Source organism: Sediminibacterium goheungense (assembly GCF_004361915.1).
In the GTDB taxonomy this organism is placed as follows: Bacteria; Bacteroidota; Bacteroidia; order Chitinophagales; family Chitinophagaceae; genus Sediminibacterium; species Sediminibacterium goheungense.
Genome location: NZ_SNWP01000010.1, coordinates 750,172 through 865,514 on the forward strand (window position 1 = coordinate 750,172; position 115,343 = coordinate 865,514).

The window sequence follows — 115,343 nt, forward strand, 5'->3', positions numbered from 1 at the left end:
GGTGGTGGTGCCTGCGGGCGAAGCTTATCAGCTTCTTTAAAGAAGGCACTAAAAGCATCATTTACCACAGCTTGCTGCTTCGCAGACAACTGTAGTGCTGTCTTCAGCTTTTCATTCACCCGCTTCAATCTTTCTTCTGCTGAAGGAGGTTTGGGTGGACCACCTGCCGGTTGTGCATGCAGCATAGAGCAGATGGCTATCAGTGTGAAGGCCAACAAAATTATTTTTTTCATACTTACATTTTTTATTGTGTTACGGTACCAGGTGTTCCATAAAAACCATTTCCATTAATGTATGGTGCATCAGCTGTAATATGATAATGATAAATACCATTGGGATAATCAGCTGTTACTGCAAAATGACCATGATAGGTATCGAGCTGGCTGCTGGTTAATACCAAACCATTTTCCATCGGACCATATACAGGAAATCCATCCAGTAAAAACCCAATCAGCGCGTTACGTCCCTTTTGTGCTGTGATATAAAGTGGTTCTACATGATAATGGTATTGCCCGGTTTGTTGCGGGTGACCATTATACTGATCAAAACTATTGATCTCATTGGTGAGTGGTGCATTACCTGCTGCATACTGATTAAACAGGGGTACCCCATTAATAGAAATGCCCATCGGCCCCAGTGAGGTAGCTACTGAAGAAGTGGCTTTTGCAGGATTGATCGGAATCTTAAATACATAACTCTGCGACTGTATACTGTTCGGATTTTTTGCGTAGTTGGGATTGGTGCCATTGTACGCTTCATATTGTGCATGGGTTGTTGCAAAATATGGACTCTTATGATCGGGTATACCTGTACTTTTTAATACGATATAATTTCCTTCCACCGATATCGTTACAGATGTATTGAACTTTTTAAATACATCGGGAACAGTAGCAGTGGTTCCTGTTCCGCTACCTGCTGTATCTTTTTTACAGGCCAGTATCAGCGAAGCTCCTGCAATAATGAGGCAGGTTGTTTTGAGCATAATATATTTCATAACAGCTTTTTCTTATTAGATGTAAAAGAGAGAACAAACCTTCGCTGCATCTCGATTATTTTTCAGGCGCGGGTCTTTCATGTGGTGGCGGACCATCCGGGTGCGGCCCTGGCGGTCTTCCATCACGCGGAGGTGGGGGGCCTTGCGGACCGGACAACATACGTAACACTTCATGTATGATTTCATCAAACTTTTTCTGCTGCACAGGCGTACATATGGATCTGATTTTTTTGAAATGATCGAACGTGATTTTTGAAAGTTCAGCATCGTACCTGGCTGAAACGGTTGCTGCCTGATCAATTTCAGTTGCAGTGATCCCTTCTTTTTCTAAAAGACTGAAAAAAGTTTCTTTGGCCTCTCTGTTCTTTTTTCTGATTTCCCGTGTCGCAGAGCGGTGCTCATCTCTAAACACAATGAGTTGCTGCTGCTGCGCACTATCCAGTTGTAATTCTTTTATCAAAAAAGTCATAGCGCCACCCTGTGGGGGAACAGCTTCTTCAAGGGGTACTTTTTTTGACCACCAGAAAACAGCTAGGGTTGTAACATTGAGTAATATCAATATTACAAATGCAACTGTGAGCCATTTATTTTTAGCAATAAAATTCATCGCAGGTTGATTTAATTATTGATGTCGACCGAATTATTCAGGCTATATTCATACATAAAACCTGACATACTTGCTTCCTGTTGCTTCAGGGACATTTTCTTTGCGAAAAAAATATCGCCTAGTGTAAAAAGATTCAATATTACAAGGCAGCCAACCAAGGCTAACACAGGAACAGGTTTCAGGATTAATTGCCAGCCGGTATTTTTTTGAGGCAATAATTCTTTTTCCATTCTGGCAGCCAGTCTGGTTTGAAAATAAACGGGCGCTTCTGCTCTCTTGATATGATCGAAGCAGTCTAAAAAATCGTTGTTATGTGAATGTTCTTTGTTCATATAATGGTAGATGAATGGGAGAATTAGTGTCTGATTTTTGCTAGTTTTCTTCGCAGGTTTTCCCTGGCCCTATGCATCAATGATTCTACGGCTTTAATACTCACCTGCAATATCTCTGCTACCTCTTCATAACTAAGCCCTTCGGTTTTCAATAAGAGGAAGCAAATACGCTGGTTTTCCGGTAATGACTGAATGGCTTTAAAAACAGCGGCTGCTTTTTCCTTATGTTCCAGTTGTATACCCGGGTGATGAAAATGTACAGGTTCATTAGATGAGTCGCCCAGACCAACCCAGGCTGCAAGTGTATGAATGCCCCTGCGCAATTTTTTTTTCCTTTGCCAATCAAGTGCCTTGGTTATGGCAATCCGGTATAACCAGGTGCTTAGTTTTGCCTCACCCCGGAAATCACGGATGGACCTGTATACCTGAATAAATACCTCCTGCGATACATCTTCGGCTTCCTGTTCGTCCTGAATAATGCCCAGTACGGTATTATATACCATATCCTGACTACTTTCCACCAAATGGCGAAAGGCCAGCTCATTTCCGGCTTTCAGTTGCAGAATCAGGTTTTCTTGGTTCAAACAGGGCTTAATTATATAATTAGACGTCTCAACCTACAAAATCCTTCGCCTATCGAATAATTTTTTTGATTCCCATCCTGTCTGACTAAATTGCCATAGAAACCCTTTTATCAACTGTTTAACAGCTTGGCAGCTTATAAAAAGCAACAGGCCGGGCAGTTACAGTATCTGAAGAAATATGATGAAAACCCTGATCACCTGCCTATGTTTCCTCATTTGCCTCACAAAAATCGGAGCGCAAAGCTACCAGTCTACCTATGGCTCTGCTTTTGCAGGTAGTACTTCTATTAAAAACAACCCTGCTTCCTCTGTTAATTCGGCGTACAAGTGGGACCTTACTTTGTTTACCGCTCAGGCCCGTATCAGCACCAATTCTCTTTTCATGCGTAAGGACTCCGCTTTTTTAAACGGAGGGTCACTGGCGCGTTTTCTCCATAATAACGTTGATATCAGTCTGCTCAATTTTTTATACAAACCCAATAACAAACATGCATTTGCATTCAACCTGAGGGTTCGAAGTTATAACCATGCACGTACTGCACCCATATTTGCCAGTGATTCCATCTATAGTATCCATGATTTTATTGTTCAAAACAGAACCACTCCTTACCTGGAAGGTTTTGTTACGCATAGTGGCTGGCTGCAAGGCGATTTCAATTATTCACGCATATTAAGCGAAACACATAACAGCAGGCTTACCGGCGGTGTAACACTTCAGGTAATGAAAAATATATCTGCTGCTTATGGACGTGTGAGTAAAATGAGTTACCTCGAGTCAAAAACGTCTACCGATACACTCTACACTTTTGTAACCGGAGGCGGTGCTTTTGGCTATTCATCAAACTATGATGAAACTTCTTCGGGCACTTCATCAACCGGTAAAGATTTTTTAAAAAATACCATCACTAATTTCGGACTCAGTCTGGGTGTTGAATATTTATTGTATGCAGAAGCTCCTACTGCCTACCAGCAGAATAATGCCATCAACTATCAGTGGAAAATCGGTGCTGCTTTAATGGATCTGGGTGCCAGCCGTTATAAATCAAGTGCATTCAGTTCACAATTCAGAAATGTTGATCCAGGCATTACAGATATGACCATGGATCAGAAATTTACCAATATTCAGAACGGACAGGATTTACGGGATTCATTGGCTACTGTTTTCAATAATGCAGACAGTGTTGGTGGTAAATTTAAAATCGGAAGCCCTACACGTCTGGTTATAAATGTTGATCGTTCATTTGGCAATAACCTCTATGTTAATGCTGATCTCAGTATTAACCTGCATGGCACTTCCGGTTATAAAAGATTGCTCACAAGAGAAATTAACCTGCTCACGATAACACCCAGATGGGAAACCATTAACTGGGGCTTTTATTTACCTATCCAATACAATAGCCAGGGGCAGTTTCATATAGGCGCCGCATTCAAAGCCGGACCACTTGTATTGGGTATCCACAATATTCAATGGGCCAAACAAATCAAAAACCTCAGTGGTGGCGGTTACCTGATGTTAAGTATTCATCCTTTTAATAAAAAGAAAGTGGTGAGCAAACTGGATTGTCCGGAATGAATTTAGTGAGCAGTGAGTAGTCAGTAGTGAGTAAAAGAAAAACACTCACTACTGACTACTCACTACTCACTCTTCTACGCGATCATCTGCCCTTGCCTTCCTGACAACTGACCTATTGGGGGGAAACGAAAATCTATTTTGGAGAATTTTTCTTTCAGCTTATTAAGTACTTCAAAACTCAGTGGATTCTGAATCAGCTCAATCACTGCTGAAAAACGTTTTAGCTTAAACATATCATCCGGGTCGATCGATGATGTAAGTATTACAAAGCGAACAGAAGGGAAGATATAAGCATATTTTTCAGCGAATAGCTCCATAAATTCCCAGCCATCCATTACCGGCATATGCAAATCGAGAAATACCAATTCCGGCACATCATTGGGACCTTTACTGTTGAGTAAAAAATGATCAAAAATCTGTAAGGCTTTTACGCCATTGACTGCAGTAATGACTTCTCCCGCGAATCCTGTTTTGCCAATCATTTTACTTGATACAAACAGAGATATTTCGTCATCGTTCACAACCATTACTTTCCTGAACATATACTTTTTTTTGGTTACCAATTACCTTTCATGCTTATATACTATGAAAATAGCTGGTGGATGCTGGACTTTCAGACCCGAAATCAGTCATCTGGATAATCATTGATTTCTATACCAAAGTTCGTTCGAGGAAAACCATCGTGCAATAAAGGTTATCGTTAAAAACACGTAGAAGAAAGAGCAGAAAAAGTAGTACAATCACTACATACACTACAAAAGATAAAAAAAACTGGTTCCGGAGTATTCCGGAACCAGTCATATACAAGGATATGATTCCTTTATTTAATTCAGTCCACCCTTACGTGTGGCTTTTGTGGGGCTGGGCCACTCACCTGGTTTACCTGTTCTTGGATTGATAGGCAATACACTCTTTTCGCGTGATGATTTAGCACTGTCTTCACTGGCCATATAGGCAAGTATGGCTGTTAAGATGGCATTATTACGTACATCATCAAATACGATCTTATCATACGTATCACGGTTGGTATGCCATGTATAGTTACCATATGACCATCCCAAAGAACTCAATGAAAATGCAGGTGCGCCGGCTGCAAGGAAAGATGCAAAATCAGATCCGCCACCTCCGGGAGAACCGGGGAAACTGGTCGTAATATGTTGGCGGATATCACCTGGCACTCTTGATAACCAACGGTTGATATACTCATAAGAATGCAGAAAACCCTGACCTGAAATATTGCTTACACGGCCTGTACCATTGTCCTGATTAAACAATGCCTGCAGGTTGTTTACAATTTCAGGATGATCTTCCACAAATGCTCGGGATCCGTTCAAGCCCTGTTCTTCACTTCCCCAATGACCCACTAAAATGGTTCTTTTGGGGTTAGGGAGGATTTTTTTCAGGATACGCATCGCTTCCATCATAGTCAGGGTACCGGTACCATTATCCGTTGCGCCTGTACCGCCATCCCATGAATCGAAATGAGCTGAGAGAATTACATATTCGTCTGGCTTTTCTGATCCTTTGATTTCTGCAATAGTGTTAAATGTTGGCTGTACACCTGTTTCTTTCGAATCGGCACGAACACTGATTTGTGGCTTGCTACCTGATTCTGTTAAACGATATAATAAACCATAATCTTCCAATGCCAGATCAACTGTGGGCGTTTTTTTGGTATTGGCACTGAAAATTTTATTCACGCCGAAACCATTCGACCAATTACACTGCACTACGCCCAAAGCACCTGCATTTTCGAGTGCTGCTGCGAGTGTACGGGCATTGTACCCGGTTTTCGATATTCTTCTGGCCCATGCCTGTGTTTGTTCTGTACGCTGTTTCTTCATTTTTTCAATCGACTCCTTGGTACCGAATTCATCCCAATTATAATCCGGACGACCTGTGGGTTGTGCCATGGATACCAGCACAAATTTTCCTTTTACAGAAGGTAGCCATTGTTGAAAAGCAATTGAATCTGCCAGATCAGGAATGATGACTGTTTCTCCGGTTACCGTTTTTCCGCCGGTACTCGGGCTCCATGCCAACTGTGTACCTTCCAGCGATTTCGTCCAGGGTGCTACCATATCAATATGGGTAATACCCCGATCCCATCCACGCCATTCGCCCCATTTTTCATTACGGGCAGTGATACCCCAGCCTGTATATTTCGCTACTGCCCAATCATTGGCCTGCTTCATTTTAGGACTTCCTACCAAACGGGGGCCGATGCCATCCATTAACTCATGGGCCAGTTTCTCCAGCTGAGAGTTTTCAGTACCTTCTTTTACTATCGCATCAACAGTAGCATCTTTAATGGATGGAGGAGCTCCTCCACCTGGTCTTTGAGCCATCGTTATGCTGCCGGTAAATAGTGCCGCAGTAACAAAAAGCGATGCCATATACCTGATACGGCCTTGTCGCAAAAAGTTGGTTTTGGTTTTCATGCACGTAAGATAACCAAACAGGCTGTAAAGCAAAAGCAGAATTATGGTTTAGGGATGAGCGGATGAATATGCAAGCAAAAGTCAAAAGTAAAAATTCAAAAAACACCCTCTCTTTTTGAATTTTTACTTTTGACTTTTGATATTTGATTTTAATTCCCCCCCGATACCCCTAATATAAGGAAGATTGAAAAAGTAGTTCTGCTCCCGCATATTTTGCAGAAATGCAGTCAGGGCCTTTTCTATGACCGATATATCTTTTGGACGGGCTCTACGGATATCTTCATGGGATGCCCGAAGGGATTTTGTATATGCTACCAGACTATCCCATCCGGCAGGTTTGGGAAAACTTACCAGACAACTGGTACTTTCCATTTTTTTATAGGGCCAGAAATGCCATCCGATTTTATTTTTTTCCAGCAGTTTTCTGAACGCAAGTATCCACCGGTCATCATTTTCTCCGGTCTCACCTACATATACAGGCACATTGTACCTGTTGCTGAAATCAACATACTCCTGTATCACTTCCTGTGTGGTATCGGTCCAATATTTATGAAAACTATAAACCAGCTTCTTGTCAAAAGGCTGGGAAAACATGGTAAACTTTGAAGCCCATTGTGCGCCTTCCAGAAAAATGAGGTGGTTTTTATCAACCTGCCTTATTGATGCTACTATTCGTCGATACAAAGGTTCCAAGAGTGGATTTAGTGAAGCCTGATCAAAAAAATGGGCAATAGGTTCGTTGAGTAAATCATAGCCAAGGATGATACTCTCATTACGATACCGGTTTGCAATTCTTTTCCAGATATCGATCGTTTTTTGCTGGCAGCCACTATCCGTATAAAGGAATGGATACCCATAGCTATTGTCGATATTATCACCCGTTTGTCCACCCGGCGCTGCATGCATATCGAGCAACAAATACAACTGGTATTTTTTACACCATTTTACAACCCTGTCTATATAATGAAAACCACGGGTACTATCGTTGGCTCCCAGATAAGACTCAAGTGTAAACAACCGATAGTCGAAAGGCAGGCGCACCGAATTAAAATTCATTTCTTTTAATAAACGGATATCAGCTTCGGTAATATAGGTATCAAGATATTGTTTCCAGAAAAAACTATTGGCCGAAGGACCTATGAGTTCCAACAAAGCCTGTTCTATCATCCATGGTGCATTTACTTTCTCAAATTTGAACATATAACCTTCCGGTAGTAGCCAGTTACCCAGGTTGGTACCCTTTATCAGCATCGGTTTGCCATCAGGAAAAAAAATTTGTTTGCCCCTGGCAGTAACGAAGCCATTTTGTGACTGTGCAGAAACCAAGAAGCAAACAAGCGTTAGTATGATAAAAAATCGCATAGTAAAAGTTTATGCATAACAATTTACTATATAAATAATGATTGAGGAACTGTCGCTTTCTTTTTCAAAGAAGAACGGCAGTCTCTTATGATTTTCCGGATAAAATGTAAAAAACAAACTGCCATTTGTCATTAAAAAGATAAGCTTTATCATATTTTCTCAACTTTCTGAATTATTAATTGTAATATTGACACTTTATATCGTGCATCTGAACTTGAGGCAAAACGCTGGTACCGGCAGAGCGGTACAACATTCATCAGGAGACCCATATATGGCAGTATATTGGTTCTATTAAGCACCACAAAGCCCCTTTCCAGGGGCTTTTTTTTACCATAGTAATTCTCTTATATCAATCAACTTTCTGTTTTGCGGTACCGTCTTTTGTATTCCGGCATAGTTAGCGGGAAGTATCGAACACCGGTGAAATGTGCCGAGATATTCAAAAATAAATTGTTCCTCGATATAATAACGTTGGTGCCGACCGTCTGATTTTCCGTTAATTTTTATTTCGACTGGCTGGCCTTCTTTCAAAACAGAAAGTTTATACGATGCAGGTCGCTTCGGATACCAGGGATAGTCTGGCCCATTGAAAAACAATTCAATTTCGTCATGACTTTTGATCTGCAGAAAAGTGATTCCCAATGATGTGACTGCTTGGGTATACAGATTTAACGAATCTTTCCAGTCAAATAACAGATCTCGTTCATTAACAGTACAATCGTCCAGTAGAAACACTATTGAATACCGGTTGATGGTTTCAAATGCAGGCTGGTTATCCGGGAGATAAAGTTCTCCTTTTGCTACATAACCACTTTTTGAATGTTTTTCCGGCCACCGCAACCAGTCGCGCCCATTTTCGGAAGCCATCTGTCCTTTTTCAAAAAGACCCGCATTTCTAAATACCTGAATAATTTTCAGACCCTTGGGCAGATGTATTTCAGTTTGCTTTTTCATACTTCAATAAAACTAGCCTAATAGAAAATAGTATCAGTAATAAAACTGATCCGCCTAGTATTATTATACTGGTTTACGATTGCAAAATAACGGGAAGTAATGCCTCGTCAATAGGTTTACTGAACATATCTGCTATATGAGGATGTGCTGCGGCTCTGTTTTTATCATTATGGTCAATACTGGAGCTGAGTAAGTAAATTTTTAATCGCTTTAATAGCAGAGGATGATCTGTTTGCAATAATTCAATAAACTGCCATCCGGTCATCAATGGCATATTGATATCTACAAATAATATCGTTTGATCTGGATCATCAACTGTGTTTTCCAGAATAAGATATTCCAATGCCGCGAGCGGGTTTTCGAAAACACTTACTGATAACCCATGATTATACAAGGCAATGATTTCCCGGTTAAGGAAATTGGCAACATAATCATCATCAATTAATATGATTTTAGGGTTATTCATTTAATTGCTGTAAATGTAATAACAATGCACTTCATTTTGCAATCAGATAAAATACTTACATCAAAAGAAAGTAGCATTTCGAATGCATATTTTTCATTAATCCTAATTTATTAAAAAGCTATTTTAAAACTAAAAGCAGGTGTACAACAAACGTAGTTATTAAAATATTGATGGTGACTCGTTTTATAAACCAAGCGATTTATGATTGTAGTCGTTCATTAAAAATAACTTCAAATAAATACCAATAAAAATCTGGAATCGAATCTGAGACCTCGAAGTATTATAAAAAAAGAGTCTTCTTGTGAAGACTCTTAATATTGTAGCGGGATCGGGAGTTGAACCCGAGACCTTTGGGTTATGAATCCAACGCTCTAACCACCTGAGCTACCCCGCCATCTGTAAATTTGCATTTACGGGGTGCAAATATAGGGGTTCGGGCTTAGTATGCCAACAATTTCGCAATCCTGTTTCCTACGGTTGTGGCATTGGGTAGCATGGCCGCTTCGAGCGCCAGATTGATGGGTACCGCCGGCAGGTTCAGCGAGCCCAGCACTTCTACCCTGGCATCCAGAAAATGATAGCATTGATTGCTGATACGGAGAGCCAGCGCCTCTGCAAAAGAGTTATTCTGCTGCTCTTCGCTCAATACCAGTACTTTCCCATGCTTTTTAACCAGCTGAAAAATCTGCTCTTCGTCTAAAGGATGTAAAGTACGCAGATCCAATACTTCCACCTGACCCGGGAAATTGGCCGCAGCCGCTTTGGCCCAGTAAACACCCATTCCATAGGTAATTACACAAACCGATTCACCTTTTTTCACTTTCCCGGCCTCAGCCTGCAAAACAATATTAGCCTTCCCCAGGGGTAAAATATAATCTTTGGCGGGTTCAATGGTTTTGGCATCTTCTGTTCCGGGCACCTTACTCCAATATAAGCCTTTATGTTCCAGCATTACCACCGGATTGGGGTCATGATAGGCCGCCTTCATCAAACCCTTCATATCTGCCGCATTTGAAGGATACACTACCTTAATACCTTTGATGGTTAATAAAGTACTTTCTACACTTCCGCTATGATATGGGCCACCTCCACCATAAGCCCCGATCGGCACACGCAATACCATACCCACCGGAAACTTCCCGTTAGACAAATAGCAGGATTTAGATAATTCTGTTACCAGCTGATTAAACCCAGGATATATATAATCCGCAAACTGTACTTCTACCATCGGTTTTAACCCAAGTGCAGAGAGGCCGGCTGTTGAGCCTACAATATAGGCTTCCTGAATAGCCGTATTGAATACCCGGTGATCTCCAAATTTATCGGCAAGTGTGGCTGCTTCGCGGAATACACCACCCAAACGGGCACCTACATCCTGACCATATAAAAGCGCTTCCGGAAATTCTTCCATGATTTCTTCAATAGCATGCAGGGCCGCATCTACCATTAATACTTTCTCTGCGTTTCTGGGGGTACGTTGCCCCTTTTCTTCTTTAACAGGTGTAGGTGCAAATACATGCTCTTCCACCGTTGCAGGATCAGGTTCCGGTGATGCCTGCGCCCGATGAAAATCGGCCAATACTTTTTCGGTGGCTTCTTTCTCCACTGCACTTATCGTATGTTCAGCAATGCCTACATCTATCAGCAATAAACGCAACTTTGGCAGCGGATCGTAAGAACCATGTTTTAACAGGTCTTCCCTGCTGCGGTAAAATTCTCTTCTTACCCCACTGGTATGATGCCCCAGCAACGGCACTTTGGCATGTACAAGCGCAGGTTTTCTTTCTGTTCGGGTATATTCAATGGCTTCTGCCATGGTTTCATAGCTTCTGATAAAATCACTGCCATCGCATTGCCATCTTTTCAACCCTTTAAATCCTGCCGCAAAATCATAGGCATTCATGGCACGTACTTCTTCTGCCGATGCGCTGATGCTCCATTGATTATCCTGTACGAGGTAAATAATGGGCAGCTGCTTCAGTACTGCAAACTGCATGGCTTCACTCACTTCACCTTCAGTTACACTACCATCACCTAACGAACAAACCACAATGGGTAACTGCCCGTTTACAGAAGGCAGTTTTTCACTTTGTATTTTTTCAAGATACTGTAAACCCTGCGCCAGTCCGGTGGTAGGTATGGTTTGCATACCGGTAGCGCTGCTCTGGTGTATAATAAAGGGACGGTTCACATCTCTGCTGCTAGGATGGCAATAATAGGATCTGCCTCCCGAGAAGGGGTCTTCTTTTTTTGCCAGCAACTGCAACATTAGTTCATAGGGCTGGAAACCGACCGACAGCATGATGCTGTCATCACGGTAATAAGGGCTTACCCAGTCGCAGGGTAATAATTGCATACCTGCAGCCAGTTGAATGGCTTCGTGGCCTCGTGAGGTAGAATGCACGTATTTACAAACCTGTTTGTTGGCATCATAGGTATCACACATGGCTTTGGCAGTAACCATGTATTTATAGGCCTGTAATAATATTTCCGGGGTAAGCATCAACCGTATTAACGAGTCCTGGCTCTTTTTATTTGATCTCCAATTCAAACATTTTATCTTCTTTGAGATAACCTTCCAGTATATCTCCCACGACGCATTCTCCCACACCTGCTGGCGTTCCTGTAAAAATCAGGTCTCCGATATTGAGTGAAAAGTATTGTGAAATATGCGCAACGATATAGTCACAGGAAAAAATCATATGTTGAGTATTGCCATCCTGTACCAGTTCTTTGTTTTTACGCATGGAAAAAAGTATAGGCGAACGCATGGTATCAGATTGCAAGGGCACCCATTTTCCAATAACCGCCGACTGATCCCAGGCTTTTGCTTTTTCCCAGGGAAGTCCTTTTTTCTTGAGTTCGGCCTGTATATCTCTGGCCGTAAAATCAATTCCCACGGTTATGGCATCATAATAACGGTTTGCCTGGTGCTCCTGAACATATTTTCCGTTTTTGGATATACGTAATACCAACTCTGCCTCATAATGCAGCTCATTGGTAAATTCCGGATAATAAAAAGGTGTATTGGGTTGAAGCAGTGCAGACTTTGGCTTCATAAAAATAACCGGCTCCTCTGGCACTGTATTTCCTAACTCTTTTGCATGGTCTACATAGTTCCTGCCTACACAAAAAATTTTCATACACGTTGATTTAATATTAACCAGACATCATTTCGATCACCCGGCCAGCATGGGTTGATGGTTAATCAATGGGTTGAATTGGATAATATTGAACCTTACAAACGTTGAAATACAGCTTTCTATTATAAAAAATTCATATTATTTGCCGTATTCATTGTCTTTTCAAGTCCAATGGTAGCAAAAGATTCTATGATTTCTACCGATTTATCAATCTTCTGTTGCACAATCGCTTGCTCTTCGGGTAACCATCTGCCCAGTACAAAGTCTACCTGTCGGCCTTTGGGATATTGATTTCCAATACCGAAACGAAGTTTAGGGTATTGATCTGTGCCCAATGTAAGCTGAATATCTTTCAATCCATTATGGCCCGCATCTGAACCCGATCCCCTAAGCCTGATTTTGTTCAGGGGCAAAGCTAAATCATCTACAATCGTCAACGTGTTCGCCAACTCGATTTTTTCTTTATCCATCCAATATTTAAAAGCTTTGCCACTCAGGTTCATATAAGTAGTCGGCTTTATACATATAAAAGTTCTGCCCTTCCATTTCACTTCTGCTACTTCTGCCAACCTGTCGAGTTTAAAAAAAGCATTGTGCCTTAGTACAAAAGCCGTTACCACATCAAAACCAATATTATGACGGGTATGCCTGTATTCTTCTCCTATATTACCTAACCCGATTATCAGGAACTTGTTCATAGCACAACAAAAATAATCAAGAGTTGTATGTGAAGGGGAAATAAAAATGTAGGTTTCTGTGAATATCGTTTTATTTTCGGCTACCATTACCTGCGTACCCAATGAAGACACCCCTCTTATTTCAAAAAGCTATTAATATTGGGATAAGACCTGAACTGGATTTAATTGAACAAAAGAAAACCCGCTTACTCAACTTCATGGTGATACTTGGGCAACTTCACAGCCTGGCCTTCATCATTGTCAATATCATGGAAGGTCATTATTGGAACGTAGGACTACTCTCACTAAATGTTACCGGCGGATTATTGTTTCTTTTTATTAATTCTTATCACTTCATACAGACAGCTCGTATTATTCTCACTATTCTATCTACAGCCAGTTTATGCCTCAGTTCGATTATGTTTCAAAATGGAAATGAATACTATTTCATTACCAATCTGGTAGTAATCAGTTTAATATTTAAAAGAACAAGCGCTATCATCTGGCTCTCCGTACTCACTATTACCTGTTTTGTTTTTATAAGATTCACCGATACCACTCCGTGGATGCTGGAACCACTACCCCATTCAAGGGTATTTATCAATATGACGAGTGCGCTGATATTGGCATTTCTGGGTTTAATTTATTATCGTTTTGAGCAGCGTTTTTATGAACAGCAGTTACAACAAAGTCAGGTAATACTTGAGAAAAAAAACAGCGAGTTGGAAGAATCGAATACCACAAAAGAAAAATTATTTTCCATTATTGCCCATGATCTGCGTTCTCCTATTGCACAACTTAGAAATATACTCGACATGCTCAATAAGCAATTATTGAGTCAGGAGGACTTTTATAAACTTTCCGAACATATTTCTCTAAATGTAAAACAACTACAGGGTGGACTTGATAATCTTCTACAGTGGAGCAACAGTCAGTTACAGGGGATTGAGGCACATCCACAAAAAGTAGATTTCAAATCTACACTTGCACAGGTAATCTCACTTATGCAGGCTGAGATTGAGAATAAATCCTTAGGTATCCATATAGAATCTGAAGGAGGTCCTATCTGGGCCGACCCCAATCATTTACAACTGGTACTGAGAAACCTGCTTTCAAATGCGGTAAAGTACAGTTATAAAAGCGGCGTTATTCATATTCATCACTATACACTCAATCATGAAGTTATTATTTCTATTGCTGATGAAGGTGATGGTATGGATACAGAGATGCAGAAACAACTTTTCTCTGCGGCTAATATCATTTCAAAAAGAGGTACGCTGAATGAAAAGGGAACGGGATTAGGCTTAAAACTGTGCAAGGAATTCGTTGACAAAAACAACGGAAAAATATGGGTAGAAGCAAGAGAACCCAAGGGTAGTATTTTCTTTGTTTCTTTTCCGGCTACGATCTGAAAGGTGGATTGTTAAGAGAAAGCTGTTAGCCACTAGCTATTAGCTTTTTCAGTTAAAGTGAAAATTTGATGGTGGAAGCAAATGGGCTAAAAGCTAGCTAATGGCTAAAAGCTAAAGAAGGCTGCCCTTTCGGACAGCCTTCTTGAAACATATGTATAAGAAATTATTTCTTCTTCTCTTCTTTTGCAGCAGTAGCTTCTTCCTGCTTCAACTGACGCGTCATTACTACCGATGCGATAGGAATACGTGGAGAGTTCAGAATTTCCATGTTATCTGCTTTCACATCTTCTACACGGATATTTCCATTCAGTTCGAGATTGGTAATATCTACAGCAATGTTTTCCTTCAGATCCTTAGGGAAAGTTTTTACTTTCAATGCCTTCATCTTGGTTACCAGTTTACCACCTTCCTTCACACCAACAGATGTTCCGGTAAATTTCAATGGTAAGGTAGCCACTACTTTTTTGTTGTCTACCAGTTCCAGCAAGTCAACGTGAATGAGAGAATCATCTACTTTGTCGAACTGAAGATCTTTCAGGATGCATCTGTAAGTTTTGCCATCCACTTTAACTTCTGCCAGTTGGAATTCACTTGTGTAAACCAAAGGTTTGAAAGCCTTTGCAGGAGCAAAGAAATTGATCTCCTGTGCACCCCCGTAAATTACACCTGGCACGTTTTCCTGAGAGCGAATCTGGCGGGCGGCTTTTTTGCCATTTTCGGTCCTCAGTTGTCCTTCGATTGTAATTGTTTTCATGTTTAAAATTTTGGACGGCAAAAGTAAGGGAAAATCTTTGATTTTTAGCTATGAGCTGCCAGCTGCGGGCTATGAGCTGTACAATAAAAGTAAGACATTGTATATGTTATTGAAAATCAACAATATATACAATGTCTTACTTAATGCAGGTACTAAAAAGCTCGCAGCTCATAGCCCATTGCTCACGGCTTCCCTACCCTCTTCCTTTCAATTGAGAATGAATAAAGAGGCTGGTTATGCTTTTATTCTCGTAGGCGTTGCGGATGGCGATGGCAAACAGGTCGGCTACAGAAATCACTTTTATCTTGGTAGAGACATGGTCTTCTTTCAATGGTATGGTATCGCAAACCACCAGTTCTTCCAGCACACTGTTTTCAATGTTTTCGTAGGCTTTACCGCTTAATACCGGGTGGGTAATCAATGCGCGTACACTTCTGGCTCCTTTTTCCTTCAGCAGGCCTGCTGCTTTTGCCAGGGTACCACCGGTATCACAGATATCATCAACCAGTACGATATCTCTGTCTGTAACATCTCCGATTACCACCATGCTGGCGATTTCATTGGCTCTTTTGCGGTGTTTGTCGCAAATAACCATTTCTGCATTGAAATAACTGGCGATTTCGCGTACACGGTTGGTACTTCCCACATCCGGAGCTGCAAATGTGAGATGCTGCAGTTTCAATTGCTCAATATACGGTATGAAGATGGCTGAGCTATCGAGGTGATCAACCGGTACATCAAAAAACGCCTGAATTTGAGCGGCGTGGAGATCCATTGTTATCACCCTATCCGCTCCGGCTGCTTCCAACAGAGTTGCTATAAGTTTGGAGCCGATTGCTACCCTTGGTTTATCCTTACGGTCCTGACGGGCAAACCCATAATAAGGTATTACTGCAATGATTTTATAGGCGCTGGCACGTTTGGCTGCGTCGATCATCAACAGTAATTCCATCAGGTTATCGGTAGGTGCATAAGTGCTTTGAACCAGGAAAACATAATCGCCGCGGATACTTTCCAGGAAGATAGGCTGGAACTCTCCGTCACTGAATTTCTGGATATTGATTTTACCAATGGGGGCACCAAAACGTTGTGCGATTTTTTCTGCCAGCTTTTGTGAACCTGTGCCGGAGAAAATCTTGACAGATGGATTCATAATAGAGGGAATATGCGGCGAAGATAGAGATTAGGTTAAGAAATTATGATTTGAAAATTTCAATTTTTTTACCATGGAAAAAAATACCATCAAAGAATGGGCATCAGATGATCAGCCCCGCCAAAAATTACTTACCAAAGGGGTTGAAACCCTGAGTGACTCCGAGCTGTTAGCGATTCTCATTAACCATGGGATTCCGGGTAAATCTGCCCTTTCACTGGCCAAGGAACTACTATCTTATTGCAAAAACGACCTGAATATCATGGGTACTTTGTCGGTAAAGTCGATCTGTAAATTAGGCATTAAAGGGCTGGGCGAAGCAAAAGCCGTAACCATAACGGCAGCACTGGAGATTGGTTTACGCAGGCACCAACTCATTGTGAAAAAAGAGATCATTAAAAGCAGTGAGGATATTGCTGAATTTTTGCGGGCCAAAATGGCTCACAAGCCACAGGAAATATTTGCTGTCTTATTTCTAAACCGGGGCAACAGGATCATTACCCTGGAAACCGTTAGCGAAGGTGGTATTACGGGTACAGTAGTAGACATCCGTATTATTCTCAAAAAAGCCGTTTTACATGATGCGGTATCCCTTGTTTTATGCCATAATCACCCCAGCGGCAACCTGCAACCCAGCAGGGCCGATGAATTGATTACACAAAAAATTAAGGAGGCAGCAGCATTATTCGATATCCGCTTACTGGACCATATTATTGTAAGTACTGACGGGCATTATAGTTTTGCAGATGAAGGCAAACTCTGATAAGCAGGATGGGTAGATGTACAGGATGAATTGGATGATTAGAATGCAAGCTGCAGAAAACTTTCTCGGCAACCATCTACATTTCGGATCTGTATATCCTGTGCATCCACATCATCATGCCTTATCCCAGTTATGCCTGTGCAGTAGGGCCGCCGAAATTCATCGGTATTTCGATATGTTCCAGATCCTGTATGGTTCCATTGGCAGCTTCGAAGCGTGCAATATTTTCTTCCAGTGCTTTCATAAACCGCTTGGCATGCATAGGTGTGAAAATAATTCTTGACTTAACCCTGCTTTTTGGCGTACCGGGCATCACATTTACAAAATCGATCACAAATTCTGCATTGCTATGTGTAATGATGGCGAGGTTGGCATATTCGCCTTCTGCCATTTCTTCGCTGATTTCAATATTCAACTGGTTATTGGGTTGCTGTTCCATATGATGATTTAAGGATGACAAAATTAGGCGAAAATAAATGGTATCTGTATATGGGTATAAAAAAGAGAAGGCCGGTAAGAATACCGGCCGTTCTCATGTGCATGATAAACTATAAAAACTGAAAACGAGTGACTATTTATTCAATTGGAATTTACAACATTTTCCAATATCACTGCACTATTTATCCCACCAAACTTTTGCATTCATGGAATTAGAATTGTAAGACGCCGCAGCGCTTGCATAGTTGGTTGGGTTATACAGTGGTTCATTTGAACCGTATGGAATTCTTCTGGGAACAGCATTGGCTGAACCAGGAACAGCGGCCATGGTTGGGAAACCGGTTCTACGGTATTCAGCCCAACCCTGGTTACCATCAGGATAATAAGATAACCATCTCTGCTCTCCAATTTTCTGTGCATCAGAAGCCAGGCCGGTTAAAGCCACATCTGTCTGAGCCAGGTAGGTAGCAATGGCACCAGCATTGGTAATGCCCCAACGGTTCATTTCAGCTGTAATACCATTGGCATACATGGTTGCTACTACTTCAGTAGTCCAGCCAAGACGTGCAGCTTCAGCACGGGCCAGGAAAACCTGTCCGGCAGTCATCAGGTACATAGGCATGGTTTGGGCAGTAGTCGTAAAACCATAGAGAAAGCCAAAACTAGGATTCGCAGTTTGCCATGCAAGTGCATCCGCACGTGTTAATCCATAAGGAAAACCTTTAGAATTATTGGTGAACACATTGATACGAGGATCGCTTTTAGCTGTTAGCTGATCTGTTACCGTTTTACTTACTGCGTAGTCAAAACGCTGCGTAACCACATAGTAGTTATAGATCGGGTTACGATAGTTACCACCTGGGTATACAATCGCTGCATTATCTGCATTATTATCGATTACACCTGCAGCAATGGCGGCTGCGAACTCAGCCTTACCCAGTGTAGCATTTGCCTTAGACATACGCAGCGCTATGGTAGCGATGAGTGAGTTGGCAAATTTTTTCCACTTGGTTGTGTTACCACTGTACATGATGTCGCCCTGAACAGTTAAGCCACCATCAAATTGGGCAACTGATTCTTTCAGTTCTTTAATAAGGTCAGGATAAATCAACTCCTGCTTATCGTAGGCGATGGTTCCTTTACCTTTTAAAGCTTCGAAATAAGGGATATCACCATAAGCATCTGTAAGCATCCAGAAGTTATAGGCTTTCAGGATACGTGCAATAGCAATCTGGTTATTGTTAGAACCAAACTGGGCTGCTGCTGTCTTGGTAGCAGGATCTGTATTTACATTGATGATATTCTGTAAATCATACAAATCACCAGAATAGGTACCATCCCAGTTAATAACAGGGCTTGCATACCTTGAGATATCTGTATACTGGGTTTCAGACATGTACTGACAGTAAAGTCCGGCAGTGGTATTAATGGTACCACCCCATACATTTCCACCCGCACCAGCAAGAACGTTGGTTAACAGTGCTGATGTAATGGGAACAGTTGTTGCGTTAGGGTTATTATTGATGGTACCGAAATCATCAATACCCTTACTACAACCTGTAAGCAAGGTTGCAAAAACCCCTAATGCCATTGCGGCTCTTTTAAAATTCACTTGTGTCATATAAATGATATTTAAGGGTTTTAGAAATTAAGTTTTAAGTTAAATCCGATTGAACGTGAACCTGGCAGGTTACCATCTTCACCTTGTACACCACTGATCTCAGAGGGGTCGAAGTTTTTGGTATCGCGATAGATAAAGAACAGGTTACGTGCAATTACTGAAACTGATGCTCCCTGGAATACTTTTCCTATTTTACCCATTTTCTGGGTTGGAATAGCATAACCGAGGCTTAACTCACGCAGTTTTACAAAAGATAAGCTGTGAACGAATGGTTCAGCGATCTGCTGATAGTAGAACTGATGGAAATAGTCATATGCATCAACATAAACATCCACCGGCGTTTTTCCATCCGCAGCATCCACACCTCTTACACGAACACCACCGCCTGAAGCAACCGGGTCACGAACAGGGTTACCTTTATCGTTTTTACCTGCAGTTGTATTCAACAGACCAGAGAAGGTACCCCACTGCTCAGACAGAGAGAAGAATTTACCACCTACCTGATAATCAAATGTCATACCGAGGTTCCAGTTTTTGTAAGTAATAAAGTTCTGTAAACCACCTGTAAGTTTTGGTACAACAGAACCCCACTCTTTATTGGCATCAGCCTGATACCAGCCTAAACCACCGCTGAAACCATTGGTAGTAATGAGAGGCTGACCATCAGCATTACGCTTGATACCGCCACCCATCAGCATACCCCACTGCTTGTCTACAAAGTGGAAAGCACGTGCAAAACGGGTACCGAATGAACCACCAGCCAATGTATAGCTTGTTAAACCAGGAGCCAGTGCCCTTACTTTATTATCTAAGATATAAGCAACGGTTTTATTAAGTTCCCAGCTGAAGTTTCTTTTCTTCATTACACTAACACCGAGTTCCATTTCCAAACCGGAACGTGTTACGCGTGCAGCGTTGATGGTCTGAGAAGTAAATCCACTCACGCCACTTACTGTTACACCCAAAGGCTCATCTCTGTTGTCTTCATTATAGTAAACTAAATTCAGACGAACTTTATTTTTAAAGAAACGTAAGTCAACACCCGCTTCCCATGTAGTGGTTAATGCACCACGCAGGTTTGGATCAGGTGTACCGTTTGGTGTCGTCATCAGGAAGTTAGATCCCCATAACAGTGCGTTTACTGAGTAGTTCAGGTTAAGCGCGTATGGTCCGAGGGTCTTTGGTTTTTTACCCCATGAACCGAATACTTTACCAAAGCTCAACCATGAAATTTTCTTGGTGAACTCGCTGAATACAAATGAAGCACCTACAGATGGAGATAACAATGAGTTATTTCCTTTAGGCAGCGTAGAGAACCAGTCGTTACGGAATGCCCATGTTAAGCTGAGGTATTTTTTATATTCCACATCACCAAATGCAAACAATGAATTTGCCTGCTGATCAGACCTTGTATTGGTAATAGTAGGTGTTGTTTTTGAATTGCTGATAGCATACAGATCAGGTACGTTTAAACCTGTGTTAGTGTTAGCAGCAACAGCTCTGTTACGGATATTCAAACGGTTGGCACCTACGTTGGCAGTAACATCAAGATCTCCGAATTTCTGTGTGTAAGTAGCCACACCTTCAAAGTTCCATTCGTTGTTAACTGTATTGCTGGTACCATAGCTGGCCAGTAAACCTGTTTGTCCACCAGAGTTTTCCAGTACACTTGGTACAATGTTCTCCACATTACCACCAAACTGATCTTTACGGATCGCTCCTTTGAATTTGAAGTTTTTAGAGAATTTAACGGTTACATTCAGGTCACCGTATAATCTGTCTCTTCTTTGTGTAAGATTAATATTCTGGAAATAAGTGAAAGGATTGTACCAGTAGTTGGCAGCATACACACTGTTTTTAGGTGCAGCAGCACTCCATGAACCCGGGTTACGACGGAAATTCCATGAAGCAAAAGTTCCTACCGGTGTTTTCAATCCTGCGAGTTCACGCATGATATCAATATCCAGATCGCGGTGGAACCACTGGCTGAAGTTACCCGCTGAGTTATTGGAGTAACCATCATTAAAATCACCGCTGATGAGCTGGTTGGTATAGTTAATATTGGCTCCAACAGTAATGTACTGACCCATATCCATGCTGAATGAAGTATTCAGTGAGTGTCTGAGTGATTTACTGTTTTCCAGCATACCCTTGATGCTCTGGTTGGTATAAGAAACACGGAGATTGGTTCCTGCACCATTGCTATGTGAGAAACTCACATTGGTATTAGAAGTTACACCTGTGTTCCAGAAATCTTTAGCATTATTGGGTTGAGCGGTAAAGCTGGCTGTTTTGCCGGAACGTGCATGTCCCGGAATAAAAGCATACCAGGGAATATATTCTGATCCGTCAATTTTCGGACCCCATGAAGCATCATCGGTAAAATCACGGTAACGCTTACCATTTAATGCCTGCCATTCTGTTGGCATTCCGGCAACATAGTTAAAAGTTAACCATGGACCATCACCACCACCATATTCATTCTGGTACTGAGGTAAAAAAATCGCTCTGTCGAATGTAACAGACTGGTTTACTTCTACGCCCACACCTTTAGGCTTGCTGCCTTTTTTTGTGCTGATAACAATCGCACCGTTACCGGCACGGCTACCAAATAATGCTGTTGCGTTGGCACCCTTTAATACGGTGATATCAGCAACATCATCGGGATTAATATCAAATGAGTTGGTAATGGTACCATCTACTACATAGATAGCCGCAGCATCGCCCAGTGAACCACCACCACGAATACGCAGGAAACCCTGATCATTCAGTTTGGCAGAAGACTGGCCCCTGAACTGCACACCCGCCACTTTACCGGCCATTGCATTGTTCAGGTTTGGCTGACGGATAACATTCAGTTTTTCATCGCTGATTACCTGCGAACTGAATGGGGTAGTACGCTGTGATTTTTTTACACCGAAGGCACTGGTTACAAATACTTCTTCCAGTTCGCCCGCCAGTGTTTTAACAGTAATGTTCTGGTAAGCAGAAGAAGCCGTAAACTCGTAGGTTTCGTGCCCGACAGCTGAAACTGTCACTTTTGAACCCTGCTTAACCCTTAAGCTGAATTTGCCGGCATCATCGGCTTTAACGGCATTGTTGGTGCCTTTTTCCTGGATAGTGGCATTCGGTAAGGGACCCCGGTCATCAGATACCTGACCCTGTACCACCACTGTTTGCGCAAAGCTGGATAGCGTCCACAGCAATGCAGCAGCTAACAGTGTTAGACTTTTTCTCATGTGCATTATTTTAGAATGAAGAATAATTGTTAAAATGATTTAACAATTTCTGAGCGTTAAATTAGGGATGTTTTGTTAAAACGTTAAAAAAAATTTTATTTTCTTTAACATTTATGAAAATATTGCTGATTATGAGCTACTTGTGTTAAAAAAATAGAAATATGTAAAAAACAGAAATGTATTCACCCTTTATTTTCTCCTGAAAAAACCGGTAAAACGGATACATAAATCTGTTTTCAACTACAATTGTACTTCTTGAAATCTACGATTCGTTTGTTCTAACCGGTTATTTTACGAGAATTATTATAATATTCTAAATATGTAACTATGCCTTCTCAACTTGTTTCATAAAGTCAACCCGTATTTAAATACTTTTGCGCCATGTTAGTATTAGACGGAAAAATTGCAGCTGCAGCAGTAAAAGATGCATTAAAAACAAAAACAGCCGCATTGGCAGCAGAAGGTAGGAGAAAACCACACCTGGCCGCTATTCTTGTTGGCAACAACGGGGCCAGTGAAACTTATATAGCCAGTAAGGTAAAAAACTGTGAAGAAACCGGTTTTGCATCAACGTTACTCAGACTGGATGAGAACTGTACAGAAGCCGATTTATTGAAAATCATTACGAACCTGAACCAGGATCCTTCCATTGATGGTATACTGGTCCAACTTCCACTACCAAAACAAATTGCCGAACAGAAAGTAATTGAAGCCATCGATCCTTCAAAAGATGTTGACGGTTTTCATCCTGTTAATGTGGGAAAACTGGTACAGGGACTTTCTACTTTTATTCCTGCAACGCCTTATGGAATCATGCTCATGCTGGAACATTTTAATATTGAAACAAAAGGCAAGCATGCAGTGGTAATCGGAAGAAGCAATATTGTGGGAAGACCCATGAGTATATTACTCAGCAGTAACCTTAAACACGGTAATTGCACCGTTACTGTCTGTCATTCTCATACACCCGATCTCAAATCATTCTGTTTACAGGCAGACATTATTGTAGCGGCTTTAGGCAGACCCGGCTTTGTTACGGCTGACATGGTAAAAGATGGCGCAGTTATTATTGATGTAGGTATTACACGTGTGGAAGACAGCACTGCAAAAAAAGGTTTCCGGATCAAAGGCGATGTTGCCTACGATGAAGTTGCGGCCAGAGCTTCTGCTATTACGCCGGTTCCGGGTGGTGTTGGACTGATGACCATTGCAGGCTTGCTGAAAAATACCATGCAGGCATATGAGCAGAGAGCGAATAGCATATAGGTGATAGCTTATGGCTAATAGCCATAACAAATACTATTTGCCATAACCTATAGGCTATAAGCTATTCCTAACAATACATAAAATAACGACCATCAACCATAACAAAATACATACCACCACATTACCCGTAATGGAAGCTTTTTATACCCTTCAGGGCGAGGGCTTTCATCAGGGGCGTGCTGCATATTTTATCCGCCTGGGTGGATGTGATGTGGGTTGTGTTTGGTGTGATGTGAAAGAAAGTTGGGATGCGTCGAAACATCCACTGGTGAGCATTGAGGATATTGTGAAACAGGCCGCCTCATTTCCGGGCAGATTAGCCGTTATTACCGGGGGCGAACCGCTGATGCATCAACTGGATGAACTTACAGGTGCTTTGCACCAGCAAGGTTTTGAAACCAATATTGAAACCTCAGGTTCTTCTCCTCTTAGTGGAGATTGGGACTGGATCTGCCTTTCTCCTAAAAAATTTAAAGCACCCCTTCCTGAAATTGTGCCATTAGCCAATGAACTGAAAGTGGTGATCTTTAATAAACATGATTTTGTATGGGCCGAAACCTATGCTGCCCATGTAAATCCACAGTGTAAACTTTATTTACAACCGGAATGGGACAAAGCCTCTCTGGTAACACCCTTGATCGTAGACTATATAAAGGACCATCCACAATGGGAGCTGAGTCTTCAGGTACATAAATACATCAACGTTCCGTAATTCCAGAATTTTAACAAGCTCCTGTGCTGTTTTTTCCGAACTTTCGAATGTGAAAAACACGCATCGTATTACGGGTCTGCTGACCCTTCTATTTTCTCTGCAGCTTTCCGCTCAAACATATGAACCGGATAAAGTAAAAACGAAAGCACTGGCCCGCTATGAAGAAGCCATTATCTTCCTGAAAGATGGCGCCATAAAAGAGGCGGTTCCTGTATTACTCGATTGCATTATTATTGATTCCAATTTTGTAGATGCTTATTTATCACTTGCCGGTGCGTTGGGAGAATTGAAACAGTACCAGCGTTCTGTAACCCTATATGAAAAAGCAAAGGCTAAAGACCCTGCTTATTTCAACGTTTACCATCTCCCCTATTCTATTAATCTTGCCGGACTGGGAAAATTTGAAGAAGCGCTGGCTGCTGTAAATAATTTTTTAGCCATCCCCAACCTGAGTGAACGTGGTAGAAAGAGTGCGCAATACAGAAAAGGCACTTACCAGTTTGCCATTCAATATGCATTGCAGCATCCGGTAACAGATTATCAATTTGCACCGGTAAATCTGGGCGACAGTGTAAACGGACCCCGATCAGAATACTATCCTTCTGTAACGGTAACAGACAGTCTCCTCGTGTATACAAGACGAACCGGCGACCAGCGTGAAGATTTTATGCAAAGCAGCATCAGGGATAAAAAATTCGGAAAAGCAGTACTGATAAACGGAGACATAAATATTGAACCACTCAAAGGAGCCATCACAGTTTCACAGGATGGAGAATGGTTATTGTTTGCCGGAAATTTATCCGGACAGGGATTAGGCGATTACGATATTTATCTTTCACAATATACCCCACAGGGCTGGAGCGAACCTGAAAACCTGGGTCCTACTATTAATACTGAATTCTGGGAAAGTTCACCAGCCTTAAGTCCGGATAAAAGAGTACTCTATTTCAGCAGTAACCGACCCGGTGGCTATGGAGGAAGAGATCTATACATGTCTGTGCGTCAACCAAACGGTCGCTGGGGCAAAGCCATAAATATGGGCCCCGCTGTAAATTCTGCCGGTGATGAACTCGCACCTTTTATTCATGCAGATAACCAGACACTTTTTTATACTTCCGATGGTTTACCAGGTTATGGAAACTCTGACCTGTTTGTCATACGCAAAAATGATAAAGGAGAATGGGGTGCTCCGGAGAATTTAGGCTATCCGATTAATACTATTGAAAACGAGGGAAGCCTGGCCGTTTCTGCTGACGGTTTAACAGCTTATTATGCAAGCGACAGGAGTGACAGCCGTGGTAATCTTGATCTCTATAGTTTTCAACTGAGACCTAATATCAGACCTAACCGAACGCTCTATGTAAAAGGAAAAGTAACCGATGCGAAAACCAATCAGGGTATTCCATCTACTATTGAGTTAACAGATAATAACAGCAACCTCGTACTTATGAAAGTACAGACCGATGAACTCGGAGATTACCTTGTAACATTACCTGTAGGCAAGGATTATACATTTACCGTAAATAGAAAAGGCTATTTATTTTACAGTGAAGTGTATGCCTTAAGCAGAAAAGATGCAGACAGTACTTACCAGAAAAATATTCAGCTCAATCCTGTTCAGTTGAATGCCAGTTTTGTTTTCAATAATATTTTATTTGCCACCAACAGTTATACATTACCTGCCAACGGACTGGCAGAGTTGCAACAATTAATACAGGTATTACAGGACAACCCCACATTAAAAGTTGAAATCAGCGGGCATACAGATAATACCGGCAACCCGAAAGAGAATCTCAATCTTTCCACCAATCGTGCCAAAGCGATTGTTGATTATCTGACAGAAAAAGGTATTGAAAGCAGTCGTTTATCCTATAAAGGCTATGGCGATACACAACCGATTGCCGATAACAGTACAGAAAGTGGAAGGGCCAAAAACAGAAGAACGAGCTTTACGGTGACTGGTTTATAAAAGTACTCCTGCGTAAAAATCTATGTATAAATACCTGATTTTCGAATCAGCATTTGTATGACATTGTCGGGATGTATACACAGGAACAGATTTATCAGTTATCGCTAACCAGGATACCGGATCTCGGTAGTATTCTCACCCGCTACCTTATTGACCATTTTGGCTCCGCCACTGCTGTTTTCAGTGCGCGGCTGAAAGAACTGTCAGCTGTAGAAGGTATCGGTACCTACCGGGCCAGTCAGATAAAAAAATTCAAAGATCATTCGCTCGCAGAAGAAGAATTATCAGCCATATCCGCAAAAAATATTGAGCTACTGTTTATTACTGATGAAAAATATCCATGGAGGCTCAGGAATTGTCCCGATGCTCCATTGGTTTTATTTTACAAAGGAACTGCCAATCTTAACCATAACAGAACAGTAAGTATAATCGGGAGCCGTCATCATACCGAATATGGACGCTGGGCCACAGAACAACTGGTGCAGGCATTGCAACCCTATCAGGTAAGCATTATCAGTGGACTTGCCTATGGTATTGATGCGATTGCGCATAAGGCAGCATTACAGCAAAAGATGGATACGATTGGCGTATTGGCACATGGTTTTAAAACCATTTATCCCGGACTTCACAGATCATTGGCTTTTGAAATGATTGAACGAGGTGGTTTGCTTACAGAATTTTTATACAATGAATTACCCGACCGGCATCATTTTCCAAAAAGAAACAGAATTGTAGCCGGCATGTCAGATGCAACGGTGATCATAGAAACGGCCGTAAAGGGTGGCAGTATGATCACCGCTGATCTGGCTTTTCAGTACAACCGCGATGTATTTGCATTACCGGGCCGCATCAATGATGCCAAAAGCAGTGGTTGTTTACAGCTGATCGCAGAAAATAAAGCCACAGCATTTATCAGTCATACCCATTTTCTGGAAACATTGGGATGGATGGAAATAAAAAAGAAAAAAAAGGCAGAAAAGCCATTATTCTACGACCTCAGTCCACAGGAACAAATCATTTATAACTTATTACAGGAAAAACAACCACTGCATATTGATGAAATATACCTGCTGGGCAAACTCAGCAGTTCCGAAATGGCAGCTGCCATACTGAACCTCGAATTACAGAACATTATCATCCCACTACCAGGAAAGAACTACAAGTTGAGCTGATGGCGGATGGGTAATAGCTTATAGCGTATGGCTAATAGGATATAGCATATGGTTAATAGCTTATGGCTTATCGTTTGAAGTAATATTATGATCTACCATACACCATCCACTATACGCTATTCGCTATAAGCTATTACCCATACGCTACAAGCCATAAGCCATGATCCACCCCAAAATCATTTTTTGGAGTCAATATACCTGCTGTACTATCTTTGCACATGGCAACAAGAAAATCTTCTCCCCGTAACACCGCTGCCGCTTCCAGACTATTTGGCGAAGGGCTCACCTTCGATGATGTACTGCTGATGCCGGCTTACAGCGAAATTCTTCCCCGCGAAGTAGATATCCGATCTCAGTTAACCAAAGCCATCACTTTGAATGTACCCATTCTGTCTGCGGCTATGGATACCGTTACAGAAGCCGGTCTGGCCATTGCATTGGCCCGTGAAGGGGGGCTGGGTATCCTGCATAAAAACATGAGTATTGAAAAACAGGCAGAGCAGGTTCGTAAGGTAAAACGGAGTGAAAGTGGTATGATCATCGACCCGGTAACCTTACTGGTAGATGCTACCATTGGAGATGCTTTACAATTGATGAGAGAAAATAAAATCGGTGGTATTCCCATTGTGGATGCCGGACAAAAACTGGTAGGTATTCTCACGAATCGTGACCTGCGTTTCGAAACCGATAAGAAGAAAAAGGTAAAGGAAGTGATGACCAAAGAAAACCTCATCATTGCTCCGGAAGGAACCGACCTGAGAAAAGCCGAAAAAATATTACGTTCCTATAAAATAGAAAAATTACCGGTAGTCAATAAACAGGGTAAGTTGATTGGCTTGATTACCTATCGAGATATCATGCAACTCAGCAATTTCCCCAATGCCGTGAAAGATAACCTGGGTCGTTTATTGGTAGGTGCTGCACTCGGCATTACCCGCGATCTGATGGATCGCGCTGCAGCTTTACAACATGTGGGTGTTGATGTGGTAACACTCGATAGCGCACACGGACACAGCAAAGGTGTAATGGAAGCACTGAAAGCACTGAGAAAGAATTTTAAAAACTTACAGATCATTGCCGGTAATGTAGGCACTGCAGAAGGCGCCAAAGCGTTGGCCGACGCAGGTGCCGATTGTGTGAAAGTGGGTATTGGTCCGGGTTCTATTTGTACTACACGTATCGTAGCAGGTGCAGGTGTTCCACAATTAACCGCGATCATGGAAGCCAGCCAGGCATTAAAAACCAAGGGTATTCCAGTCATTGCCGATGGTGGTATCCGTTATACTGGTGATATGGTGAAGGCCCTCGCCGCCGGTGCCAATATGGTAATGATGGGTAGCGTATTTGCAGGCGTTCAGGAAAGTCCGGGTGATACCATCATCTATGAAGGAAGAAAATTCAAAGAATACCGTGGCATGGGTAGTCTGGGTGCTATGAGTCAGGGAAGTGGCGACCGCTATTTTCAGGATGTAGAAGACGATATCAAAAAATTTGTACCGGAAGGTATTGAGGGCCGCGTTGCCTATAAAGGTAGCCTGAGTGAAATTGTATATCAATATGTAGGTGGTCTGAGAGCTGGAATGGGTTATTGTGGTGCCAAAAACATAAAGGCTTTACAGCAGGCTACTTTTGTAAAGATTACCAATGCAGGCATGAAAGAAAGCCATGCACACGATATTGATATTACCAAAGAGGCTCCCAATTACAGCCGTAAATAAAAATATAATCATCCGTTTTGGAAAGAGCGCTTTATAAGAGGCGCTCTTTTCTTTTTTATTCCGAACTTAGATTTCAAAATATAGTGATTTGAAAAAATCTTTGTTTTTCTTAAGCACGCTGAGTGGTTTATTACTTTTTGCGGCCTGGCCCACATCGCCGCTTATGCCCTTTATTTTTATTGCATGGCTCCCTCTTTTAATAGTTGCCGATCAGGTAAAAACGGCTCCCCGTTTTTTTGGTCTTGCTTTCTGGGCCTTACTCATCTGGAACAGTGGTACCACCTGGTGGATGTGGAACTCTACAGATATAGGCACCATTGCTGCCATTATGTTTAACAGCATGCTGATGACTTTCCCATGGTGGGGCTATTTTCATTTGAAAAAGAAAGGAAAAAAAATCGGTTATACCTCTCTCATTGCTTTCTGGATGTGTTTTGAGTACATACACCACAACTGGCAATTAAGCTGGCCATGGCTCACATTGGGTAATGTATTTGCTTCTTATCCCGATACCATACAATGGTATGAATATACCGGCGTTCAGGGTGGAACTTTATGGGTGTTACTGGTAAATATTCTTTTGTATGAATGCTGGCTTTCATATCAACAAAAATCGTTCAGCAAAAAAAAGGGGATTGCAGTCATCCTGCTTTTGTTGCTACCCGTATCAGTTTCTTATCTTATAAAACCATCTCTGACAAAAGAAGCTGTTCAGGATAATATCGTCATCGTGCAACCAAATATTGATCCTTACGGAAAATTCAATGCAGGATCCGGTGCAGAGCAGATACAGCTACTCCTCAATTTATCAAAACAGGCCATTGACAGTCATACCAAAATGATCATCTGGCCCGAAACAGCGATGAGTATTGCAGATTGGCAAAACAATATCAGTAACAACCTCTATTACCAACCCGTATTTGCGTTCAGTCGTGAGCATCCTGCTATCCATATAGTTTCAGGAATTGAAACTTTTAAAAATTATGGAAGAGAGAAAGCAACCGCTACTGCAAGAGAAGCGGGTGATGGCAGTTACTATGATGCCTTCAATGCAGCGGTGCATATCCGTAACGGAGAGGCATTGGGGTTTTATAACAAAAGCAAACTGGTACCCGGTGTAGAATCCTTACCCACTTTTCTGAATTTTATGGCACCGGTTTTTGAGCAGTTTGGTGGTACTACGGGTGGCTATGGCAGATCGGAATCTGCCGAAGTCTTCAGCACCGGCGCCAACAGCTATGTTGCAGCACCGATTATTTGTTATGAAAGTGTATATGGCGAGTACGTAGGTGAATATGTAAAAAAAGGTGCGAATATCTTAACCATCATGACCAATGATGGCTGGTGGGGCAACACGCCTGGTCATAAACAACATTTGGCATATGCTGGACTGCGCGCTATTGAAACAAGAAAATGGGTAGCCAGAAGCGCCAATACAGGTATATCTGCAGTAATTGATCCTACCGGTGCTGTGCGCAGCAGCGAGCCCTGGAACAAAATGAGTACTATTAAATATGCGATACCGGTAATAAACGGAACATCTTTCTATGTTAGCATGGGTGATTACTTGTATAAGCTTGCGTCGCTGCTGAGTATGTTGCTGATACTGCTGAAAATCAAAGATCGTTTTATAAAAAGTAAAGCATGATGCAAAAAAACTGTACCTGGTCTGGCGGCACCATTGCGTATACAATATACGGAGAAGGTATTCCCGTAGTACTATTACATGGTTTTGGAGAAGACAGTAGTATCTGGAACAGACAGGTTGGTTTTCTGCAACAGCATTGTAAACTGATTGTACCGGATTTACCCGGAACAGGAAACTCGCAGTGGGGAATCGTGAATGGTGAATGGTCAATAGTGAATAGAGCTGAAGATTCATTGACCATTGACCATTCACCATTCACGACTCCTTCCATCGATCATCTTGCCTATGCTATTTACGAGCTTTTGTTACAGGAAAACATTCTTTCCTGCTATCTTTTTGGGCATAGTATGGGAGGGTATATTACTCTGGCATTGGCTGAAAAATATCCTTCGTTACTAAAGGGTTTCGGGCTCATCCATTCCACAGCTTTTGCCGATAGTGAGGAAAAGAAAAAAAACAGAGTAAGGGGTATCGAACTGATGGAACAATACGGAGGCTATTCATTTTTAAAAACTACCATCCCGAATCTGTTCGGTCAAAAATTCAAGGAAACCGATAGCCCGTCCATTAACCAACTCATGGAACAATCAAAAGCTTTCTCAACCCTTTCCTTACAGGCTTACTACTATGCCATGATGAAGCGCCCCGACCGAACTCATATATTAAAAGGCAACCCCTTACCCGTTTTGTTCGTAATGGGCACTGAAGATGTAGCGGCACCCTTAAACGATGTTTTACAGCAATCGCATCTTCCTTTAATATCGTATATTCATATACTGGACGGTATTGGTCATATGGGCATGTGGGAATCAACAGACAGGATGAATCAGTTGCTTTTATCATTTATTCAACAATAGTATACCCCTTTTATGAAGAAATATTTCTTCATAATCATCCTTCTGCTGAGCACAGTAACCACCTTTGCACGACATGTGGCGGGAGGTGAATTGTATTATGAGTACCTGGGATCGGGTACATCACCAAATACCAGCAGTTACCGAATTACACTTCGTTTGTTTCGTGAATGTTCATCACCAGGTCCATTTTTAGAAAATGAAAGGGTTTCTGTTGGCATCTATGATAACAGTACGCTTGTTAGTGAATTATCATTGCCCATCCAGGGAAGTGTAAATAAGTTACGTTTAAAAACTGAATTGTTTCAGTGTCTGGTAGGTAACCCTGAAGTTTGTTATGAGGTAGCTATTTACTCCAATGTTATCAGTTTACCGAATAACCAGAATGGTTATGTATTATCCAGGCTTGGTTGTTGCAGGATTGACCGTATTTCCAACCTCGCTACACCGTTAAGTGTAGGGAGTAATTATATTACCAGAATCCCCGGCACTGCCATACTTCCTGAAGAACACAATAGTAGTCCGCAATTTCGTGTACGTGATACCGCATTGGTATGTACCAACAAAAAATTCATCCTCGATTTTGGTGCCACAGATGCTGACAAAGATGAACTTACTTATTCTTTCTGTGAAGGTTTTACGGCAGCCAGTGGTAGTAATAATACAGCAGTACCCAGAACACTGTCACTCGAGCCACTGTCCTATGCCGCACCTTTCAACGGGAATCAGCCATTAGGTGATAAGGTAAGTATTGACCCTGTAACAGGTATTATTTCCGGAACAGCGCCTGCGGGTGGCCAGTACGTGGTAAGTGTATGTATTACAGAATGGCGCAATGGCAGGGCCATTGCAGAGCACCGCAAAGATTTTATCCTGAAAGTAGATGATTGTGATTTAATAGAAGCCGATCTTCCCGATAAAATTATCAAGTGCGATAATAATACGGTATTGTTTCAGAATGGCTCTACTTCATCGGCCATTACTTCTTATGCATGGGAGTTTGGTGTACCTTCTTCTCCCAATAATTTCTCTACACAAGCCACTCCAACATTTGTGTATCAGGATACGGGAAGATATATGGTACGTTTAACGGTAACTGGACCTGAAGGATGTATTGGCAACGACAGTACTGAGGTACTGGTATATCCGGGTTTTAAAACAGATTTCAATAGCACGGGCAATTGCTTTCAGAATCCTTATTTATTTTTTGATGCCACTACTGCTGTGTACGGAGTCGTTAATAAATGGAAATGGAACTTTGGGGTAGATACCACACTGGCTGATACTGCCATACTAAAAAACCCTTCCTACAAATATGTAAAGGGCATGAGCGTTTTTGTTACGCTGGTTTCAGAAAGCAGCAAAGGCTGTATTGATAGTGCAAGAAAAGCCATTACCATCAGAGATAAGCCCTTGATCAATTTACCTTTCAGAGATACTGTAATCTGCAGCGTAGATAGTTTGTTGATTCCTGTTACGGGCAGCGGTACATTTAACTGGTTACCCAATAAAAACATACTGGCTGCAAACACCAACCGACCGGTTGTGTTTCCGAAAGACACCACGAAATATATTGTTACCATGCAGGAAAATGGTTGTACCAATTCGGATACCGTTACGGTGAATGTGGTAAATTTTATTTCCGTTACACTAGGTGCAGATACTACTATCTGTCAGACTGATACATTTATTTTACGACCGAATACCATTGCCAGTTCTTTTGTATGGACGCCAGCCACTTCTTTGAATAATCCGGGCATTAAAAATCCGGTCGCAAAGCCACTCAGCAATACTACTTATACGGTTACAGGTAATCTGGGTAGATGCCAGGCTACAGATCAGATCAATGTACATGTAGCACCCTACCCCAGGGTAAATATCCTTACACAGGATACAGTTATCTGTTATGGCAGCCGTGTACAGCTAAACGGAACTTTTACGGGTACCCAGTATCGCTGGACACCCACAAATTCTTTGTTCAATGCTGCTACATTAAATCCACTGGCGGGCCCTTCTCAATCCACTGTATATACTTTATCCGTAAGAGATACCCTTTCAGGCTGTCCTAAAACAGTCACAGATTCCATCCGTATCCATGTCATTCCTTTTATACAGGTAAATGCCGGAAGGGATACCACTATTGTTCCTGACCAGCCCTTACAATTACAGGCTTTTACATCATCAGGCACTCAATATACATGGACGCCCTCATTGGGTATGAATAATACTACGATACTCAATCCGGTTATTGTATTGGGTGATGACATAGATTCTGTTGTTTACCGGCTCCGTGTAAGTGACCTGGGGGGCTGTTATGGTGAAGATGATATAAAAGTGAGGGTATTCAAGGGGAAACCTGATATTCTGGTACCCAGTGCTTTCACACCCAATGGCGATGGAAACAATGATCTCTTTAAACCCAATCCTGTGGGTATTTCCCAATTACAGTATTTCAATATTTACAATCGCGCCGGGCAACTCATCTACAGTACCCATGAACAGGGCAAGGGATGGGATGGTTCCTATAATGGACTGAAACAACCTTCCGGTACCTATGTATATATGGTACAGGGGGCGGATTTTACAGGGAAGACCGTTTTCCGTAAGGGTACGGTGGTATTAATCCGTTAGACTTTCTAATCAAGGCAACGATTCAGGCAGATGGTATGTCAAAACCATGTATCTGTCGATTATTTGACAGGCAAAGCAGCAAAATACATCCTATCCCTATCTTTAAAGGGTGTTGTAAACCCGTTAAAAACAGTGATGATTGATTTCACATGTGAGATGGGTTGTATTTTCACGGTTTAATTGAGAAATCCCTAATTGATATTGTCCGGATCAGTTCATGAAGAAATTAGCTATTTTATTATTCATTTTTTTTATTGCGGGTGCTGCAGAAGCTGCTCACCTGAAAGGTGGCTGGATTCAGTATGAGTATCTTGGTCCTGGTGCTAGTGCCAATTCTTCCAGATATAAAATAACTGTTCGTCAATACCTGGACTTTAATTCTTCAGCCGGGCAAGTAGATGCATTTGTGGCCATTGGAATTTTTAATGGTTTAACCAATGCAACTGTACAAACAGTGAATGTAAATCTAACCAGTACAGAAATGCCTGAAAAAACTGATTATGATTTATGTCTGAATCCAAGACCTCCCAACCCTCCGGTAAGATTCAGAATTGATAAATATGAAACGACTGTTGAGCTCCCCAATATTAATGGCGGATACACACTCGCCATTCAAAGATGCTGCCGCATCAACGGCATTGTAAATGTTAGTAACTCAGCTTCAGTTGGTGTTACTTATACAACTAAAATTTCCGGAATTATTAATGGCATTGATTATTCTGCAAATAGTAATCCGGTTTTCGTTCAAAGAGATACAGCACTTATTTGTTTTAATGCTCCTTTTACTTTTGATTTTGCTGCTTCAGATGCAGATGGAGATAGTCTTGCCTATAGCTTTTGTGACGGAGTAAATACCCCAACAACCGAAGCTAAGCCTTTGAGTCCAAGCAATCCACCTTATCCGAATGTACCTTATTCTCAAAATTATTCTGGGAATAGCCCCATGGGGCCTACTGTAAACATTAACAGAAGAACCGGTTTGATATCTGGTATTGCACCATCTACCATTGGTGATTATGTAGTTGCTGTTTGTGTTGAAGAATATAGAAACGGCGAATTGATTGGTACAACAAGAAAAGAGATACATATTACAGTTGGTAACTGTACGTTGGCAGGTGCCAGTCTGAAACCCAGTTATATTACCTGTGATGGTTTTACCATGAGTTTTCAAAACGAATCTACCAGTTCTAATATTACAGGTTATTTATGGGACTTCGGGGAAAGCAATGCTCCCGTTTCAACCAATCCAACACCAACACATACTTATAAAGACACAGGCACCTATACACTAAAACTAAAAGTTACCAGTTCAGGCGGATGCCAGGATTCAACAACGGCGCAGGTTCGTGTGTATCCTGGCTTTATACCTGATTTTACGGTTCAGGGTACCTGTTACCTCAACACCTATAATTTTAAAGATGCCACCACCACTGCATATGGCGTGGTAAACAGCTGGCGCTGGGATCTCGGCGACCCAACTACCATCGCCGATACCTCTACCAGAAAAGATACTGCCTGGAAATATAACACCCCACAATCGGTACAGGTAAGGCTTATTGCCAGCAATAGCAAGGGTTGTGTAGACACAGTTGTAAAGACCATCAATATTCTGGATAAACCCATCGTAAACCTTGCTTTCAGAGATACGCTGATCTGTAGTATTGATACCCTGCGACTCAATGCAACCGTTGGAAACGGTTCTGTAGCCTGGGTACCAGACAGGGCAGCGAGTATCGCCAGGATGTCGGGGAACAATACGCCCAATCCATTGGTATACCCCGTTGATACAACCCGGTATATAGTAACGGTAAATGATAATGGTTGTATCAACACAGATACAGTTACCGTCAACGTACTCGACTTTATTGATGTTGAACTTGGCCCGGATACATCTATCTGCAGAACCGACCGGTTTACGCTAAGTCCGGTAAGTGATGCGTTGAGTTATCAGTGGACTACCTCAACAGGTATTCCGATAACGGCGAATACAAAATACCCAACCGTACAACCACTGGTAAACACTACCTATTATGTTACGGCCAACTTAGGTTATTGTCAGGACAGGGATTCTGTTTTCGTATTGGTGGCACCTTACCCACAGGCCGTGGTGAGAAGTGATACTGCCATTTGTTTTGGCGACCGTGTGCAACTCGAAGGAAGTATTGTGGGGGCAGGTTTTATATGGTCGCCTTCCAACTCCATCATTAATGCCAATACATTGTTTCCGGTTGCGGGCCCTTCCAAAACTACGCAGTATGTATTAACGGCCATAGACACCATTGGCTGCGACAAGCCTGTTTCTGATACTGTTACCATCACGGTGATTCCACCGATTAAAGCCTATGCAGGCAGAGATACGTTCACGGTTGCTGGCAGACCCTTACAATTATCGGCATCTGGTGGCAACAATTATCTCTGGCGACCCACCACCGGTCTTGATAATCCAAGCACCGATGCCCCTATTGCTACTTTACCGGCCACCATCGACTCTATCCGATACATTGCAAGAGTAAGTAGTGGCAACTGTTTTGCAGAAGATGATGTACTGGTGCGGGTGTTTAAAAACGGTCCAGACTTATATGTACCTTCTGCCTTTACACCCAATGGCGATGGATTGAACGATATTGTTCGTCCGGTAGGTGTTGGCATCGCACAGTTACAGCATTTCAGAATTTATAATCGCTGGGGGCAACTACTCTATACAACTTCTCAATTCGGACAAGGCTGGGATGGCAGCTATAATGGCGTAAAACAACCCGCAGGTACCTATGTGTACGAAGCCATAGGAAACGACCAGTCTGGCAACCGTGTTTACAGGAAAGGAACTTTGGTGTTGATCAGATAGCATTTGGCCTATGGCTGATGGCGTATAGCTGATAGCAACTAATTACAGGTATTTGTTGAACAAAAGTAACAACCCTGCTATTTGCCATGATCCATAAGCTATTTACGATATGCTTACCTTTGCATCATGAATAAAACTATCCTCATTACCGGTGCAACTTCTGGTTTCGGAAAAGCCATTACCTATAAATTTGCCGCTGCAGGATGGAACTGCATCATCACAGGCAGAAGAGCTGATCGCTTACATGAAATTACTGCTGAACTTGAAAAAAATTATTCGGTTAAAGTATTACCACTTGTTTTTGATGTGCGGGATCGTAAAGCCGTAACAGATACACTTACTGCTCTTCCACAGGAATGGAAAGCCATTGATGTACTGGTAAACAATGCCGGACTTGCCTTAGGCAGAGACAGTTTTGAAAATGCAAATCTGGATGACTGGGATACCATGATTGACACGAATGTAAAAGGCTTGATGTATGTAACCAAAGCTGTTTTACCTTTTATGACCGATCGTAAAACTGGACATATCATCAATATCGGATCAACAGCCGGAAAGGAAGTGTATAAAGATGGTAATGCCTACTGCGCCAGCAAACATGCAGTAGATGCTATTAGTAAAGCCATGCGTATCGACTTGCTGCCATACGGCATAAAAGTAACTGCCATTCATCCCGGTGCAGCAGAAACAGAATTCTCTATTGTGAGGTTCAAAGGCGATGATACAAAAGCGAATGCCGTATACGATGGCTATAAAGCATTACAGGCAGAAGATATTGCAGAGATCACTTATTACACGGCAACCCTACCCACACATGTTTGTATCAATGATCTGGTAGTAACCTGTGTATCGCAGGCGAATTCTTTTTATCTACACAGATAATTTGAAAATTAGGGAATTTGAAAATTTGAAAATGCAAGAAATCTTTTATGCTTGGCGACCTCATTATTTCACGCCGTGTATTCGTTAATAATAAGATCATACCTTCTTATTTTCAAATTTTCAAATTTTCAAATTGATAAATTATTTCTTCTACAATTTCCGCAGCCGGCTTGATATTATGGATCAGCGCACTCACCTGTCCTATTTCCAGTTCGCCTTCCTGCATATCACCTTCAAACATTCCTTTTTTGGCGCGGGCACGACCTAATATATTTTTTAATTCTTCTTCTGATGCACCACGCAATTCAGCTTCTCTGATTTCTTCCGCAAATTTGTTTTTTAATAAACGCACCGGTACCACTTTTTTCATGGCTAATTGCGTATCACCTTCCTGCGCTTTTACAATGGCTTCTTTAAATGCCAGGTGAGAAGAGGCTTCCGGCGTGCATACAAAACGGCTACCGATTTGTACACCCTCTGCTCCCAGTACCATCGCTGCTTTCATTTGCCTGCCTGTAGCAATACCACCGGCTGCGATTACAGGAATTTTCACCACTTCGCAAACAGCAGGTATTAATACCATGGTAGTGGTTTCTTCTCTACCGTTATGTCCGCCTGCTTCAAAACCTTCTGCCACCACAGCATCACAGCCTGCTTCTTCTGCTTTTTTAGCAAACTTGCTACTACTGACCACATGCACCACTTTAATTCCATTCTCTTTTAAAAAGCCTGTCCATGTTTTTGGATTTCCGGCACTGGTAAAAACAATGGGCACTTTTTCTTCCACAATAATCTGCATGAGTTGCTCAATATCCGGATAAAGTAAAGGGACATTTACACCAAAGGGTTTATCAGTAGCTGCCTTACATTTTTGTATATGTTCACGTAAGACTTCCGGATACATACTTCCTGCGCCCAATAAACCCAAACCACCCGCATTACTCACGGCACTGGCAAGCCGCCAGCCACTGGCCCAGATCATGCCGGCTTGAATTAGAGGGTAGCGGATGGAGAATAAGTCTACAATTCTGTTAGCAGATAGCTTATGGTTCATGGCTTATGGTTATTGAAGTGCTTTTTGAAAACTTGTAATCATCTTACAAAGTTGTTCATATTTATCATAAAAATGACGAAATACTTCTGTAGAAAGGTAACCTTTCTCTTTAGCAATAAAAAAACAAGACACCACTTCAATACCAGAACGGAGTGCATACCTGAGAAAACGTCGAAACTCATTTGTACTCTGTCCTGTGGACCCTTCTGCAATGTTCAATACAACTGAATCAGACGCACGTCTGATTTGACTTGATAAACTATACAGTTCAAAAGAAGGAAAGGTTTTCACCAAATCATTTACCTCCACAGATAACTGTAAGGCCTGATGCAAGATTTGTAGTCCTTCGAATCGAAATGCCATTGAATAAAGTTAGCTTCCAATACGATGCATAAAACAGGTATTTCTACTGAGTATTTATACTTGCTTTTGCCATAAGCTATTAACTATAGGACTATATGCTATCCAAAATCAATCTCTGTATTATCACCAATATTCAGGCTTCTGCTGAGACCTTTTACGGAGGCGTCGCTGCCAATGAGGGAATTATCTAAAACCACTTCATAAAGATGGGTATAGGAACCAATGATACTGTCGCGAACAATAGAATGTTTAATAGTAGTATTGGCACCTATGGCTACGTGTGGACCAATAATAGAATTAGATATATCACAACCGGGGGCAATGCTAACCGGCGGAATAATGATGGTATCTTTAAATGCATGACCATCGGTAATATTCCCGCCAAATTTTTTCAGGAGGGTAGCATTGCTTTCGAGTAAAGATTCTTTCTTTCCGCAGTCAAACCAGTTTTTAACCTTGAAGGCCTGAAATTTGGCGCCACGTTTAATCATGCAATCCAATGCATCGGTAAGGTTATATTCACCATATGTCTTGATGTCTTGCATGAAAATATGATGCAGACATTCAAACAGGAAATGGGTTTCTTTGATTTTATACAAACCCACAAGTGCCATATTACTTTTCGGAATCGAAGGCTTTTCTACTACCTGCTCTATAAAACCATCATCGCCGATAGAAGCCACCCCGAAATTCCGCGGATCATCTACTTTTTTTATACCCAGCATGCTATAAGGACTGTTCACAACTTCCTTCACATCATATTCACAGATGGTATCGCCCAATGCAACAAATACTTCATCGTTCCCAACAATATTTCGTGTTAACTCAATAGCATGACCGGTACCCTGACGCTCATTCTGGTATACGAAATGAGAAATCATATCAGGATAAGTCTGCTTAACATAATCCTGTATTTTCTCACCCAGGTATCCAACAATAAAAATAAATTCATTGATACCGGCTTCTCTTAACTGATCAACGATATAACTGAGAATGGTTTTTCCGGCAATGGGTATCAGGGCCTTGGGTTGTGTATAGGTATGGGGCCTGAGTTTGGTTCCGGCACCCGCAACTGGTATGATTGCTTTCATGGGAGGTGTTTTTTGATGAATCAGGACACACAGCGCTTTATTTAATCATGTAAATCTGACACTTCATCAAGAGGTCGAAAATAGGAAAATCTGTTCATTGTGCAAGGATTGTGGAAATTTAAGGGGGTAAGCTGCAAGCCGTAAGCCACAAGCTACAAGCAGATGGTGAATTATAAGAACGTTTGTAATAAAAAATGCTTGTAGCTTGCAGCTTGTAGCTTATAGCCTGCGGCTTCTTATATTTGCAGTAAATTCCCAAAAATGCAAAGAGATACCCTCGTATTTGATTTAATTAAACAGGAACTGGAACGTCAACGCCGTGGCATTGAATTGATTGCATCTGAAAATTTTACCAGTCTGCAGGTAATGCAGGCCATGGGTAATGTAATGACAAATAAATATGCAGAAGGGTATCCGGGTCGTCGTTATTATGGCGGATGTGAAATTGTGGACCAGACCGAACAATTAGCGATTGATCGTCTCAAAGAAATTTTCAATATTGAATATGCCAATGTACAACCACATAGTGGTGCACAGGCCAATGCGGCTTTAATGCTTGCGATACTCCAACCAGGCGATGCTATATTGGGTCTCGACCTGAGTATGGGCGGTCACCTTACCCATGGTTCTGCTGTAAACTTCAGCGGTAAATTATACCAGCCACATTTTTATGGTGTAAAAAGAGAAGACGGATTGGTTGATTATGAAATGTTGGAAGAAAAAGCCAGGACCGTAAAACCCAAACTCATCATCTGCGGCGCCAGTGCCTATAGCCGTGATTGGGATTATGCACGCATTCGCAAGGTAGCAGATGAAGTGGGCGCTTTTGTAATGGCAGATATTGCACATCCTGCCGGCTTAATTGCCAAAGGTCTCTTATCAAGTCCGTTTGAACATTGTCATTTTGTTACCTCAACTACCCATAAAACATTACGTGGTCCGAGAGGTGGTGTCATCATGATGAAAAAAGACTGGGAGAATCCATTTGGACTGAAAGATGTAAAAGGAAATCTCCGTTTAATGAGTAACCTGATTGATATGGCGGTGTTCCCAGGTACACAGGGTGGACCACTGGAACATGTGATTGCAGCAAAAGCCATAGCTTTTGGTGAAATATTAACCGATGAATTCCTTACCTATCAGCAACAGGTGCAGAAAAATGCACAGGCGATGGCTCAGGCATTTACCAACAGGGGCTATCAAATCATTAGTGGTGGAACAGACAATCACCTGATGCTGATTGACCTGAGAAATAAAAATATCAGTGGTAAAAAAGCAGAACAGGTTTTGGGTCATGCTGATATTACTGCCAATAAAAATATGGTACCTTACGATGATAAAAGTGCATTTGTAACCTCAGGTATCCGCTTTGGTGTGGCTGCCATTACTACCAGGGGCATGATGGAAGATCATATGGAATTTGTAGTGAATGCCATCGATACCACACTTATGAGTGCTGACGATGAAAACAAACTGAAAGAAATTAAAAAGCAGGTGAATGAGTTTATGAGTCAGTTTGTTTTATATCCTGAGATGGGGTAGAGAACAGAGGAACAGAGGAATATGGCCTGCCCTGAGCTTAGGCGAATGGGAATAAGAAATGAGGAAGTAATTGTTAAATTTTAGAAAGTATGATACAGCGTGTACAAACATTGTGGTTACTGGCTGCCAGTATTTGTGGTTTTGCCAGTTTGAAAATGCCATTTTATATAGGTAGTGTGGGTGCTACTGCTGCTGAAGAATTTACCGCTACCACCAACCTGCTTTTGATGATTTTAACCGTGGCCGGAGCTATTGTGGCATTGGTAGACATCTTTCTTTACAATAACAGACCCTTACAATTCAGAATCGGATTATCGGGTCTGGCCATTAGTATATTGAATATTATACTCTATTTCATCTACACAAAGAAATACGATACAGGCGCCATTACACTTACAGCTGTTTTCACCTTCGCCATACCTGCTTTTTTTCTGATGGCTGTTATAGGCATCAGAAAAGATGAAAAACTGGTGAAGAGTGTAGATAGATTAAGGTAATATATTCGAAAAATAAGCCACAGTTTCACAGATTAATCTATCATAACCTGTGAAACTGTGGCTTATGGTTTTATAAAAATTTAGCGGTATGGCTTTCTTTTGATTTTTTTATCCCAGACGGCACACCTGCATATACCAGCTGTCCACCAGCATCTCCAGCCTCCGGCCCCATATCAATTAACCAGTCTGCTGATTTGATGACATCGGTATTGTGTTCAATCACAATCAGTGAATGGCCCTGTTCGATCAACGCCTGAAAGGATGCCAGTAATTTTTTGATATCATGAAAATGTAGACCCGTTGTAGGTTCATCAAAGATAAAAAGCATATGCCCTGCCCCTTTTCCCTTACCCAAAAAACTGGCGAGCTTTACACGTTGTGCCTCACCGCCACTCAGCGTATCACTGCTTTGACCGAGTTTGATATAGCCAAGTCCTACATCATGTAGTGGTTGAATAGCCTGCCGTATATTTTTTTCGTCGCCGAAAAATTCAATCGCTTCATCCACGCTCATATCCAATACATCAAAAATACTCTTGCCTTTGTATTGTACTTCCAGCACTTCCTCCTTAAATCTTTTTCCACCGCACACATCACAGGTAAGGTGTACATCGGCCAGAAATTGCATTTCTACAACCTGTTCACCTTCACCCTTACAACCATCACAACGACCACCATCTACATTGAAAGAAAAATGTTTTGCCTGAAACCCGCGCATTTTTGCCAATGGCTGTTTGGCATACAGGTCGCGGATGGTATCATAGGCTTTAATATAAGTGATAGGATTACTTCTGGATGATTTACCAATAGGGTTCTGGTCTACCAGTTCAATCTGTGAAATATAATCCGTATCACCGCTGATTTTATTATGTAACCCTACCTTCTCAGCAGGTTCACCCTTCATCTTTTTTAATGCGGGATACAATACCTGTTTTACCAATGTTGTTTTTCCGCTTCCGCTTACACCACTCACCACACAAAGCGTATTCAGCGGGAACTGAACCGTTATATTTTTCAGGTTATTATGCGCTGCTCCTTCTACCGTAATAAAACGGTTCCATTTTCGTGTAACAGAAGGTACTTCAATTTTCAGTTCACCTGTAAGGTATTTTCCGGTCAGACTTTTCGGGTTATGGATGATTTCATCATAGTTACCCGCTACTATCACTTCCCCACCTAAATGTGATGCCAGTGGCCCCATATCGATAATATGATCTGCTTCACGCATCATCATTTCATCGTGTTCAACCACTACCACTGTATTACCCAGATCACGAAGCGATTTTAAAACGCTGATCAATCGCTCTGTATCTCTGGAATGAAGACCAATAGATGGCTCATCCAATATGTACAAAGAATTGGTAAGGTTACTACCCAGGCTGCGGGTTAATTGTATACGCTGGCTTTCTCCACCACTCAGTGAATTGGCCAGGCGATTGAGGGTAAGGTAGCCTAAACCCACATCCAACAAGGTTTGTAAACGCTGGTGTATCTCCAGTAAAATTCTTTTGGCTATCTGTTTATCATGTTCTGATAATTGTAATGCATCAAACCATTTTTTCAAGTCACGCACCTGCCATTCACAGAGTTCGCCAATATGTTTTCCGCCGACTTTTACATACAGGGCTTCCTTGCGAAGACGATAACCTTCACAACTGGTACAGGTAGTACGGCCTCTATAACGACTCAGTAAAACCCTGTACTGAACTTTGTAGAGATTCTGTTCCACTTCTTTAAAAAAGTCATCAATACCATATGCCCCGCCCATACCTTTCCATAACTGCTGGTATTGTTCCTTTGTTAATTCAGCCACAGGTTTATGAATCGGGAATCCTGCTTTTCCGGCACTCTTTACAAACTGATCTTTCCACCAACCTAATTTTTCTCCTTTCCATGGAGCCACAGCACCTTCATACACGCTTAGTCTGCGGTCAGGAATCACCAGATCATTATCGATACCTAATACCTGACTAAACCCTTCACATACCGGACAAGCACCATATGGGTTATTAAACGAAAAAAGATTGGGTACCGGTTCTTCGAATACGATGCCATCCAGTTCAAAACGATTACTGAAATGATGGAGGTCTTTGCCATTCACTTCCAGGTACATTTCACCCTCGCCTTCATAAAAAGCCGTATTTACTGAATCTGATAAACGATGTAAATCTTCTTCTTCAAAATCTTTTGTTACCAGACGGTCTACCAATATATAAACAGGGTTCACTAAGCTACCCTTGCCTTTTTTGGTTGGTGCAATTGTTTGCTGCAGCTCTTTGTCGTTCAATTCGAGGAGCGACTCAATACGTAATATTTCACCTTCCCCATTCACTTTACTCCAGATCCGGGAAAAACCTTTCTGCATCAGAATATTCAATTCTTCTCTGGTATCTCTGTTGGCATGTTGTTTAAATGGAACGAGTATCAATACCCTGGCTCCGGTGGGCATTGTTTTTACCATAGCAACCACATCGGTTACATCATCCTTTTTTACTTCTTTGCCGCTAACCGGTGAAATGGTTTTACCTGCTCTCGCAAACAACAAGCGCAGGTAGTCATAAATCTCGGTCATACTACCCACCGTACTTCTGGGGGTTCTTGTAATTACTTTTTGCTCGATAGCAATGGCCGGACAAAGTCCTTTAATATAATCCACATCGGGTTTTACCATGCGGGCCATGAATTGTCTGGCATAAGCACTCAGGCTTTCCGCATAACGACGTTGCCCTTCTGCAAATAGTGTATCGATGGTAAGCGATGATTTACCACTCCCTGAAACGCCGGTAACAACTATGAATTTATTTCTTGGAAAAGCAACCGTAACATTCTTCAGGTTGTGCATCCGGGCACCCTTTACCAGGATATCATCCAATCCTTCCTGATCACTGATCTTCAATGCTGCTGCTTTCGTCTTTGTTGCCATAAGTGTAGCAATTTAAACACAATAATTAAGGGTTGGTTTGAAAATTTGAAAATTTGAAAATGTGCTAATTTGAAAATGAGGGATATATGAAGGAGCATGGATAGTCTCAGTTAGATCAAAGTTGCCGCTGTACATGGACCAACTAACCGGTAGCTAATATTTAATTGTCAAATTAGCACATTCTCAAAGCACCATAGGAGATCAAATTCAATCTCCCCCGGCTATAAAAACAGATGTAAAAAATGTGAATAACCATTTGCCTGAAAAACAATGTATCCACAAAAGAAAACCGGGTTTGAAAGATGTATAATTTAACATAATTGTTCTATCATCCGGATAGTTATATCCGGGTGAAGGAATATATTTTAATATCCAATATCCTGTTTTAGTCGTACAAAAGCCTTAACCATGAAAACATTGGACCACGCGTCTGATATTGATTTGATTCGTTCCTTCCAGGATGGAAATACTGATTCCTTTGAGGTACTCGTTAACCGTTATAAGGATAAGATATTTTCGTCTATTCTTTTCTTTGTTAAGGACAGCTACCTGGCCGAAGATCTTTTTCAGGATGTATTCATCAAAATCATTGATACCCTGAAGAATAAGCGCTATACAGAAGAAGGCAAATTTCTCCCTTGGGCACTGCGTATTGCCCATAATCTTTGTGTTGATTATTTCCGTAAGGTAAAAAGGGCCCCCGCCATTAAAACCAGCGACAATCAGGATATTTTCGAAGTGATTCAGATCGCAGATGAAGGACCAGAAGCCAAACTAATGCGTGCCCAAAGCCATGAACGCGTAAGGAGAATGCTGGATCTGCTCCCTGACGAGCAAAGGGAGATCATTGTACTCAGACATTACGCCAACCTCAGTTTTAAAGAAATAGCCCAGATTACCAATTGCAGTATCAATACAGCGCTGGGAAGAATGCGCTATGGTCTCATTAATCTCAGGAAAATGATGACTGAAAAGCAAATAGTTCTGTGAGTCTGGTCTTACTTACGAAAAGTTTCTTTACCACATTTCAGCCATGCAAGGTATTTACCGGCATCTGGTGTATAACCCACGGGATGGTTTAGTAAACGCTCAGCCGTATCCATAATCACGTATAATGGTTGTGTTACCTGGTTAAAATTTTCTGACTGAAAAGTGGCCCATTTATCGCCTACGGTGATCAGTTGCTTTTGTTTACCATCTGCAGATGTATAGGTGAATCTCTGATCTAGGGGCAGTTTTTCACGATCATCTACATATAATGATACGAGGATAAAATTGTCTTTGATATAATTATAGACTTCCGGCTGTGTCCATACATTTTCTTCCATCTTTCTGCAATTCACACAGGCCCATCCGGTAAAATCAATCAGCAGCGGTTTGTTCTGTTCTTTGGCCATTTGCAGTGCTTTCTCGTAATCGTTGATCACATTGGGTTCCAATCCCTTACCATGCACATTTGTTTTTCCATAAATGCTGTAGCTGAGTGGTGGCGGAAAACCACTTAATAATTTCAGGTTGGCATATTTAGAAGTGGTTACACCCGGAACTAAATACAAAGTGAACAATAAAGCAACCACACCGGCTATCTTTCTTCCCGTGCCGATTTTCATCCCTTTGTAATCATGTGGCAAGCGAAGTATACCAAACAGGTAGAGCGTTAAACCTAGGCCAGTGAGTATCCAGATACCAATAAACACCTCTCTTTTCAGGATACCCCAGTGCATGACCAGATCGGCATTTGATAAAAATTTAAAGGCCAGTGCCACTTCTGCAAATGCCAATACTTTTTTTACAGTGTCGAGCCAGCCCCCTGATTTTGGTAAGGATGCCAGCCAGTTCGGAAACATGGCAAATAAAGCAAAAGGCAATGCCAATGCCAGACCGAAACCTGCCAAACCGGAAGTAAGCTGCCATGCACCGCCACTCAGCGAGCCTACCAATAAAGAGCCGAGAATGGGTCCTGTACAGGAGAAAGAAACTATGGCCAGTGTAACTGCCATAAAAAAGATACCACCTAAACTGCCAAGCCCACTTTTAGCATCTGCTTTACTTGCAATATTGGAAGGCAGTGTGAGTTCGAAAAATCCAAAAAATGAAATGGCAAATACAATAAAAATGAGAAAGAAAATAATATTCAGCCATGAATTGGTAGAAATACTATTGAAAATTTCCGGCTGCACATTTCCCAGTAAATGGAAAGGTACACTTGCCAGCACATAAATCAGGAAAATAAAAAAACCATATAACAATCCATTTTTGATGGCCTGTTGCTTATTGGAAGCTTTTTTGGTAAAGAATGAAACAGTTACCGGTATCATCGGAAACACACAGGGTGTAAGTAATGCAATCAAGCCACCTAAAAAACCCAGTAAAAAAACCGTCCATACACCACTATCTGCAATAGCCTCACCGGTAGTACCACAATCATTTACCGGCTTTGCGAGGTCAATCGTTGGAATTTTAATCCTGGCTGCTGCAGACGTAATGGCTTTGCCTCCTTCCAGTATCACTTCAAAGCTGGCTTCTTCGGTTTTAAACTCATCTGCTTTCCGTAAACTAGACCCAATAAGAATTGGCAGCTTTTCCGGAACAAAACCTTCAATCGAAATTCTTTGCTGCACCACTACCTCTCCAGAAAAAACCAACAGTGATTTTCCTTCAAAAATCGGATCCGCAACGGCCTGAGGTTTCGGTTCGGTAACCGGCTCGCCGTTCAGCCTGATATTCTCATTGCTGGAACTGAATTTGAGCGATTCCAGTCCTTCCACTGAAGGGTTTAATCCATACAGCAGCCAGCCGGAGGGCAATTTTGTTTTTGCAATGATATCATAAACACCTTCACTTATTTTTTTGGATGAAACCTGCCATTGTAATGTGTTTGTTTCCTGCGAAAAAACCGTATGCGCGCTAACAAACAACAGTAATAAAACGAGTGCAATTTTTTTCATCCGTAAAAAAGTGATTATAAGAGTTTAATATCAAATGTTTTTTTAGATGGTGGCAGACATTGTGAGTCATCACATACCATGTAATCAATCGTGCCTGTGATATTTGTTTTAGCCTTACCCTTTAGTTTTACAGTTTGTACGTATTGTACTTTATTGGAGAGATACAATACATCTGTCTGAAATATTTCATCATATACTTTCTCAATCTTACCGATCTCTTTAACTTCTCCGCTCATACTTAATAGAGGATTGGCTTTGAAACTCACTTTGGTAGGTATGGGACCACCTTTTCCTGTTTTTTGTGAATAGATATGCCACTTACCTTGAATAGTGGCCGAAAGCACCACTTCATAAGTATCAGCAGATTTTTTCTTTGCCTCAAAAGTCCAGCTAACAGGATCTTTGATTTGTGCTGTTGCTATACCTGCTATGATGGTAAACAGCAGTGTGTAAATGATTTTTTTCATACTTGAATAGATAAAGACGGTTATTGCTGAAAAGCCTTACAATTAATTAAGGCCTAATATTTCAAATACTTTTTTGCCATCCATATTCATCAGGGATGGTGTTGTAGCTCTTTCCGGGTGCGGCATCATGCCAAATACATTATTACCGGCATTACGGATACCTGCAATATTTCTGATAGCTCCATTGGGATTATAAGCTGCATCAATCTTTCCGTTTTCATCACAGTAGCGGAAAATTACCTGACCATTGGCCTCCAGTGCATCCAAAGTTGCTTCATCAGCATGAAACCTTCCTTCGCCATGTGCAATCGGTATTTTCAATGCCGATCCGTCTCCATTCTTTATAAAAACGTTCTTACAGATGAATTGTTGATTGGCGTTTTGCAGCAATACGCCCGGTAAAAGTCCGCTTTCACATAAAATCTGAAATCCGTTACAAACACCCAGTACTTTACCTCCTTTATTTGCAAACTCAATTACACTTTGCATCATTGGGCTGAAGCGGGCTATTGCACCACAACGGAGATAATCGCCATAGGAGAAACCTCCGGGGAGAATAATACAATCCTCAGTAGTAAACATGCTCAGGTCCTTATCCTTGTGCCAAAGCATAATAACTTCTTTACCCAGGTCATTTTGCAATGAATCCTGCATATCCCTATCGCAATTAGATCCCGGGAAAACAACAACGCCGAATTTCATGGAGTTTGATTTATGATTATTGACAATTCACTTAGTAATGACTAAGCAAATAAACAGTATTTTTTTTAAATTCCTGCCAGAACTTCAAAGGTAAGCCCGTGTGCGTTAATGCCGGCCTAATTTTTCAACAGTTGCCAGTTATTGATGGCAATTACTGCAATGGCGAGAATGAATAATAAATTGGGTAGTCCCAGGTTTCTGGGATTGGCAAAAGCATTGGCAGCAAAGGCGCTCACAGGGATTAATGCGAGTAAACCAGACTCCAGACCTCCCAATTGAAAAATAAAGGGTACTGGCAGCAGTGTTAATAACAACACCATCATTACCCCCCAGTTTTTCCTGATCTGGATCACCATCCGGCTGATACTCACCTGCCAGAAGAAAAGTCCAAACAACAAAACAATGGCCAGATAACCTAAACCCCATAACAGGTTTTTATCGGTTGATCCGGCTGGTAACCCAAGGTAAAAATCGGGCAACATAGATCCGATCGCAGGTAAGCGGTCGGTAAGGTATAAGACAGATAAAACAAAATAATAGGGCAACACAATACCAATTAATAGTACCAGCCATTCAGCCAGCCGGAAAGGTCGAACCACTGCCAATGCAAATAATACCACCCCGATTAATATGGCCATTGGGTGATAACAGATAACAGATAATCCTGCAATCAATCCGGTATTAAACAATAAGGTTTTGGGACTGGGGTGGTTATACAAACGGCTCAGCTTGATAAATATCCAGATGACCAGGGAATTGGTAACCAATGCCGGCGAAATCGCACACCACTGTGGTACCATAGCTGTAAGCAATACATAAGTCATGGCCGGAACAAAACTATTCGATGTGTACATTCTTAACTCATTCATCGCCATATTGAGCCTGATGGCCTGAACCAGGATCAATGCATGGTATAATAAAAATCGCAGACTGCCGGGCAGTGAAAGGATATACCTGTCCAAAATCAATGATAGCAAACCATCATTACTACCGCTATTGGTATCAATAAGTGGAGCTTCCATCAGAAAATGGAAATGCACAGCGATACTTAGTACCGTTAAAAAGAAAATATTGATAAAAGATTTATCTCGGAATAAAAAAACCACGTTCAGGGGTAAATGAGGTTAATAATCAATTTTTGCAAAGCAGGTATATCCACGATATTGGCAGGGAATAATCAGTTGCCTAGCCCCAACCTGTTTAGCATGACGGGGCATAAAACTATATCCTCTGTCCAGATTTTTAAAAGTAGGGTTCCTGTTAATTTGTCCATTAGGCGCAATACTCTGGTCCGATAAAATATTGTCCCTTTTCTCCTGTACATTAAAAAGGAAATGTAACCGGTCACCGGCATTAAGCATACCAAATCCAATAAAATTATCTGTATTATCATCGTATTGCGATTTTCTGATCACATTGCTCCATTCCATTTTTCCCTGAGGGTCAAAAGAGATGACTGTTACATTATCGGCATAATAGCGTGTAAGATTGGTGTTAAAAGTCGAGGAGCGCCACCAGGGGTAATAACCCAAAGGACTATTCCATGAATAATAATCAAGTTGCGACCAGTAAGGAGAACCATATAAATAATCCCACCTGCTCAGGGTATTTCCGCGGGTACTGCTGTAGGCAGATTCTGATATTACAATAAAACCGCCATCTTTACGCAGGATGATATTTTTCAGAAAGAAATCATTGAAGGCAGTTTTAGGATTGCCATCACCTTTTGCATCGGCCCTGAATTCATCATTAAAAGCAGTAGTAGTATTGAGCATTTCTTTTTGCAGATCCTTATCCCACAAATAATAATACAATCCATCTATATTACCTCTCCGCAGTTTACTGAAATAAGAAGTTACAATATAATGTCGGTTAAGGTTATCTGCTTTAATACGAATATCATCCAGATAAATTCCTTTGATAGAAAGATCTGATAAACGCACATAGTCTTCGTTCGCTTTTTTGGTAACCAGGGTTACCTTATTGATATTATCATTCTGCGAAGTACCCGAGGCACGTATACAGGCCATATCTCCATCATTGTCTATAATAAACTCAGAAAGAAAATCGTTTCGCTGTGGCATATCAATACCCACACGACTCCTTTTCAGAAGATTAAGCTCTTTATCGAATAATTGGGTAGTGAGGATATGCATCCGCTCATTGCGGCTGCTGATTTTGAATAACATGATCTTCTGCTTATCATCACTAAATAAAACAGAATATACCTTGTTGGATGAAGAACTGATATTATTGGTGGTATCCAGTTGAATCGGATCACCGATTTTATTACCATCGGCATCCAGTTTTACCGCCATGGCATATAAAACATTTCTACGCTGGTATTGGTAGAACAGGTAGGCAAAATCCGGGTAAAGCTGGAAATCAGTGCTCAACATTCTTTCGGGTAGGTAATTCAGCTTTTGTTTCTGTACCATCTTCATGTTGTTGTCGAAAACACATATGAAATTCAGGTCCCGGTAATTTTTGTAAACGAGCACTTTACCACTGATTTTACCAATTACTTCGAAACCCATCGAACGGGCATCTTCCCTGTCGGGTTCTGAATAGGTAATTTGCTGGCCAATGCCATGTATGGAGGCACTTGTCAATATCCAGATCAGTAGTAAGCTTATCTTTTTCATCCCAACCGTATTAATTATATCAAAAATAAGGCTAAACCTTAAGAAAAGGCCCATAAAGCCGGGCCTTGTGTAAGCGGTACCATAGTATCCCAGTTAAAAACCGGGAACAGCCACCCACTGTTGCCCTCAGCTACGTGAAATAAATCTTAATTTCTATATCCATTTAGTATTTATACTTCCTTGTTTTTTCCTATACATTTGTTAAAGATTACGGCACAAAGGCCGGGTCTGTCTGGCGTGAGCAAGAATTTAAACAAGGTAACTTCTGCAGGACTCATCATTGCATTAGGTATTATTTACGGAGATATCGGTACTTCCCCTCTCTATGTACTCAATGAAATTATTCATGGTAAAGTTATCAGCGAGCAACTGATACTGGGTTCTTTGTCCTGCGTTATATGGACATTAACCCTTCAAACCACCTTTAAATACGTGATCCTCACCCTGAAGGCAGATAATAAGGGGGAAGGTGGTATTTTCAGTTTGTATGCGCTCGTACGCAGGCGAAAAAAATGGCTGGTGATTCCTGCCATGATTGGTGGTGCTGCACTGCTGGCTGATGGTATTATTACACCGCCGATTTCCATTACTTCAGCTATCGAAGGATTACGTCAGTTGCCTTCATTGAGTCATATTACTACCAGCACCATTGTAGGGATCGTGATTGCCATTATTTCGCTGATATTTTTTATGCAGCAATTTGGTACTGCTTCGATTGGAAAACTTTTCGGACCCATTATGTTGGTATGGTTTACCATGCTGGCTGTTTTAGGTTCTATTCATTTACTCGACGATATTGCTATTTTCAAAGCATTCAATCCCTACTATGCGGTTGATTTGCTCACGCATTATCCGAAAGGTTTCTGGTTATTGGGTGCCGTATTTTTATGTACCACAGGGGCCGAGGCACTGTACAGCGATCTTGGACATTGCGGCAAAGGCAATATCCGCATCTCCTGGATTTTTGTAAAAGTTTGTCTGATACTGAACTATCTGGGTCAGGGCGCCTGGTTATTGGCCAATTACAGGGGTGGTGCCATTCCCGAAAGTATCATTGCAGGTGGTTTTAATCCATTTATTGGTATCATGCCCGACTGGTTCAGACTGGCTGGTATTATCATTGCTACGACTGCTGCTATTATTGCCAGCCAGGCTTTGATTTCAGGATCATTTACACTGATCAGTGAAGCCATGCGCCTTAACCTCTGGCCAAAAATGAAAATACATTACCCCACTGAAGAAAAAGGGCAGTTATATATTCCGGGCATCAGTCTCTTATTGTTTGTGGGTTGTGTTGCGATTGTATTATACTTCCAGAAATCTGCCAATATGGGTGCGGCTTATGGACTTGCCATTACAATGTGCATGATCAGCACTTCCATTCTGTTTGCCAACTTCCTTGTGAGCCGAAGAATTTTACCTGCATGGATCTATCTATACCTACTTGTTTACCTGGCTATTGAGGTTTCGTTTCTCGTTGCAAACCTTGAGAAATTTATGCATGGTGGTTATGTAACCCTGATTGTAGGTGGCGGCCTGTTTGCCGTTATGTATGTATGGTTCAGGAGCCGCAAAATTAAAAACAGGTATGTTGAATTTGTAAGGATGGAACATTATATTCCCATGATTCAGGAATTGAGTAATGACAGAACCATTCCCAAATATGCAACCCATCTGGTGTATATGACGAGTGCCAATAACCCGAAAGAGATTGAGCATAAAATCATTTACTCTATCCTCAATAAAAAACCCAAACGTGCCGATATCTACTGGTTTGTACATGTTGACGTATTGGACGATCCCTATACCTGTGAGTTTTCGGTAGAGCATATTATTCCAAACGATATTATCCGTGTAGAATTCAGGTTGGGTTTCAGGGTAGAACAACGTATTAACCTCATGTTCAGAAAAGTAGTGGAAGAACTGGTAAACAACAAAGAAGTAAATATTACCAGCAGGTATGAGAGTCTGGAAAAAAATAATGTTGTAGGCGATTTTCAGTTCATTGTACTGGAGAAATACCTAAGTCAGGATAATGAACTGCCTTTCCTGGAAAGAATTATCATGAAGCTTTATTTCTGGCTGAAAGAAATCAGCCTGGGTGAAGAAAGAGGTTTTGGACTTGACCCCAGTAATGTAACCATTGAGAAATTCCCATTGATTGTTGCACCTGTTTCCAAACTAAACCTGAAGAGGGTTTATTATGAAGGAAGTGAACTGGAATAAAGCAGAAAATTGACTTTTATGCTCCCCTAAGCTGGTTATATTGCATCTGCTAACCCACGCAAGTGAGCATTTACACAACCCGGTTTTTTGCAGGAAGAAGGGAAGAAAGGGAGGTACCAGTATTATTGTATATCAGGGTCACTCATTTTATGACGCATATATTACCCCAGGAATTAAAATCTTTATTAGAAAAAGAAGAAGTCTGCCTACTGGATGTAAGGGAGCCGGATGAACATGAGGCATACAATATCGGTGGTATGCTTATTCCATTGAGTGATATAATACTTTCCCATCAAAAGATCCCTTTTAATAAACCGGTTGTTGTGTATTGCAGGAAAGGTATCCGTAGTCAGATTGCCATTCAAAAACTGGAAGAAAAATTCGGATTTACCAACCTGATAAACCTTAGTGGTGGTATGGAAGCCTGGAAAAAACATCTTTGATTTTTTGATTTCTTGATTTTCTGATTTACGTAAATCAAGAAATCCCCCTTTGTGTTGTTTTTTTTCGGAACTTACAGCAAACCACCCTGATTGATTATTGCTTATACAATCGGAGCCATTCTGCTGTTATCTGTACTTGCCTACCTGGTACAGGAAAAGCTGATATTCAAGCCGGAAAAGCTCAGGCATGATTTTCGGTTTGAATATGATATCCCCTTTGAAGAATTATTTTTTGAACCGGCAGCAGGTGTTCGAATTAATGGCCTTCATTTTTACCGCGAGCAGCCGAAAGGACTCATTCTCTATCTGCATGGTAATACCCGGAGTATCAAGGGATGGGCCAAATACGCAAAAGATTTTTACCGGTATGATTATGATGTGGTACTTGTTGACTACAGAGGATTTGGTAAGAGTACCGGAAAACGAACTGAAAAAGACATGTTGAATGATATGCAGCATGTGTATGAAAATCTTTGTGAAAAATATCAGCAGCATCATATCCTTGTATATGGCAGAAGTATGGGCAGTGGCTTTGCCGCCAAGCTGGCTGCCGACAACCAACCCCGTTACCTGATTCTGGATGCACCTTACTATAGTTTTAAAAAAGTAGTGGAAAGATTTCTACCGATACTACCTGTTAAATATGTACTCAGGTTTCACCTCAGAACCGACAAATGGATACAAAAAGTAAATTGCCACACCTATATTATTCATGGAACAAAAGACAGGCTGATACCTATTCAACACAGCGAAAAACTACAAAAATTCAATCCTCATAAAATCACCCTGATCCGGATCCACGGCGGTGGTCATAATAACCTACCCTCCTTTCCGGAATACCATAATTTTGTGAGAGATATTTTAAAATACTGAGGAAATGTCTGACGTCTGATGGCGGATCTCTGATATGAATATGAGGAATTTCGTAGCTTGCCAATCCAAAAAATGTCAGACATCAGACATCAGACATCAGACATCAGACATCAGACATCAGACATCATGAAAATCCCCCGCTGGTTAAAAATTATTGTTCTTATTTACGCACTGGTTGGTATTCTGTTTTATTCTTTTCAACAGAAAATATTATTCCAGCCGGTGGTGGTAGCGGCAGACAGCAGCTATCAGTTCGATCAGCCTTATGAAGATATCTGGATACCTGTAGATCAATCTGCCAAAACACATATCGTTCATTTTACAGTACCCGACAGTTTACGTAAGGGACTTGTATTGTACTTTCATGGTAACAGAGGCAATGTGAGACGTTATAGACGTTTTGTTTCGAAGTTTACACAGCATGGTTATGCAGTTTGGATGCCCGACTATCCAGGCTTTGGTAAATCTACCGGCGAACTTACGGAAGCTGCCTTGTATGAGCAGGCTCTGCAGGTATATAAAAGAGCCAGACAATTTTATGCCCCCCAGGATATTATCATTTATGGGAAATCGATGGGAACAGGTGTAGCTGTTCAGCTTGCGTCGGTAAGGGACTGCAAAAAGCTGATACTGGAAACACCCTATAACAGCATGCGCTCATTGGTAGGTATTTATTTGTGGATGTATCCGCTGAAATCAATTTTACAATTCCAGTTCCCTTCTGACGAATACATGAAAAAAGTAACGGCACCGGTTTCCATTTTTCATGGAACAGATGATGGTGTAATTCCTTACAGCAACGCGGTTAAACTGAGAAAACTACTGAAACCCGGCGATGAATTTATTACCATCGAAAACGGCACACACAGGAACCTTAACACTTTCCCACTGATGCAACAGAAGCTGGATAGTTTATTAAAGTAGCTAATAGCGTATGGCTGATAGCATATGGCTCATGGCATATAGTTTATAGCCATATGCCATTGACCACATGCTATACGCTATTTATAATTCAGTAAAACGAACAGTCTTTGCACTAACTATCAATTCATGCTGCACTCCAACTTTTAAAGGATAGTTTTCCCGTTCATGACTTACCGGAAAGTCGAAGCAAACAGGAAATCTATATTTCGATACATGCTGGCGAATCAATTCAGTAATATTCGTGCCAAATGGAATAACAGTATCCTTCATATCTGTAAATCCCCCAATGATAAGTCCGGCCAGTTGAGAGAACATGCCACTTCTTTCCAGTTGGATCAGCATTCTATCGATATTGTAGATGTATTCCCCGACGTCTTCAAGGAATAAAATTTTATTTTTTGTATTGAATGCAGAAGGGGTCCCTACCATGTGCGCAATAAGAGAAAGATTACCGCCTACGAGTTCGCCAGTGGCTGTTCCCAACTGATTGAAGGAGTGTGGTGCACACTTGTAGGAAAGTTTATTTCCTTTCAGTGCCTTCCTAAGTGTCTGAATATATTCATTAGCAAATGCACCATCGTTAAAAGCGGCTGCCATGGGCGAATGCAAGGATGCTATCTTGTATTTTGTATGAAGATGGGCCTGTAATAGTGTAATATCACTAAAGCCGATGATCCATTTAGGTGATTTTTTAAAGCGTGTAAAATCCAGCTCGTCAATGATCCTGCTCATACCATAACCGCCCCGGCCACAAAGAATCGCTTTGATATCTGTGTCATCGAGCATCTGCTGTAAATCAGCTTTTCTTTCTTTATCCGTTCCTGAAAAATAATGAAACTGGTTACCGAGGGTTTTGCCTATACGTACTTTATAACCCCATTCGCTTAATACCCTGATACAGGTTGCTGCTTTATCGGCGGGCATGAAACCCGATGGGCAAACAATTCCGATGGTATCTCCTTTTCTGAGACTGGGTGGTATTTTGGTCATATATTTTAACGATCGGTTATTTCTTTGGTTTTTGTTTGTTCACCTGCGTACCCAGTTCTCTTTTTCTGCCAGCCTCTTTAAGGGCCTTATCAATCAGCATTTCAATTTGTCCGTTCACACTTCTGAACTCATCGGCAGCCCATTTTTCCAATGCGGCGTAAGACTGCTCGTCGATACGTAATACAAATGATTTTTTATTGGCCATAATTGAATCAGACGGTAAAGATACTTATTGGTATAGTGTACCTGTATTTAATACGGGAGACGCTGCTTTATCGCCACATAATACAACCATCAGATTACTCACCATGGCTGCCTTCTTCTCATCATCCAACTGTACAATTTCTTTTTCAGAAAGCATCGCCAGTGCCATTTCAACCATACCTACCGCACCTTCTACTATTTTGCTCCTTGCAGCAACAATGGCAGTTGCCTGCTGTCTTTGTAACATAGCACCCGCTATTTCCGGTGCATAGGCCAAGTGGCTGATCCTTGCTTCCGTAATCACGATACCTGCTTTTGCCAGTCGCTCATTGAGTTCAGTTTCCAATAATTCAAATACTTTTTCACCACCATCTCTCAATGTAATATTGGCAAATTCATCTTCAATACTATCATATGGATAGCTGGAAGCCAGGTGCCGTATGGCTGCTTCACTCTGGTTGGTCATGTATTCGTTGAAGTTGACTACTTCAAACACAGCTTTATAGGTATCCTGCACCTGCCATAAAATAACAGCAGCTATTTCTATGGGATTACCCATTTTATCGTTCACCTTCAATTTTGCACTTTCCAGACTTTTTGAACGAAGCGACACTTTCATTTTAGCAAAAAGTGGATTTACAAATGAAAGACCATTTTCTTTCAAAGTACCAACATATTTACCAAAAAAGGTAAGGGTGAGGGCATAATTAGGCTGTACTATTACCAGTCCTTTCAGGATAATAGCCGTACTCAGGAAGCAGATAATCATGGCTGCCACCAGGCCACCTCCCGGATCGGTACTGTTCGATACATGCGCTATCAGTATATATAATCCGGCCGCCAATAATAGGATGGCCAACAGGAGGGCGGTAAATCCTGAAACGGCTTTGTATACTTTTTCCATAAAATCCATTTTGATATTAAAATGATATCAAAAATATATCTTTCTTCCGGATTCGCAAATATTTCCGGAAATATTCCGCGCCATTGCTTTAGCGCTCATTTTGTATTTTTGCAACCCGGCAGCACTTTAGAAGCCGGATTTAGGAGATCAGAGCATGAACCAACCGAAAAGATACCTGATTACAGCGGCCCTTCCTTATGCAAACGGCCAAAAACATATTGGCCATCTGGCAGGCGCTTATTTACCCGCTGATATTTATGCACGTTATTTAAAATCGCAGAAAAGAGATGTTGTTTTTGTGTGTGGCAGTGACGAACATGGCACCGCTATTCCTATTCAGGCAACCAAAGAAGGCACTACCGCAAGGGCTATTATTGATAAGTACCATCCGCTGATGGAGCAAAATTTCAAGGACCTGGGTATTGCTTTTGATATTTATCACCGCACCAGCGATCCCCTGCATCATGAAACTGCCCAGGAATTCTTTACAAAGCTCAATAATAATGGTGATTTAGAAATCAAAGAATCTGAGCAGTATTATGATGAAGAAGCGAAATCATTTTTAGCCGACCGCTATATCAAAGGCACCTGCCCAAATTGCAGTTTCGACAGTGCTTATGGCGACCAGTGCGAACGCTGCGGTAAAAGTTTAAGTCCCGACGAACTTATTAATCCGGTTAGTACGCTCAGTGGTAAAGCTCCGGTTAAAAAACCTACAAAGCATTGGTACCTGCCGCTCGACAGACATGAAGCTTTTTTAAGAGAGTGGATACTGAATGAACATGCGAATGATTGGCGTGCCAATGTATTAGGTCAGTGTAAAAGCTGGATCGACGGCGGCTTACAACCCCGTGCAGTAACACGTGATCTGGACTGGGGCGTGAAAGTACCTTTGGCAGATGCGGAAGGAAAAGTATTGTATGTATGGTTTGATGCTCCGATAGGCTATATCAGTGCCACCAAACAATGGGCCATTAATACCGGTAATGACTGGAAACCCTATTGGGAAGATAAAGACACCAAACTGGTTCATTTCATTGGCAAAGACAATATTGTATTTCACTGCATTATTTTTCCGGTAATGCTGAAACTTCACGGTAATATTTTACCGGCTAATGTTCCCTCCAATGAATTCATGAACCTGGAAGGTGATAAGATGAGTACCAGCCGTAACTGGAAACTTGATATGCAGGATTATATCAATGACTTCATCAATAAAGAAAATGGTGGTAGCCAGATGGCGGATGTACTTCGCTATTATCTTACCCAGATAGCGCCTGAAACCAAAGACAGCGAGTTTATGTGGAAAGGTTTTCAGGATGCCAATAACAGTGAACTGGTAAGTATATTTGGTAATTTTGTGAACCGCACATTTGTTTTGATGCATAAATTATGTGGCGGAAAAGTGCCTGCCTTTCATCAGGATATTACGGATGAACTGGACCAGTTTACCATCACCGAAATAAAAAATACGGCTGTTAAAGTAACCGGCCTGCTGGAAGAATATAAATTCAGGGAAGCCATGTTTGAAGTGATTAATCTCGCCAGAACAGGGAACCAATATATGCAGAAGAAAGAACCCTGGATTGTAGCCAAGCGTTTGGCAGAAGATCCGGCAGCACAGAAAAGTATTGATAACTGTCTGCATATCTGTTTACAGTTAACGGCCAATCTTGCCATACTCATCAACCCCTTCCTCCCTTTCACTGCGAAGAAGATGTGCCATATGATGAAGGTAGTAGACAAAATGCTGGAATGGGAAAATGCCGGAAGCATGAAACTATTAAGCGTAGGCTATACATTACGTGCTCCGGAATTATTATTCAGAAAAATAGAAGACAGTGAAATGATGGAACAGATTGAAAAATTAAATGCAGCAAGTGTGAAGAAGGAAACTGAGCAGTCAGTAGTGAGCAGTGAGCAAAAAACGGTTACGGTGAAACCTGAAATTGTTTTTGATGATTTTGCCAAGATTGATTTGAAAGTGGGTACCATTGTTGCAGCTGAGAAAGTAGAGAAAGCCGATAAACTATTGAAATTGCAGGTGGATCTTGGTTTTGAAACCAGAACGATTGTATCTGGTATAGCGATGCATTTTTCACCGGAAGAAATTACAGGTAAGCAGGTTACGGTAGTGACCAACCTGGCACCCCGTAAGATGAGAGGTATTGAAAGTAATGGCATGATATTAATGGCCGAAGATGCAAATGGCAAACTTCATTTCATCAATCCGGAAGAAAAGATTCATCCGGGTAGTGGTGTGAGTTAAAATAAAAGGCCGGTCATAAAGACCGGCCTTTTATTTTAAGTATAGCTGGCACATTCTTTCATTTCACGCTCAGAATATGCCATCTTATATTGTTTCAAAACATCTTCCGGTACACCATTCCACTTGTTGGGTACATTACCCCGATAATCAAGATCTTTTACACCTATTTCAGAAGTATAAAAGCCTGTTAGGGTTAAATCGCGCATCAGGTTAAAGAAAGCTACACCCTGAGCCATTTCCGGTTTTGCTTTTTCGGGGTATGCAATCTGATCTACCATCTGTATTCTTTGCTGCTCCGTACAATCCACAAACGACTTTTCAAATTGTTTGAGACATTGCATATCCAGCCAGCGAAGTCCGCCACGCATAGGTGTCTGATGCGAGGGCATATCCTTTACAATAAATTCCAGGAATTCTGGCACTTTGGCATCACTGGCGCTACCGCTAACGGCATCTTTGGGTACAATGATATCTGCCAGTATGGTAATTGTAGACATTTCATGCTGTGAAAAGAATTTAGCTTCCTTACTTAATTTCTCCAGGTACGCTTTCTCTTCCGCCATCCTGTCTTCTACATTAATACCATCGATGGTATTAGCGGTTTCTTTTTTATCTGCCGGCTTACAGGCATCCACCAATACGCCGGTAGCTACCGTTCCAACAACCAGTGCTTTTATGGATTTTCTTCTGTCCATGGTATTATATTTTGTCTCGCCTTAGGCGAGATGGATTTAGAGATTTTGTTTTTTCATTTCATCAATGATATACTCAGAAGCACGCATAGATAGCGCCAGAATGGTCCAGGTAATATTTTTATCTGCCTGGGATGTAAACTGACTACCATCTACACAGAAAAGGGTTTTACAATCGTGTGCCTGGCTCCATTTATTCAGGGCAGATGTTTTTTTATCATTACCCATTCTGGCAGTACCTGCTTCATGAATGATATTACCCGGATTGGCGAGGCCATAATTATTGGAAGCATCATCATCTCCACCCCAGGTAATGATAGCACCCATTTCGTGCATAATTTCCTTGAAGGTTTCTTTCATATGCTTGGCCTGTTTGATCTCATAGTCGGAATGTGTGGTATGGAAACGCAATACAGGGATACCATATTTATCTACCACTTTCGGATCAATCTCACAATAATTATCGATACGGGGTACAGCTTCACCACGACCTGCCATTCCCACACCGGCGCCATAGAAATAGCGCACGTCTTCTTTAAGTGAAGCTCCATAACCACCTGCCTCTTTTTTCACACCATTCACGGCATATTTTCCATTCATGCCCTGCATACCAAAACCAAAACCATATGCAGGCTGGCCCATACCTCCCCAGTATTCAATGTGGTAGCCACGGGGGAAGTCTAATTTTTTATTATCCAGCCACCAGGGCGTATACACGTGCATACCACCCACACCATCTTCATTGTAACGTTTACGTCCAAAGAGTTCCGGTAACACACCACCCAATGCAGCACCCGTTGAATCGTGCAGGTATTTACCCACTACATTGCTGCTATTGGCCAGTCCGTTGGGATGGCGCTGTGATTTTGAGTTTAATAATAAACGGGCTGTTTCACAGGCACTGGCGGCAAGTATCACTACCCTGCCACTTACCTGGTATTCCATCATATCCGTTTTGTCTACATAAGATATACCGGTAGCAATCCCTTCTTTATTGGTAATAACTTCTCTTGCCATGGCCTGTGTAATAACATCCACATTACCCGTTCTCACAGCTGGCTGTACCAATGCCGATGAGGAAGAGAAATCTGCAGCAGCTTTACAACTGCGTCCGCATTGTGCACAATAGAAACACTCACCCCTTTCTTTATTGATTTGTTTGGTAAGAATCGATAATCTGGATGGAATAACAGGCACACCTATTCCGGTTGCCGCCTTTTTAATCATCAGTTCATGCAAACGTGGTTTGGGTGGCGGAAGAAAAATTCCATCCGGATCATTCTCCAATCCTTCTACAGAACCGAAAACACCTAATAGTTTATCAATCTTATCGTAATATGGTTTCACATCTTCATAACTGATGGGCCAGTCATCACCCAGACCATCAATACTTCTTCTTTTAAAATCTTTCGGACCAAAACGAAGCGATATCCTGCCCCAGTGATTGGTACGTCCACCAATCATACGTGCGCGCCACCAGTCCCACTTATCACTCCCTTCAGCCATGGTATAGGGTTCCCCGTCAATTTCCCATCCCCAGAAGCAGCCATCAAAATCGCCAAAGGGGCGAAATTTGGTACTGGCTCCCCGACGGGGTGATTCCCATGGATTTTTTAACTGCGACGAATGTTTTGCCGGATCATAATCGGCACCTGCTTCAAGCAGGCATACTTTTAATCCGGCATTCGCCAATACATATGCGGCCATACCGCCACCTGCACCTGAACCTACGATGACTGCATCGTATTGTTTGGGTTGTTTTTTAATCTGGAGATCTCCCATATAGCAATTTGAAAATTTGGAAATTTGGAAATGCAAGGTCTTACTGCCTGATATTTTATGAATCACCCAGGTTCTCACCGCGGGCGGTGAGTTCTTTTTTTATTTTTTTAAAGTTTACCATATTCAACATAAAGAGCGGTAAGAATGCGATAGGAAGTATGGATACTGCTCCAAAACCCTTTGTCAGGGTTATGTATACACCTGAGCCGACCATGATCAACAGGAATACAGATAAAATAATAATGACCATCTTCATGGTCTTATAATTTTTCTTCAGGACTTCAGTGCTCATTTCAGCAATGGGCTGTGATTTCATGAGTAGTAATTTGGTGTGTCGAATATAGTTTTTTTAATAGAGAACTTCAGTTAAAAACAGAGAAATACCCAACAAAAAATAAGAACCCTCCCCCCTTCACAGTTTTTAGTTTCAAGGATTGAATATCCATTCGTTTTGGTTTACCATTCATCACCATTATCCAGTGCTTTATGAAGACTTACTTTTTATTGGCAGGAATGCTTGGCTTCTGTGCCTTAAATGCACAACAAATACCCTCATCAGGTCTGCTTAGCAGTAAACAGGCAGTGAAACATGATCTTTCCCAACCATTTTCAGCGCTTTCTAAAGAAACCACGAAATTATCTTTGGAAGAACCTTCTCATCATAAAAGCGCACCGGGGGTTTTTATCCCAAAAAAAATAACAGACCCAAAAACGCTTTCCGTTGAGCAAACCCGCTTTGGCAGCAAAGCAGCACCGTTGCTGCTCACCAGTTTCGACGGGTTGGGGGAAAGCTTTACGGGGCCGCAGGGCACAGCTGTTATGCGCAACCCTTCTGATAATTCGCTGGCAGTGGGTCTTGATCATGTAGTGCAAACGGTTAATTCCCGCATGGCCATTTTCACGAAAAAAGGAAAAAAATACCCCGAATCGGGTCGTGTATTGTATGGGCCTGTGGAAACCAAAAACGTGTTTCGTGGTTTTGGCGGGCCCTGTGAACAGATCAATAATGGTGATGCTGTTGTTCGATATGATCAGCTGGCCGACAGATGGCTGATTGTGATGCCTACTTTCCGTAAAGGCATTTCCAGGAATATGGATACCACAACAGGTACCAGAAGAATACTAGCCCAACCCGGAGAAGCTGCCCTGTTATACCAACCACCACCACCTGCTGCTGATGCTAACAATGCGCCGTCGGCTCAACGTGCGGCAGTACCAAGACCTCCTGATAAAGGTACTTACTGTATGTGTTATGCCATCAGTACCAGTTCAGACCCTATGGGTAGTTATTACCGTTATGAATTTGAGAGAGAACTGTTTCCCGATTACCCAAGGCCTACTGTTTGGCCCGATGGTTATTATACTACCACCAGTACAGGTGATGATGTAATTGAAAGGCATGCCTATGTGGTTGACCGTATTAAAATGCTAAAGGGTGAAGATGCAAAAGAACAGTCCTTTATTGTAAAAGGTGTAAACTTTATCATCAATGCCGATCTCGATGGCAAACAATTACCTCCACCCGGCTCACCCAGTATTATGTTAGCAGCAGGTGGATCACAGCTAAATAAAATATTGGGCGACGATGGACTTTATGCCTGGAAATTTTATGTAGACTGGAAAGACCATTCCAAAACAAGGCTCGAAGGACCCGTTAAAATTGATGTTGCCCCTTATGAATACCTCGGTGGCGGACAGCTCACCAAAACAGTGCCCCAGCCCGGTACCGAGCAGCGGCTCGACTCGCAGGGCGATAAATTAATGGCTCGTCTTGTTTATCGACGTATGGGCAACAGAGAATCAGTTGTGGGTGTTCATTCCGTGAATACTGCTGCGGGAGGTGGTGGTGTAAGATGGTATGAATTGTTGCTAAACAAAGACCGAAGCCTTCAGCTATACCAACAGGGCACTTATGCCCCAGACAGTAATTTTCGCTGGATGGCAAGTCCTGCCATTGATGGTAAGGGTAATATCGGGATTGGTTATTCATTCGGCGGAAAATCTGATTATCCTGGTCAGCGTTTTGCAGGCAGGCATTTTGGTGACCCATTGGGTCAGCTTACCTTAAACGAAGTAATTCTTGTAAATGGTGAAGCCCCGCAAACAACTACCCTGCGCTGGGAAGATTATACGCAGACTGCCATTGACCCGAGTGATGATGAAACGATCTGGTACGTGGGAGATTACCTGAAAAAGGGAGGAAGGAATTATTCCACTAAAATTGGAGCATTCTCTCTTATAAAGATACGAAAAAAATAGCAAATCTCCGTTTCCGCTCGACACCCTGACGAAGGAAGGGACCGCAGAGAAAAGAGATAACAGTGTTTACGTAAGGCTTAATATTGACCTGTGCTCAGTAATACCAGTGTACAGGCTTCTACAGGTTCAATGCCTTTTTCTTTTGCCAGTTCTTCCAACTCCTCATTTTCGGTACCCGGGTTAAAAATGATTCTTTTGGGTTGTAGCGAAAGAATATAATCGTAATACTGTTTTTGCAAGGCAGGATTGAGGTAGAGAGTGACCGTATCTACCCGCTCTTCCGCAGGGCGTTCTGTGATGATCGGCGTTTCGCCGATCTGTCCATTTTTATTCCCGATAGCCACAACAGGATGTCCGTTTGCACGTAATCTGTTTACAGCAAGAAAACTATAACGTGAAGGATTTTCTGAAGCACCCAGTACCATGGTTTTTTTAGACATAGTTCTTTTGTTTATAGTAGCGGCCAATATATTTCCAATAACGGATAGCTGCAATGTTTACCACTAAAAAATAGATACCCAGCACATAATTATAATAGATTTTGGTAGCAGGCAGGGGTATTTTGAAATTACCTGAATATACCCAGGCAAAAAACATGCTCCCAAGTACCAATGCTATCAGCAGATTAAGGGTGAAAAATTTTTTATCGTCTTTTTCAGCGATTAATAAGTTAATCATAGTACTAACTACCTGCCATAAGCCTACAATAAGCAAACCTAATGCATGCAACAGTAACAACGTATAAAATTCATTGCTTTTAAACAGCGATACAAAAAAGAAAATAAAAGGGAGGATAGATAATAACCATACACCTAATTGCCCGTATACATCTGCATTGGCCCATATCGATTTCTTCATACTATTTTCCCCGGAATATTTCCAAATAACAAACCATCAGGTAATACAAAGCAAGAACTGGGGTCATATAGAGTAATATATACAATACCCATATCATCATCTCTGCCGATAACAGACTGATCAGAAAAATGCAAACAATTGCGAGCAGCAGGTACTGATAAACCTTTCTTGCTTTACTGTCCTGGTTCCATCGCTGTGTAAGATGAACAGCCATGCTCAGCAATTGCCACCCACCAATACCCAAAAAGAAAACCATCATGGCCAGTTCCATATCAAAGAAACAGATGGCACCGGTGATGATCAATGCCGCCGACTGGATGATAATATCTGCTTTTTTAAATGAGGTCTGGTTGAATGACATGTATCAAATTTAGCAATTAATTCCACCTTACACCCCCCGTTCTCCCATTCACCCTGTTACTATTTTCTACCTGTAATGCCTGGAGATTACTCAGAAACAGCAATATTTTGACAGGCCATTGTGCAATTTATCAGTAATACAACTGAGTAGGTCATGTATTATTTTGTATTGTGTGTAACTTTCGGTCATGAAATACCTACTTGTATGTATACTTTTTTGTTATACCCTTCAGGCTTCCGCTCAGATTAAACCTTTCCGGTTTGCCTTTATTTCCGATACCCATATCGGATCTCCCAATGGCAGTGCCGAAGAGGATTTACGAAGAACCGTTGCCGATATTAATCAGATGACAGACATTGCTTTTGTGGTTTTAACAGGCGACATAACCGAACTGGGCACTACAGAAGAAATTAAAACAGCCAGGGCCATCCTCGACGAATTAAAAGTGCCGTATTATATTATTCCCGGCAATCATGATACTGGCTGGAGCGAAAGCGGTGGTGTTGCTTTTGCCGCCATATTCGGCTATGATAAGTTTGCCTTCACCTACAATGGTATTCGTTTTATTGGTTGTGCCTCCGGACCTTATGTACGCATGAGTGATGGTCATGTTCCCAGAGATGCTGTTAACTGGCTGGAAAAAGAACTTTCGACCCTGAAACCCGATCAACCTGTTATTTTTCTGAACCACTATCCACTCGATAATGGACTGGATAATTGGTATGAAGTGATTGATCGGTTAAAGCAAAAGAATACCATTGCTGCTTTATGTGGTCATGGCCATGCCAACCGGGCCATGAATTTTGAAGGTATTCCTGCTGTTATGGGCAGATCGAACCTGCGTGTGAAAGCAGAAACCGGCGGTTATAATTTAGTTGATGTAAGATCAGACTCTATCATTTTTGCTGAGCGGTGGCCTGGCAGGCAAACACTGGCTTCCTGGACCGGGGTGAAAATAGAAAAGCATCTGTACCAGCCATCACCTGAGCATTTGCGTCCTTCCTATGCCGTAAATGATAGTTTTCCGGAGGTGAAAGCAGTATGGAAATACAGTGCTGAGGCCAATATTATTTCTACCCCTGCTACCGATGGCAAGCTGGTATTTTTTGGTAATAGCCTGGGTAATATTACAGCATTGGATATCAGAACAGGTAAAAAGAAATGGCAATTTCAAACAGGTGGTGCTGTATTTTCTTCACCGGCTGTTGATCAGCAAAGAATGGTAGTAGGGTCAGGTGATGGTTATGTTTACTGCTTTGAAACCACTAAAGGCAGGTTAGTATGGAAGTACAAGGCCGATGCTGCCGTATTGGGATCTCCACTCATTAAGGATGGTATTGTGTATGTTGGCGGCAGCGATCATTGTTTCCGGGCCCTTGAATTGGTTTCGGGTAAAGAGATCTGGCGCTTTATAGGATTGGAAGGACCCGTTATGAGTTTACCCGTGATAACGGGAAATCAGGTTCTGTTTGGTGCATGGGATCGTAACCTCTATGCTTTGGATAGAAAAACAGGAAAACTGAACTGGAAATGGAACAATGGCTCTACGGTTCGCAATTATTCCCCCGCAGCCTGCATCCCTGTTATAAGGGATGATGTAGTTTACATAGTTGCCCCGGACCGCTACCTCACCGCTATTGATCTGGCAACTGGTACCACTTTATGGCGAAACAATGAGGCTACAGTAAGGGAGTCGATTGGTATTTCAGCCGACGGCAAATGGGTTTATGGTAAAACGATGAATGATTTTGTGGTGGCTTTTCCAACTTCCCGTGAAAAACAGTCAGTTGCCTGGAAAATCAACTGTGGCTTTGGTTATGAGCATGTACCCTCTATGTTGATGGAACAACAAAACACCGTTGTATTTGGTACCAAAAACGGTCGGGTATATGCGATTGACCCCGTAAAGAGAGAAATGAAGTGGGTATACAAGATCGATCATTCAATGGTGAACACGGTAAATATGCTGAGTAGCAAAAGGATTCTTGCAGCTACCATGGATGGAAAACTGAGTCTTTTGGAAGTAACAGAATAAAATGTGCATTGACCGTTAAAATTTTTTAGTGCAACTATTCGTTTTAATTCACAAATAATTTTCTAACTTTCGTACCTCATCATTTACAACAACAAACTAATACCATCATGGCAAAAGCTAAAAAGAAAGCCGTAAAAAAAGCAGCACCTAAAAAAGTTGCAAAAAAACCTGCTAAGAAAGCAGTGAAAAAAGTAGCTAAAAAAGCCGCTCCAAAGAAAAAAGCAGCCGCTAAAAAAGCAGCACCTAAGAAAAAAACAGCTGTAAAAAAAGTGGTTAAAAAAGCCGCCGCCAAAAAAGCAGCACCAAAAAAGAAAGCCGCAGCTAAAAAGGCAGCACCTAAGAAAAAAGCAGCCGCTAAAAAACCGGTAGCGAAAAAAGTAGCTGCTAAAAAACCTGCAGCAAAGAAACCAGCTGCCAAAAAGCCTGCAGCCAAAAAAGCAGCGCCAAAAAAGAAAGCCGCAGCTAAACCTGCTCCAGCACCAGCCGCCGCACCAACACCAGCTCCAGCTCCTGTTGAAGCACCAGCACCTGTTAATCCGGAAATTCCTTTTAACGCCTAATTCAGCTTTTACAATCTGTATACAAATCCTGTTACTTTCTGTAACAGGATTTTTTTATTCTTACTACATGAAGCAGTTTGGCCTCTTTTAAAATATCTTTATAAGCGTTCAGCTTTTCTGATTCACCAAAACTTTCTTACATGCGTACTTTCTTACTTGCATTTTTCTGTTTATGCCTGAGCGGTTTACACGCCCAGAACAGCAGTTCTAAAATTGCAGACAAAACAAAAAACATGAAACGGTATGATGGTTATTTCACTTATTGGTGGGATGCCAGTACCGGAAAAATCTGGTTACAGGCCGATAAATTCAACCAGGAGTTTTTATATGTAAATTCTCTCCCTGCCGGTTTGGGCTCCAATGATATTGGGCTCGATCGTGGTCAGTTAGGCAGTACCCGCATTGTTTACTTTCATAAAGTAGGCAAAAAGTTATTGCTGATTCAGCCCAATTACCGCTACCGTGCCCTTTCAAATGATGAAAAAGAAAGAGAAGCCGTACAGGAATCTTTTGCACAGTCTACTATTGCCGGTTTCACCATCGATGAAGATGAGGGTGATAAGGTTTTGGTGGATGCTACTTCTTTCTTTCTGAGAGATGCGCACGGTGTTGCCGACAAAATAAGAAGTATGCGCCAGGGTACTTATACATTCAATGAATCGCGTTCTGCCATGTACCTGCCCAATACACGTAACTTTCCATTGAACAGCGAGTTTGAGGCAAGCATCACATTTACCGGTGGAAGTGATGCAGGACGCTATGTAAATGCAGTAACCCCCTCCAGTGAAGCGATTACCGTTCGTATGCACCATTCTTTTGTGCAGTTACCCGATAATAAATACCAGCCCCGCAAATATGATATCCGAAGCGGTTATTTTGGTATTTCTTATTTCGACTTCAGCAGTCCTTTTACTGAGCCCATTGAACAAATGTTTATTTCCAGACACAGGCTCGAAAAGAAAGATCCGACGGCTGCATTAAGCGATCCGGTTAAACCCATCGTGTACTATCTGGATAATGGCACCCCAGAACCCATCCGATCTGCCTTACTCGAAGGTGGTCGTTGGTGGAACCAGGCTTTTGAAGCTGCAGGCTACCGCAATGCATTTATCGTAAAAGTATTACCAGATGATGCAGATCCGATGGATATCCGTTACAATATGATCAACTGGGTTCACCGCTCTACACGTGGCTGGAGCTATGGTGCTTCTGTTACCGACCCACGCACAGGTGAAATCATTAAAGGGCAGGTGACGCTGGGATCTTTAAGGGTACGTCAGGACTACCTTATTTTCACCGGTCTTTTGTCACCCTACGAAACAGGTAAACCTGTTTCCTCAACCATGCGTGAAGCTGCATTACAGCGTCTTCGTCAGCTATCGGCACATGAGATCGGCCATACACTGGGCTTACAGCATAATTATGCTTCGAGTTTCAATAACCGTGGATCGGTAATGGATTATCCGCATCCCAATGTATTTGTAAACAGTAAAGGTGAAATTGATTTTACAAAAGTATATACCAATGAAATCGGTGAATGGGACAAACGCGCCATTACCTATGGCTATCAGGATTTTCCGGAAGGCGTTAATGAAAATGATGGCTTGAAAAAAATACTGGAAGAAAATACCAGACAGGGATTATTGTTTATTGCAGATGCTGATTCCCGAGCACCTGGTGGTTTTCATCCCTATGCACATTTATGGGATAATGGAAAAGATGCAACGGATGAATTGAAAAATGTATTACAGGTTCGCCAGAAAGCACTGGATCAGTTTTCAGAAAATGCGATCCGGGAATCAGTACCTATGTCGAGACTGGAAGATGTATTGGTTCCGGTATACAATTACCATCGCTACCAGGTAGAAGCTGTATGCAAACTGATTGGCGGCATGAATTACAGTTATAATGTGAGAGGCGATGCACAACAAAAGCCACAGATACTCGACAACAACATTCAACAAAAAGCATTACAGGCAGCCCTGGATTGCCTCAATCCTGAAGTACTTACTTTACCTGACCGCATAAGTATGATGATACCTCCACGCCCACCTATGTATTATGGCGTAGGTGAAACTTTTGCCAAACGTACAGGTATGAGCTTCGACCCAATGGCAGCAGCAGAGGCACTGGCGCACTATGAGCTCGGATTTTTATTCAATGCCGAAAGGGCCAACAGACTGGAGCAGTTCAAGGCTCAGGCCGGTACGATCGGATGGGGCGAAGTACTCGATGCCATCATTAAAAAAACATGGATGGCCAAGAAGCAGGATGGTTTAAAAGCACAGGTACAAACACAAACACAACAAATCGTACTCACCTGGTTACTTGCTTTAAGTCAGGATAATACCGCGAATTATCAGGTAAAATCTATTTGCTTCGATCGTCTCAACAGTCTTAAAAATTTTGCCAAACAACAGGCCGCTGTCAATTCAGCCTTACGTGCACACTATATGTATGCAATAGAAAGAATTGAAAAACCAAAAGACATTGAACTTCCTCAGCATAGAGAGATAGCACCAGGAGCACCGATTGGGTGTGAGTGGGAGTAGTGATTGTGAATGGTGAATGGTGAATATGAAAAGAGCGACACTTGATATGTGTCGCTCTTTTATTTTAATGGTAGAACTTCATCAACTATTCACCATTGACCATTCACCATTCACGTTACTTATACCAACATCCTTAAAGGCTCTTCCAGCAATGATTTAAGGGTTTGCAGGAAGGCTGCTCCTGTGGCACCGTCTACTGAACGGTGGTCGCAACTCAGGGTTACTTTCATAATATTACCAGGCACTACCTGACCGTTTTTCACCACAGGCACCTGTGAAATACCTCCTACTGCCAGTATACATGAATCGGGAGGGTTAATGATGGCAGTAAACTGATCAATACCATACATACCCAGGTTAGAAATGGTGAAAGTACTTCCCTCCCAGTCTGCAGGCTGTAATTTTTTTTCTTTTGCTTTTTGTGCGTATTCTTTTACTTCCGCACCAATCTGGCTCAGTGATTTGGTATCTGCAAAACGTACTACGGGTACCAGCAATCCGTCTTCCACCGCTACTGCAACACCAATATTAATGTGGTGGTTATAACGAATGGTATCGCCCAACCAGCTGCTGTTTACTTTAGGGTGTTGTTTTAAAGCAAGGGCCGTTGCTTTCAGCACCATATCATTAAAGCTTACTTTCACCGGTGCCACTTCATTAATTTTCGTACGTGCAGCGACCGCCGCATCCATATCGATCGACATGGTCAGGTAGAAATGCGGTGCCGTAAACAGGCTCTCACTCAATCTGCGTGCAATGGTTTTACGCATCTGTGATACAGGCACATCTTCAAAGCTAACCTGTCCGGCAGGTGCCACAGGAGCCATCGGTGTAGCTTTAGCTGCTGCCGGTGCAGAAGAAGAAGCTGCAGGAACATATGCATCAACATCATTTTTGGTAATGCGGCCATTGTCGCCGGTACCTTTTACATAACGAAGATCGATACCTTTTTCACCTGCTATTTTTTTAGCGAGTGGGGATGCAAATATCCGTCCTTCATTTACCACTGTTTCTGAAACAGGGGCTGTAGCTGCAACCGGTGCCGCTACCGGCGCAGGGGCTGCTGCTACCGTAGCAGCAGGTGCAGTAGCCTGACCACCACCGTTTTTCACAGCTTTAACAATGGCTTCTACATCCAGACCGGGTTTACCAATGATACAGAGCAGATCATTCACCAGAATTTTCTCACCAGCTTTTGCGCCCTGATACAATAAAACACCATCCTTATAACTTTCCAGTTCCATAGTGGCTTTATCGGTTTCGATATCTGCCAATACTTCACCTTTTTTAACGGTATCGCCAATATTTTTATGCCATCCGGCTATCACACCTTCAGTCATGGTATCGCTGAGGCGGGGCATGAGAACCACTTCTTCCATGTTCGCTACATCAACTACAGGAGCTGATGAAGCTGCCGGGGCAGGCGCTTCTGCAACAGGTGCAGGAGCAGCAACCGGAGCAGCAGCAGCGCCACCACTATGTTGTGCCAACAAGGCTGAAATATCTTCTCCCGCTTTACCAAAAATGGCCAGCAGGTCGTTTACCTGTAATTTACCACCCTTGGGGGTACCAATATGTAATAAAATACCATCCTGGTAGCTTTCCAGCTCCATGGTAGCTTTATCCGTTTCTATTTCTGCAAGGAGGTCTCCTTTCTTTACTGCATCTCCTACATTCTTATGCCAGGCGGCTATAACACCTTCTGTCATAGTATCACTCAGTCGGGGCATTAAAATCACTTCTGCCATATAGTTCGATTGCTCTTTTGTTTGAAGGCGTGAAATTAGGAAAAAAGCTTCAAGCTTCAAGCTACAAGCTGGAAGGCACCTTTTTTAGCCAATATTTTCTGTTTTACGCGAAATTTTGGCTTGCTTACTGTCCTTGTGCAAGGCTGTAGGCTTTTTTATCACCCCAGGCATTCAGCAGTTCAGTTGAACAGATTTTGAAGTCGGCCGATAACCTTTTATACAGTTCCAGTATATCTACCTGCGTGAGGGCCAATTCTTCCACACTTTCAAAACGGCACCTGTATTGATTTACCAGGTTGGTAAATACAGACCCCTTTGGCCATACCTGCGTACCTCTGTTACTGATGGTAACCAGTTTAAAAAGGTCAAGTGTATGTTTCAGGCATTTTTCTGCTACAAGTTGCGGCTGTTCATTGCTCTCAATAAACATATCTACCCCTACAATTTTCTCTGTATTCGACTCAATTGTTTCCAGCATCGGGTTTTTCTCCAGTTTGAAAACAGTGGGTGTTACTGGCTGGTCAGCCAGCAAGGGTTTGGGGTTGTGGGCGGGTAATTTCCCAAAATTGGCAATAATCGCTTCCGTAAACTGTGTTGTATTAACAGATGGAACTGCTTTATCACCAAAATCACCGGTATGGATCCCCGATTCCAGTGTAAATAATAGGGCATTTTCAATCATAGCCGCAGACTCCATCAGTCCCAGATGCCTGAGCATACCAATACCACTCAACAATAATGCTGTCGGGTTGGCAATATTTTTTCCCGCGATATCGGGTGCCGTACCATGAACTGCTTCAAAAATAGAAATATGATCTCCGATATTAGCCGAGGGTGCAAAACCCAGTCCTCCCACCAATCCGGCGCAAAGATCACTTACAATATCACCTTGTAAATTGGTCAGCACCACCACATCAAACAGGTCTGGCTTACTTACCAATTTCATACACAGATCATCTACAATCACATCATCGGCCTTCAGTTCCGGATAGTCTTTGGCTACTTCGTAAAAAACTTCCAGAAACAGCCCATCAGTAATTTTCATGATATTGGCCTTATGTCCGCAGGTAATTCTTCTGGCACCTTTCTTCTTGGCCATCTCGAAAGCATATTTGATCACCTGCATACTACCCGGGCGGGTAATAAATCTTCTGCTCAGCGCCACATCATGGGTCAGCATATGTTCAATACCACCATAAGTGTCTTCAATATTTTCTCTCACAATGGTAATATCAATGGGAATACCAGCTTTGCTGAAAACCGTATCCACCCCGTGTAAGGTCTGGAAAGTACGTTTATTGGCATAGGTGTTCCATGTTTTCCGGGCCGTAACGTTTACACTCTTAACACCTTTCCCTTTGGGTGTTTCCATCGGACCTTTAAAAAGAATGCCCAGTGACTCAATGGTTTGCTGTGCCTCAGGGGTCATTCCGTTGCTGTAGCCTTTGTCGAACACCCACTTACCCATATCAACAAAATCATATTCCAATGGCACTTTGGCGGCACTGAAAACCGATAAAACAGCGTCCATAATTTCCGGACCGATTCCATCTCCTTTTGCTACGGCAATCCTAGTCATAGTTCCTCTTTTTAAAAGTGCTGCGAAGGTAAGGCCTGGAAGGTATTTTTTGTGTTAAAAATAATGCTGATAGCAGATGGTTAATAGCTGATAGAAAAACATGCTATATGCCATCAACCATTTGCTATTAGCTATTCAGTTTTTCCGTATTTTTACCATACTCAAACCAACCTTATGGTATCCAAAATTTCAGAAGGGGTAGAAATCAGTGTGGAAACCTTTTTCCAGTCTGATTATAGCAACCCACTGAATGGGGAGTATATGTTTGCCTACCGGATTACCATTGAAAACCACAATAATTTCACCATCAAATTATTACGCCGCCACTGGCAGATTTTCGACAGCAATGGCGAACACAGAGAAGTGGAGGGAGAAGGTGTGGTGGGTATACAACCTGTGCTACAACCCGGAGAACATTACCAATATGTAAGTGGTTGCAACCTGCGGACAGAAATGGGTAAAATGCATGGCACTTACCAGATGGAAAACCAGCATACCAAACAACTGTTTGATGTAAACATTCCTGCTTTTGATATGATTGTGCCTTCGAAGATGAATTAGAATCCCATTTAATTTTATTCGCCGGACTGAAGTCCGGCGCTTGGAATCCGGTGCCACAGCGTTCAGTGTTATAAAATGCTACCCAAAAAATCATCGGCAGATTTTCGCACAACCATCATTTACTCAGGGTTTGTATTTAGCCTCTTCAAATATTTTTTTGGGAGAAGTCTCCATCAGTAATTTGAGATTACCTGCTTGTTTTTGTTGCGACATCCATTTTTTCACAATCTGCCAACCTACAAACTGTCCGATAAAACCGGGTGAAGCAGTGCCCAGGGCCGGGGTATTGGGGGCATCACTCATATAATCGCGATTAATTTCAGGATCGATATTATAAAGCAGGTTATTTTGTACAAAGAGGCTCCAGATAGTTTTTTCGTTCTCATAACAGCCATCCAGTTGCTTTTGTGTATATCCGGTTTTCAGGCTATCTGCTGTATAAGGCATCAGCTGATCAAGCAGGTATACTCTTTTTCCGGCTTCTATCATCTGCTCAATCAGTGGCTTATCAGCATAGGCAGGCGGGTACAAATCATCCATTACATTTTTAATGGCATTTACAGGAATATAGGCCCTGTCGAATCTTCTCGATAAATATCGGGGGTATAACTGTTGTCCTTCCTCACTCAGGTACAAAGGATGTTCGCTCCCCAGATAAAGCTGAAGACCAATGGCCAGCCCATCTCTTGTAATAATACTTCCATAACTATTCAGGGGACCGACAAAACTGATCACTCTTTCCGGCAGCTGGTATTCCGGGAAATAGTGTTTCACAAAACGCAACCCTTTCTGTATTTCGTCTACTTCACGGGTCATATCCGGAAATAGCCTGCTTACATCATTTGCCAGCCCCTCATAGCTTCTCATAAATGCCGGAACATCTTTTGTAAAAGTGGCTGGTGAGCTCCCTAGAATATTGAAGAGAAAGTCCTGCGTAAATCCGTGATACTCGCTGGTAAGTTCCTGCAAGGATGTTTCGAAATGAAGCGTGTCTATTTTAAAAAACGAGGTCTCAAAACGTTGCAGCGTAAGCGGTGCCTTCACAGCAGATACATCGGGTACATTGCGTTTACTGCCACAGGAAATACAGGCAAGCAGCAGAAACATTCCAAGCCAGCGATTCATTTTCATCAGGTTTTTACAAAGATGCTGATAAAAGAGGTTGAGAAAGCCAAAGATGGCTGTAAAAGCTATGCAAAAGTTACGGAACTTTGCTCCCTAAGCTTATAAACAGGTGTTTGTATGAAGATCAGTATCGCACAGCAGAATTACCATATCGGAAACTTTGAGACCAATACCGCTAAAATGATCAGTGCCATTAAAGAAGCTAAAGCAGCAGGCGCAGATATTATCATGTTCAGTGAAATGAGTGTATGCGGTTATCCTGCCAGAGACTTTGTTGAGTTCAATGATTTCATCAGCAAATGTTATGAAGCAGTTGATCTGATACGCGAACATGCCGATTCCATTGCCGTACTCATCGGTTCACCGGCACGCAATACCATCCAAAAAGGAAAAGACCTGTTTAATGCGGCTTTCTTTCTCTATGAAAAAGAAATCAAAGCAGAAATTCATAAAACCCTCTTACCCACTTATGACGTATTTGATGAATACCGTTATTTCGAACCTGCCTATGAGTGGAAAGTGGTACCCTTTAAAGGAAAAAAAATAGCCATTACCATTTGTGAAGATATCTGGAACCTCGGCGACAATCCCTTGTACCGAATTTGTCCGATGGATCAACTCATGGAACAGTCACCAGATCTGATGCTCAATATCAGCGCCTCTCCTTTTGATTATACACATGATGAAGACAGAAAATCTGTTATCAAGGCCAATGTACAGAAATATAAGATACCGATGTTCTATTGTAATGCTGTAGGCAGTCAGACAGAAATTGTTTTCGATGGGGCTTCGCTGGTGTTTGACAAAGACGCCAATTTATGTGCAGCCTTACCCATGTTTGAGGAAACGTTGGTTACAGTTGAACTGAATGAAGATGGCAGTATAAAGGCACCTATTCTCGAGCCAGCGAGCCGTGTTCCTGATAAAGAACTCAATCCTTCCACATTGGAACCTGCATTAAATATTGCACAGGTATACGATGCCCTCATTTTAGGTATACGTGATTATTTTTCTAAAATGGGTTTTACCAAAGCCATTCTCGGCTCATCGGGTGGTATTGATTCTGCCGTTACATTGGCCATTGCCTGCGATGCACTGGGTGCAGAAAATGTACGGGCCATTTTAATGCCTTCTCCTTATTCAACCGATCATTCAGTAAATGATGCAGTTATGCTGAGCAAAAATCTCGGCAACCCTTACGATATCATCCGTATTGATGATGTATTCCACGCTTTTACAAAAACATTGGAACCTGTTTTCAATGGATTACCTTTTTCACTGGCAGAAGAGAATATCCAGAGCAGAACAAGGGGTAATCTATTAATGGGTATTGCCAATAAATTCGGATATATTTTATTGAACACTTCTAACAAGAGTGAGCTGGCTACCGGATATGGCACTTTATATGGCGACATGGCCGGCGGACTCGGTGTACTGGGTGATTGTTATAAATTACAGGTGTATGCTTTGGCGAAGTATATCAACAGAAATAAAGCAATCATCCCTGAAAACATCATAACCAAAGCACCCAGTGCTGAACTGAGACCCAACCAGAAAGACAGTGATAGTTTACCTGATTACAGCCTGCTCGATCAGGTATTGTACCAGTATATTGAAAAAAGAATGGGGCCGGCCGAAATAAAAGCCATGGGCTATGAAGCTGCTTTGGTTGACCGAACACTGAAGATGGTGAACAACAATGAATACAAACGAAACCAGTTCTGTCCCATCATCCGCATTTCACCCAAAGCATTTGGTGTGGGAAGAAGGGTTCCGATTGTTGGTAAATACCTGAATTGATTCATCATTCATGTATCACCATAATCGGCACATGACTATGATAGGCCAGTTTCTTAGTGGCACTGGCATGAAATAATCCTTCAAACAAACCATGTTTTTTGGGTATGGTAATAATCAGGTCAATCATTCTTTCCTGTGCTACGATATTCACGGCTTCCACAAAATTATTATTGTTTTCAAAATGATACTGAGGATTGTACCCCTGTAATAAAGTATCCAGCATCAGACTTTCAAAAGGTGTATCGGGCGACCAGTTTCGATTTTCCTTATCAACATGCAACACAAAAAGTTTTGCATTTGTAGCATCCAGCATTTCTCTGATGGGCTGAACGGGTGTTGTTTCCACCACTTTATTAAAATCACAAACCAGCATCACTTCTTCAATCCTGGTAAAAACAGCTTTAGGGGGTACAATGATGACAGGTATCGTACCATTTTTCGCAACACTTAATGCGTTACTACCGATTATTTTTTCTTCTAAGAGGTTACCGCCGGTAACACCCATTACAATCATCGCGGCCCCTGTTTCTTTACATATCGCGTCGAGCCCATTTCCCAGATGATCATACTTCGATAAGGTACTTACCGCGATACCTGTGGCACAAAAAGGACAAACCACCGACTTGAAATTTGCGAGTGCCTGTTCACTGCTCTCCTTCAGCGTATCTATATCCGGTATTACGACTGTAGGAACCATGGGGTCGATATTTACCGGCGCTTCATAGGCATGGTATAAAATTACTTCCCCTGCCTTTAGCTGTTCTGCCAGCTTAAAAGCATATAAAGCTGCATTTTTCGCTGCGGCAGAAAAATCGGTTGGTACGAGGATTTTTTTCATATCACATATTTATGTAGTAAAACTATCAAGAATCGTGCGCAAAAAAAATGACATTGGTCAGGATAAGGATTGCTTTTTATCAGTTTACATACAGTAATCTGCTTTGTAGACCACTTTATCGACCGCTTATACCCCATAGCTGCAAATCACATATAAATCACCTTTGCAGGGATGGTGTGTAGAATATCTTTGCCGTGAAATCACAAATCATGAAATTTTTTTCTACCGCTCTCGCAGGTCTTTTCATCATCGGACTAACACTAACCGGATGTAAAAGTCTTTCCTTCACACAAAAAACATTACCCGCCGAAATACCTGTACAGGATTTCTCAAAATCGATTGTAGTGATTGATGCGGGAGATGTGTACACACCCGGACTGGCCATTACCAAAAAAAGAGAAGCCGTTGTTACCAGTATTAAAAACAGCTATTTCTCCAATTTGCCGGATATTCTCAGAAAGGATTTACAGATATCTGCTTTCAGAGATACCATCCTCACAGATGATGAGAAGAAAAGATTATTACAAAATGATGATGCTGTAAGATTAAAACTTGCAACTAAGTATGGCGCCAATATTTTCATCATTTTACAGAATTATGAAGGTGGTTTTAGTCAGGATGATATTGTACGCACAAAAAACAGCGATGGCAGCACAGATAAAACTGCGTATTACTCTGTTTTCTTCAATACTGATATCACTGTTATTCAGGGCGACCAGTTATACCGTAAAAGAATTACCGCCAGCAGAGAGCATTCCAAACGTTCTGTACTCAGTGGCTTATTGGCCAGAGGGCCTGGTTATGAAGCCAATAAAAAAGACATCCTTGCGATGGCCAACAGAAATGCTGCTAACCTTTCGGGCCTTTTCAGGGAAAGAAGAGGTATGATGAATGGCAGGGGAGAATTTATCGAAAAAGGAGATGGTTTTTAGCTTATGGTTGATAGCTAATAGCGCATGGATCATAGCATGTAACTAGACTCATTTTGTAAGTTGTCTAAAACATACACCATAAACCATACGCTATAAACCATATGCGATACGCTATACCTAACTTATAACCGTTCAATAATACCTGCTATACCCTGTCCACCACCTACGCAGGCGCTTACCATTCCGTATTTTTTATTGAGGCGCTTCATATCGTTCAGTAACTGAACTGTTAATTTACAACCGGTGCAACCCAGTGGATGGCCCAATGCAATGGCACCTCCATTGATGTTCACGATATCCGGATTCAATCCGAGTTCTCTGATCACGGCAAGTGATTGTGAAGCAAACGCTTCATTCAGTTCAATCAGATCAATATCACTCAGGTTCATGGATGCCTGTTTCAATACTTTGGGAATTGCAGCGACCGGACCAATACCCATAATGCGTGGATGTACGCCTGCAGATGCACAGTTCACCAAACGGCCAATGGGTTGAAGACCCAACTCCACCACCATTCTTTCGCTCATTACAATAACAAAAGCAGCCCCATCACTTGTTTGAGAAGAGTTACCGGCAGTAACAGACCCACCCATAGCAAATGCAGGCTTTAGTTTTGCGAGTGCCTCAATATTGGTATCGGCGCGAACACCTTCATCAGTATCCACAACATAGGAACGAACAGCTTTTTTACCTTTTTCGTTCAGGTAGGTTTCTTCAACGGTGATGGGGAGGATACCTGATTTGAAATGACCGCTCTCAATGGCTTTCATGGCTTTCTGATGCGATTGATAAGCAAACTGATCCTGATCCTCACGGCTTACTTTAAATTCTTTAGCCACTGCTTCAGCAGTGAGCCCCATACTCAGGTAATAATCAGGTTCCTCTTTGGCAATGGAATAGGCAGGAACCGTTTTCCATCCGGCCGTGGGTACCAGACTCATGCTCTCGGTTCCACCAGCAATAATACAGTCGGCCATACCGGTACGTATTTTAGCAGTTGCCAGTGCAATACTTTCCAATCCGCTTGCACAATACCTGTTAATGGTAAAACCCGCTACATCAATACCCAATGCACGGGCAGAAATAATGCGCCCAAACTGTAAACCCTGTTCCGCTTCGGGAACGGCATTCCCCACAATCACATCATTCACACGTTTTGCCTCCAGTTGCGGCACACTTGCCATCAACCCCTTTATCACTTCAACGGCCAGATCGTCTGGTCGAAAAAAACGAAATCCACCACGTTTACTTTTGGCTACTGCGGTTCTGTAACCCGCTACTATATATGCTTCCTGCATAATCTTGGTTTTACCTATCAAATGTAAGGATTTTTTTAAAAAAGTTGTTTATGCAACCAAATTTACCGGAAAGGATGGGTAAGCCCTCCCCCTTCGGTTCATCTCCATTTGCACCTTATCTTCGCAGCACCATGTTATACCCGCTTATCAGACAACTGCTTTTTTGTTTTCCGCCTGAAGATGTACATTATTTTTCGATGGACCTTATGAGATCAGCCTGCAGGCTCGGGCCGGTTAAAAAACTCATCAGTGGTACTCATTCGGTGAAAGACCCGGCATTGGAAAAACACTTATTCGGTCTGCGTTTTACCAATCCCGTAGGTCTGGGGGCAGGCTTCGATAAAAATGCTGTTTACCTTAATGAACTGGAGGCGCTGGGTTTTGGATTTGTAGAAATTGGTACTGTTACCCCCCTTCCACAGCCCGGCAATGATAAACCCCGGCTATTTCGCCTTCCGGCCGATAAGGCATTGATTAACAGGATGGGATTTAACAATAATGGTGTGAAAGCCATTGCTGCCAGACTGGCTGCCAGAAAAAAAGAAAATTCATCCCTGATTGTGGGTGGCAATATTGGTAAGAATAAGGTAACACCGAATGAAGATGCCTGGAAAGATTACAGCATTTGTTTTGAAGAGCTCTTCGACTATGTAGACTATTTCGTGGTGAATGTAAGTTCTCCCAATACGCCCGGCTTAAGAGCCTTACAGGATAAGGATTCGCTCAAACAGATATTCTCCGTATTACAGAACAGTAATCAGCGAAAAACAAAACCAAAACCTATCCTTCTGAAAATTGCCCCTGATCTCACAGAGGAACAATTGGATGATATTATTGCACTTTCAGCAGAAGAGCATCTCGATGGATTGGTTGCTACCAATACTACTATCAGCCGTGAGGGTCTTTTAACAGATGAAAAAACCATTACCGATATCGGGATGGGAGGATTGAGTGGTAAACCGGTGAAAACAAGATCTACCGAAGTGGTTCAATACCTTTCCAAAGGAACCGGGGGGGGTATTCCCATTATTGCGAGTGGCGGCATTTTTACCGGCGCAGATGCAGAAGAAAAAATGAAAGCAGGTGCTTCTCTGGTGCAGGTATGGACCGGTTTTATATATGAAGGTCCATCCATCGTAAAAAATATTTGCAAATACTTATTACAAGCCTAAGTTTTATTATATGGAACATCTTTTTACATCCGAAAGTCTGATCAGTTTTCTGATTCTGGTAGTACTCGAAGTAGTGTTGGGTATTGATAATGTAATTTTTGTGAGCATTATCATGAACCGTATGGAGAAAAAGCAGCAGAAGAAAGCAAGACTTCTCTGGATGGTTATGGGCATGACAACACGTATTATTTTACTTTTCGGCCTGGGATGGCTACTCGCACAAAAAGGGAAACCTGTATTAAGTATATGGGGCAAGGATCTCGACCTGGCGAGCCTGGTTATGCTTGTGGGTGGTTTATTCCTTTTATATAAAACCGTAAAAGAAATACACCATAAACTGGAAGGTGAGGCAGAAGAAGCCATTGGCAAAGCTGGTAAAAGCCTGAGTTTTAGTGCGGGTATTTTACAGATTATGCTGATTGATATGGTATTCAGTTTCGACAGCATCATTACAGCTGGCGGAACAGCCAAACATATCGAAATCATGATTGCTGCCGTGGTGGTTGCGATGATTGTTATGTTTTTATTCAGTCCGAATATTTCCAGTTTCATTCATAAACATCCGACCCTGAAAATGCTGGCATTATCATTCCTGGTGATGATTGGTTTTGTTCTGATTGTGGAGGGTTGGGACAGTGTAAATGCACATCAGTTGCACCTGAAAAATTATGTATACTTCGCAATGGCTTTTTCGTTTATCGTGGAACTACTGAATATGCGGATGCGGAAGGCATATCGAAAGCCTGTAGAATTACGTGATCCTAAATTACCGGAAGCTGATTCATAATAATAACGCTCGGCGATCATCTCTGCGTTCTCCTTTCAATGTGGTGAAATGCCTGTTTGTTACCACAAGGCATCCCAGAAATGAGCAGTCATTAACAAATATTTTTTTGCAAAGTCTTGGAGATATGAGAATCTAACACTTACTTTGAATTACAAAGTGCTTTTATGAAAGAGGAGCAAAAACATATTGAAGCCCTGCACGACATCAAAGACATGATGAACAGGAGCAGCCGTTTCATCAGTTTAAGCGGATTAAGTGGTATCAGCGCTGGTGTTTGTGCACTGGCGGCTACTATTTATATATGGCCCGTATGGCTATCGGTTAGGGGCAAACTGCTGGCTACTGATGAAGTACAGACCTATCCTGCTACCAGTGTACAATCACTTTTAGTAATAACCGGTGTGATAACTTTTATTTCTGCTTTACTATTGGCCTTACTGTTTACATGGCTACGCAGTAAGAAAACCAATACCTCGATCTGGGGTAGTACTGCAAAAAGACTTATGATCAATACCGCTATTCCTATATTGACCGGGGGTTTTGTAACCTATCGCTTACTGGAACTGGATCTGGTAGGCCTGATAGCCCCCTCCTGTCTTATTTTTTATGGGTTGGCCTTATTAAATGGCAGCAAATACACGGTATCTGAGATAAGATGGCTGGGCATTTGCCAGATAATACTGGGTTTGGTTAATTTATGGTTCATTGGTTATGGACTGATTGCCTGGGCCATTGGTTTTGGTGTATTACATATTTTATACGGCGCACTGATGTGGTGGAAATATGAACGCGTATGAACAATCCGATTGAACACCTGAATAAAATTTTTGACAGCCGCATCAGGCTGGGAATCATGAGTGCCGTGATGGTGAACGATGAGGTAAACTTTAATGACCTTAAAGAACTGATTCAGGTTACCGATGGCAACCTGGCCAGTCATCTAAAAACACTAGAAGAAAATAATTATATCAAAGTAAATAAAGGATTTGTGGGGCGTAAAACCAATACCACTTATGCTGTTACTAAAACAGGAGAAAGAGCTTTCAAAACGCATCTGGAGGCATTGGAAAAAATGATCAAAGGCATAAAATAATTTTTTTACCTATTTACTTTGAAATTCAAAGTACTTTTAAAATGCAAAATATTATAAAAGCAAGTGCGCGTTTATGGTTTACCACTTTATGTGTATTTACAGCTGTAGTAAGCATGTATTTATTCTTTACAGAAGTATATACAGGCACCCAATTCATCGGGTATATTTTTTTTATCTTTCTTATCGCTACCACACTCAGCTCTCCTGCTTTTCTGGTATATCTACTGATACTGCCGCCGATTAACAGACTCTGGTTTCCGAACTCAATAAAAGTTCTCTTATTAGCCATTACCAATCTGACGCTTGCAGTATTGTACACCGCTTTTTACATTTCTGAGCTTTCGGGATTGCTCTTTACTGAACAGAAAGCCTGCTCAGAAGCTTACTACTTTTTTGCGATGCTTGGCAGCAGCAGTTTCATTGCTTTACTGATTCAGCATCGATTTCTACAAAACCATTTTTTTATTCCATATTCAAATTTACCTACCATGAACAGTTCAAACGAAACAACGGTACCACCATTAACAGGAAGCAATAAAATTCTCTACAAGGCCATCGTTACGGGTTTATTAATCATGATCATGCTGATACCGATGATCTTTGTTTCCAACCTCGTACAGGAAAGAGAACAACGGAGAAAAGAAGTAGAGAAAGACGTAAGCAGCAAATGGGCAGCCCCACAAACGGTTTCAGGCCCTTACCTGTATGTACCCTATAAAAAAATGATTACTGGCAATACAGGAAAAACATCTTACACTTCCGGTTATTTTTTTATCCTGCCCGAACAGCTATTCATCAATGGCAATATTGATACGGAGGAAAGAAAACGTTCTATCTACAAAGTATTACTATACAAGACAAAGGTTTCGGGCAGCGGTCATTTTCAATTGGCCATACCCAAGAACATAGCGCCTGAAGAAATTCAGTGGAACGAAATAAAACTCTGCATGGGCATCAGTGATTTCAAAGGCATTGAACAAAAAATTGATCTCCAGTTTAACCAGTCAAAACCTGTTTTATTACCCGGTTTACCCAATACTGATATTGATAGTAATGGATTATCGGTTAGTGTTCCACTCAATGCAACTGATATTGGTAAAACACTACCATTCCATACACAAATGGCTTTGCGTGGCAGCGGTCAATTGCATTTTATGCCGCTCGCAGGCAATAGCAATTTTGCACTGCAATCGAAATTGACAAGTCCGTCTTTTGATGGAAATACCCTTCCTGCCAGCCGCAAAGTAAATTCAGAGGGCTTTAGTGCCAACTGGTCTTTTAACAATGCCAATCTACCTTTCACTACCGTGGTAACCGATGCGAAAGTGATTCCCAAATCGATGGCTTTTGGTGTAAGCTTACTGCAACCTGGTAATGAATATGCACAAACAGATCGGTGCAGCAAATATGCCATACTGTTAATCGGACTCAGTTTTGCCTTATTCTTTATCATGGAAATCATGCAGAATAAACCCGTACATCCGGTGCAGTATGTACTGGTGGGATTGGCGCTTGTTATTTTCTACACACTGCTGCTTTCCATCAGTGAGATCACTTCTTTTGACCTTGCTTATTTTATGGCTGCATCAGCTACCATTCTACTCATTACTGTTTATGTGCACAGCCATTTTCAAAAAGCAAAAACAGCAGCTTACTTTACCTTACTCTTATCGCTTTTATATGGATTCATTTTTATTTTACTGCGATTGGAAGACACCGCTTTACTGGTAGGCAGTATCGGTCTCTTTATCATTCTGGCTGTTGTGATGTATGCCAGCAGACATATCAGCTGGTACCAGTCTGTTTCACCTGCAGTTGTTGTTACTAAATAGTTTTTTTGGGGGGTCGTTTGTAAACAAAAGTCCCGCCAGTTGGCGGGACTTTATATAAGCAAGCAATCGAAAAGAGACTAACTATGGAGAACCTCTCTGGAGATTACGAGTTTCTGTATTTCAGAAGTTCCTTCTCCAATAGTACATAATTTTGCGTCACGGTAGTACTTTTCTACCGGAAAATCTTTTGTATAGCCATAACCGCCAAAAATCTGTACGGCCTCGGTAGCGGTTTTTACAGCTACTTCACTGGCATAATATTTAGCCATAGCACCTTCCTTGGTTACTTTCTGACCCCTGTTTTTTAGGTCGCAGGCTTGCCAGATCAGTAATTCTGATGCCATAATTTCCGTAGCCATATCGGCCATTTTAAAGCTGATACCCTGAAAATTACAGATGGGCTGGTCGAACTGGTGCCTTTCTTTTGAATACTGAACGGCCGCTTCATAGGCTCCTTTGGCAATTCCCAGCGATAGTGCCGCAATGGAAATTCGGCCACCATCCAATATTTTCATAGCCTGCCTGAACCCATCTCCTACTTCTCCAAGTCTGTTTGCATCTGATAGGCGGCAGTTCTCAAAAATCATTTCGGCGGTTTCGCTGGCACGCATGCCGAGTTTGTTTTCCTTCTTACCTGCCGTAAAGCCGGGTGTACCTCTTTCTACCACAAAAGCTGTGGAATTACCACTGGTTCTAGGTTCACCGGTTCTACAGATCACCACTGCGATATCGCCGCTTTTTCCATGTGTGATCCAGCTTTTGGTACCATTCAATATCCATTCATTGCCCTCTTTTACTGCCACTGTTTTCATATTACCGGCATCACTGCCTGTGTTGGGTTCTGTAAGTCCCCAGGCACCTATCCATTCAGCCGTAGCCAGTTTGGGTAACCATTTGTTTTTCTGCTCCTCCGTTCCGAAGGATAAAATATGATTGGTGCAAAGCGAATTATGGGCGGCCAGACTAAGACCAATAGAACCACATACTTTGGCTACTTCCTGGATAATGGCATTGTATTCAAAATACCCGAGTCCAGCGCCACCATAGTTTTCCGGCACCAGCACACCCATTAATCCGAGTTTTCCCATTTCCTTGAATACCGATACCGGAAATTCCTGGCTTTCATCCCAATCCATTACATGCGGACGTATGTATTGATTCGCAAAATCTCTGGCAGTCCGGGCTACCTGTTCTGTTAATTCTGTTGGCCTGAATTCCATAGCTGTTGGTTTTAAATAGACGAAGGTTGCCTTACTAAACAATCGTTATCAAGGCAACCTTCTGAAAACAAACGACCGTTTGTTAGTTTTCAGTGCAAATGAATACCTTTTCTCAATACGATCCAAAAAAGCTTTGTTTCCTTAACAGTTTTTTATTCTAAACGGAATGCCAGGCGTAATTTTTCGATCATACCTTCCTGCATACCGGCAATTTCCTTCAGTTCAGTCCAATCGCCATAATTGCCATTTTCCTGCCTTTTACGCACAATCAGTTGGGCCAGTTGAAGCGGAATACCGGTTTTTTGCTCAATCTGGTGGGCAGATGCCCTATTGAGCCATAAACGGGGTATGCTGGCAGGGTGTACCCGGATATAGGGGTGCAATTTAGATACAAGACTATCCGATAAACCAAAAACAGACTGCAATTCTTCCAAGCGTGCAAAACCAGCCACTTTCGTTCGGTAGGCAACAATCCGGGCCGCCAGGACTTCGCCAATACCCGGTAGCGCCTTCCAGGCTTCCTGGTCGGCGGTATTGATATCGATGATGGGTATGGCTGGTTTACTCAAAACTTTTCTTTCTTCAACAGCCGGCAGTACCACATAAGGTATCAGCTGTTTTGCTTTTGTACTATCCAGTCCCCATATTTTTTTGATATCAGCCGGCTTATAAAAGTGCCCTCCCTTATTGCGGTAATGGAGTATGCGTTGAGCAAGCTTTTCATGAAGTCCTAATTTTTTCCAGCCTTCTTCATCCAGTGTATTGGGGTTGAAGAAAAATAAATCCTGTTTGCCTTCACCGCTTACCAACTCTGTTTTTGTGGTATGTACATTTTCATTTGCATCCAGCCACTGCACACCTGCCGATAAATCCAGATCGGTATATACCAATTCATTTGAGGGAAAAAAACGGGGCGATACAACAAGTAACAAACAAATGCTGATAAGGACCACTACACCTGTTCGTTCTTTTTTGCTGAAGTTGAAGTAAGGACGTAATCGTTTTTTCATACAATGATGGATTGTATGCCTTTCTTCCTGGATTGATAAAATTATGGCTATAGTTTCAGCTGTAAGCCATCGTAGGCCAGTTGCATATGCGGAGGTAATTCCGCATTGATGTCGATATGTTTACCCAACTGATGACTGATATGCGTAAAATAAACTTCTGGTATGGCTAATTCCGTTGCGAGTTCCACAGCTTCCTGCAAAGTAAAATGGGAAAGATGTGGCTCTTTACGGAGGGCATTCAACACCAGAATTTTTGATCCCTTTATTTTTTCTTTTTCGTTTTCTTCAATCCTATTCGCATCGGTGATATAGGTAAAGTCTCCGAAACGAAAACCCAGCACCGGCATTTTATAGTGCAGTACTTCTACCGGCATCACGGGTATATCGCCAATCAGAAAAGGTTGGCTGTCAATCGTAATCATATTCAACTCAGGTACACCCGGATAGCGGGTATCAGAAAAAGCATAATAATAATCGCGTCGTAATGCTTCTTCCGTAAGTGTATTGGCATAAATATTCATGGGCTTTTTAGTGAAATAATTATAAGCCCTGATATCATCAAGACCGGCCAGATGATCTTTGTGTGGATGGGTGTATAAAACAGCATCCAGTTTTCTGTTATTGATCCGTAACATCTGGTAACGAAAATCGGGTGTGGTATCTACCACCAGTGAGGTATGGGCAGACTGAACCAGTATACTGCTGCGTAAGCGTTTGTCTTTTTTATCGGTCGATGCACATACTGCACAATCACATGCGATCATGGGCACACCGCTGCTGGTGCCTGTGCCTAAAAATTCTATGTTGAGTGTAGGATTATGCACAGGTCAAATCTAATGAAATATGACAGGAAGTATTACCGTATTTCCCGCAAAAATATCAGGCTGCTGTAGCCGATTTTTTGACCACTTCTTCATAGAGTTTTTGTGACTCCAGTGTAAGTTTATCGTAGTCGATGCTAAGTTGAGGTATAATCTCCATCAAGGTATTGATGCGGCCTTCGATATTCAGGAATTTATTGAGTACCACAATACGTTTGGCTTCGAGCAGGCACCACCCACTTTGAAAAGTACCCCGCTCATAACGCACCACATATTCTGATTCTCCGAGAATATCTTCCAGCTTGTCTAAAGTAGTTTGTGTGTATTTCATCCTCTTTGCTCTTTTAAATCCGGTTACCCTACAAAGTTACCATTCAGGCAGGTTTTTGCCCTTGTAAACGGGAATTAGTTATTCACATCTGGAGAAAGCTGTGAGCTACGAGCTACAAGCCTTGATGGGTTGTTTGTTTAGCCTTTCTGCTATGAATGGAGCCTATAACAGTTCTTGCGAGTCAGTATGTTAAAAACGATTTTAATATAAAATTGATATTTCCCATAAGACTTCTTAAACTTTACATTCAGGTTATCAAACAGGTATTGCTGGTTGCTCATGGCTCGCAGCTTAAAGCTCAAGGCTTATTGCTTACTCACCATCTTAATAATCGGAACAATCATTTCTTCCAGACTCACACCGCCATGCTGGAAAGTATTGCGGTAGTAGTTTACGTAGTGATTATAATTATTAGGGTAACAAAGAAATCCATCTTCCTTTGCAAAAATATAAGCCGAATTTACATTCGGTACCGGCAACCCGGCTTCTTTAGGATCTTTAAAAGCAAGTACATCTCTGGCTTCAAAATTAAGGTTACGTCCATGTTTGTAACGTAGATTGGTAGTGGTTTGCTTATCACCGATTACTTTATGAGGTGTTTTCACCCGCACACTTCCATGATCGGTTGCCAATACTACTTTGATAGGCTTATCGGCCACTTTTTTCAATGCCTGATGCAGGGGACTATGTTCAAACCAACTGCGGGTAAGGCTTCGGTAACTGGCTTCATCACTGGCCAGTTCTTTCAGCACTTCCATTTCTGTGCGGGCATGACTCAACATGTCTACAAAATTGTACACAATCACATTCAGGTCGTTCTGCATGAGGTTATGGATATTATTCACCAGTTGCTGCCCGTCCTGATGATTCAGTATTTTGTGGTAGCTCACTTTCAGGTCATCTTTCCGAAGCCGTTTTAAATGTGCCCGGAAAAAAGTTTCTTCTTCATTGTTTTTTCCACCCTCATCATCATCATTTTTCCATAACTGTGGAAATTGCTTTTCAATATCAACGGGCATCAATCCAGCAAATATGGCATTACGGCAGTATTGGGTAGCTGTGGGGAGTATAGAATAAAAAGTTTCTTCCTCCAGTATGCGGAAACTCTCTGCAAATATGGGTTGTATGGCTTTCCACTGATCAAAACGAAGATTATCGATCAGTACAAAAAATGTAGGAATTCCTTTCTCCACATGTGGCAGCACTTTGAACTGAAAGAGCTGGTGACTCATGATGGGTGATGCGCTTGATTTCGGCGACACCCAGGATGCATAATGTTTACTGATGAATTTAAAAAACTCTGTATTGGCTTCCTGCTTCTGTGTTTGAAATACTTCACGCATTTCCGGACTATCACTTTTTTCCATTTCCAGTTCCCAGTATACCAGCTTTTTATAGATCTCCATCCATTGATTAAAATCGGGGTTGTCGTTTAATGCCATAAACAATTCCCTGAACTGCTGCTGATAGGCCGTGGTAGTGGTTTCTGCCACCAGTCTTTTATTGTCAATGATTTTTTTCAGGCTAAGTAATACCTGATTGGGGTTCACTGGCTTAATCAGGTAATCACTGATCTCCCGGCCAATGGCTTCATTCATGAGGTTCTCTGTTTCATTTTTGGTGATGAGTACCACTGGAATATTCGCATTGATTTCTTTGATGCGTACCAGTGTTTCCAGACCGGTGATACCAGGCATGGTTTCATCGATCAATACAACATCTACCAGGTTATTCTTTACATACTCAATAGCATCAAATCCATTGGTAAGTGTGGCTACATCATATCCCTTCTGTTCCAGGAATATTTTCTGTGACTGCAGACTTTCGATTTCATCATCAACCCATAAAATGCTGGCTAGTGGCATAAGCAGTGCTTAATTGTTAGGACCCGGCAATACCGTGATCAGTTCAATAATAATCAAATAAATGGTTATGCGTAACAATTTCCGATAGGCACTGGCTGTTTGAGGGCAGCTTTAGGACGTAAATCTATTTCATTCCTGCATATCAATCATCTCTTTGTATTTTTGCCAACTGCCCTTGTGGCCGATTTAACAAATCAACAACAGGTATGGTTGAGCAAAAAAGAAAAATCATCAATGACCCGGTGTATGGTTTTATTACCATCCACCATCCATTGATCTTTGCAATTATTTCACATCCTTATTACCAGCGACTCAGGCGCATCAAACAAATGGCCATGGCTCAGCTGGTATATCCAGGCGCTGTGCATACCCGTTTGCATCATTCGCTTGGCGCCTATCATTTAATGGGTAATGCCGTGAATGAACTCAGAAGCAAGGGCATTGCTATTTCAACTGATGAAGAAATTGCTGTAAAAGCCGCCATCCTGCTGCATGATATTGGTCATGGCCCTTTCTCCCATGCACTGGAACATGTAGTAGTTCAAGGTGTGCATCATGAACAGCTTTCCTTACAGATCATGGAGAAAATGAACCGCGATCTCGATGGTCAGCTCTCACTCGCCATATCCATCTTTACGGGCCAGTACGAAAAACCTTTTTTACACCAGTTAATCAGTGGGCAACTCGATGTAGACAGAATGGATTATCTCAGCCGTGATAGTTTTTTCTGCGGTGTGAGTGAAGGTGTGATCGGCTACGACCGTATTCTTAAAATGCTCACCGTTCATGAAGGCCAGTTAATGATTGAAGAAAAAGGCATTTACAGTGTTGAAAAATTTTTAGTGGCCAGACGACAGATGTACTGGCAGGTATATCTGCATAAAACTGTTCTGGGTGCCGAAAAAATGCTCGTTAAGATCCTGGAAAGGGTGCGTAGCATTTATGCGAAAGATGATGAGGCCCTGCAGACACAATCGGCACTTGACTTTTTCCTTGGTAGCTTTAATGGTGACATGAATGATGCCACACTGGATCTGTTCTGCTCACTCGATGACCATGATATTATGCATGCTTTAAAGAGATGGGCCAGACATCCGGATAAAATATTGTCATTATTATGCAACCGTTTCCTGAATCGCCAACTGTATAAATCCCGGATACAGGCCGATGCTTTTGATAAGGATTTTGTAAAAGAGAAAGAAAAACAGGCATCCGAGCAATTTGGCATTGCACTTGCAGATATAGGCTATGTATGTTTTACGGGTGAAGCCACAAATACCCTCTATCAGACTGTTGATGAACGCATCAATATCCTGTTCAGGGATGGTGTGGTAAAAGACATATCGGAGGTAGACAATGCCCTGATTCATCAAAACCTTTCTGCGCCCGTTAAAAAAAATTACATTTGTTTATTGACTTAGCCTATAGCCTATAGCGAATGGTCAATAGCATATAGTTTATGGCTTATGGTTGATAGAAGATGAAAAATGCCCCTAAAAGTGATGATAATTTATACACTCTATTAGCTATAAACCATACGCCATAAGCTATCTGCCATGAACTATAAGCTATAAGCCATAAGCTAAAACCTAAACACGCTGTATGCAATTTACCGCTGCGCAAATTTCAATGTTGATTAACGGGAAACTGGAAGGTGATCCCAACATTGCCGTTACCTCTTTTGGAAAAATTGAAGAAGCTACCGCGGGTCAGCTCTCCTTTCTGGCCAATCCCAAATACGAGGAATACCTTTATTGCACAAAGGCTTCTGTGATCATTATCAATGAATCACTGGTATTGAAACAGGCCATTACCAATACGCTTGTTCGTGTACCCGATGCCTATTCTGCCTTTGCCACTTTGCTCAGCAAATACCAGGAACTCGTAACACAGCAATTAACGGGCATACAGGAGCCCAGCTATATTGCCAAAACGGCCCAGATAGGTAAGGATGTTTTTATCGGTGCTTTTTCACATATCGGTGAGCATGTTCAGATAGGTGAGCAGGTAAAAATATTTCCGGGTGTGGTGCTGGGTAATAATGTTCGCATCGGTGATAACTGTATACTTCATGCAGGTGTAAAAATTTATCATGACTGTGTTATTGCCGATCATGTAGTGATCCATGCCGGAACGGTCATTGGCAGTGATGGATTTGGATTTGCACCACAGCCCGATGGTAGTTTCAAAAAAGTACCGCAGATTGGTAATGTAGTGATAGAGAGCTATGTTGAAATTGGAGCCAATACCACCATTGACCGTGCTACCATGGGGTCTACCATCATCCGTAAAGGCGCCAAACTTGATAATCTGGTACAGATTGCACATAATGTAGAAGTGGGCTGTAATACCGTTATTGCCGCTCAAACCGGTGTGAGCGGAAGCACTAAAATTGGTAAGTCTGTTATGATTGGCGGACAAACGGGTATTGCCGGGCATATTACCATCGCTGATGGAAGCAGGATCAACGGACAGAGCGGTATTACCAAAACCGTAAAAGAACCCAACCGTACTTTAACGGGTAGCCCTGCCGATGATTTTACCCGCTCACTCAGGGCGCAGGCACATCTCCGGAACCTTCCCGATCTTGAAAAAAGGGTTAAAGAACTGGAAAAAATGGTGGAACAACTGCTTACCGGTCGTGTAAATGCCTCTTAAAGCATGAATTAACCACGCTGAAATCTTATTTTTGCGCTATATTATACATCATGGAACCGTGATGAATGTCATTTCATTACCCATCCCATGGATGGATCTTTTTGGATCCAACGGAAAAAAACAACAGCATGGATAACAACTTCAATCCCGACAAACAACATACACTCAGCAGTGCGGTAAGCATCAGTGGCACAGGTTTACATACGGGTGTACTGGTTGATATGACCCTGAAACCCGCCAATCCGGGTTTTGGTATCCAGTTTCAGCGTGTTGACCTGGCCGGTCAACCCATTATTAAGGCCGATTGCGATCTGGTAACCGATACCAGCCGGGGTACCACATTGCAGGTAGGTGAGGCGAAAGTAAGCACAGTAGAACATGTACTGGCTGCACTCGTAGGCATGGGTGTTGACAATGTACTGATTGAACTGAACGGGCCTGAAATTCCTATTATGGATGGCAGCTCCGCTCCTTTTATTGAACTGATTGGCAAAGCAGGCGTACTCGAACAGGAAGCCGCCAAAGCCTGGTACAGTCTCGATGAAAATATATATCATTATGATGATGCCAAACGTGTGGAAATGGTAGCCTTACCAGCGCTCGATTACCAGATTACTACGCTCATCGATTTCAACAGCCCGGTTTTGGGTACACAACATGCCGGTTTAAAAACCATTAAGGATTTCAGAACAGAAATTGCGCCCTGCCGTACATTCTGTTTTCTGCATGAACTGGAAATGCTGCTCGATAATGACCTGATTAAAGGTGGTGATATCAATAATGCCATTGTAGTGGTTGACAAACCCATTACAGATGCAGAAATGGAGCGCCTTGCCAAAGTATTTAAACGTGATAAGATTGAAGTAAAGAGTGAAGGCTACCTCAATAACCTCGAGCTTCGTTTTCCCAATGAGCCTGCACGTCATAAGTTATTGGATGTAGTAGGTGACCTGGCACTGATTGGTTACCCGATCAAAGCAAGAATCATTGCCAACAGACCCGGCCATAGCAGCAACGTAGAGTTTGCAAAAAAAATTAAACAGTACATCAAAAAGAACAAGCATGTAAAAGATGTACCGGTATATGACCCTACCATGCCGCCCATTTTTCCACTGGAGAAAATTGAAAAAACATTACCACACCGTCATCCGTTTTTACTGGTTGATAAGATCATTGAATTAACCGATACCCATATTGTCGGGGTGAAGAATGTAACCTTCAATGAATGGTTCTTCCCGGGTCATTTTCCCGGCAACCCTGTTATGCCCGGCGTATTGCAGATTGAGGCACTGGCACAAACAGGTGGTATACTTTGTATCAACTCGATGCCTGAAGGACAATACGATACTTACTTTCTCAAAATAGACAATTGTAAATTCAAACAAATGGTTCGCCCCGGTGATACCATGTTGTTAAAGATGGAATTTACCGGACCCATCCGCCGTGGTATCTGTGAAATGAGGGGCACGGTTTATGTAGGTGGTAAAGTGGCCACTGAAGCAGACCTCGTGGCACAAATTGTAAAAAGACCTTAATAACAAACCCATACCCAATTCATAACCGAACCCAGCTACTAACATGACGCATCCTTATACCTATATAGATCCCAATGCGAGGGTCGCTCCGAATGTAAAAATCGATCCTTTCACAGTGATCCATGGTGATGTGCAGATAGGAGAAGGCACCTGGATCGGCAGTAATGTTACCATCATGGATGGTACCCGTATCGGAAAAAACTGCCGCATCTTTCCCGGAGCCGTACTGGGTGCCATTCCGCAGGATTTAAAATTCGCAGGTGAAAGAACCACCGTTGAAATCGGGGATAATACCACCATCCGCGAATTTGTTACCATTAACCGCGGCACCACAGACCGCTGGAAAACAAAAGTGGGCAATAACTGCCTCATCATGGCCTATAGCCATATTGCACACGATTGCTTAATCGGCGACAATTGTATCCTTAGCAATAGTGTTCAGCTGGCCGGACACGTGGTAATGGGCGACTGGGCCTGGATTGCAGGTGTTAGTGCCGTACACCAGTTTGTTACCATTGGTCAGCATGCTTATATTGCCGGAGGTAGTCTGGTGAGTAAAGATGTGCCACCTTATATTAAAGCAGTTAGAAACCCGTTGAGTTATGGTGGTGTAAACAGTGTTGGCTTAAAGAGACGTGGATTTGAGCTGGAAAAAATCAATCATATTCTCGATATCTACCGTATCATCTTCAACAAAGGTTTAAACACATCCCAGGCACTTGAATTTATTGAGGAAGAATTAACGGCCAGTGATGAAAGAGATGAAATCGTAACCTTTATCCGTGAGAGCGGAAGAGGTATCATCAAACGTTTTACCAAAGGCGCTACAGAAGAAGATTAACCGAATTATCTATCCTATTATCAATCTATGCATATTCTACTCTCGGATGCTGGTAAAAAATTTAACCGGGAATGGATATTTCGTGGCGTAGATTTTTCTTTTGAACCAGGCAAAGCCTATGCTATCACCGGGCCTAATGGCAGTGGTAAAAGCACCCTGCTACAAGCCATTGCCGGCAGCATGAACCTGAGCAAAGGAAATATCCAATGGTTGAATAATGGCATAAGCATTAACACTGAAAAAGTATACAACTACATATCCCTCGCTGCACCTTATCTGGAACTGATTGAAGAAATGACGGCGAAAGAATTTTTACATTTTCATGCTTCTTTCAAACCATTGTTACCTGCACTTACGATTGATACGATACTTCAACTGATTGGACTCGAGAAAGCAGCCGATAAGCAAATACGTTTTTACAGCAGTGGTATGAAACAAAGGGTTAAGCTTGCCCAGGCCCTGTTCAGCGATATGCCTTTACTGTTATTAGATGAACCCTGCACCAATCTCGATAGTGCAGGATATCAGTTATACCATGAATTGATCAGCACCTACTGTAAAAATAAAACCATCATCGTAAGCAGCAATGATGCACAGGAAATTGGTTTTTGTACGGAAAGGATTCTGATTACAAACTATAAGTAAACAGAGAAATAAGGAATAAGGAATAGGAAATAAGAAAGTGGAATGACATGTTTCTAATCGTATACAGTTCTACTACTCACTACTGACTACTCACTACTCACCATTATTCGCTGCTCACTATTTCATCCATTCAAAATAAAACACGCTTCCTTCGCCGGGGTTGGATTCTACCCAGATTTTTCCACCCTGTTCTTCTACGATTATTTTCAGCAGGTTAAGGCCGATGCCGGTGCTGCTGTCTCTTTGCGATTGATTAACGGTTGTTTCAAAGAGATTAAAAATCCGGCTCTTGTCTTCATCTGCAATACCCGGTCCATTGTCGCTTACAAAAAATTCATGGCAGCTTTCTTTTTCCGTGTAACCCACTTCGATAAGTCCCTGTGGTTTATCATTGTACTTTATGGCATTGCTGAGCAGGTTCTGGAAAACCTGTTCCAGTTTTACTTTTCTGGTTATCAGCGCTGGCAGTTGCTGCTGTATCTGTATTTGTATATGTTTAGGTGGGAAGAGTAATGCTGCCAGCTGCTGTACCAGCTGATGCACATCTACTTCTTCAACGGCCTGCTGCGAGAGGCTGGTGGTAGAATATTCAAGCAGTGCCATAATCATATCAGAAAGACGGCCCGATGCCTGGTATACCATATCAATGTTTTCTCTTACATCGTCATTGGCTTTTATATGTGCATCATTCCTGATCAGCTCAAGCATCATAATAACAGAAGAAAGCGGCGATTTAAGATCATGCGATACGATGTAGACAAATTTCTCCAGTTGCTTATTGATCCTGTCCAGTTCAGTCAGTGCCGACTTCAGACGAAACTGGTTGAAATACAATTGCTCAAACACATTCACTTTGGCGCGTACCACATTTATATCCAGGGGTTTCTGCAGATAGTCTACAGCGCCTTCTGCAAATCCCTTCAGCACATACTGTTCTTCCCTGCTCAGGGCCGTTACGAAAATGATGGAGATATCTTTTGTACGTGGATTCGATTTTAATATCCTCGCTACTTCAAAACCATCCATTTCGGGCATCTGTACATCAAGCATGATGAGACCGATATGTTCATGCTTTAATACCTGCTTGAGTGCTTCATTACCCGATTGTGCCGTAACAAATCTGCGACCAGGTTTTAATAGTATTTCTTCCAGCGATAACAGGTTCTCCGGTCTGTCATCTACCAGCAGAATGGTAAAATCATGTTGTGGTATGGAAGGTATATTCATCGGTACAGCAATATAATTATAAATCGCGTAAGCGTTGTTTCATCTCTTCTTCCGACAGTACTTTTATCTTATCCGTTATGGCAATGGCAGCAGCAGGCATGGCCGGATATTCGGCTAAATCGGGGTCCTGCACCCAGCATTCCGCTCCTATGTCTGCTAGTAAAGAGAGTCCTTTTGCACCATCCGCATTGGCACCACTGAGTAAAACAGCCAATACTTTTTTTCCGTACACTTCTGCGGCACTTTCAAAACTCACATCAATAGAAGGACGGCTATAATGCACAGCATCTGAATAGTCGAGACTAAAACTTCCGCCTTCCTCAAAAAGAAGATGATAGTTTTGTGGAGCCAGGTACACTTTTCCGGGAAGAATAGCCTGTTTATCTTCCGGTTCCATAATTTTTCTGATACCTGCTTCTTTCGCCAACAAGGTATCGAGCTCACTCACCACATTACGCATACGGTGTATTACCAGTATAACGGGAACTGTCTGTTCTTTTTTCAAAGCGGTAAGCAATGAAATACAAACAGGAATGCTACCAGCAGACCCCCCGATGATGATGATATCGTATATATCCTGTTTCAACGCAATCAATGTTTTTTCCTGAATATTTTTACTGCCGGATCAATGGCTGAAAATTTTGATTTCTGTTCTGAAAACAATAAGCTCTCTTTCATTCCCAGTGCCAGAAAACCAAGAGAAGAGAGACTATCATAAAACAGTTTCAGCACTTTGTTCTGCAATTGTTTATTGAAATAAATCATTACGTTTCTGCAAAGTACCAGCTGAAACTCGTTAAACGACCTGTCGGTCACCAGGTTATGTTGTAAAAAAACAACCCTTTCCCGCATTTCTTTGTTGATGATTACATGATCGTACAATGCAGTATAATAATCAGAAAAATCATTCTTACCACCTGCCTGTCGATAGTTCACGGTATACTCCCGCATATGATGCATGGGCAATACACCTGTTCTCGCTTTTTCAAGGTTAGCAGCATTGATATCTGTAGCATAAATCCTTGTTCGATGTAAGAGACCGGCTTCAAACAACAATATACAGAGCGAAAAAACCTCTTCGCCGGTTGAACAGCCTGCATGCCAGATATTAATTTGGGGATAGGTGGCCAGTACCGGTAATACCTTTTCACGGAGCGTTGTATAAAAAACAGGATCCCGAAACATTTCAGTAACATTCACCGTAATGGTTTCCAGAAAAGCCTGAAATGCAGCTGTATCACCTGCCAGTAATTGTATCAGTTGCGAACCAGTATGCAGTTCATTTTCATCCATGAACTTAAGGATTCTTCTTAACAAAGAACTTTTCGAATAGTCTGTAAAGTCGTACCCATATACTTTGTACAACATGCGTAACAGCTGTTCTAACTCATGTGCCAAAAGTTCTGGTCTGCCGGGTAATCCCATGCTTTGTGCTTTTATTCTTCTGCTATTTCGTTAACCATACCCGCATCAGCGATAAGAGTTTAGGCATATCAACTGGTTTGGTAATATAATCAGAAGCGCCTGCTTCAATACATTTATCTCTATCGCCTGCCATGGCTTTTGCAGTCAGGGCGATAATCGGCAGGTCCATCATTTTCAATTCTTTTCTGATGCGTTGCATGGCTTCATAACCATCCATTTCGGGCATCATAATATCCATCAGTACCAGATCGGTATCCTTGTGTTTCTTGAGTTGCTCCAATGATTCGCGACCATCGCTGGCTGTCAGTACCTGCATTTTATTAGACTCGAGTACAGCACTGAGTGCAAATACATTCCGCATATCATCGTCTACTACCAGAATTTTTTTGTTCCGCAGTGTGTGGTCGCTCAGGTCTGCCTTGATGGTACCGGTCGTTTTTGTTTCTACCCCCTGCATTTTATGAAGAAACAGTTCCAGTTCATCCAGCAATCTGTTATTGGCGGTTACGGCACTTCTGATGATGATACCTGAAATTTTTCTGAACTCCATTTCATCATTTGCTGAAATATCTTCATCGAGATGTATGATGATGGGTATGTTTTTATCAGACAGGTGCTGGTGAATATGTTTTGCTTCCTGTAATTGAATGGATGCACCGATGTGAATGATCATACAATCATAAGACTGTTTATGTATACAGGCTGCCGCATCTGCTACGGAACTTACCTGCTCAAAATGCAGTTTGTATTCTTTTTCGGCAGCCAGCTGTCGCAGGTCCTCTTCTTCAAAATGAACCGCTGAAATAATCAGTACCTGCTTCAGTCCTTTTCTGATATGGGCCCCCAGCATCACAAAAGCCTGCTCCAGTGTAGCGGCATCAATCGGTTTCTTCATATAAGTCATTACATCTGCCTGCTTAAAGCGGTTATCATCGAAGGCTGATATAATGTGAACAGGGGTATGTTTTAACTGCTCATCGTTCCTGATATGTTTCAGTATGGTCCAGCCATCCATTACCGGTAGCTGAATATCGAGTATAATGGCATTGGGTTTGTACTTGCGGGCATACATCAACCCTTCATCACCCTCCAGCGCAATCAGCACCTGATAGCCTTTGTGACGTGCGTAATCGCGGATAATGGTAGCAAAATTTACATCATCTTCTATGATCAGCATCAGACGCTCACCTCTCTTTAATTGCGCCCTATCGTCTGCAATAGCCGTCTGTTCCTTTACTTTATCGGTAAGCAATACCGGCTGTTCATTCAATCGTAAATCCTCATCTGCCGATGCCTGTTCTATACGTGCACCCATATAGGCCAGCGGTACTTCCAGTGTAAATACGCTTCCCTTATTCACTTCACTCTTCACACTGATGGCACCACCTAATAATTTCATCAGCTCCAGACTTATGGAAAGCCCCAGACCCGTACCTCCATATTTTCGGCTGGTTGAGCCATCTGCCTGTTGAAAAGCTTCAAAAATCAATTGCTGCTTTTCTTCCGGAATGCCAATACCTGAATCTGCAACACTAATAAGTAATGCATCTTTGGGTTCTTTTACATGAAAACCTAAAGTGATCTGTCCCTCAGCAGGAGTAAACTTGAAGGCATTGGATAAAAGATTTTTGATAACCTGCTGTAATCTTTGTTTATCGGTTTGTATAACAGCCGGTAAACCCGGTCCCGTCTGAATCGTAAAGTTGATCTTCTTCTCTGCAGCCACTACGGCGAATAACTGAGAAATATCTGCCGCTACAGAATCAATAGAAACCTCTTCAACCAGCAGATCAATTTTTCCGGATTCAATTTTTGAAAGATCCAGTATATCATTAATCAGCTGGAGTAAATCGTTACCCGATTTATAAATGATATTGGCATATTCAATCTGCTTGGCATTCAGGTTCTGTGTGTTATTGTCTGCCAGCAGTTTGGCGAGTATCAGTACACTGTTCAAAGGGGTTCGCAGTTCGTGCGACATATTGGCCAGGAACTCCGATTTATAGCGGCTGGTATTTTCCAGTTCTTTCGCCTTTACAATCAATGCATGACGGGCCTGTTCAATGGCATCATTTCTTTCTTTCAGTTCCAGGTTAATCTGCTTCAGCTCTTCTTCCTGGGTTTTGAGTTCTTCTTCTGATGCCTGTAGTTCTTCTGTTTGTCGGCTCAGCTCTTCGTTGGTCTGTCTTAATTCTTCCTGTTGTTCCAGTAAAGCTACTTTCTGTTCCTGCAACTCATCGAGCAGTTCATTGATTTTATCTCTCGACTGGTAAGAGTTAATAGCAGCAGAAAGAATATCAGCACAACTCTTCAGCAGAGAAATCTGCAGTTCCGAAAAAGTAGAAAAACAACCCAACTCAATCAGTCCTTTCAATTCATCGTTCATCCATAGTGGTATACAGGCTATTTCACCATTACCGGTAACCTGGCCCAATGAGGATTCTACTTTCCAGTAATCGGGCGGAATATTTTTAATAATAGATACTGTTTTTTCCAGTGCGGCATTACCCACAATACCTTCACCAATGGTAAAGCTTTTACGCGATGTGGAGCTAACTGCCACAGAAGCAGCTGTTACCAGTTTCTCGTTGTTTTTATCTACAAAATAAATAACACCGGCAGGCACTTCCAGGTATTGCACCAAGGCTGAAATGATACGGTTAGCGAGTTCTGAGGAGCTATCCACCACCTGTAAACGGTTGTTGATATAACTCATACCTTCGAGTACCCAGTTTTTTTCCTGTGCCAGTTTGCTGGCTTTTTCGGTTTCTTCTAAGGTGGTCTGTAAGCGAAGCCCTGCTTTGTAGCGACTTTTCAGGGTTTGTATCACAGCATTGATGAGTAAGAGTACCACAATCATTAATACACTGATACCGATATAGAGAATGAGTTTGGTTCTTTCATTATAGCCTGCTACAACGGCTTCTCTTTGTACCAGCAACTCTTCCTCTTCTACTTTTATTTTTTCGAGTTGTCTGTACAGGGCTTCCATCCGTTTCTCTTCATCTACCACAATTTTTCTGAATGCCTCAGTGGGCATATTGGGTAGAATAATACCCTCTGTTCGCCAATAACGTAGCAAACTGGTTACGATTGAATCGAGTACCATCACATTTTGTACCTGTTGGGCATTGTCTTTTACAAATTCTTTGAGGTTCACCAATCTATTAGGGATAAAGCTGGTGCCTTTTTCATAGGCGTCCATATTTTTAGGATCCCCGGTAACCCAGTAAGCCCTTCTTCCACCCCTTATGTGCATAATGGTAAAGCGTATATCCCGGGCATAGGAAATAGCCTGATGGGTATGTCGTACGGTGTCGGCTTCCTTTGCCTGTTTATCCAGCGAGTCAATGGTAACAAAGCCTACTACAAAAACCAGTAAAACGGCAATACCCAGGCCTGAATACAATCGGAGGGGCAAGGAACGGATCATTAATAAGAATTGAATTTTAAAATGACTGGTAAGATAGGCAAATAAATGATTATCAATACAGCCCGGAGGGTAAGAACATGAAATTGCCGGCATGAATTGTGCGGGTTGTTACTTTTGTAAGGGTATAGCCGCTTTTATCTGCAGAAAAGCGTCATAATAAGCTATCGCTGATTGATAATCAGCTGCATTTGCACAGGTCAGGATTTTTTGGTAATTTAACAAGATAGTTACCTGCTTTCGGTTCTCTTATCTGGCAGTGGTTGTGTCACTCACTGCATTACTGTACTCTTTTCCGGGCTTTTATTTTTTCAAATTAGTAGCAGACCTGAATGATTTGCCCGCCCCCGCAGAACTGCTCGGGGTGTTTTCTGTATTCAATTTCATAACATGAGTTTTGAGTGTTTTATTATAAATCAGTCAACCTTTATTAGGACTAGGCAGAGCATAAAAAAACCACCCCATTTTGTGGAGTGGTTATTTTGAAATAGTATTAAAGAGTTAGTATATCCAAAAGTTCTCGTGCATTTTTTATCATCTGGTTTCCAAATAGCAATTACGAGCATCTCCTTCAGACTCAATTATTATGCGCTTACCATCATAACCGTTAATCAGTAACAATAAATTAGTTGAATCAATTTGTTTGACAATGCAGGTTGAACTTATATAAAAAATTTCATCGGTTTCCAAATCTCCATTAGGATCATTATAAATCTTTATTCGAAAAGAACTGTCAGAAACAGACGACACAATCTCAAACCAATACCCTCCATCTTTGCCTCCTATCCAACGGGCATTTCGATTCACATTTTTAGGTACTTGCCTATCATTTGAATTCTTCAAAAGTATAAGACTCAATGTCACAATAAGCAAAATCATAATTATGTATAATCGATGTTTCATAAGAAAAAATTATTCGTTATCTTTTTTCTGTCCGTTATATTTTGCAGGACCAGCTTTACCTGGATTGATTAACTTGTCTTTCATCCACTTAGGCTCGTACTTTGATTTTTCAACTAGTATATCACTTCTTAAATTATTCCATGTCCCTGATGATCTTTCATTTTTGGGATCAAATCGAATAGAAGAAAAAGTTTTCTGATACTCTTCAATCATACTATTTGGTCTTGGATCAATGAGTTGTGGGGCACGTGATGCAACTTGATCATCTTGTGAGGCTACTTCAGTAGCGAAAGTTCCACAATTGTTAGAATATAAATCATACTCTTTTCGAGTTGGGTTATCATTCTCTTTCATTCTTTCTTTCTTCTCCGCAGGGTTTACTTTCTGAAATGTTCCACGCAGATGTCTCCGAGGCACGAGGGACTCTGCGACTGCTCAGAGTTTTGTGTGTCATCTATTTGTAAACCATCTCGTTTATTCATCTCAAATCTATATCCTGCAATTCCATATAAGTAATTACCGGATATATACCCTGCTCGCCTGTAAAATAATATGTAGCCGAACTATGTAAATAATCTTCTGGAAATTTAATACCCGGCATATGCGCTTTACATGGATTATGATGAATATAGTCAATTTTCTGTTTCATAAATACAGTAGAGTAGCATTCTTTTCTGTCAAAGGAAGGCTCAAATACTTCATGTTTTTTATTTTTCAAACGATCTGTATTATTAACCCAGCCTGATAGTTGTTCCAATATATCAGCTTAATTCATCACTTTCAATCTCTTAACCAGTTCATAAGCCATAAACCTTTTTCCGTTACCTATTATTGTGTTGATCAACTGATCTGTTTTCGAGAATGCAACAATAGCATGAACATGATAGGGCATAATGACATACCCTACTATATAATGACCTTTCTCTTTTAAATAATCAAACCATTTGTACACGGCATCGTACCCATTTGTAATCTCAAATAATGGCAACCACCTGGCACAGGTGAATGTGATAAAATAAACACCATTTACTTCCGTTATTTGTTTACGTACTGACATTCGATAAAGATAGACCAAGCCACTGCGAAACGTGCGGAATGTATTAGACACATATTTTCTATTCTCTTTCGATTTAAGTATCTTTTGTTTTATTCAAACACAGTATTAGCAAGCTAAAAAGTAAATAGTACACCCTGGCTGTGTAACACGCAACGTCCCTTCGTGCCTCAGTAGACGATGCGGAGAACATTTTCAGGATGTAAGACGATGCGAAGAAGGAATATACAATACTTGTAAGCTTAAAAGCAAATGACACACTCAAGCTGTGTAACACGCAACGTCCCTTCGTGCCTCAGGAGACGATGCGGAGAACATCTTCAGGATGCAAGACGATGCGGAGAAGGAAGCTCTTTAATCCGATAGAAACTGTCACGGCTTGTACCCATCAGCTTACAGGCTCGGGTTACATTGTTCAATTGTTCGGCCAAATTCAATAGCCCAACGCGGGATTTGATTAACTTAGTTTCAGAGTTCATGATCTGACATTTTGGGTTTATTAAATAAAAGTGTCGTTACTTAAATTTAATCCCAATTGTCAGATCAACTCTTAACTTCTACAATTTAATAAATGAAAAAGCCCCGGAAGTCCGGGGCTTTGCTCTTATTCAAAATCGGGATAATTGACAGGGTATTTATTACCCTTTAGAAGTTCTATAATACCTAAAGGATTTATAACTATTCCAATATATGACTTTCGGTTTTCTCCTTCTAATTTTCCAACTCGGGTAAAATCCTTGTCGTTAATACGCCATACATACCATTTGTTAGATACTCTAATTGGTTCTTCTCCAACCTTTGAACCGTAATCGTTAGTATCTCTAAATAAAATATGGTCTGTTTTTCCAACATCGCTAATATTCCCAGCCTTTTCCCAAAGGTTCATCTTTAAACCAAGTTTAGTAACGCAATGGGCATAAAACTCCACTTCTCCGCTTACGATTTCTGACAAATCGGGATTGGTATTGATTGGATATACTTTCTTAAAAGCCCTGATTACATCGCTGTTCAGCTGGGTAAGGTCGCTAACGATGTACTGAAAATATTTCTTGCTGCTGTCGTCTATCTTGACAGAAAAGACATCGCCTATTTTTGTGTTTGATTTAGCCATTATTTGATACCGTATTGCCACCAGTATTTTGGTGCGATTGAATTAACCTTGTTCAGCAACATACCGCCATTCTTTTGCAAGCCGTATTGATTGATTAAAGTTTGTTCCCAAACTCTCGCACCCGTCTTTGATAAGCCTGTTGCACCATCAATAACACGGTAATCTAAAAGCGACCTTGCTGTACCTGAATTTAAGTGTTCACCGAACCTGACGGCTGCATCCCTGCCTGTTATCCCAACATATCTAACCTTACCTGCTGCGTCTAATCCTTCATACACTAAATGACTTCCCCCCTTAGCGGCAGGTTTAACAACTCTTGTATTCTCAACAACCTTAACAATTTTTTTCGTTACACTACTTACCCTCGCCAATTTAAGACCGGCATTTGCTGCTGCTGTACCTATAAATATCTGCCCAATATCTCCTGTAAGATTGCCTAATATCTCAGCTCTTTTCTCGGCATCACCTTCTTTGAATGCATTGTAAGTGTCTTTTGCATGCGCGTACAATGCTTTGCCTGTTTCTATTGGGTGCGCAATGGCATTACCTATTCCTTTGACCGTTTGTATCGGATTCGTTACTACATGCTTAACTGCTTTTAACGTACTCCATACACTGTTACCCAATCCTTTAAAAAAACTCCCGGTTACTGATGCTGTTTTTCTAATACCCTGTACTACTACTTCATTAAGCATATTTACCTGACCCAAACCACTCGAAATACTAGTTAATGGCTCTAACCCATCCAAATCAACATTAGCTATCGGGTCATTTCCTGAATACTGATAAGGAGTTAAATCAGGATACTCCCATGTCAATGGATCCAGTTGTGTAAACCTCCCTATCTGCGCATCATAATTACGGAAACCATAATCATACCCCCCACAATAAGTGAGGGCACGCAGTTAAGATCACCTTCGTCAAAGAGCTCTTTGTCGTTATAAAGGTATTTATTCTCTACATTACCTTCATAACTCTCTGCCAGCTTTCTGCTGCTGATGCCGGCTATCTTTAATCCAAATGCATAATAGTTAGCACGGGAATAAATTCCCGTGCAAGGGTTATTCTATTCTTTTTTAGTTACTCATGCTACATATTTATATATTCAGTATATCATTTATGCCCGATAAATTTGATAGATCAGCCATTGCTCAATCTCCATAAAAGGTTAAGTAGGTATGAGATTCATTTTTGCATTTAATCGCCAAAGCAATTATTTGATGTATTAAGTCTTTATTTACGTCATACTTTTTTAGAACTTCCAAATCGATCAACAAATCGTCAATTTGAGTAGTATTGAATGTTGTGTCTTCATAAGGATCTAAATACTTAAGTAATTTGAACAACTGATTTTTTTTTCCATCTTTTAAAATGGCAGAATCCAGTTCTTCCAAAACAGCATCAAGCTGTTCTTTATTTTCATCTTCTAATATTATTGTCCAAGCCATATTTTTAATTTTTAAGGAGTTCCAGGAAAAGCAGTTATCAGATTACCATTAGATCCAGTAATGACAGTATAAATGGAAGTTGGCTGCCCTGTAGCTCTGTCAATACCGATATTCCTTCCAGCATCAACAGTTCTTGCAAAGTTTCCATTTGCCTGACGAACCATCGGGTAATGAGTTGCCTGTTGAATCAGTGTAGTTACTTCTGATGGATTGGCGAATTTGCTTTTGCCTGCAAACTTAGTAAGATTATTAACAGTATGTCGATCTAGAGTATGCGTTAGACCCTTTTGAGTAATATTAATAGGTTGACCTAATAATTTTACACTCTCCTTTGCAGCAACTGTCTTGACCGTATTCTTTGTAGCTAATTCAATACCTTCCTTAACAGCATTCTTTATTATACCTTTTGCTACACTACTACCGCCAAACGTAAATATATCAGCTACTATACTTAATGCTCCGATACCAGCCTGTACCCAATTCCCATCTCTAACACCCCTGTAAATATCTCTCGCTCCTCCTGCTATCGGTACAAAGTCAAGACCTACATCTGCTACTTTCACTCCAATATTCAACGCTGTTGATAATGCACTGGCTGATTTTGAAGCAAACATCTTTAACTGTGCCACACCTCCTTTATCTATCCAGCTCACCAACCATTTACCTGCATTCGCTCCTTTTTCTAACAGTTTTGAACTGGCATTAATACCCTGATCAGATAATGAGCCTAACAGTTTTTTTACCACATTTTTAGGCTCTAACCCATCCAAATCAACATTAGCTATCGGGTCATTTCCTGAATACTGATAAGGAGTTAAATCAGGATACTCCCATGTCAATGGATCCAATTGTGTAAACCTCCCTATCTGCGCATCATAATTACGGAAACCATAATCATACCCCCCAAAATAAGTGGGGGCACGCAGTTAAGGTCGCCTTCCTCAAAGAGCTCTTTGTCGTTATAAAGGTATTTATTCTCTACATTACCCTCATAGGTTTCTGCTGCTGATGCTGGCTATCTTTAAACCAAAGGCATAATAATCAGATATTATAAAATATCTTTTATATCAGAAAGTAAGCTTTCTGGTTGGAAATCAGGTTGTTTTAACGACAATTTTGTACTTAATCCAAATGCATCTAATTGATTAAATATTTTTTGTAAAACTTCAAAATACCCAAATAATTTACCTATTTCAAACTCAGTATTTGCATTGCCTTTAAGTTCAATCGCTTCCTCTATTAATTGATCGATTGTGTCTTCAATAAAATTTTGCATAATTGAAAGATTTATCTGCCTAAAATATCTTTTAGAATCTCTATTTGTTCTCTACCATTTGTAATTTCTTTCTCCCACCCTCTCAATAAACTTTGTTGGTGCTGGGGCGTTAAGGAATCCCAATTAGGAACATACTTTTTTCTCCGCAGAGTTTACTTTCTGAAATGTTCCACGCAGATGTCTCCGAGGCACGAGGGACTCTGCGACTGCTCAGAGTTTTGTGTGTCATCTATTTGTAAACCATCTCGTTTATTCATCTCAAATCTATATCCTGCAATTCCATATAAGTAATTACCGGATATATACCCTGCTCGCCTGTAAAATAATATGTAGCCGAACTATGTAAATAATCTTCTGGAAATTTAATACCCGGCATATGCGCTTTACATGGATTATGATGAATATAGTCAATTTTCTGTTTCATAAATGCAAGAGAGTAGCATTCTTTTCTGTCAAAGGAAGGCTCAAATACTTCATGTTTTTTATTTTTCAAACGATCTGTATTATTAACCCAGCCTGATAGTTGTTCCAATATATCAGCTTTATTCATCACTTTCAATCTCTTAACCAGTTCATAAGCCATAAACCTTTTTCCGTTACCTATTATTGTGTTGATCAACTGATCTGTTTTCGAGAATGCAACAATAGCATGAACATGATTGGGCATAATGACATACCCTACTATATAATGATTCTTCTCTTTTAAATAATCAAACCATTTATACACGGCATCGTAACCATTTGTAATCTCAAATAATGGCAACCACCTGGCACAGGTGAATGTGATAAAATAAACACCATTTACTTCCGTTATTTGTTTACGTACTGACATTCGATAAAGATAGACCAAGCCTCTGCGACACATGCGGAATGTCTTAGACACATATTTTCTATTCTCTTTCGATTTAAGCATCTTTTGTTTTATTCAAACACAGTATTAGCAAGCTAAAAAGTAAATGGTACACCCTGGCTGTGTAACACGCAACGTCCCTTCGTGCCTCAGGAGACGATGCGGAGAACATCTTGAGGATGCAAGACGATGCGGAGAAGGAATGCTTCTTCTCGTTCCTGTTCTGTTAGCTGCTTTACAGGCTTCTGTTCTTGTTTACTGAGTTGTGTTAATATGTACACTTCTAATTCACTGGTAATTTCAGCAATAGCTTTGGTAAGTGCAATGCTTCCTACTTCCAATTTCTCAGCTACTCGCCTTACAAACTTCTCTACCTGTGTATCATTGTACAAATCTAAATTGTGCCTGATAGCTAAATCAGCTAACTCATTTGTGTACTGTGGGTGTTTTCTGTTTACCACACTCACTTTCATGGTTACTCTCATTCTGTCCAGCCCTTCTATTCTTACACCTCCAAGTAGTTCAATAAGCAGTTCTTCTGTTTCATAAATAAAACAATTTGTGTTTTCTGTATTCATTTTCATAACATGAGTTTTGAGCATAAAAAACCACTCCGTTTTGTGGAGTGGTTGTTGTGAGTTTTGAATGGTATTTTGTATTTATGCTACTTGACTACAATTGATTCTAATGCTTTATCAAAGGTCAATTTATTTAAGGAATCGACTTTAAGATACCCATAAAACAAATCTCCTTTTTTGACCTCTCGCCATAGCTTACCGAAAGAATCAATTCCTGTCAAATCAATCGTATCAGACATAAATCTATTGCTAAATGCCATTGGCTTATTCCTAATATTTCCATAATTCAATGTCCCTCCCTCTTCAAAAGTAGATACGTAAATAGCCGTTGAGTCTCTGTACCAAAAAGTGTATTCAATTCCTACCTCTGCATCATTACTTACAATTGTTTTCTTCACATATTTGGGCAGTTGTAGTTGAATTACTCTTCCTTTTGGATCATTTAATCTACAATTAACAGAAACGATAGATTTGCCAATCATACATGAGCATATATGAATAAAAAGGTATCCTGCAAGTACTTTTTTCATTTTACCAATTTTTAGGTGTCCATGAAGGTTTAATAGGGTTATTTTTAGCATCAACAATCCGTGGAGTCGTGGGCGAACTAACCCCAGTACTAGGATCATATGCTGTTCTGTAATTTGTTCGTGTTGGCATACCTAGTTGCCCACGTAAAACATTCTCTTTATACGAAGCCTGCCATTCATCTCTCTTTAATCCACTTTCCAGCCTTGTATCCAACAACCCTCTATTCGCATCTCTAGCATGAAATAGCTCGTGTCCTAAATTAGTTGTGGCACTACTTTGTTGCACAATTTTTCCATTCTTATCCAAAACCCAAACATTCGCTCCATTTGGATCCCATTTAACTACCCCCCCCCCCGAACCTCCCGTAGATGCTGATTGAGGAGTATTAGTAGATTGAAATGCAAATGCGGGGTCTGTCCTTAACTGATTTTCGTATGCTTTTGTTAGATTGCTTGCTTTAAATTCATTTGTATTCGTATTTTCTATTGAAAAATTATTTGTTGATGAAGTAAGTTCACTAAGCATCGAAGATCCTTCCTTCGTTAAATTCATTAATCCTAAAGCACTATTAAGATCTTTCATAAATGTATTTTGTGAGCTAACTTGTTTACCAGAAGCATCATGCCAACCTTCATAATCTTTATCATGCGACCAATAATATCTAGCTCCTCCAACAACAGTCCAAATGCTATCTCCATTAATATCAATATTTCGTATTGGATTATTTGCAGCGTATTGGTAGGCTGTTAAAGCATGGTATTTATCTGCAAATCTATCCTGAACATGAAACCTTCCAATCTGCGCATCATACATCCTCGCCCCATAATCATACCAATCAAGTCCTGAACCATCACTAAACTCCTTCTCTTGTTTCTCCTTACCATTGTACTCATACTTATTATCAAGCTTACCTGCAGCTTTAGAACTAATCCCCGCCATTGTTAACCCGAATGGATAATAATGCGTCTCCTCCAACAAAGGTCCCCTCGCATGCACCACCTGCAAATTATCAAAGAACACATCCAGATTACTCTGATTACTTACGTACACATAAAGATATCCATTTCGGTCATATTTTAGGGTACTTTCCCTCTCTATTCTCCTTTGAAAAAATCAGCTTCTAAACGCCTATTAAAATCGAATAACCACTTTGCAAAATCAGCAGATTCATTCAATAAACGTTTTGACATATAGAGCATCAAAACTCTTCGAAGTATCATAATTGTTTCTAAAACATTCATGTACGATCCTATAACATTTCGTTTAGCTCTGATTTTAACACGCCCATTTACAAATACCATGTTACGATTGATTATATCCCATCCATGTGCTTGCCCAGACCAAATAGCATAGCTTATATCGTATCGAGAGTTCATTCCAACTTTATTCACAAGCTCTCTAAAATTCAATGGCCCATCTAATAAACTATACCACTTTTCCCTTTTTTTGTTGTTAGCAGTTTTGTAATACTCAGCTGCTTCTGCATATATAGAATGCCCTAAGGTTTCTTGGAGTGATAAAATTGCTTCATCAATATTGCTTTCAGAGGTTACAGCATCAATTGTTTCTCTTGCTACATTTTCATCAGATTGTAATGATTTAAGTAGTTTTTGATTTTCAGGTGTATCAGCCTTTCTCTTGAGCAATTCAATTTCTTGCATCTTATAATAGAAAAACAAAAACTTGGCTGCTTGTTTGTCATAATCCTCCTTAATTAGATACTCTAACCCAACACTTACTTCAAATAATGTCCGTATAACTGGGATAGCTGCATCATTAGAATAGTGTTTTACCAATAAACTGATTCCATCAGCTAAGTCCATCATTTGCCTTAGAGAAAGTAATGCGGCTAATTCTAAAGGATGCTCACTATAATTAAACTGCCCCCTCTCAATTACCCATTCTGTTTTTTGGACAATTTCATCTATTAGGGAGCAATAAAAGCTGATCTGTTCTTCCGTGTATTGCTCATTCATGCACTAAATTTTCATAAAAGGTAACCAATTCAATAACCATTTATGCATTAGCTTCCTAACTTATTGAAATAGAAATACTAATCGTTAGGGTTCAGGACTCGTAATCTCTCGAACCTCCTAAAAAGGCTTGCGGCAAGTGTAAAGTATTTACAAGAAACTTTAGCACTTACCACATAGCCAATTTAAAAAACACTGCCCCCAAAGGGGGCGGGGCAACCCATCCCAATTCTTTGGTCGGGGATGTATTAAGAGGGAGTATCTACGTCAACGCATCTGCATTATTTAGTTTGATAGTTATATTATAAACACGTAGAGTTATTTATGGAGAGTGTTAATAGCATACCCTATATTTCAGAAAGACTACCACTTACTAAAACATCTGCGCTTATTAGACTCAATTTATTTAAGATTAGGGGGATGATCAGTAAGCATTGAAACCCCATCCTGTATTGGCTTACAAAGGCAAAACACTTTGAAAAAAGTGCTAAAAATTCTTGGCTAAACGACAGATTTTTTGTATCTTTATAGTAAGAGGGTAAGTAATAGTTCTCATAGTAAATCTCACCTGATTCTTCTACAGAACGGTTCATCCCACTCTCCCAAAGCACTCCAGTTACAGGTCGGTATCTCAGCGATAATTTCAAACAAGGCAGACTTTAGACATCGGGTTACCAAGTAGCGTGAAATCCATTGGATTTGCCATCGTGAAAACGGGTTGTCCCCGATAAGTGCAAAAGAAATAGGGTAAACGCCCGTGTTGCTACCTGTTTTACAATTCAGGTCAGTGGAAAAAAGCAACCTCCAGGGTAATAAAATGACCTACGAGGCGGAAAGTCCTATTTTGAAAGCCATGATTAGCATAACCAATTATTAGGCTAATACATGTAACCGATCCTTTTTAGGCTTCGGAAAAGGGCTTTTTATGTCTATTACAATCTTAAACCTTTAAAGAAAGAGCATTTAAGGGTAGTAAATATGAGTATCCCGACTTATAATTTTTCTAACGGTATGGGTTTTAATGAAAGGGAGTGTAAAGGATGGAAGTTATCCGAGCTCTACACTCCTTTGTATTATAATGACAGATAAAACTGTTAGGCTCTTTCATTGATAATAGCCAAACGATCAGTAAGGATAAGCATATCTTCTGCCACTTTAGTATCAACTACTTTACTGTATATCTGAGTAGTTTTAAGGCTCGAATGTCCAAGCATTTTAGATACTGTTTCTATCGGTACACCGTTGGTAAGGGTAACGGTAGTTGAAAAAGTGTGTCTACCTAAATGAAAAGTCAACCGCTTACTAATACCACATGCCATAGCTAATTCCTTTAAATACACATTCATTTTCTGATTTGAAATTATTGGAAGTATCGGTGTGTCATGATCTGGAAAGAAAGGTGGCTCATACCTGTCAAGAATCTGGATCGCCTGAGGTAATAATGGAATAGCTGATCTGACACCTGTTTTAGT

The 115,343-nt window shown here is 41.4% G+C and carries 103 protein-coding genes, 1 tRNA gene and 1 pseudogene (2 of these 105 only partly in view); 38 read left to right on the plus strand and 67 right to left on the minus strand.

Translation table 11 applies throughout. The features are described 5' to 3' along the window. The 5 genes in view from BC659_RS03240 to BC659_RS03260 are tightly spaced (at most 55 nt apart) and all read right to left on the minus strand, a layout consistent with a single transcriptional unit that may run on beyond the window. Positions 1-233: the 5' portion of a hypothetical protein gene (locus BC659_RS03240; RefSeq protein ID WP_133473239.1), read on the minus strand. 163 nt of this gene lie to the left of the window's left edge; only the first 233 of its 396 coding nucleotides appear in the window; it begins with the start codon at positions 231-233; the stop codon falls past the left edge of the window. An 11-nt stretch (positions 234-244) separates the two neighbouring features. Continuing rightward, the gene (locus BC659_RS03245; RefSeq protein WP_133473240.1) at positions 245-994 is read right to left on the minus strand and encodes a YHYH protein; all 750 of its coding nucleotides are present in this window, start codon (positions 992-994) and stop codon (positions 245-247) included. Positions 995-1,049: 55 nt separating this feature from the next. Further along, positions 1,050-1,601, minus strand: a complete 552-nt coding sequence (locus tag BC659_RS03250; RefSeq protein WP_133473241.1) for a Spy/CpxP family protein refolding chaperone — start codon at positions 1,599-1,601, stop codon at positions 1,050-1,052. Between the two features lie 11 nt (positions 1,602-1,612). Further along, the gene (locus BC659_RS03255; RefSeq protein WP_133473242.1) at positions 1,613-1,933 is read right to left on the minus strand and encodes a hypothetical protein; all 321 of its coding nucleotides are present in this window, start codon (positions 1,931-1,933) and stop codon (positions 1,613-1,615) included. Between the two features lie 23 nt (positions 1,934-1,956). Continuing rightward, positions 1,957-2,517 (minus strand): RNA polymerase sigma factor, encoded by a 561-nt coding sequence (locus BC659_RS03260; protein ID WP_133473243.1) that lies wholly within the window; start codon positions 2,515-2,517, stop codon positions 1,957-1,959. 178 nt (positions 2,518-2,695) lie between these two features. Here BC659_RS03260 and BC659_RS03265 point away from each other — a divergent pair, with 178 nt between their 5' ends. Next, positions 2,696-4,090 carry a hypothetical protein gene (locus BC659_RS03265; protein WP_133473244.1) on the plus strand — a complete coding sequence of 465 codons (1,395 nt, stop codon included), beginning with the start codon at positions 2,696-2,698 and terminating at the stop codon, positions 4,088-4,090. 74 nt (positions 4,091-4,164) lie between these two features. On the opposite strand, the gene BC659_RS03270 is transcribed toward BC659_RS03265, so the two are convergent. The 9 genes from BC659_RS03270 to pth all read right to left on the minus strand — a co-directional run bounded on the left by BC659_RS03270 (position 4,165) and on the right by pth (position 13,154). Further along, a complete protein-coding gene (locus tag BC659_RS03270; protein ID WP_133473245.1) occupies positions 4,165-4,632 on the minus strand; it encodes a response regulator in 468 nt (155 codons plus the stop codon). 282 nt (positions 4,633-4,914) lie between these two features. After that, positions 4,915-6,531 (minus strand): M20/M25/M40 family metallo-hydrolase, encoded by a 1,617-nt coding sequence (locus BC659_RS03275; RefSeq protein ID WP_211340689.1) that lies wholly within the window; start codon positions 6,529-6,531, stop codon positions 4,915-4,917. Positions 6,532-6,654: 123 nt separating this feature from the next. Then, positions 6,655-7,893 carry a glycoside hydrolase family 5 protein gene (locus BC659_RS03280; RefSeq protein ID WP_133473246.1) on the minus strand — a complete coding sequence of 413 codons (1,239 nt, stop codon included), beginning with the start codon at positions 7,891-7,893 and terminating at the stop codon, positions 6,655-6,657. A 327-nt stretch (positions 7,894-8,220) separates the two neighbouring features. Then, a complete protein-coding gene (locus BC659_RS03285) occupies positions 8,221-8,847 on the minus strand; it encodes a hypothetical protein (RefSeq protein ID WP_133473247.1) in 627 nt (208 codons plus the stop codon). Positions 8,848-8,920: 73 nt separating this feature from the next. Continuing rightward, a complete protein-coding gene (locus BC659_RS03290) occupies positions 8,921-9,313 on the minus strand; it encodes a response regulator (RefSeq protein WP_133473248.1) in 393 nt (130 codons plus the stop codon). 320 nt (positions 9,314-9,633) lie between these two features. Continuing rightward, positions 9,634-9,707 (minus strand) — tRNA-Met (locus tag BC659_RS03295). A gap of 45 nt (positions 9,708-9,752) precedes the next feature. After that, entirely contained in the window at positions 9,753-11,816 is a 2,064-nt protein-coding gene (locus BC659_RS03300; protein ID WP_133473249.1) for an alpha-ketoacid dehydrogenase subunit alpha/beta, read from the minus strand. Between the two features lie 28 nt (positions 11,817-11,844). Next, on the minus strand, positions 11,845-12,456 hold the full coding sequence (locus BC659_RS03305) for a fumarylacetoacetate hydrolase family protein (protein ID WP_133473250.1): 612 nt from the start codon (positions 12,454-12,456) through the stop codon (positions 11,845-11,847). A gap of 122 nt (positions 12,457-12,578) precedes the next feature. After that, the gene (pth, locus tag BC659_RS03310) at positions 12,579-13,154 is read right to left on the minus strand and encodes an aminoacyl-tRNA hydrolase (protein WP_133473251.1); all 576 of its coding nucleotides are present in this window, start codon (positions 13,152-13,154) and stop codon (positions 12,579-12,581) included. A gap of 101 nt (positions 13,155-13,255) precedes the next feature. On the opposite strand from pth, the gene BC659_RS03315 reads away from it, so the two are divergent. After that, positions 13,256-14,545 carry a sensor histidine kinase gene (locus tag BC659_RS03315; RefSeq protein WP_133473252.1) on the plus strand — a complete coding sequence of 430 codons (1,290 nt, stop codon included), beginning with the start codon at positions 13,256-13,258 and terminating at the stop codon, positions 14,543-14,545. A 163-nt stretch (positions 14,546-14,708) separates the two neighbouring features. Here BC659_RS03315 and BC659_RS03320 read toward each other — a convergent pair whose 3' ends face one another. Then, complete coding sequence (locus BC659_RS03320; RefSeq protein WP_133473253.1) at positions 14,709-15,299, minus strand: 50S ribosomal protein L25; 591 nt, start codon at positions 15,297-15,299, stop codon at positions 14,709-14,711. Between the two features lie 193 nt (positions 15,300-15,492). Continuing rightward, positions 15,493-16,452 (minus strand): ribose-phosphate pyrophosphokinase, encoded by a 960-nt coding sequence (locus BC659_RS03325; RefSeq protein WP_211340690.1) that lies wholly within the window; start codon positions 16,450-16,452, stop codon positions 15,493-15,495. A 73-nt stretch (positions 16,453-16,525) separates the two neighbouring features. On the opposite strand from BC659_RS03325, the gene radC reads away from it, so the two are divergent. Continuing rightward, positions 16,526-17,215, plus strand: coding sequence for a RadC family protein (radC, locus tag BC659_RS03330; protein WP_133473255.1), 690 nt, complete (start codon positions 16,526-16,528; stop codon positions 17,213-17,215). 130 nt (positions 17,216-17,345) lie between these two features. Here the strand turns inward: radC and BC659_RS03335 are convergent, their stop codons facing one another. The 3 genes from BC659_RS03335 to BC659_RS03345 all read right to left on the minus strand — a co-directional run bounded on the left by BC659_RS03335 (position 17,346) and on the right by BC659_RS03345 (position 22,513). Continuing rightward, positions 17,346-17,654 (minus strand): DUF3467 domain-containing protein, encoded by a 309-nt coding sequence (locus BC659_RS03335; RefSeq protein ID WP_133473256.1) that lies wholly within the window; start codon positions 17,652-17,654, stop codon positions 17,346-17,348. Positions 17,655-17,831: 177 nt separating this feature from the next. Next, complete coding sequence (locus BC659_RS03340; RefSeq protein WP_133473257.1) at positions 17,832-19,274, minus strand: SusD/RagB family nutrient-binding outer membrane lipoprotein; 1,443 nt, start codon at positions 19,272-19,274, stop codon at positions 17,832-17,834. Between the two features lie 20 nt (positions 19,275-19,294). Then, the gene (locus BC659_RS03345; protein WP_162847339.1) at positions 19,295-22,513 is read right to left on the minus strand and encodes a SusC/RagA family TonB-linked outer membrane protein; all 3,219 of its coding nucleotides are present in this window, start codon (positions 22,511-22,513) and stop codon (positions 19,295-19,297) included. A gap of 381 nt (positions 22,514-22,894) precedes the next feature. On the opposite strand from BC659_RS03345, the gene BC659_RS03350 reads away from it, so the two are divergent. The 10 genes from BC659_RS03350 (at position 22,895) to BC659_RS03395 (ending at position 38,210) form a co-directional block, all read left to right on the plus strand. After that, the gene (locus BC659_RS03350; protein ID WP_133473259.1) at positions 22,895-23,779 is read left to right on the plus strand and encodes a bifunctional 5,10-methylenetetrahydrofolate dehydrogenase/5,10-methenyltetrahydrofolate cyclohydrolase; all 885 of its coding nucleotides are present in this window, start codon (positions 22,895-22,897) and stop codon (positions 23,777-23,779) included. A gap of 130 nt (positions 23,780-23,909) precedes the next feature. Beyond that, positions 23,910-24,491 (plus strand): 7-carboxy-7-deazaguanine synthase QueE, encoded by a 582-nt coding sequence (locus BC659_RS03355; protein WP_133473260.1) that lies wholly within the window; start codon positions 23,910-23,912, stop codon positions 24,489-24,491. A gap of 49 nt (positions 24,492-24,540) precedes the next feature. Next, positions 24,541-26,460 carry an OmpA family protein gene (locus tag BC659_RS03360; protein ID WP_246027071.1) on the plus strand — a complete coding sequence of 640 codons (1,920 nt, stop codon included), beginning with the start codon at positions 24,541-24,543 and terminating at the stop codon, positions 26,458-26,460. A gap of 71 nt (positions 26,461-26,531) precedes the next feature. After that, a complete protein-coding gene (gene dprA / locus BC659_RS03365; RefSeq protein ID WP_133473261.1) occupies positions 26,532-27,632 on the plus strand; it encodes a DNA-processing protein DprA in 1,101 nt (366 codons plus the stop codon). Positions 27,633-27,850: 218 nt separating this feature from the next. After that, the gene (gene guaB / locus BC659_RS03370; RefSeq protein WP_133473262.1) at positions 27,851-29,350 is read left to right on the plus strand and encodes an IMP dehydrogenase; all 1,500 of its coding nucleotides are present in this window, start codon (positions 27,851-27,853) and stop codon (positions 29,348-29,350) included. Positions 29,351-29,438: 88 nt separating this feature from the next. After that, positions 29,439-30,998, plus strand: a complete 1,560-nt coding sequence (gene lnt, locus BC659_RS03375) for an apolipoprotein N-acyltransferase (RefSeq protein WP_133473263.1) — start codon at positions 29,439-29,441, stop codon at positions 30,996-30,998. Then, a complete protein-coding gene (locus BC659_RS03380) occupies positions 30,995-31,855 on the plus strand; it encodes an alpha/beta fold hydrolase (protein ID WP_133473264.1) in 861 nt (286 codons plus the stop codon). Before lnt ends, BC659_RS03380 begins: the two co-directional genes overlap by 4 nt. 12 nt (positions 31,856-31,867) lie before the next feature. Continuing rightward, positions 31,868-34,483 (plus strand): T9SS type B sorting domain-containing protein, encoded by a 2,616-nt coding sequence (locus BC659_RS03385; RefSeq protein ID WP_133473265.1) that lies wholly within the window; start codon positions 31,868-31,870, stop codon positions 34,481-34,483. A 217-nt stretch (positions 34,484-34,700) separates the two neighbouring features. Continuing rightward, the gene (locus BC659_RS03390) at positions 34,701-37,328 is read left to right on the plus strand and encodes a PKD domain-containing protein (RefSeq protein WP_133473266.1); all 2,628 of its coding nucleotides are present in this window, start codon (positions 34,701-34,703) and stop codon (positions 37,326-37,328) included. A 126-nt stretch (positions 37,329-37,454) separates the two neighbouring features. Beyond that, positions 37,455-38,210 carry an SDR family NAD(P)-dependent oxidoreductase gene (locus BC659_RS03395; RefSeq protein ID WP_133473267.1) on the plus strand — a complete coding sequence of 252 codons (756 nt, stop codon included), beginning with the start codon at positions 37,455-37,457 and terminating at the stop codon, positions 38,208-38,210. A gap of 112 nt (positions 38,211-38,322) precedes the next feature. Here BC659_RS03395 and BC659_RS03400 read toward each other — a convergent pair whose 3' ends face one another. The 3 genes from BC659_RS03400 to BC659_RS03410 all read right to left on the minus strand — a co-directional run bounded on the left by BC659_RS03400 (position 38,323) and on the right by BC659_RS03410 (position 40,718). Then, positions 38,323-39,264 (minus strand): NAD(P)H-dependent flavin oxidoreductase, encoded by a 942-nt coding sequence (locus BC659_RS03400; protein ID WP_133473268.1) that lies wholly within the window; start codon positions 39,262-39,264, stop codon positions 38,323-38,325. Positions 39,265-39,273: 9 nt separating this feature from the next. Further along, positions 39,274-39,627: a four helix bundle protein gene (locus BC659_RS03405; RefSeq protein WP_133473269.1), complete on the minus strand. Its 354-nt coding sequence runs from the start codon at positions 39,625-39,627 to the stop codon at positions 39,274-39,276. A gap of 98 nt (positions 39,628-39,725) precedes the next feature. Continuing rightward, on the minus strand, positions 39,726-40,718 hold the full coding sequence (locus BC659_RS03410) for a sugar phosphate nucleotidyltransferase (protein WP_133473270.1): 993 nt from the start codon (positions 40,716-40,718) through the stop codon (positions 39,726-39,728). Positions 40,719-40,979: 261 nt separating this feature from the next. Between BC659_RS03410 and BC659_RS03415 the strand changes: the two genes are divergently transcribed. Together BC659_RS03415 and BC659_RS03420 are read left to right on the plus strand one after the other, a co-directional pair. Continuing rightward, a complete protein-coding gene (locus BC659_RS03415) occupies positions 40,980-42,260 on the plus strand; it encodes a serine hydroxymethyltransferase (RefSeq protein WP_133473271.1) in 1,281 nt (426 codons plus the stop codon). Positions 42,261-42,349: 89 nt separating this feature from the next. Further along, complete coding sequence (locus BC659_RS03420; protein WP_133473272.1) at positions 42,350-42,757, plus strand: DUF4293 domain-containing protein; 408 nt, start codon at positions 42,350-42,352, stop codon at positions 42,755-42,757. Positions 42,758-42,827: 70 nt separating this feature from the next. Here BC659_RS03420 and uvrA read toward each other — a convergent pair whose 3' ends face one another. Further along, positions 42,828-45,680 (minus strand): excinuclease ABC subunit UvrA, encoded by a 2,853-nt coding sequence (uvrA, locus tag BC659_RS03425; RefSeq protein WP_133473273.1) that lies wholly within the window; start codon positions 45,678-45,680, stop codon positions 42,828-42,830. 408 nt (positions 45,681-46,088) lie between these two features. On the opposite strand from uvrA, the gene BC659_RS03430 reads away from it, so the two are divergent. Beyond that, positions 46,089-46,670: a sigma-70 family RNA polymerase sigma factor gene (locus BC659_RS03430; RefSeq protein WP_133473274.1), complete on the plus strand. Its 582-nt coding sequence runs from the start codon at positions 46,089-46,091 to the stop codon at positions 46,668-46,670. An 8-nt stretch (positions 46,671-46,678) separates the two neighbouring features. Here BC659_RS03430 and BC659_RS03435 read toward each other — a convergent pair whose 3' ends face one another. The 5 genes from BC659_RS03435 to BC659_RS03455 form a co-directional block, all read right to left on the minus strand. Next, positions 46,679-48,628, minus strand: coding sequence for a protein-disulfide reductase DsbD family protein (locus tag BC659_RS03435; RefSeq protein ID WP_133473275.1), 1,950 nt, complete (start codon positions 48,626-48,628; stop codon positions 46,679-46,681). Positions 48,629-48,642: 14 nt separating this feature from the next. After that, on the minus strand, positions 48,643-49,095 hold the full coding sequence (locus BC659_RS03440) for a protein-disulfide reductase DsbD domain-containing protein (RefSeq protein ID WP_133473276.1): 453 nt from the start codon (positions 49,093-49,095) through the stop codon (positions 48,643-48,645). A gap of 42 nt (positions 49,096-49,137) precedes the next feature. After that, positions 49,138-49,797, minus strand: coding sequence for a phosphoribosylformylglycinamidine synthase subunit PurQ (gene purQ / locus BC659_RS03445; protein WP_133473277.1), 660 nt, complete (start codon positions 49,795-49,797; stop codon positions 49,138-49,140). Between the two features lie 116 nt (positions 49,798-49,913). After that, positions 49,914-50,903 carry a hypothetical protein gene (locus BC659_RS03450; RefSeq protein ID WP_133473278.1) on the minus strand — a complete coding sequence of 330 codons (990 nt, stop codon included), beginning with the start codon at positions 50,901-50,903 and terminating at the stop codon, positions 49,914-49,916. A gap of 18 nt (positions 50,904-50,921) precedes the next feature. Next, positions 50,922-52,442: a hypothetical protein gene (locus tag BC659_RS03455; RefSeq protein WP_133473279.1), complete on the minus strand. Its 1,521-nt coding sequence runs from the start codon at positions 52,440-52,442 to the stop codon at positions 50,922-50,924. Positions 52,443-52,679: 237 nt separating this feature from the next. On the opposite strand from BC659_RS03455, the gene BC659_RS03460 reads away from it, so the two are divergent. From BC659_RS03460 to BC659_RS03475, 4 genes are all read left to right on the plus strand, one after another. After that, the gene (locus tag BC659_RS03460) at positions 52,680-54,668 is read left to right on the plus strand and encodes a KUP/HAK/KT family potassium transporter (protein ID WP_133474076.1); all 1,989 of its coding nucleotides are present in this window, start codon (positions 52,680-52,682) and stop codon (positions 54,666-54,668) included. Between the two features lie 62 nt (positions 54,669-54,730). Further along, positions 54,731-55,111, plus strand: coding sequence for a rhodanese-like domain-containing protein (locus BC659_RS03465; protein WP_211340691.1), 381 nt, complete (start codon positions 54,731-54,733; stop codon positions 55,109-55,111). Positions 55,112-55,201: 90 nt separating this feature from the next. Next, positions 55,202-55,984, plus strand: coding sequence for an alpha/beta hydrolase (locus BC659_RS03470; RefSeq protein WP_133473280.1), 783 nt, complete (start codon positions 55,202-55,204; stop codon positions 55,982-55,984). Between the two features lie 72 nt (positions 55,985-56,056). Next, positions 56,057-56,908, plus strand: a complete 852-nt coding sequence (locus BC659_RS03475; RefSeq protein ID WP_133473281.1) for an alpha/beta hydrolase — start codon at positions 56,057-56,059, stop codon at positions 56,906-56,908. Between the two features lie 81 nt (positions 56,909-56,989). Here the strand turns inward: BC659_RS03475 and BC659_RS03480 are convergent, their stop codons facing one another. From BC659_RS03480 to BC659_RS03490, 3 genes are read right to left on the minus strand one after another with little or no spacing between them, the layout of a single operon-like run. Further along, positions 56,990-57,898, minus strand: coding sequence for a S66 peptidase family protein (locus tag BC659_RS03480; RefSeq protein ID WP_133473282.1), 909 nt, complete (start codon positions 57,896-57,898; stop codon positions 56,990-56,992). 16 nt (positions 57,899-57,914) lie between these two features. Next, positions 57,915-58,103, minus strand: coding sequence for a type II toxin-antitoxin system antitoxin (locus BC659_RS03485; protein ID WP_133473283.1), 189 nt, complete (start codon positions 58,101-58,103; stop codon positions 57,915-57,917). A 24-nt stretch (positions 58,104-58,127) separates the two neighbouring features. After that, a complete protein-coding gene (locus tag BC659_RS03490) occupies positions 58,128-59,006 on the minus strand; it encodes an SPFH domain-containing protein (protein WP_133473284.1) in 879 nt (292 codons plus the stop codon). 154 nt (positions 59,007-59,160) lie between these two features. Here BC659_RS03490 and metG point away from each other — a divergent pair, with 154 nt between their 5' ends. Further along, entirely contained in the window at positions 59,161-61,275 is a 2,115-nt protein-coding gene (gene metG, locus BC659_RS03495) for a methionine--tRNA ligase (protein WP_133473285.1), read from the plus strand. 35 nt (positions 61,276-61,310) lie between these two features. Here the strand turns inward: metG and BC659_RS03500 are convergent, their stop codons facing one another. The 3 genes from BC659_RS03500 to BC659_RS03510 are packed head-to-tail and all read right to left on the minus strand — an operon-like array spanning position 61,311 to position 64,065. Then, positions 61,311-61,970: a gluconate 2-dehydrogenase subunit 3 family protein gene (locus tag BC659_RS03500; RefSeq protein WP_133473286.1), complete on the minus strand. Its 660-nt coding sequence runs from the start codon at positions 61,968-61,970 to the stop codon at positions 61,311-61,313. A 36-nt stretch (positions 61,971-62,006) separates the two neighbouring features. Next, the gene (locus BC659_RS03505) at positions 62,007-63,749 is read right to left on the minus strand and encodes a GMC oxidoreductase (RefSeq protein ID WP_133473287.1); all 1,743 of its coding nucleotides are present in this window, start codon (positions 63,747-63,749) and stop codon (positions 62,007-62,009) included. 55 nt (positions 63,750-63,804) lie between these two features. Continuing rightward, a complete protein-coding gene (locus tag BC659_RS03510) occupies positions 63,805-64,065 on the minus strand; it encodes a redox-active disulfide protein 2 (protein ID WP_133473288.1) in 261 nt (86 codons plus the stop codon). Positions 64,066-64,235: 170 nt separating this feature from the next. Here BC659_RS03510 and BC659_RS03515 point away from each other — a divergent pair, with 170 nt between their 5' ends. After that, positions 64,236-66,008 carry a hypothetical protein gene (locus BC659_RS03515; RefSeq protein WP_133473289.1) on the plus strand — a complete coding sequence of 591 codons (1,773 nt, stop codon included), beginning with the start codon at positions 64,236-64,238 and terminating at the stop codon, positions 66,006-66,008. Positions 66,009-66,085: 77 nt separating this feature from the next. Here BC659_RS03515 and BC659_RS03520 read toward each other — a convergent pair whose 3' ends face one another. From BC659_RS03520 to BC659_RS03530, 3 genes are read right to left on the minus strand one after another with little or no spacing between them, the layout of a single operon-like run. Further along, a complete protein-coding gene (locus BC659_RS03520) occupies positions 66,086-66,448 on the minus strand; it encodes a CoA-binding protein (RefSeq protein WP_133473290.1) in 363 nt (120 codons plus the stop codon). Continuing rightward, positions 66,441-66,866, minus strand: a complete 426-nt coding sequence (locus tag BC659_RS03525; protein WP_133473291.1) for a hypothetical protein — start codon at positions 66,864-66,866, stop codon at positions 66,441-66,443. The genes BC659_RS03520 and BC659_RS03525 overlap by 8 nt, the downstream gene beginning before the upstream one ends. A 1-nt stretch (position 66,867) precedes the next feature. Then, entirely contained in the window at positions 66,868-67,227 is a 360-nt protein-coding gene (locus tag BC659_RS03530; RefSeq protein WP_133473292.1) for a hypothetical protein, read from the minus strand. Between the two features lie 187 nt (positions 67,228-67,414). Between BC659_RS03530 and BC659_RS03535 the strand changes: the two genes are divergently transcribed. From BC659_RS03535 to BC659_RS03545, 3 genes are all read left to right on the plus strand, one after another. Further along, complete coding sequence (locus BC659_RS03535) at positions 67,415-69,262, plus strand: outer membrane protein assembly factor BamB family protein (RefSeq protein WP_133473293.1); 1,848 nt, start codon at positions 67,415-67,417, stop codon at positions 69,260-69,262. A gap of 107 nt (positions 69,263-69,369) precedes the next feature. Next, positions 69,370-69,822, plus strand: coding sequence for a hypothetical protein (locus BC659_RS03540; RefSeq protein WP_211340692.1), 453 nt, complete (start codon positions 69,370-69,372; stop codon positions 69,820-69,822). 140 nt (positions 69,823-69,962) lie between these two features. Then, positions 69,963-72,374, plus strand: a complete 2,412-nt coding sequence (locus BC659_RS03545) for a zinc-dependent metalloprotease (RefSeq protein WP_133473294.1) — start codon at positions 69,963-69,965, stop codon at positions 72,372-72,374. A 119-nt stretch (positions 72,375-72,493) separates the two neighbouring features. Here BC659_RS03545 and BC659_RS03550 read toward each other — a convergent pair whose 3' ends face one another. Then, positions 72,494-74,122, minus strand: a complete 1,629-nt coding sequence (locus tag BC659_RS03550) for a pyruvate dehydrogenase complex dihydrolipoamide acetyltransferase (protein WP_133473295.1) — start codon at positions 74,120-74,122, stop codon at positions 72,494-72,496. Positions 74,123-74,246: 124 nt separating this feature from the next. Continuing rightward, positions 74,247-75,701 carry an NADP-dependent isocitrate dehydrogenase gene (locus tag BC659_RS03555; RefSeq protein WP_133473296.1) on the minus strand — a complete coding sequence of 485 codons (1,455 nt, stop codon included), beginning with the start codon at positions 75,699-75,701 and terminating at the stop codon, positions 74,247-74,249. 174 nt (positions 75,702-75,875) lie between these two features. Between BC659_RS03555 and apaG the strand changes: the two genes are divergently transcribed. Continuing rightward, positions 75,876-76,262, plus strand: a complete 387-nt coding sequence (apaG, locus tag BC659_RS03560; protein WP_133473297.1) for a Co2+/Mg2+ efflux protein ApaG — start codon at positions 75,876-75,878, stop codon at positions 76,260-76,262. Between the two features lie 123 nt (positions 76,263-76,385). On the opposite strand, the gene gldB is transcribed toward apaG, so the two are convergent. Continuing rightward, positions 76,386-77,387 carry a gliding motility lipoprotein GldB gene (gene gldB, locus BC659_RS03565; protein ID WP_246027072.1) on the minus strand — a complete coding sequence of 334 codons (1,002 nt, stop codon included), beginning with the start codon at positions 77,385-77,387 and terminating at the stop codon, positions 76,386-76,388. Between the two features lie 117 nt (positions 77,388-77,504). Here gldB and BC659_RS03570 point away from each other — a divergent pair, with 117 nt between their 5' ends. Continuing rightward, positions 77,505-79,187, plus strand: a complete 1,683-nt coding sequence (locus tag BC659_RS03570; protein WP_133473298.1) for an NAD+ synthase — start codon at positions 77,505-77,507, stop codon at positions 79,185-79,187. Between the two features lie 4 nt (positions 79,188-79,191). Here BC659_RS03570 and BC659_RS03575 read toward each other — a convergent pair whose 3' ends face one another. Next, a complete protein-coding gene (locus tag BC659_RS03575) occupies positions 79,192-80,025 on the minus strand; it encodes a universal stress protein (protein ID WP_133473299.1) in 834 nt (277 codons plus the stop codon). Between the two features lie 209 nt (positions 80,026-80,234). Between BC659_RS03575 and BC659_RS03580 the strand changes: the two genes are divergently transcribed. Beyond that, a complete protein-coding gene (locus tag BC659_RS03580; RefSeq protein ID WP_133473300.1) occupies positions 80,235-80,957 on the plus strand; it encodes a hypothetical protein in 723 nt (240 codons plus the stop codon). Between the two features lie 122 nt (positions 80,958-81,079). Here BC659_RS03580 and BC659_RS03585 read toward each other — a convergent pair whose 3' ends face one another. After that, entirely contained in the window at positions 81,080-82,255 is a 1,176-nt protein-coding gene (locus BC659_RS03585) for an acetyl-CoA C-acyltransferase (protein WP_133473301.1), read from the minus strand. 50 nt (positions 82,256-82,305) lie between these two features. Here BC659_RS03585 and BC659_RS03590 point away from each other — a divergent pair, with 50 nt between their 5' ends. The 5 genes from BC659_RS03590 to creD all read left to right on the plus strand — a co-directional run bounded on the left by BC659_RS03590 (position 82,306) and on the right by creD (position 87,139). Continuing rightward, a complete protein-coding gene (locus BC659_RS03590) occupies positions 82,306-83,427 on the plus strand; it encodes a quinone-dependent dihydroorotate dehydrogenase (protein WP_246027073.1) in 1,122 nt (373 codons plus the stop codon). Positions 83,428-83,437: 10 nt separating this feature from the next. Beyond that, the gene (locus tag BC659_RS03595; RefSeq protein WP_133473302.1) at positions 83,438-84,214 is read left to right on the plus strand and encodes a TerC family protein; all 777 of its coding nucleotides are present in this window, start codon (positions 83,438-83,440) and stop codon (positions 84,212-84,214) included. A 164-nt stretch (positions 84,215-84,378) separates the two neighbouring features. Then, positions 84,379-85,011: a hypothetical protein gene (locus tag BC659_RS03600; RefSeq protein WP_133473303.1), complete on the plus strand. Its 633-nt coding sequence runs from the start codon at positions 84,379-84,381 to the stop codon at positions 85,009-85,011. Then, positions 85,008-85,307 (plus strand): winged helix-turn-helix domain-containing protein, encoded by a 300-nt coding sequence (locus tag BC659_RS03605; protein ID WP_133473304.1) that lies wholly within the window; start codon positions 85,008-85,010, stop codon positions 85,305-85,307. Before BC659_RS03600 ends, BC659_RS03605 begins: the two co-directional genes overlap by 4 nt. Before the next feature lie 41 nt (positions 85,308-85,348). Next, the gene (gene creD / locus BC659_RS03610; protein ID WP_133473305.1) at positions 85,349-87,139 is read left to right on the plus strand and encodes a cell envelope integrity protein CreD; all 1,791 of its coding nucleotides are present in this window, start codon (positions 85,349-85,351) and stop codon (positions 87,137-87,139) included. A 77-nt stretch (positions 87,140-87,216) separates the two neighbouring features. On the opposite strand, the gene BC659_RS03615 is transcribed toward creD, so the two are convergent. The 5 genes from BC659_RS03615 to porX all read right to left on the minus strand — a co-directional run bounded on the left by BC659_RS03615 (position 87,217) and on the right by porX (position 92,386). After that, positions 87,217-88,359 (minus strand): acyl-CoA dehydrogenase family protein, encoded by a 1,143-nt coding sequence (locus BC659_RS03615; protein ID WP_133473306.1) that lies wholly within the window; start codon positions 88,357-88,359, stop codon positions 87,217-87,219. A gap of 152 nt (positions 88,360-88,511) precedes the next feature. Then, the gene (locus tag BC659_RS03620; RefSeq protein WP_133473307.1) at positions 88,512-89,369 is read right to left on the minus strand and encodes a helix-hairpin-helix domain-containing protein; all 858 of its coding nucleotides are present in this window, start codon (positions 89,367-89,369) and stop codon (positions 88,512-88,514) included. A gap of 47 nt (positions 89,370-89,416) precedes the next feature. After that, positions 89,417-90,193, minus strand: a complete 777-nt coding sequence (locus BC659_RS03625; protein ID WP_133473308.1) for an MBL fold metallo-hydrolase — start codon at positions 90,191-90,193, stop codon at positions 89,417-89,419. A 55-nt stretch (positions 90,194-90,248) separates the two neighbouring features. Then, positions 90,249-90,521: a hypothetical protein gene (locus tag BC659_RS03630; RefSeq protein WP_133473309.1), complete on the minus strand. Its 273-nt coding sequence runs from the start codon at positions 90,519-90,521 to the stop codon at positions 90,249-90,251. A 305-nt stretch (positions 90,522-90,826) separates the two neighbouring features. Beyond that, positions 90,827-92,386: a T9SS response regulator signal transducer PorX gene (gene porX / locus BC659_RS03635; protein ID WP_133473310.1), complete on the minus strand. Its 1,560-nt coding sequence runs from the start codon at positions 92,384-92,386 to the stop codon at positions 90,827-90,829. Positions 92,387-92,592: 206 nt separating this feature from the next. Between porX and BC659_RS03640 the strand changes: the two genes are divergently transcribed. The 5 genes from BC659_RS03640 (at position 92,593) to BC659_RS03660 (ending at position 98,065) form a co-directional block, all read left to right on the plus strand. Then, complete coding sequence (locus BC659_RS03640) at positions 92,593-93,807, plus strand: HD domain-containing protein (RefSeq protein ID WP_133473311.1); 1,215 nt, start codon at positions 92,593-92,595, stop codon at positions 93,805-93,807. A 181-nt stretch (positions 93,808-93,988) separates the two neighbouring features. Then, a complete protein-coding gene (gene lpxD / locus BC659_RS03645; protein ID WP_133473312.1) occupies positions 93,989-95,044 on the plus strand; it encodes a UDP-3-O-(3-hydroxymyristoyl)glucosamine N-acyltransferase in 1,056 nt (351 codons plus the stop codon). Between the two features lie 128 nt (positions 95,045-95,172). Further along, positions 95,173-96,579 carry a bifunctional UDP-3-O-[3-hydroxymyristoyl] N-acetylglucosamine deacetylase/3-hydroxyacyl-ACP dehydratase gene (locus BC659_RS03650; protein ID WP_133473313.1) on the plus strand — a complete coding sequence of 469 codons (1,407 nt, stop codon included), beginning with the start codon at positions 95,173-95,175 and terminating at the stop codon, positions 96,577-96,579. Positions 96,580-96,622: 43 nt separating this feature from the next. After that, positions 96,623-97,420, plus strand: coding sequence for an acyl-ACP--UDP-N-acetylglucosamine O-acyltransferase (lpxA, locus tag BC659_RS03655; protein WP_133473314.1), 798 nt, complete (start codon positions 96,623-96,625; stop codon positions 97,418-97,420). A 27-nt stretch (positions 97,421-97,447) separates the two neighbouring features. Beyond that, positions 97,448-98,065 (plus strand): ABC transporter ATP-binding protein, encoded by a 618-nt coding sequence (locus BC659_RS03660; RefSeq protein WP_133473315.1) that lies wholly within the window; start codon positions 97,448-97,450, stop codon positions 98,063-98,065. A gap of 117 nt (positions 98,066-98,182) precedes the next feature. Here BC659_RS03660 and BC659_RS03665 read toward each other — a convergent pair whose 3' ends face one another. The 20 genes and pseudogenes from BC659_RS03665 to BC659_RS03760 form a co-directional block, all read right to left on the minus strand. Beyond that, positions 98,183-99,292: a sensor histidine kinase gene (locus BC659_RS03665; protein ID WP_133473316.1), complete on the minus strand. Its 1,110-nt coding sequence runs from the start codon at positions 99,290-99,292 to the stop codon at positions 98,183-98,185. Between the two features lie 16 nt (positions 99,293-99,308). Continuing rightward, positions 99,309-99,878: a chemotaxis protein CheB gene (locus BC659_RS03670; protein WP_133473317.1), complete on the minus strand. Its 570-nt coding sequence runs from the start codon at positions 99,876-99,878 to the stop codon at positions 99,309-99,311. Positions 99,879-99,883: 5 nt separating this feature from the next. After that, entirely contained in the window at positions 99,884-100,717 is an 834-nt protein-coding gene (locus BC659_RS03675; protein WP_133473318.1) for a CheR family methyltransferase, read from the minus strand. 22 nt (positions 100,718-100,739) lie between these two features. Next, the gene (locus BC659_RS03680) at positions 100,740-104,243 is read right to left on the minus strand and encodes a response regulator (protein ID WP_133473319.1); all 3,504 of its coding nucleotides are present in this window, start codon (positions 104,241-104,243) and stop codon (positions 100,740-100,742) included. Positions 104,244-104,681: 438 nt separating this feature from the next. Continuing rightward, a complete protein-coding gene (locus BC659_RS03685; RefSeq protein WP_133473320.1) occupies positions 104,682-105,050 on the minus strand; it encodes a hypothetical protein in 369 nt (122 codons plus the stop codon). Between the two features lie 9 nt (positions 105,051-105,059). Continuing rightward, positions 105,060-105,404: a hypothetical protein gene (locus BC659_RS03690; RefSeq protein WP_133473321.1), complete on the minus strand. Its 345-nt coding sequence runs from the start codon at positions 105,402-105,404 to the stop codon at positions 105,060-105,062. Positions 105,405-105,528: 124 nt separating this feature from the next. Then, positions 105,529-105,807 (minus strand): hypothetical protein, encoded by a 279-nt coding sequence (locus BC659_RS03695; RefSeq protein ID WP_133473322.1) that lies wholly within the window; start codon positions 105,805-105,807, stop codon positions 105,529-105,531. Between the two features lie 9 nt (positions 105,808-105,816). Beyond that, positions 105,817-106,107 carry a hypothetical protein gene (locus BC659_RS03700; RefSeq protein WP_133473323.1) on the minus strand — a complete coding sequence of 97 codons (291 nt, stop codon included), beginning with the start codon at positions 106,105-106,107 and terminating at the stop codon, positions 105,817-105,819. Between the two features lie 344 nt (positions 106,108-106,451). Next, positions 106,452-106,583 (minus strand): annotated as a pseudogene (locus BC659_RS17015) (helix-turn-helix domain-containing protein); the annotation flags it as partial. 125 nt (positions 106,584-106,708) lie between these two features. Continuing rightward, on the minus strand, positions 106,709-107,215 hold the full coding sequence (locus tag BC659_RS03710) for a hypothetical protein (protein ID WP_133473324.1): 507 nt from the start codon (positions 107,213-107,215) through the stop codon (positions 106,709-106,711). Further along, complete coding sequence (locus tag BC659_RS03715; protein WP_133473325.1) at positions 107,215-108,120, minus strand: RHS repeat-associated core domain-containing protein; 906 nt, start codon at positions 108,118-108,120, stop codon at positions 107,215-107,217. The genes BC659_RS03710 and BC659_RS03715 overlap by 1 nt, the downstream gene beginning before the upstream one ends. 246 nt (positions 108,121-108,366) lie before the next feature. Next, positions 108,367-108,663, minus strand: coding sequence for a hypothetical protein (locus BC659_RS03720; protein WP_133473326.1), 297 nt, complete (start codon positions 108,661-108,663; stop codon positions 108,367-108,369). Between the two features lie 11 nt (positions 108,664-108,674). Further along, complete coding sequence (locus BC659_RS16925; protein WP_211340733.1) at positions 108,675-109,589, minus strand: RHS repeat protein; 915 nt, start codon at positions 109,587-109,589, stop codon at positions 108,675-108,677. A gap of 122 nt (positions 109,590-109,711) precedes the next feature. Next, a complete protein-coding gene (locus BC659_RS03730) occupies positions 109,712-109,939 on the minus strand; it encodes a hypothetical protein (RefSeq protein ID WP_133473328.1) in 228 nt (75 codons plus the stop codon). A 253-nt stretch (positions 109,940-110,192) separates the two neighbouring features. Then, entirely contained in the window at positions 110,193-110,771 is a 579-nt protein-coding gene (locus BC659_RS03735; RefSeq protein ID WP_133473329.1) for a transposase, read from the minus strand. A 167-nt stretch (positions 110,772-110,938) separates the two neighbouring features. Next, positions 110,939-111,373: a hypothetical protein gene (locus tag BC659_RS03740; protein ID WP_211340693.1), complete on the minus strand. Its 435-nt coding sequence runs from the start codon at positions 111,371-111,373 to the stop codon at positions 110,939-110,941. 80 nt (positions 111,374-111,453) lie between these two features. Then, positions 111,454-111,897 carry a hypothetical protein gene (locus BC659_RS03745; protein WP_133473330.1) on the minus strand — a complete coding sequence of 148 codons (444 nt, stop codon included), beginning with the start codon at positions 111,895-111,897 and terminating at the stop codon, positions 111,454-111,456. A gap of 1 nt (position 111,898) precedes the next feature. After that, on the minus strand, positions 111,899-112,948 hold the full coding sequence (locus tag BC659_RS03750; RefSeq protein ID WP_342775698.1) for a M91 family zinc metallopeptidase: 1,050 nt from the start codon (positions 112,946-112,948) through the stop codon (positions 111,899-111,901). A gap of 44 nt (positions 112,949-112,992) precedes the next feature. Further along, positions 112,993-113,874, minus strand: a complete 882-nt coding sequence (locus BC659_RS03755; RefSeq protein WP_133473332.1) for a DUF5677 domain-containing protein — start codon at positions 113,872-113,874, stop codon at positions 112,993-112,995. Between the two features lie 1,091 nt (positions 113,875-114,965). Further along, positions 114,966-115,343 carry the final stretch of a site-specific integrase gene (locus BC659_RS03760; protein ID WP_133473333.1) on the minus strand. It continues 849 nt past the right edge of the window, so the window shows 378 of its 1,227 coding nt (coding positions 850-1,227); the start codon falls outside the window, past its right edge — the gene reads right to left on this strand; its stop codon occupies positions 114,966-114,968.

Excerpts from the sequence above, each read along its gene's own strand:
- BC659_RS03245 (WP_133473240.1), bottom strand. The coding sequence starts at position 994 with ATGAAATATATTATGCTCAAAACAACCTGCCTCATTATTGCAGGAGCT.
- BC659_RS03250 (WP_133473241.1), bottom strand. The coding sequence starts at position 1,601 with ATGAATTTTATTGCTAAAAATAAATGGCTCACAGTTGCATTTGTAATA.
- BC659_RS03255 (WP_133473242.1), bottom strand. The coding sequence starts at position 1,933 with ATGAACAAAGAACATTCACATAACAACGATTTTTTAGACTGCTTCGAT.
- BC659_RS03265 (WP_133473244.1), top strand. The coding sequence starts at position 2,696 with ATGATGAAAACCCTGATCACCTGCCTATGTTTCCTCATTTGCCTCACA.
- BC659_RS03270 (WP_133473245.1), bottom strand. The coding sequence starts at position 4,632 with ATGTTCAGGAAAGTAATGGTTGTGAACGATGACGAAATATCTCTGTTT.
- BC659_RS03275 (WP_211340689.1), bottom strand. The coding sequence starts at position 6,531 with ATGAAAACCAAAACCAACTTTTTGCGACAAGGCCGTATCAGGTATATG.
- BC659_RS03280 (WP_133473246.1), bottom strand. The coding sequence starts at position 7,893 with ATGCGATTTTTTATCATACTAACGCTTGTTTGCTTCTTGGTTTCTGCA.
- BC659_RS03285 (WP_133473247.1), bottom strand. The coding sequence starts at position 8,847 with ATGAAAAAGCAAACTGAAATACATCTGCCCAAGGGTCTGAAAATTATT.
- BC659_RS03290 (WP_133473248.1), bottom strand. The coding sequence starts at position 9,313 with ATGAATAACCCTAAAATCATATTAATTGATGATGATTATGTTGCCAAT.
- BC659_RS03300 (WP_133473249.1), bottom strand. The coding sequence starts at position 11,816 with ATGCTTACCCCGGAAATATTATTACAGGCCTATAAATACATGGTTACT.
- BC659_RS03305 (WP_133473250.1), bottom strand. The coding sequence starts at position 12,456 with ATGAAAATTTTTTGTGTAGGCAGGAACTATGTAGACCATGCAAAAGAG.
- pth (WP_133473251.1), bottom strand. The coding sequence starts at position 13,154 with ATGAACAAGTTCCTGATAATCGGGTTAGGTAATATAGGAGAAGAATAC.
- BC659_RS03315 (WP_133473252.1), top strand. The coding sequence starts at position 13,256 with ATGAAGACACCCCTCTTATTTCAAAAAGCTATTAATATTGGGATAAGA.
- BC659_RS03320 (WP_133473253.1), bottom strand. The coding sequence starts at position 15,299 with ATGAAAACAATTACAATCGAAGGACAACTGAGGACCGAAAATGGCAAA.
- BC659_RS03325 (WP_211340690.1), bottom strand. The coding sequence starts at position 16,452 with ATGAATCCATCTGTCAAGATTTTCTCCGGCACAGGTTCACAAAAGCTG.
- radC (WP_133473255.1), top strand. The coding sequence starts at position 16,526 with ATGGAAAAAAATACCATCAAAGAATGGGCATCAGATGATCAGCCCCGC.
- BC659_RS03335 (WP_133473256.1), bottom strand. The coding sequence starts at position 17,654 with ATGGAACAGCAACCCAATAACCAGTTGAATATTGAAATCAGCGAAGAA.
- BC659_RS03340 (WP_133473257.1), bottom strand. The coding sequence starts at position 19,274 with ATGACACAAGTGAATTTTAAAAGAGCCGCAATGGCATTAGGGGTTTTT.
- BC659_RS03345 (WP_162847339.1), bottom strand. The coding sequence starts at position 22,513 with ATGAGAAAAAGTCTAACACTGTTAGCTGCTGCATTGCTGTGGACGCTA.
- BC659_RS03350 (WP_133473259.1), top strand. The coding sequence starts at position 22,895 with ATGTTAGTATTAGACGGAAAAATTGCAGCTGCAGCAGTAAAAGATGCA.
- BC659_RS03355 (WP_133473260.1), top strand. The coding sequence starts at position 23,910 with ATGGAAGCTTTTTATACCCTTCAGGGCGAGGGCTTTCATCAGGGGCGT.
- dprA (WP_133473261.1), top strand. The coding sequence starts at position 26,532 with ATGTATACACAGGAACAGATTTATCAGTTATCGCTAACCAGGATACCG.
- guaB (WP_133473262.1), top strand. The coding sequence starts at position 27,851 with ATGGCAACAAGAAAATCTTCTCCCCGTAACACCGCTGCCGCTTCCAGA.
- BC659_RS03380 (WP_133473264.1), top strand. The coding sequence starts at position 30,995 with ATGATGCAAAAAAACTGTACCTGGTCTGGCGGCACCATTGCGTATACA.
- BC659_RS03385 (WP_133473265.1), top strand. The coding sequence starts at position 31,868 with ATGAAGAAATATTTCTTCATAATCATCCTTCTGCTGAGCACAGTAACC.
- BC659_RS03390 (WP_133473266.1), top strand. The coding sequence starts at position 34,701 with ATGAAGAAATTAGCTATTTTATTATTCATTTTTTTTATTGCGGGTGCT.
- BC659_RS03395 (WP_133473267.1), top strand. The coding sequence starts at position 37,455 with ATGAATAAAACTATCCTCATTACCGGTGCAACTTCTGGTTTCGGAAAA.
- BC659_RS03400 (WP_133473268.1), bottom strand. The coding sequence starts at position 39,264 with ATGAACCATAAGCTATCTGCTAACAGAATTGTAGACTTATTCTCCATC.
- BC659_RS03405 (WP_133473269.1), bottom strand. The coding sequence starts at position 39,627 with ATGGCATTTCGATTCGAAGGACTACAAATCTTGCATCAGGCCTTACAG.
- BC659_RS03410 (WP_133473270.1), bottom strand. The coding sequence starts at position 40,718 with ATGAAAGCAATCATACCAGTTGCGGGTGCCGGAACCAAACTCAGGCCC.
- BC659_RS03415 (WP_133473271.1), top strand. The coding sequence starts at position 40,980 with ATGCAAAGAGATACCCTCGTATTTGATTTAATTAAACAGGAACTGGAA.
- BC659_RS03420 (WP_133473272.1), top strand. The coding sequence starts at position 42,350 with ATGATACAGCGTGTACAAACATTGTGGTTACTGGCTGCCAGTATTTGT.
- uvrA (WP_133473273.1), bottom strand. The coding sequence starts at position 45,680 with ATGGCAACAAAGACGAAAGCAGCAGCATTGAAGATCAGTGATCAGGAA.
- BC659_RS03430 (WP_133473274.1), top strand. The coding sequence starts at position 46,089 with ATGAAAACATTGGACCACGCGTCTGATATTGATTTGATTCGTTCCTTC.
- BC659_RS03435 (WP_133473275.1), bottom strand. The coding sequence starts at position 48,628 with ATGAAAAAAATTGCACTCGTTTTATTACTGTTGTTTGTTAGCGCGCAT.
- BC659_RS03440 (WP_133473276.1), bottom strand. The coding sequence starts at position 49,095 with ATGAAAAAAATCATTTACACACTGCTGTTTACCATCATAGCAGGTATA.
- purQ (WP_133473277.1), bottom strand. The coding sequence starts at position 49,797 with ATGAAATTCGGCGTTGTTGTTTTCCCGGGATCTAATTGCGATAGGGAT.
- BC659_RS03455 (WP_133473279.1), bottom strand. The coding sequence starts at position 52,442 with ATGAAAAAGATAAGCTTACTACTGATCTGGATATTGACAAGTGCCTCC.
- BC659_RS03475 (WP_133473281.1), top strand. The coding sequence starts at position 56,057 with ATGTCAGACATCAGACATCAGACATCAGACATCAGACATCAGACATCA.
- BC659_RS03480 (WP_133473282.1), bottom strand. The coding sequence starts at position 57,898 with ATGACCAAAATACCACCCAGTCTCAGAAAAGGAGATACCATCGGAATT.
- BC659_RS03485 (WP_133473283.1), bottom strand. The coding sequence starts at position 58,103 with ATGGCCAATAAAAAATCATTTGTATTACGTATCGACGAGCAGTCTTAC.
- BC659_RS03490 (WP_133473284.1), bottom strand. The coding sequence starts at position 59,006 with ATGGAAAAAGTATACAAAGCCGTTTCAGGATTTACCGCCCTCCTGTTG.
- metG (WP_133473285.1), top strand. The coding sequence starts at position 59,161 with ATGAACCAACCGAAAAGATACCTGATTACAGCGGCCCTTCCTTATGCA.
- BC659_RS03500 (WP_133473286.1), bottom strand. The coding sequence starts at position 61,970 with ATGGACAGAAGAAAATCCATAAAAGCACTGGTTGTTGGAACGGTAGCT.
- BC659_RS03505 (WP_133473287.1), bottom strand. The coding sequence starts at position 63,749 with ATGGGAGATCTCCAGATTAAAAAACAACCCAAACAATACGATGCAGTC.
- BC659_RS03510 (WP_133473288.1), bottom strand. The coding sequence starts at position 64,065 with ATGAAATCACAGCCCATTGCTGAAATGAGCACTGAAGTCCTGAAGAAA.
- BC659_RS03515 (WP_133473289.1), top strand. The coding sequence starts at position 64,236 with ATGAAGACTTACTTTTTATTGGCAGGAATGCTTGGCTTCTGTGCCTTA.
- BC659_RS03520 (WP_133473290.1), bottom strand. The coding sequence starts at position 66,448 with ATGTCTAAAAAAACCATGGTACTGGGTGCTTCAGAAAATCCTTCACGT.
- BC659_RS03525 (WP_133473291.1), bottom strand. The coding sequence starts at position 66,866 with ATGAAGAAATCGATATGGGCCAATGCAGATGTATACGGGCAATTAGGT.
- BC659_RS03530 (WP_133473292.1), bottom strand. The coding sequence starts at position 67,227 with ATGTCATTCAACCAGACCTCATTTAAAAAAGCAGATATTATCATCCAG.
- BC659_RS03535 (WP_133473293.1), top strand. The coding sequence starts at position 67,415 with ATGAAATACCTACTTGTATGTATACTTTTTTGTTATACCCTTCAGGCT.
- BC659_RS03540 (WP_211340692.1), top strand. The coding sequence starts at position 69,370 with ATGGCAAAAGCTAAAAAGAAAGCCGTAAAAAAAGCAGCACCTAAAAAA.
- BC659_RS03545 (WP_133473294.1), top strand. The coding sequence starts at position 69,963 with ATGCGTACTTTCTTACTTGCATTTTTCTGTTTATGCCTGAGCGGTTTA.
- BC659_RS03550 (WP_133473295.1), bottom strand. The coding sequence starts at position 74,122 with ATGGCAGAAGTGATTTTAATGCCCCGACTGAGTGATACTATGACAGAA.
- BC659_RS03555 (WP_133473296.1), bottom strand. The coding sequence starts at position 75,701 with ATGACTAGGATTGCCGTAGCAAAAGGAGATGGAATCGGTCCGGAAATT.
- apaG (WP_133473297.1), top strand. The coding sequence starts at position 75,876 with ATGGTATCCAAAATTTCAGAAGGGGTAGAAATCAGTGTGGAAACCTTT.
- gldB (WP_246027072.1), bottom strand. The coding sequence starts at position 77,387 with ATGAATCGCTGGCTTGGAATGTTTCTGCTGCTTGCCTGTATTTCCTGT.
- BC659_RS03570 (WP_133473298.1), top strand. The coding sequence starts at position 77,505 with ATGAAGATCAGTATCGCACAGCAGAATTACCATATCGGAAACTTTGAG.
- BC659_RS03575 (WP_133473299.1), bottom strand. The coding sequence starts at position 80,025 with ATGAAAAAAATCCTCGTACCAACCGATTTTTCTGCCGCAGCGAAAAAT.
- BC659_RS03580 (WP_133473300.1), top strand. The coding sequence starts at position 80,235 with ATGAAATTTTTTTCTACCGCTCTCGCAGGTCTTTTCATCATCGGACTA.
- BC659_RS03585 (WP_133473301.1), bottom strand. The coding sequence starts at position 82,255 with ATGCAGGAAGCATATATAGTAGCGGGTTACAGAACCGCAGTAGCCAAA.
- BC659_RS03590 (WP_246027073.1), top strand. The coding sequence starts at position 82,306 with ATGCAACCAAATTTACCGGAAAGGATGGGTAAGCCCTCCCCCTTCGGT.
- BC659_RS03595 (WP_133473302.1), top strand. The coding sequence starts at position 83,438 with ATGGAACATCTTTTTACATCCGAAAGTCTGATCAGTTTTCTGATTCTG.
- BC659_RS03600 (WP_133473303.1), top strand. The coding sequence starts at position 84,379 with ATGAAAGAGGAGCAAAAACATATTGAAGCCCTGCACGACATCAAAGAC.
- BC659_RS03605 (WP_133473304.1), top strand. The coding sequence starts at position 85,008 with ATGAACAATCCGATTGAACACCTGAATAAAATTTTTGACAGCCGCATC.
- creD (WP_133473305.1), top strand. The coding sequence starts at position 85,349 with ATGCAAAATATTATAAAAGCAAGTGCGCGTTTATGGTTTACCACTTTA.
- BC659_RS03615 (WP_133473306.1), bottom strand. The coding sequence starts at position 88,359 with ATGGAATTCAGGCCAACAGAATTAACAGAACAGGTAGCCCGGACTGCC.
- BC659_RS03620 (WP_133473307.1), bottom strand. The coding sequence starts at position 89,369 with ATGAAAAAACGATTACGTCCTTACTTCAACTTCAGCAAAAAAGAACGA.
- BC659_RS03630 (WP_133473309.1), bottom strand. The coding sequence starts at position 90,521 with ATGAAATACACACAAACTACTTTAGACAAGCTGGAAGATATTCTCGGA.
- porX (WP_133473310.1), bottom strand. The coding sequence starts at position 92,386 with ATGCCACTAGCCAGCATTTTATGGGTTGATGATGAAATCGAAAGTCTG.
- BC659_RS03640 (WP_133473311.1), top strand. The coding sequence starts at position 92,593 with ATGGTTGAGCAAAAAAGAAAAATCATCAATGACCCGGTGTATGGTTTT.
- lpxD (WP_133473312.1), top strand. The coding sequence starts at position 93,989 with ATGCAATTTACCGCTGCGCAAATTTCAATGTTGATTAACGGGAAACTG.
- BC659_RS03650 (WP_133473313.1), top strand. The coding sequence starts at position 95,173 with ATGGATAACAACTTCAATCCCGACAAACAACATACACTCAGCAGTGCG.
- lpxA (WP_133473314.1), top strand. The coding sequence starts at position 96,623 with ATGACGCATCCTTATACCTATATAGATCCCAATGCGAGGGTCGCTCCG.
- BC659_RS03660 (WP_133473315.1), top strand. The coding sequence starts at position 97,448 with ATGCATATTCTACTCTCGGATGCTGGTAAAAAATTTAACCGGGAATGG.
- BC659_RS03665 (WP_133473316.1), bottom strand. The coding sequence starts at position 99,292 with ATGAATATACCTTCCATACCACAACATGATTTTACCATTCTGCTGGTA.
- BC659_RS03675 (WP_133473318.1), bottom strand. The coding sequence starts at position 100,717 with ATGGGATTACCCGGCAGACCAGAACTTTTGGCACATGAGTTAGAACAG.
- BC659_RS03680 (WP_133473319.1), bottom strand. The coding sequence starts at position 104,243 with ATGCCGGCAATTTCATGTTCTTACCCTCCGGGCTGTATTGATAATCAT.
- BC659_RS03685 (WP_133473320.1), bottom strand. The coding sequence starts at position 105,050 with ATGAAACATCGATTATACATAATTATGATTTTGCTTATTGTGACATTG.
- BC659_RS03690 (WP_133473321.1), bottom strand. The coding sequence starts at position 105,404 with ATGAAAGAGAATGATAACCCAACTCGAAAAGAGTATGATTTATATTCT.
- BC659_RS03700 (WP_133473323.1), bottom strand. The coding sequence starts at position 106,107 with ATGTCAGTACGTAAACAAATAACGGAAGTAAATGGTGTTTATTTTATC.
- BC659_RS03710 (WP_133473324.1), bottom strand. The coding sequence starts at position 107,215 with ATGGCTAAATCAAACACAAAAATAGGCGATGTCTTTTCTGTCAAGATA.
- BC659_RS03720 (WP_133473326.1), bottom strand. The coding sequence starts at position 108,663 with ATGGCTTGGACAATAATATTAGAAGATGAAAATAAAGAACAGCTTGAT.
- BC659_RS03730 (WP_133473328.1), bottom strand. The coding sequence starts at position 109,939 with ATGCAAAATTTTATTGAAGACACAATCGATCAATTAATAGAGGAAGCG.
- BC659_RS03735 (WP_133473329.1), bottom strand. The coding sequence starts at position 110,771 with ATGTCAGTACGTAAACAAATAACGGAAGTAAATGGTGTTTATTTTATC.
- BC659_RS03740 (WP_211340693.1), bottom strand. The coding sequence starts at position 111,373 with ATGAAAATGAATACAGAAAACACAAATTGTTTTATTTATGAAACAGAA.
- BC659_RS03745 (WP_133473330.1), bottom strand. The coding sequence starts at position 111,897 with ATGAAAAAAGTACTTGCAGGATACCTTTTTATTCATATATGCTCATGT.
- BC659_RS03755 (WP_133473332.1), bottom strand. The coding sequence starts at position 113,874 with ATGAATGAGCAATACACGGAAGAACAGATCAGCTTTTATTGCTCCCTA.